Below are 115,343 nucleotides of genomic sequence, written 5' to 3' on the forward strand. Positions count from 1 at the left end.
CTCCTCAACTCAGGCCAGGAGCAAAATAAATGAGGCAACTGATCGCGCCCGGGAGCATCGATATGTGAGGCAATACGGCTTCCCACCCAGATTGTCGCGCTATAGTTAAGCCGAATACGACGCTCACGTTGGGCGACACGTACGACGTTTCGCTTGGGTTTTGCGACCCGGTTAAGATTCGGATTGTGACTGACCATGGCGAGGCCATTTACGGCTTTAACTGATCCGCTCACTGGTGGGGTCTCCGACGCAGCAAGCCTCAGTCGCAGTTCCGTTTTCAAATACGATTGCTTGGCGTAGACCGCAGGGTCTCCGGATGCCACGGTCCTATACGAAAGGTCAGGGGATTTTGCCTGCTCTATGGTCGCCAATGCTGTACGGCCGATTGAGGAAGAACTCCCGGTTGCCGAGAGCTGCCTCCGCGTATTGGTCGATCGCGACGATGATTGCTTGAACGTGCTGGTACCGCCACCCTTCTCGCGTGGCCAAATGGCGAACCTCCGCGAGCGCCTTGATCCACGGTGGGTTCTCGTCGCTCGGATCGTACCACCTCAATTCTTGCACCTCACCACCTCCGACCGCCGAGGACCTTGCCCTTTGTTGGACCGGGCTGGCTCTTCTTCAGCTCATCGCGCTGGACACAGAGGTCATCGATCTTGGCAAGCATCCTCACGAGGATCGCTTCAATATCCAGGTGCTCCGCCAGTTAAACCCGGAATTGCTACTCTTTAAAAAAGGTCGGGCTCGCTGATTAGAGAGTTCAACCGTATTAAATCCGTATTGACCCACATATTCGGACCCATTAGCCTAATGTTTTTTAAGGTATTTTGACATTGGGGCTTCGTGATCTAAGTCGCATTGAAAGTGCGTTTGCCGAGCTCTTGCAGTCGGGATTCTCGCTTACCCCGATAGAGGCAAAGCTCACTGCGTCGAGCGACAGGATCGTCGCTGGACGACGCGTCGGACCACAAAACAGACCGGCAGAACCCATCTCAAGCGGACATTCGCGAAGATCGAAATTGGCGTCAAGCAGAGCTGGTTTCGCTTCTGAGCCCCCACTGTACGCAGTCAGACCTAAGGGAACCGGCCGAAAACGAGAAGCGCTCCCTTCCGCTTTTTTGAGGATGTTGTTGCAACCACGCGGGGCCAAGCTCAGTGGATGATATTATTGATCGAATTTACGAAGCTTCCGTTATCCCCGATCTTTGGATCGACGTACTCGACCGCTTAGCGGGGATCGCACATTGTGACGGTGGCATTCTAATTGCCGCGGATCCCCAGCAATCCGTTCGAGCGCTTTCATCGGACTGCCTTTCACCAATGCTCTCGGCTTTCATCAACGAGGGATGGATGCGGCAGAATATACGGGCCTCTAGACTTCAGCCGATGAACTACTCCGGATTTGTTGTCGACCTTGATATCGTCACGCGAGAGGAAGCCGAAACAGATCCGCTCTACGTGAACTGTTTGCGGAAGTACGGTGGCGGCGTCGGGACCGGAACGGTAATACCTGCACCATCTGGCGATCTCATCATTTTCAACATCGAGCGCTCTTACAAAAAGGGGCACGTCGATCGAGGCGTGCTTCCAGCGCTCGATTCTTTGCGCCCACATCTCGCTCGTTCTGCGCTATTGTCGCTTAGACTCGGCCTGGAACGAGCGCGGGCTATGACAGAGACGTTGGGCCGACTCGAGTTGCCTGGCGCCGTGCTCGCAGCCAATGGCCGTGTTCTATCGACCAACTCTCTTCTCGAACGAATGTATACGCAGTTCATTACGGTGGCGGGAGGGCGCCTCGCCATTTCGCATCGGCCGGCTAACGAGCTGCTTCAGGCTTCTCTCACCAGTTCCGTTCGAAACGGGCTGGACTTGAGCACGTATTCAATACCGGTCCCAGCAACCGACGATTGTTCTGCCTGCGTTGCCCATTTGCTGCCAGTGCGTCGGCAGGCACGGGATATCTTTACCGGCGCAGCAAACATATTGGTCGTTACTTCGTTAAGCAGTCCGAAGGCTCCGCCCGCTCACATCCTTTACGGCCTCTTCGACCTAAGCCCGGCGGAAGCACGTGTTGCGCAAAGGCTCGTCGAAGGCAGTAGTGTCGAAGAAATTGCGACGTCCAACGATCTATCCCAGGAGACCGTGCGCAAACAACTCAAGTCCGTTCTGGCGAAGACCGGCACAAGTCGTCAAGCCGAGCTTGTCGGCCTTTTGACGGGGACCCAGATCCGGGCCCACCGATCGAGCTAACCTTATGTGCGAAAGATGCCTAACAGGCCGCGGAATGACGCTCTCTGCGGGCTGGGCGACATTGGTAGGCCGGATTGACCGAGCATCTGGTATTCGGAGTAAGGACCGGCCGGCGTAACAAAAGGCGATACCCCATTTGGGTGAAGCAAATCCGGCGATAAATCCTAAATTGATCATTGAATTTCGTTTTTAATTAAAGTCGCCCCGAGCTCTAAGGGACGATCCCTACATACTTTCTAGAAGAACGCCCGCACGCAGCGTTGGCGCGAAAATTCAGCTTTGTCACAACGCCATTAAGAGATGACAGCTATGACAAGCACAATCTGGTTTGACGTTTCGTACCAGCTTTACACAGTGACTTGGAGCGGAGGTAGCTTCCCAGCATTTTACACTGATCCATCGGCTCCGACACAGATGCAAGGGCTCTGGGTTTACTTAGATCAGCGCTGGTCGAGCTCGGACGCGTCTGGAGTTAACGTCAGCGTCGGGCTTTGGGATCCAAGTACACCTGCTCCTTCGCCATACGTGTATCAGGTTACTACAATCGGGGCGGTAGGCTATAACTCAGCATTCCAGACAGCCCTCACAACTGATGGCCACGGCTTCCCTGTAATATTTCAGGACGGCCAATTTGAACTTTATTTCACACCGAATGATCTCCAAAATGCGCCTTACACACTGTTATATGAAAAAGCCTCCATCACCCAGTTGGTAGTTTCGACGCCAGATGCACCGTTTACTCCACCCACACAAGTGCCGGAGTTGACCTTCGACTTTGTCGTAAATGGCCAGACGTACGTTGCCGACTGGGGTCCCGCTCAAGTTTGGGTTTCTGTCAGCGTTCCCTACGACAATCTCTACGACACATGGTTCACCAGCGGCGCCGACACAGTCAACTTTAATAATCTGGGTTGGACTCAACAGTCCGCAGTTGCAGGTGGGGCCGATCTCTACGACGCTTTGGGTGGTGGCGATACTATTACGCTGCCGAATGCTAATCCTGGCGATACGACGGTCCCAATAACAGATACAAACAAGACCTTTGATCTCACACATACCTTTGTTGTCGGGGACCATGTCGGCGACACCACCACAATTTCGGGAGGGAACGGCAGCTACAACATCGCGCTCGGCGGCGGCAGCGACGTCGTAGACATCGAAGGCGATGGAAATAGTCGGATCATCGGAGGAGAGGGACTCGGAAGTGTCGCTCTTAGGGGGAACGGGCACAATTCCATTGACATCGGAATCGGAGGAATTTCCGCGACCTTAACGGGCTGGTTGGCTGCGGGATCGACGACTTTCAATTTCACCGCGCCGAACGAAACACTCGATCTGTTCGCCTCGTCGTATTCCGGATCGATAGACCTAACTGGCTTGCAGATGGGAGATACGATCCATCTCCATGGCGTCTTTATCGGTGAGCTTGGTTCCAGCACCCCAACGATAAAGCTGCTGCTTGATCCAGTGACAGGAAAGACCGCTGATCTCACCTACGCATTCTCGGATCAAGGCTCTTCGAGTCAAGCCGTATTCCACCCAAAATATGATGGTGAAGGTGGGACCATACTAACGATAGACAATTTGTTTACGACCGGTGACGAGATAGTCGATTTTGGACATCTTACATATGATGAACAGCGAGCCATCGCCAATGGCGCCGACACTACAAACGGTCTCGGTGGAAACGACTTTGTTATCCTGTCGGGCAGCCAGTCGTTTACCACGGGATCGAAGGCAGGCGATCTCTACACGGTAATCGGTGGCAGCGGCGATTACTCGATCACGCTGGGTGCGGGACCGGACCTCGTCGCGATCGACGGGAATGGCAAAAACAAAATCACAGGCACAAGCGGCGACTACACCATCACTCTCGGTGGCACGGGAAACAACACTGTCACGATCAATGGCAAAGGGACAAGCACCTTCACCGCTGGCTCGGGATCGGAAACGCTTTCGATTTCAGGCGGCGGCACCCTGGTTGTCGAAGGAGACCTGAACGGCGGTTCGGCGTCCATAGGCGCCAACTCGAGATTGGAATTGAAAGGCGCGGATAGTGGGTCGATCGCGTTTGACCGCTCTGACCCAATTACCGGCAGTGGTGGGACTCTCCAGATTGACGGCACCTCAATGCCGACCGGAGTGATCAGCGGCTTCGCGGCCGGCGACGAGATCGACCTGTCCGGCGTCAAAGTGCAGTCGCTGCAGTCGGGAGTACTCATCGAAGGGACCAATCAGCTTTCGGTCGTCGGCAACGGCACCGTCTTTTCGCTGAACCTGGAAGGGCACTATCTAGACGCCTCGATCACGCTGGACGCCTCCGGCGGCGTCGACATCGAGGAAATCCCCTCGCCGGTTTCGCCGGTGGAGGTCGCGGGCGACGCCAAAGCGTTCGCCGAGGCGACCGAAAAATTGGTGAAGCTGGTCGTGTCCGTCTTCAGCGAGGATTCGCGTTCGTTCGACGAGTTCAAGGAAACGTTCGGTCCGGTCTTTACGGCCCTGACCACGACCGCCGAGGCGAACCAGATCTTTCAGAAGGCTCAACAGACCTTGAGCGATCCGAACGCTTCCGATCAGCAGGTCCTCCAGACATGGTCCGAGGCGACGACCGAGGCGGTCAATCTGATGATGAAAGTGGCCGTCGCGGGCGTGCTCGCGGCCGGAGCCGGCGTCGTGCTGGCCGGCGTCGCCGTCGCCGCCGTGGAGGGCAGCGTTCTGGCCGGATTTCTGTTGGCGGCCGGCGTCGCGATCGAAAGTTTGCCGGTTCCGGTGCTGCTCGGCGCGGAAGTCGCCGGGGCCGCCGCATATAATTCCTATTGGGACACCTACTTGAAGCAGCCCGTCAACCAATGGATTGAAAAGAACATCGTTCCGCTCATCAGCGCGCCGGCCGACATTCCGGTATCCAACGAGCAGGACGGGTATATTTCCGGCGCGACGGTCTTTTCCGACGACAACCGCAACGGCGTTCCGGATCCCGGCGAGCCGTTCGCGACCACGGATTCGACCGGATCCTATGCGACGTTGCACGGGTCCGGGCCGCTGGTCGCGGTCGGCGGGACCGATGTGTCGACGGGCCTGACGTTCGCCGGTCGGCTCAGCGCGCCCGCCGGGGCGACCGTGATCAGCCCACTCACGACGCTGTTGACGGAGATTTCTTCGGGTGCCGCGGCACAGCAGAAGGTGCTGTCGGCGCTCGGCTTGGCGACGACGTTGGACCTCACGACGTTCGATGCGATCGCTGCCGCGCAGAGCGGCAGCGCGGAAGGGGCGGCCGCCGTCGTCGCTTCGGCGAAGGTCTACGACACGGTCGAGACCATCGCGTCGGCTTTGGCGGGCGCCGGCGGCTTGTTCTCGGCGAGCCTCCAGGCCGGCTTCTCCGCGCTGGCCTCGACGCTGGACGGCGCAGGCATCGACCTCGGCGACAAGGCCGCAGTGAGCGCGTTGGTGACCCAGGTCGCGCAGGCCGAAAACCTGACACTCGGGCCCGGAGTGGCGGACGCCGTCGCTTCGGTGGTCGCGGCCGGCAATGCGGCGCTCGACCACCTGCTGCAGACGGAGACGTCCGGCGATCAGTTGCTCAGCGACGCAGCGGGTGTTGAGCTGGTGGAGCAAGGCGCAGCATCGACGGCTATCGCCAACGCCGGAGGAAGCCTGACCAAGCTTGAAGCAATCGTAAACCTGTTCACTGGCGCCAACTTCGACCACCTAGTCACACAAGCACAAACCGAGACGCAGAGTCCTGGCCAGAACCTCGGACCAATCGCTTTCGATGGTTCGGCCACAACAGACCAAAACACCATTCTAAATGGAACAATTTCAGCCATCGATCTGATGGGTAACACTATCACTTATGCAGTCGACGGGTCGACGCCTGCAGGGCTGACGTTCAATTCGGACGGCACGTTTAGCTTTGATCCCAGCAGCTCATACAAGTACTTGGGGCTGGGCGAGAGTACGACTCTGTCGTTCCACTTCAAAGCGAGTGACGGCCAAGGCACAGATGGCAGGGCAACCGAGACAATCACGATAACTGGCCTGAATGATCCGCCAGAGATCGACGGCGCCCATACCACAACAACGGGTACAGTCACCGAGCTGCCGAATACGACAGGAAGTAACGCAACCGACAGTATTGGCGGCTCAATCGCCCTTGCCGATCCCGATCTGACCGACCGGCCGACAGCTATGATCGACAGCAAGAATGAGACCGTCACGTACCAAGACGCCAGCGGCCATACCTATACGCTTACGCCGGTGCAGATTGCTGCCTTTGAGAATGCGCTGCAGATCACGGCCGAGACTGGCAACACCAACACTGGCAAAATCGACTGGACCTACAGCATCACGGACAAGATGCTCGACTTCCTCGGTGCCGGCGAGAGTATAACGATCACGGCACCTGTGGTGATCGACGACCACGATGGCAGCACCGTTACGCAGGATGTAGTCGTCACTATCGATGGTTCGAATGACAACCCCATCGCCGTGCTCGACGGCAATGGCGTGGCGAAAGGTAAAACCGTCTCAGCAGATGCGGCACACGGTGTGCTTGCCAACGACAGTGACCCGGACATTCACGACCACTTGTCCGTCAGTGCGGTGAACGGATCGCTTGCCAATGTCGGACATGGTATCTATGGCAGCTATGGTTTGTTGACCTTGAACGCAGACGGCAGCTACGTCTACAGCGCAGATCAAGGCTCGCTCCCCGCAAAAATCGTAGCCCAGGATAACTTCACCTACAGTGTGTCAGATGGACATGGAGGCTCGGCCACTTCGGCTCTCAGCGTCTTGCTCTTTAATCCGAGCATGGTCTATCAGGGCGGAGCTAACACGACCTTGGCGAGCAACGGTCTTGCGCCAAACGTGCTCGACGGCTCCGCCGGCAACGACATCCTGATCGGCAGCACAAATCCTGACGTTCTCGTAGGTGGCAACGGTGACGCCCTTACTGGCGGGGGTGGACCCGACACCTTCGTGTTCCGGCCCAATTTTGGAACAAATACGATCACCGATTTCAACGTCAACAACAGCGCTATTCAGTTCGATAAGTCTATCTTTGCAAGCATTTCGGACGTTCTGGCGCACACCAGCAACAGTGCGCAGGGAGCGATCATTTCCGATGCTCACGGTGACACGGTGACGCTGACTGGCGTGACACTTGCGCAGTTGCAGGCGCATCAGAGCGACTTCCACTTAGTATAAAGTCAAGGCAAATAGTTGGGACTCTGCAGCGCTGCCAGAAAGCAGACGAGGAGCTCAAGGGGCCGATACCTTGGTGTCGACCCGAGCAAGCAGCTCCATTTGCCTTCGCGCTGTGGATGTCGACGCACCGTAGAGGCACGCCGTCGCTCCATCGATCGCAAACGCCGAGAGTTCCTAGAGGATCTCGCCTCATCATAAGGTCCGACCGCCGCCATGTCGGATCACCGCCGCTCTCGGTGCGCCGGCCTCGGAGCAGACGTGGCCGAGATATATCGTCCCGGGCGATTAGCGGGCGCGTCAAACATAAACGCTGGATAATGTTTGAAGGTTTGCATTTGCTTCTATGTTTGAATCGTTGCGGCGCAACATAACCGAGCATTTTTTGGGCTACCCGGCGCGAAGCTTGCACAGTCAAAGATTCCTACGGCTGGCAAGCGCCGCAGTCGCTCCGCTATAGCTCACTGGGGGGTTGCACGCCTCAGTTGTGTCGGTAATAATCACCAAGAATCCCGTTATCTGCGCAACAGTTGCAATATGGCTAAGGCTAAACCGCTGCAAATTGGCTCACTTGCCTTTCCAACCCAACAGAAAGCCCTTTTGCATTGCAAAAATATACTTTCGGAGTATGGGCCTGACGAGTGGGTATCAGAGGAAGACGCGCTGTTTTTGTCTGAGCTGCTAAAGCGTCACCCCGATGCCGCCGCCAAAATCGGGAATGGCATACACCATTTTGAGGTGATGAGGGCGTCCGAATTCAACACCAAGTGCTTTGCAATTGTCCGGCGTGACGGATCGCGGATCGACTTTTCGTATAAAGTCTGCGTCAACCCCTCGCTAGCCGGTTGAAGCATAGTTCTCCATCGACAGTACGAATGAGAGGGAGGCTGCAGGCCCATTGTGTCGCAACCCGTTAATATTAGCGCCGCGGACATCGTCTCCTCTTTGCAAGGTAATTTTTCATCACTCTCAAAGTTGATCCGCTCCCTAACTCCGACGACCTGCGCCAACGACTACATCACGGTTCGTGGGCACTATCTTCCGTTTCAAGGCGCCAAGCCAAGAGTAGGTGAGCTGTTAGAGCACATTTCGCTCTACATCTGCAATTTTGCGCTCAGTCGATCAGAAATCGAAGCCGTACATACGAAGGTCAAAAGCGCAAGCGAACAGGATAAAATGCTTGCCTATATTGGATTGCGTGACGCCGCTGCCGAGCTCTTCATCAAGGCGCAAAAATCGACAAATAGGAACGGCGAGTGCGGGGAGCTTCTTCTTTACCTCCTAACTGAGTGGATTCTCGAAGCGCCGCAATTGTTGGCGAAAATGTCGATGAAAACGACTTCGTCGATGCCGGTTCACAGTTCAGACGGCATCCACGTGAAGTTCGACACCAAAACGGGCAAGTTAGTATTCTTCTGGGGTGAAGCTAAGATCCATAAAACGATTGGGAGTGCCCTTAGCGATGCGGTCGACTCGATTTCCGCCGCTCTAGAACATTCAAAACTCAAGGAAGATATCAGGTTGGTTCGACGCTTCATCGGTACAACCGGTCTACCGCAAGAAGCGCAAGAAAAGATTGTCGAATACCTCGACCCATTGAGCGAGAGCTACGATCAGAAGTTATACGCATCGACTTGCCTCATAGGGTTTGACTTTTCAGCTTTTAGAAAGCTTACCAAAGTCAAACCAGACGAAATTGAATCGTTCTTCGCAAACCAGCTGGAAGATGAGCTCAAGAAAGCAACGGTTTCGCTGCAATCATTGCTGGCTTCTAAAAATGTGAGTCACCATAGACTCGAGGTCTTCTTCCTTCCTGTGGAATCCGTGGCCAGCTTGCGGGATGACTGGCAGCTTAGGATTGGATGGTCGAAATGATCGATGCGCTTATCAACAGGGTTTGGAGCAATCCACGGCTACCTCAAGCATTGGATGTCCTGGAGCGGCTTTGGATAGCTAGGTCTGCTGGCGTTGATCTCAGTGAGCGATCAATCTCCATCGAGAGGAGCAGTGCTAGCCGATATGTGGAAGCCGCCGCAATTCTTGCTTGTTCTTCCCAAACCTCCCAACGCCTGGCGGCGTATCGCCTGGCTACGTACGTCCATGAACTTTTCGCAGGTAGCATTGATGGTTTGGATGCTGCCGTGCGCGCGGTGCTTGTCAGACTTGGCAATTTCCCGAGTGTGCTGACGAATGGTCCGATTGGAAACGCGCTGACTTCAACTCCTTGGGTTGTCGCCGAAGAAGAGTTTGTAAGACGCCGTCGTAACGAAGTATCCGTTGCTAGCAGCCTGCTTTCTCTTACCGACTTCCAAAAGTCGCTCTGGGACAGCCTAAGCAGCGGATCCTCGATCGCCATATCTGCGCCAACTTCGACCGGGAAATCATTCATTCTCCAAGCATTCATCTCGAACGCCTACGCTTCGCGAGCCGACTTTTGTGCTTGCTATGTAGTCCCAACGAGGGCCCTGATTTCCCAGGTTCAGGCCGACTTAAAAGTGGCCCTTGCTGACGCCGCAGTGTCGGACGTGGAGGTCATAACCGTGCCTCCAGAGGCCGACGAGCAATTGCCAGCCAGGGTCGTCTTCGTGTTCACTCAAGAACGGCTGCAAATTCTCCTAAATAACGATCTTGATCGAGTGGTCGACTTTCTCGTCATTGACGAAGCACACTCCGTTCAAGACGGTGATAGAGGGATACTGCTCCAGGGCGTGATTGACGAGCTCGTAGTTCGCCGACCCCAAACGCAGCTATTGTTCGCTAGTCCGACGGTTTCGAACCTGGAGATTTTCGGTCGGATGACCGGTAGATCGGATATTCAATCTTGCTCGACTGATGAGGCCACAGTGTCTCAAAACTTCATCGAAGTTGAGGTGACCGGCGTTAAGCAAGGTGACGTTAAGCTCTTCGCCAGAGACGGCACACATCGCAACGAAGTTGGAACAGCTAGGCTAGGCCATACATTAGCATCGAAGATCGACTGCCTGGTGCATCTCTCACACCGCTTTGGTTCAGGGAAGCAGTCCATTGTCTATGCAGACGGCCAGGCCGATGCTGAAAAGATCGCCCTTCAGATAAGTTCGTTGCGGGCTTTGAACGGGCATCATCAACCCGATTCCGAGGCTCTGCAAAATCTATCAAACTTGGCAAAGGAAGCCGTTCACCCGAAATACGCGCTCGCTGCCACAGTTATGAACGGCGTTGGGTTTCACTATGGAAATATCCCGACCGCTCTAAGGAACGCTGTCGAACAGGCCTTTTCTGCTGGAGAGCTGCAATACCTTGTCTGCACGAGCACGCTTCTCGCCGGTGTAAACATGCCCGCTCAGAACATCTTTATGCATACTCCACAGAGAAAGAGGAGCACGCCTCTCCAATCGATCGATTTTTGGAATCTCTCCGGTCGTGCCGGCCGCCTTCGGAAGGAATTCCAAGGAAATATATACCTACTGAACTATGAAGAATGGAAGGAACAGCCACTATCCGGTCCACGCCTGTCTCCCATCGTGCCGGCTATGCAGCAGGCCATCGATCTCCGCTCGTCCGATCTTAATGCGGTTATCGGGAACGATGTGAAAGACGCGATTGGCCAACGGGGCGAACTGGAGACTGCGTTTGTACGATTGCTGACTGACTACAAGAGCGGACGAATAGCTGCGACGCTTGACCGCTCGTATGCATCACCCAATCCGGCTTCACGACAGCAACTCGAAAGCTCCCTGTCAGTCGCGGACAAACTAATTACTCTGCCTCCTACGCTGCTCAGATTGTCCCCAACGATCTCGGCACATCGTCAGCAGGACTTGTTCAACTATCTTGCTTCTGCAATGGCATCTAATTCACGGGAAGTAGCCCGGCGCTTCTTGCCCGCTCATCCCCGTGAAGGAACCGCCTTTGACTCGTATGTGCGAGTTCTCGAGCTCGTCCATCGAACAATATTGCCGAAAACGAACAGCCAAAAGCAAAATAGATTCTTCGCTGTCATGCTGCTTAAATGGATGCAGGGAACGCCTATCCCTGAGTTGATTGACGACCGAGCCCGATATCAAGAAGCGTCGATAAATACTCACATTCGTGCGACGCTGGACCTAGTTGAAAAGGAACTTCGGTTCAATTATGTCGGGGCGTTCGGCTGCTATAGTGCAATTTTAGCTCACGTGTTTTCAAGCGTGGGATTCGATGACTTGGCTGCGAGCATTCCGTCGCTTGCACTTTACTTGGAGGTGGGCGCATCAGATCGGACAATGATCAGCTTTGTTGCGCTGGGCATTTCTCGAATGACCGCAAAGCGGTTGAACAGCCTCTGCCCAAACAAATCGCTGGGTGTTATTGACGCGCGAAATTGGCTTATGAACCAAGACTTGAACTTCTTTGGTTTCTCGGCCCATATTCGTCGAGAACTTGAGTTGGTTCTGGGGATTACAAGTTCGACCTGACGCTCCGGCCCACGCCGTTGTCTTGACCAGCAGACTCCTGGATTTATCGGCTAGGAGATTTTATTTGACTAGATTCGTCGCATATTTTCGAGTGTCCACCGAACGCCAAGGCAAGTCTGGACTTGGTTTGGCGGCGCAGCATCGTAGGATTTCTGACTTCGTAGCGGGTGCTGGAACGCTAATCGCGGAATTCTGCGACGTGCAATCGGGGAAAGACGATTCGCGCGTGGAATTGCAGCGAGCAATACAGTTGGCTCAGCGCGAGAACGCAAAAATCGTCATTGCCCGCCTCGATCGCTTCTCCCGCCGCGTCAGCTTCATCGCCAGCATTCTCGAGCAAGGGATCGGGCTTGTCTGCGCTGAGATGCCCAACGCAACGGACTTCCAGCTTCATATCTTTGCAGCGCTCGCCCAGGAGGAACGTCGGCTGATCTCCGAACGAACGAAAGCAGCTTTGGCCGAGGCGAAACGTCGAGGGAAGATTCTTGGATTGAATGGTCAGTATTTGGCTGCGAAGAATCGCAAGGCGGCTGACGAATTTGCATCCCAACTCAGGGCGAAATTGGATGCGGATATATTGCGGCAGTCCTACAGTGAGATTGCGCGGCGGCTAAACGATATGGGAATTATGACGGCGACAGGTCGGAGGTTCTATCCGCAGACGGTCAAGAACTACCTCCAACGGCGACGGCTCGCCGCGCACATGCAGTCTCACGATCGTGTTTGCGCAAATCACGATGTCAGAACGACCGCGATCAGGAAATCTAGGCGTAGTGAAATCTGACTCTTGGCTCACTTCGCCATCAATGCGTTAAGGCATTTGCGGCTCGGTATTCAGCAAACCATCAAAGAGACCTCCACCTTCCTTAGCGTCAAATCGAAGTTCGCGCATCCATAAGTGCAGTTTTTCAGCTCCCAATTCAAAGAGGCAGTACGCATGGCGTTCGTTGCCCGGCATCCGCTTTCCACCTGCACTGCCGTTTGAAATTACGTGGAGCGGCGGAGTAACCGGCGCCGCTCGCAAGGGAACCGTTTGGTATCGGGCTATGCGTGGCATGTGCTCGTGGCCGTGAAGAGCGACGTGCGCTCCCGCATTCTGCGCCGCATCTAAGAGGTCAGACGCATCGAGCGATAGCGTGACCCCTTTAGAGTTCGGAGCTTCGACGCCAGCAACCGGCAACAAGTGATGGTGAAGTGCAACAAATTTGAACGTGGGCCGATTAATCGGTTCATCTCTTAAGGCGCCGATGGCATCGATGCCGCTTGTCCCGACGAAACCGTACTCCGTCCACTCCGTCGCTGCGATAGTGCAAGAATTAAGCAAGCAAAGTAGCAAGTCCGCATCCTTGAGACGAATCCGGTGGACGTAGTTTAGCGACTCTTTCCAATTACGTCCTATTAGCTCATCGACAAACGTTCGAAATTCACGTTCGTGCTGATACGTCGTCTGATTGTTTAGGACGATTGCGGCAATATCGACCGAGGATCCTTTCGGATATCTCACAATATCGTGGTTACCTGGCACGGCGATAATCTGCTCAGGACGCAATCCTAGAACGTCGCGCAATGCCTCAAACTCTTGGAGCACATTCTCACGTGTCTCATCTCTCCAATCCCCGCCAGTCGTGAAGTCACCGGTGACCAATACTGCAGCGATGTTGTGGAGCTGCCCTATCCGCTTAAGATCAGCCGACAGACAGTCAGTGAGTGTTCTCCGAGAATCCCCGATGTTCAGCTTTTCGCGCTGAGTTGCAAATGCGTAGTCGGACCCAAAGTGCAGATCTGAAAGATGTAGAATACATGACCTGCTGCCAACATTAGTGTCCGCGGCGAGCTTTTCGGCTCTATTATCTTCCGCGGTAGCGAGCGATATCAGCGTATGATCGCCGAAGCGTGCAGCCATTTCATTGTCAAAACTGGTCTCTTCGATAGAAGATAACATGAACCATGCAAAGACACGCTCCTCGTAGTCGAGGTAGTAGTCCGGGACGAAGTCTAATTCGGCCCCTTCCAAACGACCAATTTGCAGCCGCGATACGTTGGCCCGAAACATTCGTTGGGTGGAGCGATCAACTATCGAGACTACAAACGAACCGATCGCCTGAAGGTCCGCCAGGAACGCTAGGTGCGCTTCTTCAAAGTCCTTCTTCCACCAACCCCACCAAACAGAACCCTTATCGTGCAAAACCGATCGATGCGCGCGGATGGTGTCGACGTTTGGTATCGTATCTCGAAAGCGGAGCGCTATTGCTGGTGCTGCCATTCCAATAACCTTCGGTAAGGGGGGCGCGGAATGCTCAAATCGTGTAGCCGGCTATACGGTCCCAGTTGATCTCTAAACGCCCCTGGATCGGCCGCCTTCAGAGCTCTGCGCAATGTCTCTACAGCAAGCTTGGGATCCCTAAGAAGTGCTACCTCGTTGCGCGAACTCCAAAGATTTATCAGATCTCGCTCACGAGCACGCTTGCTGACATAAGGCCAAATCCAATGCTTTGCGATGGGATGCTGGATAACCGGACACGTCAGAGATTGATTTTCCTTGAGGCAGATCGCTAACTGATAATCGTCCACAACGAACCGAATCCATGTGCTTCGCGATTCTGGGGGGCCCAGAAGATCGGGGAGGGTCCTGGGGCGAATGGACACTAGGCGACCATAGCGAGGGCTCCGTCCCATTGAAGGGCTCTCGCTGGCCTTAAGAGCCACCGCTTCGAACAAAGGCGTATTGTATCGTGGGACCACATCCAAGATTTCGAACTCAGCCCACTGGCTAATCCAGGATTTTAGTTCTTCAAACTCTTTCGCGGCCGTCGGGCGAGTAGTGTCGGGCCAAAGCGACACGAGCATCTGGCTTCGGGGTTCGATGCCGTGTGCTGTCCACGCAATCCAAACCCTAGCATCCGTGAGGTACCAAGGGGGGTCGATGACCGCGATAGTCCTCTTCTTGAAATCGGGCGGGCCGTAGCCCGGTTCCATTTGTCTATGATTGCGAACGGCGTGGATCGGTTGACGATCGACTAGGAGCACCTCGTGACCAATCGATTCAAGATACCGAGCCAGTGATGGTGTGCCAACTGCCAGCACAGAGTCCGAATTGCGCACGAGCTCTGAGAGGATCGTCACCGTCTCAGACGTATACCGCCAGTCGTAATCTAGTATGTGTGGCTCGGGCAAAGCCTGCTGGTGACCGGGCGTCATGTCTACTAGACGGATGTTGGTTCCGAGCCGTTACAGCTCATGTCACTTCCTTCCGCACATTGCCTTGACATAAGCGAAGATGCCCCGATGCTTTTCGATGCCCTCTGACCAAGGCTGGGGGATTGCTCGTTTTTGATAGACGCGATCAAGATTCTCCAACTGACCGAACAACGTTCGTCGATTGTAATCCGAATAATTAAAACGAGAGCGCACTGCCGCTTGTTCGAATTGCTGTCGCCAGCTTGGTTGCTCGATGATCATCTCGAGGCAATAACTGTACACTCCCCACAGGACCGCTATGACGTCGTCGACTTCGAAGTCATCGGACTTTATCACCGCCTGCATGGGACTCAAATCCCGCCCAACGAAGAACGGCTTCATTGATCCTGAATTTAGAAGCCAATTCGCCGCTCTATAAACATCCAATCCCAAAGACCGAAAAAACACCAATCCGCAAAAATCGACGAACAAATATTTGGCTCCAGCTAGGACCAAGCCCCTTGTATAAAGGCTGTCACGAACAAGCTCCGCATCTTGCTCCTCCTTGTTCAGCTTATCCAGCTTGAGTCGCTTAACGCTGTCATCTCGGTTTTGTTTGCGTGTCGGCGTCAAACCGTCCGCGATCTCACGCAACAGCTCTGACAGTAACAATGCCTGCGGGCTCGGAGCTTGTTGCTCTGCCTCTGATCGAACGCTGGGATCGTTGAAAGCGAAGTTGGAATCGTAGCCGTGCTTAGTAACGCGCTGCTTGAATACGAGATCGTAGAATTTTTCGTCGCTGAAGATATCCCTCTTATTATGAATTGCCTCGTTCGAAAAGCCGATGAAAGATAACCACGCTTGCGCAAGTTCCAAGTTGTCAACGTTCCGAACGCCGCCCGCACGTCCTTCAATCTTGAAGTCGGCAACACGTTTCCCTTTTAACGAGCCCCAGAGCTTTGAATCGCTTTGGAACGCCTTCCAAGCACCTTCCTTGCGCTCATAAAACCAATTCATGTCCGCAAACAGCGATTCAAAATAAATCTGCTCCTGCTCATTCGATCGAAGATTGCGCGGCTGCATTGGATTCTGATTGTTTGTCGACTTCACCAGCTCCTTATAATCAGCAACGGCCTCGCGGGTGTGCAGTCGAACAAGAACCTCGCAGTCTTGCTCAAAGTGAGCCTTTTCCGAGTCACTGAGCTCATCAAATGCATCGTGAATCGACTTCACGGTCTGTAAGCCGTTGATAACCCCGGGTTGAACTATTCGTATGATGGGAGCCTGCCGATTTACTTTCTGAAAACTCGAACAGATCAACGTAATGCCGTTGTTCAAATGCTTGAACTCTCGTCGCCCCCGTGAATGCTTCACGGATTCTCGGATTTTCTCGTTTACTTTTGAGCGCCTAAGCTCGCATCGCACGTTCGGTTCAAAAAGCTGATAGCCAAACCGATCGAAAGCGGAAACGAGATCGTACGCTTTCGTGAAAAAAACTGCCGACTTTGCCGAGGAGATCATTTCGCCGCGTACGTGTAGCTCGACCTTATCATCTCGCTCGCCGTTTGCTGTCCGCCAATCTGTGTTGGATTCGCGCCACCGTTCTGCAATGAGCTCATCGATAAAAATTGGAAAGGTCGATATGTGAATCGCTTGATTCGACCAAGTGATGTTTATTGGCGTACTAAATCGCGAGTACTCCTCGGCAGCTTGTTTGGTGAGACCGTTCGCGAGGCAGCAGAAGAATATTGTGACTTCAAACGGCGACTCTTTGGCGGTCGGGCTGGCGCTGTAGCGGTGGATGGCAACGCCGATTTCCTTGATAAACTCTTGTACATTTTTGTTTGCTTCTTTTGGCACCTCGTTTAGGTGCTCCAGCAACTTCCGTATGCGAGGCAAGTCGGCCAGGTATGAACTATCGGCCAGCAGCTCTGAATTTAGGCCCGCCGTGAAATCGTGACTCTTGAACTGAAATATCGTTGCCGCTTTTTCCTCGACGATCCAATAATCTACACCGAAATCGCCCCGACCATCGGACCAGGTCCCTGATCCCGGCTCGTACCCAAGAATGTCTAGGGCGATCTGACTAAAAGCCTTGTCAAACGTTAGTTCGTCCTCATCGGCCCTGCGATTGAGGAGGAACCCGAGTTGATCAGTTAAGTTTTTGCGTAGCGAGGCGGGATATTTTTGCTGCTTCGCGCCCATCATTAAGCCCCAGCAAATTGCAAGACTTCAGTTCGGTGAGGGAGCCTCTTTGCTGGCCGGGAGTTGTTTACGAGCGCTGAGCGCGATCCGCCGACGCAATAGTCCTTCATTGAATCCCCCGTGTTCTGAAAATTAGCAGGCTGCGCGCTGCATTCGGCCAACGACCTAAGATTGAACATGCCACGAAAGAAGTCCAGCTAGACAAGTGGAGAAGACCCGGTACGAAAATCCGGAGTGAACGGCCAACTGAGGGGCGCCTTAAACAGGCTACTTACCCGGGCCCCCGAAGCCATCATTCTTCCGCCGGGGGAATTTAAGTTCTCTGAGTGACCTGTTTGGGAATCTTTATTTCCCGTCCAGAGCTGGTTCGTCAGCCGGAAGCTGGACAACGCTGCCATCAGCGGAAAGCACGTCGAAATCCGGCGCCTTACCGCTGACCTTCTGGACGAACTTCGTCGGTTCTTCAGGATCGACGAACAGTGTCATTCCCTGGCCATCTCGGAAAACCACCTCAAAGCGCTGAGTGTCGGGGTCAACAGTCAGGCGCAGCTCGCCGATCAACGATTGCAGCCTCGATGCGATCTGGGCGCGGAGCTTGTAAACGTCACCCCCTCTCGCCGCCCGCACACGCTCGATCAACTCGGCGACCTGATCAGGGCTGCGGTAATAGGTCAGTGCTGTCTGGTCGAGGATCGAAATTTCATGGCGAAGCTGCTCCGCGACCTTTGTCGCATCTGCCAAGTCGCGTTCGGTCTTCTTGATCCGATCGGCAATGAATGCGCTATCGAAGTCCGCCATTTTTAACCCGATCTCGTAAGCCCTGCGTTGCTCGTCCTCCAGCAGTTTTATTCTGCCGACAGCGGCATCGAGTTGGAACGCAACCTCATTGCGCTTCGACGAATGCTCACTCGACGACACCAAGGACGCCAAATCAAGTTGTTCGACGAAGGACAGGAATGTCAATTCGAACTGATCATAGCGCCAGCGGCCGGTCATCTCGCAGCCCTTCTTCCGAATTGCATTCGAACAAACGAGGTATGATCGACCTTTGGGTGGTTGTCCTTTGTTCTGGTAGTGCATTGGCTCGGCGCAGTAGTCACAGACCGCCAGCTTTGAGAACAGGTTCGCGAAGTGCTTACCCTTAGGCCCACCGCTACCCTTCTTCCCTGTTTCCTTATTGGGCGTGGTCTTTCGTTCGAGCCGGCCGCGCTGAGCCGATTCGAAAACCTCTTGCCGCACGATTTGCGGGAAGTAGCCCCGGATTGACTGACCTTCGGGTAGACGCTGCCCACCCTCTATGCGATTCGGCTGGAACGTGCCGGCTGCAGCAGGGCTACTGAGAATCTTATTGACCGTTGAGGTCTGCCAGCCTCCCTTTCCCATGAAGGTAGGGATGCCGTCTGCGTTGAGGCGGCGCACGATTGTGTACGTGCCGTATCCGTTCGCAGCTTCATCAAAAATTCTGCGGACTATCGCTGCTCGATCCTCAACGATTTCAAAACGACTGCGGTCGGAGGAAAGACGCAGCCAGCTCGGGCACCGGGCCGTTAACTTCTTTTGGCCAGCGCTCGTTCGCTTTGCCGCCCACGCACTTTTCAGGCGATGGCTTTTCACGTCCGATTCTTCGTGGCTGCGCTGCATGATCGTGAGCGCCATTAGGAGTCGGTAGAAGTCGAGATTGTCCTCTGTAAAGACTTCGAGCGGGTTCAATGTAACCAATACGATACCCGCGTTGATCACCTCCAAGAACGGCTGGAGAGCTTTCGCTGGTGCTTGGCGGCTTAATCGATCAATTGATTCCACGAGTAGGTAGGAACCCCTTGGAACTTCCCCGTCTCGGATCGCTGCCAGAAAAACGCCCAGTGCACCTGACGCAATGTTCGCGCCACGATAGCCGGAGACACCCATGTCTTTCAGCTCTGTCAACTGTAAGCCATGCCTCTCAGCGTAAGCTCGTGAGGCATCGAGCTGCCGGCGGAGGCTATCGCCTTGGAGCTGAGCGTCAGTAGACATCCTGATATAGGAAAACGCCTTAACCGAAGAGTTTTCGTGAGAAGTATCCATCTGGAGATACTACAATTTCCAGGTTTTATTGTCCACCATATACTGATGATGGGCTCGCCCGGCGCCGGCAAGTCGATGCTGGCGGCGCGACTGCCCTCGATCCTGCCGCCGCTGTCGCCGTCGGAGCTGCTCGAAGTCTCGATGATCGCCTCGGTTGCCGGCGAGATCCGCGACGGCGCCTTGACCGCGCGACGCCCGTTCCGCAGCCCGCATCATTCCGCCAGCATGGCCGCGCTGACCGGCGGCGGCATGCGCGCCAAGCCCGGCGAGATCTCGCTCGCGCATCAGGGCGTGCTGTTCCTCGACGAACTGCCGGAGTTCGATCCGCGTGTGCTGGATTCGCTGCGCCAGCCGCTGGAGAACGGCGAGGTGTCGGTGAGCAGGGCCAACCACCGCGTCACCTATCCGGCGCGCTTCATGCTGGTCGCGGCCATGAATCCGTGCCGCTGCGGCCATGCCTATGAGCCCGGCTATTCCTGCAAGCGCGGCCGGCTCGACCGCTGCACCGCCGACTACCAGATGCGGATCTCCGGCCCGCTGATGGATCGCATCGATCTGCGGATCGAGGTGCCCGCCGTGACCGCGGCCGATCTGATCCTGCCGCCGCCGGCGGAGGGATCGGCCGAGGTTGCCGCCCGCGTCGCGGCCGCGCGCGACATCCAGCTCGCGCGCTATGCGGCAGCCGGCATGCCGCATGTCCGCACCAATGCGGAAGCGCCGAGCTCGCTGCTCGAGACCATCGCGCAGCCCGACGCGCATGGACAGAAGCTGCTGCGCGAGGCCGCCGACACCATGCACCTCACCGCGCGCGGCTATCACCGCGTGCTGCGGGTGGCGCGCACGCTTGCCGATCTCGACGGCGCCGAGACGATCGGCCGGCTGCACCTCGCCGAAGCGCTGTCCTATCGTGCATTGGCCGACGATTTGCGTCGCGCCGCGTGATCCTAACCTAAGCCCTGTTCCGATTCGTGCCGGAATACCTCGCGTCAACGCGGCGGTAACGAGTTTTGTTTACGCTCCGCAAACCATAAGCACCGCGATCCGCGGCAAGCTTGGGACGAGCGAGTTGTGTCATGTTGCGTTTGAAGATTCTGACCTCGGTGGTTCCCCTTGCCGTGGCCGCGGTCCTTGCCCGCGCCGAATTCCTGCCGGGCCCGCGGCCCTGCATCGAGGTGGGTGGCGCCACGATGCAGATCGCATCGATCCCCTGGCTGGCGCAGCTTCACGTCAGCTTCACCGACGACCCCAGCCAGGCCACCGTCCGGGTCCAGATCGCCGACAGCGCCGACGGCGCCGACTTCACCGTGATCGACGACATCGACGATGCCGAGGCCGGCGCCTGCGAGCGCAGCGCGGCGGCGCGGCTGATCGGGATTTCCAGCGACGCCTCGGCAACCGGCCCGGTCATCTATCTGACGCATGATGCTGGCCCATCCGACTACCGTGTCTTCGTGCAGTCGAAGACGTTCTCGGTGCGCGATGCCGCGGCCCTGATCGTCAGCGCCCGCGGCGGACACCGCCGCCTCGAAGCCGCATCGCCCGCGCCTGACGCGCGCGTTCCGAACCGGGTCATGGCAGAGTTAACCCCCCGCTAACCTTGTTCTGAGGGCAGCGCGAAATGGCCACCAATTTCAAGCACTTTGCAAGCTGGCCGACGCATCGTCAGCGCCAGATCAAGCTGTCTCAGGGTCACCATTGATGGGGCGTTTCTTCCGGATCAAGTTGCGCCTTCGCCGCTTCCTCCGGCGCCATTCCTGGGTCGCGACGATCGTCCGCTCGTTCACGATCTTCTCCGTCGCGTTCGGCAGCGCCTTCGGGTTCATTTCGGGCGCGCTCTCGCAACAAAGCGGCTACGATCCCAATGCGTTCGCGATCGGGGTCAGCTTCCTGTTCGCGCTCGCCTGCCTTTGGATCGTGACGCTCGGTATCCGCCTGCGGCTGATGCGCAAACGGCTGCGCACCATCGCCATGCACAATGAAGCGATGGCCGACCGCAACTGGGAACTGCAGGAGGCCGAGCAGCGCGCCTCCACCCTGTTCGAGGCGCAGGACGATTTGATCGTGCTGCGCGACCTCGACGGGCTCATCACCTATGCCAACGACGCCTATTGCGAGCTGGCGCAGATTTCCCGCAGCGAATTGATCGGCAGCAGCGCAACGCTGAAGGTGCTTGAACAAGGCGACACCGCGCTCGAATCCAACGGCACGCGGGTCTACGACCAGAAGATCGAGGGACCGCTCGGACCGCGCTGGATCGCCTGGCGTGAAGGCCTCGTGCGCAACGATGCCGGCGCGCCTGCGGAGATGCAGAGCGTCGGCCGCGACGTCACCGACCGCACCGAGAGCGAGCACGCGCTCGCCGAAGCGCGCGATCAGGCCGACGCCGCCAACCGCGCCAAGTCGCGCTTCCTTGCGATGGCAAGCCACGAGATCCGCACCCCGCTGAACGGCATCATCGGCATGAGCGGATTGCTGATGGATACGCAGCTGACGCCGGAGCAGACGACCTACGTCAAGGCGGTCAAGACATCGGGCGACGCGCTGCTCGCGCTGATCGAGGAGCTGCTCGATTATTCCAAGATCGAGGCCGGCAAGATCGATCTCGAACACCGCGCCTTCGCGCTGTCCGGCCTGATCGAGGACATCGCCGAGCTGCTGGCGCCGCGCGCGCAGACCAAGGGCATCGAGATCGCCGCCTATGTCGACGAACGGCTGCCGATGCAGGTGACCGGCGACGCCGCGCGGCTGCGTCAGGTGCTGCTCAACCTCGCCGGCAACGCCATCAAGTTCACCGCGACCGGTGGCGTGGCCCTGATCGTCGAACCCGGCATCTGGCCGAACGAGATCAGCTTCCTGGTCCGCGACACCGGTATCGGCATCGCGCCGGAAGCGCAGCAGCGTATTTTCCGGGAGTTCGAGCAGGCCGACGATCGGATCGCGCGCAGCTATGGCGGCACCGGCCTCGGCCTCTCGATCAGCGACCGCATCGTCAAGCGGATGGGCGGCCGCATCACGCTCGCAAGCACGCCGGGCGCCGGCTCGACCTTCGAGGTGTCGATCCCGCTCGTCGCGGCCGATACCGGCGAGGCCAACGGCTTCGCCGCGCCCGACTTGACGGGACAGTCGATCATGCTGGTGGCGCCGCACAGCATCGAGGTCTCGCTGATCTCGCGGCGGTTGCAGCGCTGGGGCGCGCAGACCTGCATCGTGTCGGATGCCAATGTCGCCGAGGCGTTGCTGCCAGAGCGCAGCTGGCACACGGTGCTGATCGACCACACGCTCGGCACCCCGGCGATGGAGGCGTTTGCCGACGCCGCCCGCATCCACGCAACCCATCGCATCGTGATGTTCACGCCGGCGACGCGGCAGGACCTTTCGGCTTCCGAGTCAGCCATGTTCACCGGCTACCTGGTGAAACCATTGCGTGCGTCGTCGCTCGCCGCACGGCTGACCGCATCGCCGGAAATCGCCGCGCCGAGCCTTGCGATCGAGGCGGCCGCCGAGTCCGCGCCCACTGCGCCAGCATCCGTGTTGCCGGACAAGGGGCTGTCGATCCTGGTTGCCGAAGACAACGAGATCAACGCGCTGTTGATGCGCTCGCTGCTCACCCGGCTCGGCCACAACGTGGTCATCACCACCAATGGCGAGCGGGCGATGGAGTCCTGGCTGTCGGCGACCTCAGCCGGCACGCCCTATGATCTCGTGCTGATGGATATCCAGATGCCGTGGCTCAACGGCATCGAGACCACCAAGCAGATCCGCGCCCATGAAGCGGCGCAATCCGTCCGCCGGACCCCGATCCTGGCACTGACGGCCAATACGCTGGTGGAAGACCGCTATGCCTGCTTCGAAGCCGGCATGGACGGTTTTCTGATCAAGCCGCTCGACCGCGAGAAGCTGGAAGAAGCGCTCGCGGGCCTCGCCGCCGCGCGGCATATCGCGGCGTAGTAACCGCACAATGCCCGTCGTCCCTGCGCAAGCAGGGACCCATAACCACCGAGGCTAGTTTTGCGCCCGCTGTGGCCACAGCCCTGCAAATTGCAGACGCTTGTGGTTATGGGTCCCTGCTTTCGCAGGGACGACAGCTGTGATGTGGCGCGTTCGCTGAGATGCGGTGCCGACTACAGCCGGCGCAGCGCGACCGACTGCACCACGTGGTCGGCGCCCTTCTTCAGGATCAGCGTCGCGCGCGGGCGGGTCGGCAGGATGTTGTCCTCGAGATTGGCAAGGTTGGTGCGCTCCCAGATCGCGATCGCGGTCGCCGTTGCTTCCTCGTCCGACAGCGGCGCATAGCGGTGGAAGTAGGACCTCGGATCGGTGAACGCGGTGTCGCGCAGCGCCAGGAAGCGCTTGATGTACCACTCTCGCAGCACGGCCTCGTCGGCGTCGATATAGACCGAGAAGTCGAAGAAGTCGGAAACGAACGGCACCGCCTTGCCGTCGCGCGGCAGCCGCCCGGTCTGCAGCACGTTGACGCCCTCGACGATCAGGATGTCAGGCTGGTCGATCTCGACCCATTTGTTCGGCACGATGTCGTAGGTCAGATGCGAATAGACCGGCGCGCGCACGCGACGCCGCCCAGCCTTGATGTCGCTGAGGAACGACAACAGCGTCGGCAGGTCGTAGCTTTCCGGGAAGCCCTTCTTCTGCATGATGCCCTGCCGCTCGAGCACCGCGTTCGGAAACAGAAAACCGTCGGTCGTGATCAGATCGACCTTCGGCCGCGGCGACCAGCGCGCCAGCAGCGCCTGCAGCACGCGTGCGGTGGTCGACTTGCCGACCGCGACGGATCCGGCGACGCCGACGATGTAGGGCATCTTACGGTCGCGGATGTTGAGGAACTGACGCTGCGAGTAATACAGCCGCTGCGTCGCATCGACATAGATCGAGAGCAGCCGCGACAGCGGCAGGTAGATGTCCTCCACCTCCTGCAAATCGAGGCGGTCGTGCATCGAACGCAGGCGGTCGAACTCGCCGGGCTCGAGCGTCATCGGCGTATCGTCACGCAGATGCGACCATTGCTGGCGCGTGAAGATGCGGTAGGGGTTGTACTGTTGATCTGGTGCCCGGATGTCCATGAGGCCGCCCCTCTCGATGCGCTCGATCATTTGCGCTAGTCGCGCTTGCGCGACGCCTTCTCTTCCAGTCCCGACATCGAGGTGCGCTTCTCCAGCGCGGCCTCGACATCCTCCAGCTTCACGCCGCGTGATTTCAACAGAACCAGCAGGTGAAACACGAGATCGGCACTTTCCGCGATGAGGTGATCGCGGTCATTCTCGACCGCGGCGATCACGGTCTCGACCGCTTCCTCGCCCAATTTCTTGGCGCAATGCTCCGCGCCCTTGTCGAGCAGCTTGCGGGTGTAGGACGCCTCACCGCCCGTTGCAGCGCGGGCGTCGATGGTGGCGGCCAGATCGTGGACCGTGAAACGCGACATCAACTCAACTCAAGCATGCACAGCGGCACCGCACGGGTGCCATCCCTTAGGTGGGGACTTAGCATTTTTGTGACAAGGAGTCCTCAACCACTCCGTTTGAGCGTGGTCTTTTCGGAAAACCGGTTTCCACTTTTCCGGACCACGCTCGCGCTAGGGATCGAGCCGCATCGGCAGGCCGGCGCGCACCATGTGATCCTTGGCCTGGCGGATGGTGAATTCCCCGAAGTGGAAGATCGACGCGGCCAGCACGCCGGTGGCGTGACCCTCGCGGACGCCGTCGACCAGGTGGTCGAGATTGCCGACACCACCGGACGCGATGACCGGTACGGGGACACTGTCCGCGATCGCCCGGGTCAGCGGCAGGTCAAAGCCCTGCCTGGTACCGTCCCGGTCCATCGAGGTCAGCAGGATTTCGCCGGCGCCGAGCGCGACGACCTCCTGGGCGTATTCGATGGCGTCGATCCCGGTGGCATTGCGTCCACCATGGGTGAAGATCTCCCAGCGGTCCGAGCCGCCGGCGCGCTTGACCCGCTTGGCGTCGATCGCGACCACGATGCATTGCTCGCCGTATTTCTCGGCCGCTTCCTTGACGAATTCGCGCCGGCTGACGGCCGCCGAATTGATCGAGACCTTGTCGGCGCCGGAGCGCAGCAGGGTCTTGATGTCGTCGACGGTGCGGACGCCGCCGCCCACGGTCAGCGGCATGAAGCAGGCTTCCGCGGTCCGCCGGACCACATCCAGCATGATGCCGCGGTTTTCATGGGTGGCGGTAATGTCGAGGAAGGTGAGCTCGTCGGCGCCGGCGGCGTCATAGGCGATCGCGGCTTCGACCGGATCGCCGGCGTCACGCAAATCGACGAAGTTGACGCCCTTGACCACGCGGCCGTCCTTGACGTCGAGGCAGGGGATCACGCGAACCTTGAACATGATCTCCTCCTACGCGCCGCGGATCAGCCGAAGGGCAGCGGCCGGATCGAGCCGTCCGTCATAGAGCGCACGGCCGACGATGGCGCCGGCGAGCTTTTTGGCGCGCGGCTCGAGCAGCGCCCTGACGTCGTCGATCGAGGCGAAGCCGCCGGAGGCGATCACCGGAATCGAGATACGGTCGGCAAGCGCAATGGTCGCGTCGAGGTTGAGGCCCTTGAGCAGGCCGTCGCGGGCGATGTCGGTGAAGATGATCGCGGCGACGCCGGCATCCTCGAAGCGCTGTGCGATCTCGAGCGCGGTCACATGCGAGGTCTCGGCCCAGCCTTCGACCGCGACCTTGCCGTCGCGCGCATCGAGGCCCACGGCCACGCGACCTGGGAATGTCTTCGCCGCGCCCTTCACCAGCTCGGGATCGCGCACCGCGGCGGTGCCGATGATGACGCGCGTGATGCCCTTGTCGAGCCAGGCCTCGATGGTCTTGAGGTCGCGGATGCCGCCGCCGAGCTGCACCGGCATGGTGACCGCCTTCAGCATCGCCTCGACCGCATGCGCATTCATCGGCTTGCCGGCGAAGGCACCGTCGAGATCGACGACGTGGAGATATTCGAAGCCCTGCGCGGCGAAGCTCGCCGCCTGCGCCGCCGGATCGAGATTGAACACGGTGGCGCGCGCCATGTCGCCCTGCTCGAGGCGCACGCACTGGCCGTTCTTCAGATCAATCGCTGGAAAGAGAATCACGGCTTCCACTTCAAGAAATTGGCGATCAAAGCGAGGCCGAAGCGCTGGCTCTTCTCGGGGTGAAACTGGGTGCCGATCGCGGTGTCCTTGCCGACGATCGCGGTCACCGGCCCGCCATAGTCGGCGCGCGCCAGCACGTCTGCCTCATTGGCGGCGTTGAGGTGATAGGAGTGCACGAAATAGGCGTGACGTCCCTTCGGCCCGAGCGGCAGCCGCTCCAGCACCGGATGCTCGCGCACCATGTCGAGCGTGTTCCAGCCCATATGCGGGACCTTCAGACTCTCGTCGCGCGGCTCGATCTTCTCGACATCGCCGCCGATCCAGTTGAAGCCCTCGGTGATCACGTGCTCCTTGCCGCGCGTCGCCATCAGCTGCATGCCGACGCAGATGCCGAAGAACGGCCGCGCCTTGACCCGCACCGCCTCGGTGAGCGCTTCCAGCATGCCGTCGACCGCGTCGACGCCGCGGCGGCAATCGGCGAAGGCGCCGACACCGGGCAGCACGATGCGATCGGCGCGATACACTGCGTCGGGATCGCGCGTCACCTTGATGGCTTGCGGATCCTCCATGCTGCGCGCGGCGCGCTCGAAGGCCTTGGCCGCCGAATGCAGATTGCCGGAGCCGTAATCGATGATTGCAACGGTCATCGCGATCCTCCTGGCTCCGGAAACAATCCGATGATGCCGCCTTGCGGCATCGACGGGGGTTTTGAGAATGACTGACCCGGAACGTCGCGGGTCGGCGGCGGCGCGCCGCGATCGACCGACCGCTGGTCGTTGACGGCGCCGCGATGCCGCGCGGTCCAGCGCGCGAAGAAACGGCGCTCGGCGGCCTCCACGTCGTCGCCCACGACGATGTCGATCTGGCGCCATTTGCGCCGCGACAGCGTCCAGCGTTGCAAGCTCGCCGCTTCGAGCCCAAGCAACACCATCAGCACCAGGTCGACGAAGAAGATCGCGCTGCGGCCGACGCCAAGCTTGGTCAGCGCGTAATCGATCACGAAAGTAAGAACGAGCCAGCCGATCAGCGCGAGCCAGAGCCGATGCCAGGCCAGCCAGATCACGCCCGCAATCGCGGCCCAGAAATGGAAGCCGTCGCGCACGAAGACGAACTTGTCGGCCGCCGCAAGATCGGCGCCGTTGGCCACGGGGGCATGCACTGTATAGACCGGCATCGAACGCTCCGCCGAGGATGGACTCTTATTTAATGCATGATCTTTCGGAAAACCGGCATCTACTCTTCCGGATCATGCTCCAGAGATCAGCCGCCGAGCTGACCCTTGGTCGAGGGCACTTCGCCCTGGGCACGCGGATCGATCGCAATTGCCGTCCGCAGCGCCCTCGCCAGACCCTTGAAACAGGATTCGGCGATATGATGGCTGTTCTCGCCATATAGGGTCTCGACGTGCAGAGTCACGCCGGCGTTCATCGCGAAGGCATTGAACCACTCGCGCACCAGCTCGGTGTCGAACTCACCGATCTTGTCGCGCGGGAATTCGGCCTTGAACACCAGCACGGGGCGGCCGGAAATGTCGATCACGACGCGCGACAGCGTCTCGTCCATCGGCATGTGGATCGAGGCGTAGCGGGTGATGCCGGCCATGTTGCCGAGCGCCTGCTTCACGGCCTGTCCGAGCGCGATCCCGACGTCTTCGGTGGTGTGGTGGTAATCGACATGGAGATCGCCATCCGCCTTCACCGTGATGTCGATGCGCGAATGCCGGGCCAGGAGGTCGAGCATATGGTCGAAGAAGCCGATCCCGGTCGAAACCGTGGATACGCCTGCTCCGTCGAGGTTGACCGTCACCTCGATGTCGGTCTCCTTGGTCTTGCGCTTGATGGTTGCGGTGCGCATGAAGATTGAGCTTTCCCGTGCCGAAAACGCCGGTCTTTTAACAGGCTGATGTCACCTTCGCTACTGCGGGATGACCTCGAAACGCCCCAACTTGGGGCCATGGTGACCGGAATTCGTTGTCGATTTAGTTCTGACGCGTTTTCTTCACGCGAACCGGTACCCACTTCGCTCGAAAACGCTCCGAAATCCCCCGATTGTAACCCCCTGCCCGACCGCCTAAATCAGCCCGGAAGAGAGGTAACCTATGCAAGCATCCCCAAATGAGCTGCCGGTCTGGCATGGCACCACGATCTGCACGGTCCGCAAGGGCGGCAAGGTGGTGATCGGCGGCGACGGGCAGGTCTCGATCGGCCAGACCGTGATCAAGGCCAATGCCAGGAAGGTCCGCCGGATCGGCAAGGGCGACGTGATCGGCGGCTTTGCCGGCGCCACCGCCGACGCCTTCACCCTGTTCGAGCGGCTGGAAAGCAAGCTGGAGCAATATCCGGGGCAACTGACCCGGGCGGCCGTCGAGCTCGCCAAGGACTGGCGGACCGACCGCTACCTGCGCCGGCTGGAGGCCATGATGATCGTGGCCGACAAGGACGTTTCCCTGGTGCTGACCGGCACCGGCGACGTGCTGGAGCCCGAATCCGGGGTCATGGCGATCGGTTCCGGCGGCAATTACGCCCTCGCCGCAGCCCGTGCGCTGGTCGATACCGACAAGGACGCCGAGACCATTGTCCGCCGCGCGCTGGATATCGCCGCCGATATCTGCGTCTACACCAACCGGAACGTGACGATCGAGACGATCGGCGGCTGAGCATGGCCCGCCCCTATCATTTCCGCCCGATGACGCCGGCCGACCTGCCGCGGATCAAGCAGTGGCTGGCGTTGCCGCATGTCCGGGAATGGTGGGGCGATCCGGCCGAGCAATATGCGCTGGTCAGCGGCGACCTCGACGAGCCGGCCATGGACCAGTTCATCGTCGCGGCCGATGCGTCCGATTTGGGCTACATCCAGTGCTACGACCTGACGGCGTGGAATTCCGGCTTCGGGCTCCAGCCCGAGGGCACGCGCGGGATCGATCTCTTTATCGGCGAGCCCAACATGATGGCCGGTGGCCACGGCTCGGCGCTGATCCGCGCCTTTGTCGACGACCGGCTGGCACAAGGCGCGCCACGCATCGTCACCGATCCCGATCCGGCCAATGCGCGCGCGATCCGCGCCTATGAGAAGGCGGGTTTTCAGAGGATGGGCATGGTCGATACGCCGGACGGGCCGGCGCTGCTGATGGCGCGCGACGCATGACGATCGCGCACAAGCCTGTCACCGGCGTTTCAGCGTGGCATTGGCTGGCGATCGCGGCAGCGCTGCTCGTGCTGCAGGCGGCGCTGCTTTATGCGATGGGCCGTTTGCCGATCTGTGCCTGCGGCTATGTCAAGCTCTGGCATGGTACGGTTCAGAGCTCGGAGAACTCGCAGCACATCGCCGATTGGTACACGCTGTCGCATGTGCTGCATGGCCTGCTGTTCTATGGCCTGACCTTCCTCCTGCTGCCGCGGCTCGCCTGGCCCGGGCGGCTGATTGTCGCGATGCTGATCGAAGGCAGCTGGGAGCTCGTCGAAAACTCCAACTGGATCATCGAGCGCTACCGCGCCGGCACGATCTCTCTCGACTATTACGGCGACACGATTGTCAATTCGGTGTCGGACACGCTCGCGATGGTTATCGGCTTCCTGTTGGCGCGCAAGCTGCCGATCGCCGCGACCGTCGCGCTCGGCGTTTTGTTCGAAACCGTGTTGCTGCTTCACATTCGCGACAATCTGACACTGAACATCATCATGCTGATCCACCCGTTCGAGGCGATCCGGCAGTGGCAGGCTGGGCCGCCGATCCTTTAGGGGATCATGCCTTGGAGGACTGCCGCTTGCCGAGACCGCGATTCCAACCTAGCTAGAGCCAATGACTCACTTCTCTCCCCGTGAAATCGTTTCTGAACTCGACCGCTTCATCGTCGGCCAGACCGACGCCAAGCGCGCCGTCTCGATCGCGCTGCGCAACCGCTGGCGGCGGCTGCAGCTCGCCGGTTCCCTGCGCGAGGAGGTTCTGCCCAAGAACATCCTGATGATCGGGCCGACCGGCGTCGGCAAGACCGAGATCGCGCGGCGGCTGGCCAAGCTCGCCGGCGCGCCGTTCCTCAAGGTCGAGGCCACCAAGTTCACCGAGGTCGGCTATGTCGGCCGCGACGTCGAGCAGATCGTCCGCGACCTCGTCGAGGTCGCGATCGCGCAGACCCGCGAGCGCAAGCGCAAGGACGTTCAGGCCCGCGCCCAGCTTGCCGCCGAGGAACGCGTGCTGGACGCGCTGGTCGGCCCGGGATCGAGCCCGGCGACGCGCGAGTCGTTCCGCAAGAAGCTGCGCGCCGGCGAGCTCAACGACAAGGAGATCGAGATCGAGACGCAGTCGGGCGGCAGCGGCATGCCGATGTTCGAAATCCCCGGCATGCCCGGCGCCCAGATGGGCGCGATCTCGCTCGGCGACATCTTCGGCAAGATGGGCGGACGCAGCAAGACGCGCCGCCTGACGGTGGAGGGCTCGCACGAAATCCTCGTCAACGAGGAATCCGACAAGCTGCTCGACACCGATCAGCTGGTGCAGGAGGCGATCAACGCGGTCGAGAACAACGGCATCGTGTTCCTCGACGAGATCGACAAGATCTGCGTGCGCGAGAACCGCGCCGGCGGCGACGTCTCCCGCGAGGGCGTGCAGCGCGACCTGCTGCCGCTGATCGAGGGCACCACGGTTTCGACCAAGCACGGCGCCGTCAAGACCGACCACATCCTGTTCATCGCCTCGGGCGCGTTCCACATCGCCAAGCCGTCGGACCTTTTGCCGGAGCTGCAGGGCCGCCTGCCGATCCGCGTCGAGCTGCAGGCGTTGACCCGCGACGACATGCGCCGGATCCTGACCGAGCCGGAGGCGTCGCTGATCAAGCAATATGTCGCGCTGATGAAGACCGAGGGCGTCACGCTCGACATCACCGACAACGCCATCGACGCGCTGGCCGATGTCGCCGTGGCGGTGAATTCCACGGTCGAGAACATCGGCGCAAGGCGGCTGCAGACCGTGATGGAGCGGGTGCTGGACGAGATCTCCTTCACCGCGCCCGATCGCCACGGCGAGACCATCCAGGTCGACGCCGACTACGTCACCAAGCATGTCGGCGACCTCGCCAAGAACGCCGATCTGAGCCGGTTTATTTTGTAGGCGGCCACCGTAGTCGTCCCGGCGAAAGCCGGGACCCATAACCCCGACAGTCCGCGGTGACAAAGACTCGGGCCGACATTCCTTCTAGAACTGCCTTCGGTGGTTATGGGTCCCGGGTCGCGCTTCGCTTGCCCGGGACGACGAGAGTGGGCGATCGATGAATCTGCGGGTGTGGCAAAACCCCTGGCACCTGATGCTGGCCGTCAATGCGGCCGTGCTGGTCGGCGTGTTCCTGCACAAGATCGCGCTGCCGCCCTTCGTTCCCTACATCCACTTGCTCGTCGACTATCATTACGGCTTCACCAAGCGCGCGCTGGTCGGGGCGATCGTGTCGCTGTTCACCGACAAGGTGCCCGTATGGCTGGTGTTCGCGCTGGCCGGCGCGATCTGGCTGCTGACGCTCGGACTGTTCATCAAACTGTTCCGCCGCACATTCGGCTTCAACGACGCGCATTGGCCGTTGTTTGTCTTCATCGCGGGCTCGCCGTTCTTCCTGAAGAACTTCATGCACACGCTCGGCCATTTCGACATCTATGGCTGTGCGCTGACGATCGTGCTGCTGCTGATCCCGGCGCGCTCAGTGGTGTATGTGCTGATTGCCGCGCTGTTCTCGATCCTGCTGATCCTGGTCCATCATATCTTCGTCCTGATGTATGTGCCGACCATCGCGGCGATCGTGGTGCTGCGCTTTTACCTGGTGCAACGCGTGACGCCACGCAGCGCCGCAATCGGCATCGCGGCGCTTGCAGGCGTCGGCATCCTGTTCCTTGTCGCGCAGTTCGCCGGCACGGTCGACGTGCCCTATGACGAATTCATCCGTCATCTGCAGAGCCGGATGGCCGATCCGTCACGCACCGACCTGCTTCAGTTCGGCTACATCTGGTACCAGCCGCTGTCGAAGGAGTTCGCCGACACCTGGGCGCGCATGCCCTCGAACATCCTGGGGGTTCCGGTGTTTGCGCTGCTGATCTGGCTGCACACGCCGCTGTGGCGCTATTTCGCGCGGCTGATCGGCGCGCTCGCGAGCGACCTGCATCGCCGGATCGTGCTCGGCGCGCTCGTTGTGATCAGCGCCGGCTATTTCGTGATGTTCGTGACCGTGTTCGACTATTCGCGCTGGATCTCGAACTGGGCGGTCTGCATGTTCCTGATGCTGCATGCCACCAGGATGCTGCCGGCGTCGAAGGATGTGCCGGTGATCCCGTCAGACGATAGCAAGACCACAATCCTCGGCTGGATCGTGACGCTGATCCCGCGCGTCGGGATCGTCAGGCCGTTCTAACGTTTTCGTTGATCATGCTCAGCGCGCGCGCCGGACACGCACGTAAAGCGCGCCCTCGCCGCCATGGCCGATATGCGCTTCCTCGAAGCCGACGACCAGCGAGCGGAATTCCGGCAGGCTGAGCCATTCCGGAACCTGGCGGCGCAGCACGCCGCGTTCGGAATCGAGACCGCCGACCTTGCCCTTGCCGGTGATGACGAGCACGAAAGTGAGCCCGTCGCTGTGCGCGCGCTGCAGGAAGGTGAACAGCATGCGATGCGCGCGCATCTGCGTCATGCCGTGCAGATCGAGCCGCGCATCGATCTCCTGCCGGCCGCGCGAGAGCTTTGCACGTTCGCGGCGGCCGATCGGCGCCAGCGGCGGCACGTGCGGGCGTTGCGCCGGCGCAGCCTTGACCGTTGTCGCCGGCTTGACCGGGATGGATTTGGCCGCGCCGTGATGGACGGCCGGATCAGACGCGACGGCGTGGGCCTTCGCGGCCGCGGGCCGCTTGCGCAGCGGCTTGACCTGCTTTGCCACGCTCTCCCAGAGCGCACGCTCCTCTTCGCTCAGCGCGCGCTTGCGCCGCGGCGGAGCGGACAGATCGGGGATCGGCGCGGGTCGTTTCATTGATCGCGGTGATGGCGATAGCGCCGGAAGCGCCGCTTCTCCGGTTGCGGAATATCGGGCCGGGCGACCGGCAACGGCACCGGTTCTGCCACAGGCGCGGCCTGCGCGACAGGGGTCGTTGCCGCCGGCGCTGCGGGCGCGACATCCTTCGCGGCCGGGTTCTTGGCGGCGCTGGTACCTGAGTCTTTCGCCGCGCTTCTAGCGATACCAGCGGTCGGCGCATCCGCAGCCTTCGCCGCCGGCTTGTCCTTCGGCGGCTCGGTCTGCGGAAACAGCTTTGCGATCTTGGCCGAGGGCCGCTCATCCGGAACAGGCAGCTTGTGGCCGCGCGCGACGGGGTCGAGACCCCTCGGCACCAGCATGACGAACTGCATGTTGTGCCGCAGCCGGCCCGAGACCTTTCCGGCCTCCGCACCGGCGCCGAAATAAAGATCGGCGCGCGCCGGCCCGACGATCGCCGATCCGGTGTCCTGCGCGATCATCAGCCGGTGGAACGGCGTCTTCGACTGCTCGGATTCGATCGGCAGCTCGCCGGCGATGAAGAACGGCGTGCCGTAGACATGCAGCGCCTTGTCGACCGCGATCGAGCGGCCCGGCGTCAGCGGCACGCCCTGCGCGCCGACGGCCTCGTCCTTGTCGGACAGCGGGACCTCGCGGAAGAAGACGTAGGAGCGGTTCTGCCGCCGCAGGTCGTTGGCGCCGTCGGGGTTCTGCTCCATCCACTCCCTGATCTTCTGCATCGACATCTGATCCTTCGGGATGATGCCGCGGTCGATCAGGACGCGTCCGACCGGCGTATAGGGATAACCATTATGCGCATCGTAATTGATGCGCAGCGTGGTGCCGTCCTCGAGCTTGATCCGCGCCGAGCCCTGGATCTGCGCGAACAGGAGATCGGTCTGGCTCTTCAGCCAGCAGATCTCGAGCCCGCGGCCGGCGATCGCGCCGTCCTCGATCTGGCCGCGGTCGTAATAGGGCACGAGCTTGCGCCGGCCGATCTTGCGATACACCGCGCCGCCATTGGGCAGGCCGACCGAATTCTGCGTCTTGCCGCGCACGAACAGGTTGGACGGGCGTCGATAGACCGGCACGTTGTAGACGTCGGTCTGGGTCCGCGATCCATCGAGCACCGGCTCGTAGTAACCGGTGACGAAGCCGGCGTCCTCGCCGAGCCGCGAGATGCGCAGCGGCACGAAGTTCTGCTCGAAGAAGTCCTTCGCCCTAACGCCGTCGCTCAGCGCGAGCCCCTTGGCGATCCGGCAGGGATCGCGCAGCGAGCTCCCGAGCGCTTTCGAATCCGCGGGCGCCCCCTGCTGGGCCGCGATCGGCTTGCAGCTGGTGCGAAACGCCTGGTAAGCCGCGAGATGATCGTCGGCGCTCCAGCCGGCGACGTTGGACCAGGCGAGCGGCTCATACTGGCTGCCGCTGACCTGCAGCGGCATTTCCAGATTGGGATAGGGGATCGGGTGGCTATGCTCGTGCCGCGGCGGAGGGTGCCGGCTTGATCGGTAGCGCGCGGCGATCGCTGCGGTGGAGCACAGCACCGCAAGCGCGCAGCACGCGACCGCGAGCCGCCCGTAGCTGAGATGCTTAGTGAGCGCTTCCAGTGCCAACCAGCTTCCAATTCGGATCGCGGGAAGTCGAGTCGCGGGCGAATGTCCAGATATCGGTGATGTCGGCGACCTTGTCCGGGCTGCCGTCGACGATGGTGCCGGCCTTGTCGCGCGTGACCGAGATCATCTGCGACACGAAGCGGACGGTGAGCTGGGTCGAGCGGTCGCGCGCCTCCGCGCTGACGATCTCGGCCTTGTCGATCGAGACGAACCGCGTCTCGGTCTTCTGCTCGTGCTTCTCGCGGTCCTTGATCGCGGCCTCGAAGCTTTCATAGACCTCGGTCGACAGCAGATCGCGCAGCGCGCGGCGATCGCCATTGGCGAAGGCCAGCACGATCATTTCATAGGCCGAGCGGGCGCCTGAGAGGAAATGCCGCGGATCGAACGAGGAATCCTGGGCGGCCACCGCGTCGAGACCCTGCGCCAGTGGGGTGCCGGGCTCGGCGATGCCCTTCCAGTGTTCCGTCGGTTCGACCGGCTCGGCGGGCGCGGCCGAGGCCGGCTGGTCGATCACCGATCCCGGGATCGGAACGACGTTGTTATCCTGACCGCGCTGCACGACGTTGGGCGCGGCGCGATCATAAGGCGGCCGCTCGCTTCCCGTGCGCTGTCCGAGAACGCTGCGCAGGCGCAGGAAGATAAACACGGCCAGCGCCAGGAAGATGATGGTGTAGATATCCACGTCGAATTCGCTTTCTGGTCTCTGCCGGCAACGGGCCGGCCGTCAAAGCGTTCCCGGTCGGGAACAGCAGAGATTACATCACCGATAGAGTCCGCAGATGTAGGCACGAAACTATGCCCGGCCAATGGCGCTTTTTGGCACGGGCAAGTGTAGCGCGTTTTGACCCCCGGGGGAAACCGTTCCTTTTCAGGAAATCGCGTATCTTCAATAATTTAGGAAGCTGTTAAGAGATTGGACAGGCTCACGCGCGCCGCCCTTTGCCGGGAGAACTTGCCGCGGACCCGCCGGAACGCGCCCGTTCGTCGTCCTTGTGGACCGAGCCGGGCCTATGATAGCCACTCGCCCGGCATCGGCATTCTCAACACCTTAACGCGTGCCGTCGGACATTCTGTCCATCGAGCGCTGCTCCAGGAGACATTTTCATGACCAATGGCAACGGCGCCCCCGTCGAACAACAGCCCGCTCCCCAGCTCAATGTGTTGGCGCAGTACACCAAGGACCTGTCGTTCGAAAACCCGAATGCGCCGGCCTCGCTCGGCCAGCAGCAACAGCAGCCGGCGATCAACATCCAGATCAACGTCTCCGCCAACAACCTGTCGGAGAACGAGTACGAGGTGATCCTCTCGATCGAGGGCAAGGCCGAGACCGCAGGCAAGGTGATGTTCAGCTTCGACCTCGCCTATGCCGGCGTCTTCCGGATCGTGAATGTGCCGAAGGAGAACCTGCACCCGCTGGTCATGATCGAGTGCCCGCGGCTGCTGTTCCCGTTCGCACGCGAGATCGTCGCGACCGCGGTCCGCGACGGCGGCTTCCCGCCTTTGTTGCTCGACCCCGTCGATTTCCTCGGTCTCTACCGCCAGAACATGGAGCGGCAGGCGGCCGCCCAGGCTGCTCCCGGCGTCAAGCCGAGCTGAGTTCTAAACTCGAGAAAATGTAACACGCGCGGAAGTGTGATCCGTCATCCTGAGGAGCCCGCGCTTGCAGGCGTCTCGAAGGATCGACGGCCGCCAGCCGGGCCGTGCATCCTTCGAGGCTCGCAAGAGCTCGCACCTGCAGCGACAAAGGCGAAGCCTTTGCGCGGGGATGACGGAACTGCGCCCCGACCTGTCTTGAATCAAGCCGCCGGTGCTGCGGCAGGCGCTGGCGGCGGCAGGTAATCGTTCCAGATCGGCTTGTCGCCGAGCGTGGCGATGAAGGCCCGGTGGGCCTCTCGATCGGCGTCACTGACCCGCGCGAGTAGCGGGGTCTCGCGCTGCCGCCGCGGCGTATCACCACTATGGCCGCCCGCGCGCGCATCCGACGTTTCCGACGCCAGGATCAGCTGCGACTGCCGCGCTCCGATCAGATCGATATAGACCTCGGCCAGCAGCTCGGCGTCGAGCAAGGCGCCGTGCTTGGTGCGGCGGGAATTGTCGATCTGATATCGCGAGCAGAGATCGTCGAGCCGGTTCGACACGCCGGGATGCTTGCGCCGTGCCAGCAGCAGCGTATCGACCAGCTGGTCCTTCGGGATCGCCTTCCGCTTGATGCGGTCGAGCTCGGCGTTGATGAAGCTGATGTCGAACGACGCGTTGTGGATCACCAGCGGCGTATCGCCGATGAAGGCCAGGAACTCGTCGACCACCTCGTTGAACAGCGGCTTGGAGGCCAGGAACTCGGTCGACAGCCCATGCACGGCGAACGCTTCGGCCGGCATGTCGCGCTCGGGATTGATGTAGACGTGGTAGGTCTGTCCGGTCGGCATGCGGTTGAAGATCTCGACGCAGCCGATCTCCACCAGCCGGTCGCCGCGCAGCGGATCGAGGCCAGTGGTTTCGGTATCGAGAACGATTTCGCGCATGACGTGAATGAATCCGAAAAGGCGGGCGAATCAGGCGCGCCGCTTCGGCATCTTAACGACCTCAGCCAGAATGTCGCGGATACGCGCCCGCACCGGATCGAGTCCGTGCGAGGTATCCACTATGAAATCCGCGCGCTTGCGCTTCTCGGCGTCCGGCATCTGCTTGGCGATGATGGCGTCGAGCTTGGCCGCATCCATCGTGCCGCGGGCGAGCACCCGCTCGCGTTGCAGTTCCGGCGAGGTGGTGACGACAACGACGGCATCGACACGCTTCTCGCCGCCGGTCTCGAACAATAGCGGCACGTCGACAACGACGATCGGGTTACCTGCGGCTTCCGCATCGGCGAAGAATTTCTGGCGCGACGCGCCGAGCATCGGATGCACGATCTGCTCGAGCTGCTTCATCGCAGCAGGATCGTGCACCACGCGCGCCGACAGTTTCGTGCGATCGACCTTGCCGCCGGCAGTGGTGCCGGGAAAGGCGGCCTCGATCGCCGGCGCGGCTTCGCCTTCATAGAGCTGATGCACGGCCGCATCGGCGTCGTACACCGGCACGCCGGCCTCCATGAACAGTTTGGCCGTGGTGGATTTCCCCATCCCGATCGAGCCGGTCAGTCCCAGAATCAGCATCGCATCAACATCGGTTCAGCATCTCTCTCGTCGCCACGCCTCCGCGCCTCACACCGCGAGCAGCTTCTCGCCGCGCAGGAACGCCAGCAACGACAATAGCGGCAGGCCGAGGATGGTGAAATGGTCACCTTCGATCCGCTCGAACAGATACACGCCGAGGCCCTCGAGCTGGTAGGCACCGACGCTGGTCGTCACCGCCTCCCCGGCATGATCGAGATAGCTCTCGATCTCGCCGGCAGCGAGCCGCCGCATGGTCATGCGGGCCACGCTCACATCGCCGAACAGGACCTTTCCATCGCGTGCCACCGAGACGGCGGAATGCAGCTCATGGGTCTGTCCGGCGAGCAGGCTAAGTTGCTCGGCAGCCTGCGTGCGGCCGGCGGGCTTGCTGAACATCCGTTGCCCCAGCGCCAGCGTCTGGTCGGCGCCGACGACATATTGACCGGGCCTCTGCCCGGACACGAACAACGCCTTCTCGCGCGCGAGGAGCAACGCGATCTCGCCCGGCGCCGCAAGGCCGGAATTCTTCTGCACCGCGCGTTCGTCGATGTCGGCCGGCAGCGCCTCGAAATCGAGGCCGGCATTTTCAAGCAGCATCTTTCGCGCGCGGCTCTGCGACGCGAGGATCAGCTTCTGTGGGCCGCGCCAGATGCTCATGACGTGAGAATCATTCCGACGGCCGCGCGCGCTGGCGGTCGTTATGGAGCTTCATGATCGCCGCAGCCGTTTCCTCGATCGAACGCCGCGTCACGTCGAGCAGCGCCCAGTTGAATTTCGCGCTGAGGCGCCGGGCAAAGGCGACCTCGTCGGCTACCGACTGCTTGTCGATGTAGGTGTCGTTGTCGCGGTCGCCCATCGTGAGCAGGCGGTTCTGCCGGACCTGGATCAGGCGCTCGGGCGTCGCATGCAGGCTGACCACCAGCGGCTTCTTCAAGGTCTCGAGCTGGTGCGGCAGCGGAATGCCCGGCACCAGCGGCACATTCGCCGTTCGGATGCCGCGGTTGGCGAGATAGATCGAGGTCGGTGTCTTCGAGGTGCGGGATACCCCGACCAACACGACATCGGCCTCCTCGAGGCCTTCGACATGCTGACCATCGTCATGCATCATCGTGTAGTTCAGCGCATCGATGCGGCGGAAATATTCCGCGTTCAGCACGTGCTGCGCGCCGACGCGCCCGGTCGTCGCGGCACCCAGATACGCCTCGAACAACTGCATCACAGGCCCGATGATCGACAGGCTCGGAACGTTGATCTCCTTGCACTTGCCCTCGAGCCGGCCGACCAGATCCTTTTCCAGCAGCGTGAACAGGACGATGCCGGGCGACTCCTCGATCTCGTCGAGCACGCGATCAAGCTGCTTCTGGCTGCGCACCAGGGGATAGACATGCTCGACCGCGGTCACGTTGGCGTATTGCGCGGCGACCGCGCGCGCCACGGTAATCAGCGTCTCGCCGGTCGAGTCCGACACCAGATGCAGGTGAAAATAATTGGAAGTCGTCGGCACCAGAGCCCCTGTCTAACCTGTGAATCCCTGTGGAGGTCGAGGAGAAGAATCCGGGTCCGACGCCCGGGCTCTGTATATCTCGTCCCTTTCTTCACAGCACCCCGCAATAGGATAAGTCGACGTCACAGGCAGGATGATAGTGAACCCGTGTGGATTTGTCTCTTCATAAGCTGGCCACAGACGCGCGCAACCAATTGAGTCCTGCGAGAGATTCCGGATATCCGCTGCCGTCGAGCGGAATGTTGAGGGATGTGAACAAGACCGCAAGAACCGCTGGACCGGATTGCATGAGTCAAATTCACTGCCATTAAGACTCAAACCTTAGATTCTAAAATTAATTAGGTTTAGGAGAGCCGTGTGTGCGGATATGTATCCGTCCCTCGCTGGCGAAGCCTTGCGCGCAACGCTGAGCCCTCCCGAACTGTTCCCCCTGAAAGGCATCACTGCGATGTTCGACTGGATCAACGCCCTGCCGATCTATGCCTGGGTCAAGGCCCTGCACATCGTCGCCGTGATCTCGTGGATGGCCGGCATGCTCTATCTGCCGCGGCTGTTCGTCTATCATTGCGAGGCCGAGGTCGGCTCCAAACAGTCCGAGACCTTCAAGGTCATGGAGCGGCGGCTTTTGAAGGGGATCATCAACCCCGCGATGATCGTGACCTGGCTGGCCGGGCTTTTCCTGGTCTGGGCCGGACACTGGTACCTATCTGGCTGGTTTCACGTCAAATTTGCGCTGGTGCTCGCCATGTCGGGTATCCACGGCTTTTTGTCCCGCTGCGTGAAGGATTTCGCCGCCGACCGGAATCAGCGTAGCCAGAAATTCTATCGTATTATCAACGAGGTGCCGACGGTTCTGATGATCCTGATCGTGATCATGGTGGTGGTGAAGCCGTTCTAGACATCACGATGCTCAAGACGCATGCTTCAGTCCTTCTTGCGAAGGACGAATCGATTTTCTATATAGGATTTATCCCACCCCACGCAGGCGGATGTGGTCGCGTTCCGGTTCTTTTCGGACCGGCGCCGCATCAGGTTTGAAAGCCCAAACGGCACTTTCCTGGCTGAGACCTGCGGACCTTCCTTTGGCGTCCGCTTTTTCCAAAGCCACCTCGCACCCCTTCCCTACTTACTTCCTCACAGGACGACCCCAATGCGGGAAATCAAACTCCAGGACCTCAAATCGAAAACGCCGGCCGAGCTCGTCTCGTTTGCGGAAGAGAATGGGGTCGAGAATGCCAGCACCATGCGCAAGCAGGAGCTGATGTTCGCAATTCTCAAAAACCTCGCCGCCGCCGAGACCGACATTGTCGGCGAGGGCGTCGTGGAGGTGCTGTCCGACGGCTTCGGCTTCCTTCGTTCGCCCGACGCGAACTACCTGCCCGGCCCCGACGACATCTACGTTTCGCCCTCGCAAATCCGCCGCTTCGGCCTGCGCACCGGCGACACCATCGAAGGACACATCCGCAGCCCGAAGGAAGGCGAACGCTACTTCGCGCTGCTGAAGGTCAATACGCTCAATTTCGAGGATCCCGAGAAGGCCAAGCACAAGGTCAATTTCGACAACCTCACGCCGCTGTTTCCCAATCAGCGTTTCCGCATGGAGCTTGAGGATTCCACCAAGAAGGACCTTTCCGCCCGCGTGATCGATATCGTCGCGCCGATCGGCAAGGGACAGCGCGCGCTGATCGTGGCGCCGCCGCGCACCGGCAAGACGGTGCTGATGCAGAACATCGCGCACTCCATCACCGCCAATCATCCCGACTGCTATCTGATCGTGCTTCTGATCGACGAGCGTCCGGAAGAAGTCACGGACATGCAGCGCTCGGTGAAGGGCGAGGTGGTGTCGTCGACCTTCGACGAGCCCGCGGTACGTCACGTCCAGGTCGCCGAGATGGTGATCGAGAAGGCCAAGCGTCTCGTCGAGCACGGCCGCGATGTCGTGATCCTGCTCGATTCGATCACGCGCCTCGGCCGCGCCTACAACACCGTCGTGCCGTCATCCGGCAAGGTGCTGACCGGCGGTGTCGACGCCAACGCGTTGCAGCGGCCGAAGCGCTTCTTCGGTGCCGCGCGCAACATCGAGGAGGGCGGTTCGCTGACTATCATCGCGACCGCGCTGGTCGATACCGGCAGCCGCATGGACGAAGTCATCTTCGAAGAGTTCAAGGGCACCGGTAACTCCGAACTGATCCTTGACCGTAAGGTTTCGGACAAGCGGACCTTCCCGGCGATCGATATTGCCCGTTCAGGCACCCGCAAGGAGGAGCTGATCACCGATCCGCAGGTGCTCAAGAAGATGTACGTCCTGCGCCGCATCCTCAATCCGATGGGCACCATGGACGCCATCGACTTCCTGCTCGACAAGCTCCGCAACACGAAGAGCAACTCGGAATTCTTCGATTCCATGAACACCTGAGGCCGCGGCCGAAAAGAATAGGGCGCTCCGCACAAACGGGGCGCCTTTTTTCATGCTGCGGATTTGCTGCACCGAAGTGCAGCATAAATGGAGCCGCTCTCCGCGCTGGGTTTCTATTTAACTGTCTGACTTTATTTATATTTCCATCGTAGCTTTGTGATCTAGCTGGCGACACCGCAGCATAATTGCTGCGCGGCTGTTGCAGTGAAATTGGACTATGCTGCAGTGCAGTATAGTCCGGTAGGGCGTGCGAAATCGAAGCGGCATTGCCTTTGCCGATTTTGCTGGAAGAAATAAGCGATGCATCCACGCGACCAGACCATCTTTGCGTTATCCTCGGGGCGGCCGCCGAGTGCGATCGCCATCATCAGGCTGTCTGGTCCAATGGCCGAGTCGGTCATTGCAGGACTGGCGGGCAAGACGCCGATGCCGCGGCTGGCGACCCGCGCGCTGCTCCACGATTCGAGCCATCAACCGATCGATGACGCGGTGGTGCTGTGGTTTCCAGGCCCGGCGAGTGCGACCGGCGAAGACGTCGCCGAATTTTATGTCCATGGCGGACGCGCGGTGTTGTCGGCGATGTTCGATGCGATCGCGGCATTCGACAACGTGCGGCCGGCCGAGCCCGGTGAATTCACCCGGCGGGCCTTCGAGAATGGCAAGCTCGACCTGACCGAGGCCGAGGGCCTGGACGACCTGATCCACGCCGACACTGACCGTCAGAGGCGTCAGGCATTGCGCCAGCTGAAGGGGCTGCTCGGCGACCGCGCGCGCGACTGGCGCGAGCGGATCATTGCGGCGTCGGCGCTGATCGAGGCCGGCATCGATTTCTCCGATGAAGGCGATGTGCCGGCCGAGCTGATCGCACCGGCGCTCGAGAAGGTCCGCGCGCTGCATGATGAGATCAAGCAGGTCCTTGCAGGGCAGGGGCAAAGCGAGCGGCTGCGCGACGGCCTGGTGGTCGCGATCGCGGGTCCGCCGAATGTCGGCAAATCGACCCTGATCAATCAGCTCGCCAAGCGCGAGGTCGCGATCGTCTCGCCGTATGCCGGCACGACCCGCGATGTGATCGAGGTGCAGCTCGATCTCGATGGCTATCCAGTGACGGTCATCGACACCGCCGGGATTCGCGAGACCGATGACCCGGTCGAGCAGGAGGGTGTCCGCCGCGCCCGCGCCCGCGCCGCGGAAGCAGACCTGGTGCTGTGGCTGGCCGACAGTGGCGATGCAAAGGCGGGACATGGCGGCGTGACCCCGACCTGGCTGGTGCGGAACAAGATCGACCTGGTCAGGACCACGGCGGGCGAGGGCGGCAGTTTCCCCGAATTCAGGATCTCGGCTGCTCGTGGCGATGGGTTGTCGGAACTCATCGCCGCGCTGGTCGGGTTCGCTCAGGACTATTTTGGGACCAGCGAAGGCGGCTTGATCAGCCGGACGCGGCAGCGCGGTTTGCTGCAGGAGACTATCGAATCTCTCCAGCGCAGCATCGACGTGGTCGGGCAGGGCGAAGAGCTGGCGGCGGAGGAACTCCGCCGGGCCGCCTACTCACTCGGTCGTCTGCTCGGCCGGGTGGACGTTGAAGACATTCTGGACGCCATCTTCCGCGAATTCTGCGTCGGGAAGTAGCGCCCGCCCATCTGTTTCACGTGAAACATGGTTTCGATCTGGTTAAGGAACCCTCGTCCTGTTTCACGTGAAACAGCTCCGTCTATCATTGCGAGCGGCGCGGACCAGTCCATATTTGCCTCGGGCTTCGGTCTCAGAGCGGCGATCCCAACTTCGTTCTTCCGGCTTTCATGACTCCACGATAGAAGTCCCGCCATGATTTCCAGGGCAGACTCATTTGACGTCATCGTCATCGGCGGCGGCCATGCCGGCTGCGAAGCCGCGAGCGCTGCTGCCCGGATGGGCGCAAAGACCGCCCTGGTGACGCATCGTTTCGCGACCATTGGCGCGATGTCCTGCAATCCCGCCATCGGCGGGCTCGGCAAAGGCCATCTGGTCCGCGAAGTCGACGCGCTTGACGGTCTGATGGGCCGCGTGGCCGATGCCGGCGGCATCCAGTTTCGCATGCTCAATCGCCGGAAGGGTCCGGCGGTCCGTGGCCCCCGGGCCCAGGCCGACCGCAAGCTTTATGCCGCAGCGATGCAGGCGGCGATCACGGAGACCGCGAACCTCAGCGTCATCGAAGGCGAGGCGGATGAATTGGTCGTTTTCGACGGCCGCGTGACCGGCATTTGCCTGGGCGATGGCCGCCGGCTGTCGGCGGGGGCGGTTGTCATCACGACCGGCACCTTCTTGCGTGGTCTGATCCATCTCGGGGAGAAGAATTGGCCGGCGGGCCGGGTCGGCGAGGCGCCGGCCATGGGCCTGTCGGCTTCCTTCGAACGGGCAGGGTTTGTGCTCGGCCGGCTCAAGACCGGGACGCCGCCGCGCCTCGACGGCACCACGATCGACTGGTCCGCGGTCGAAATGCAGCCCGGAGACGAGCCTCCGGAGCCGTTTTCGGTGATGACTGACCGGATTACGACCCCACAGATCCAGTGCGGCATCACCCGGACGACGCCCGCGACCCATGAGGTGATCCGGGCCAATGTGCATCGCTCGCCGATGTATTCCGGTCAGATCAAGAGCTCCGGACCGCGCTATTGCCCCTCGATCGAGGACAAGATCGTCCGCTTCGGCGACCGCGACGGCCATCAGATCTTCCTGGAGCCGGAAGGGCTCGACGACACCACGGTCTATCCGAACGGCATCTCGACCTCGCTGCCGGAAGAGGTCCAGCTCGCGATCCTCGCCAGCATCCCCGGTCTCGAGCGGGTGAAGATGGTCCGGCCGGGCTACGCGATCGAATACGACCACGTCGACCCGCGCGAGCTCGATCCGACCCTGCAGACCAAGCGTCTGCGCGGACTTTTCCTGGCCGGCCAGATCAATGGCACCACGGGCTATGAGGAGGCGGCGGGGCAGGGCGTTGTTGCCGGGCTCAATGCCGCTCTCGCTGCCGGCAGTGCCGATCCGATCGTGTTCGACCGCGCCGACGGCTATCTCGGCGTAATGATCGACGATCTCGTGACCCGCGGGATCACCGAGCCGTACCGCATGTTCACCTCGCGCGCCGAATACCGGCTGACGCTGCGAGCCGACAATGCCGACCAGCGCCTGACCGACAAGGGCATTGCGCTCGGATGCGTCGGAACGGCGCGGGCCGAGCGCCATCGGACCAAGATGGCGGCACTCGACGCTGCGAAGACGCTGGCGAAGTCGCTTGCGGTCACACCGAATGAGGCCGCCAAGCACGGTCTCGCGCTCAATCGCGACGGCCATCGCCGATCGGCCTTCGAATTGCTGGCCTATCCGGAGATCGAGTGGCCTGCGGTCCAGGCGATCTGGCCGGAGCTGTCGGCCATTGACCCTACGATCGCTGTGCATCTCGAGATCGATGCCAAATACGATGTCTATCTGAAGCGCCAGACCGCCGATGTTGACGCTTTCCGGCGTGACGAGGGTCTGGTTCTGACCGACGTCGACTATGCCGATGTCCCCGGTCTTTCGAACGAGGCGCGCGCCAAGTTGCAGAAGGCGCAGCCGCGGACGGTCGGCCAGGCGGGCCGGATTGACGGGATGACACCGGCGGCGCTGGGTATTCTGGCGGCCTATCTGCGGCGCGAGGCGCGACGGAAGACTGCGAAGGCATCTGCCTGACGTTTCACGTGAAACGGGAGGCCGCCCCGTCATTGCGAAGAGCGGAAGCGACGAAGCAATCCATCGCTTCTCAGGTGGGACTATGGATTGCTTTGCTTCGCTCGCAATGACGGGCCCGACGGGCATTCCAGAGAATGGCTTCAATTTCGCAATCCGCCGAACTCAATGTCTCCGCCAAGGATAAGGCCGCGGCGCTCGCGCTGACGCCTGTTTCACGTGAAACAGAAGCGCGGCTCGATCGCTACATCGCCCTCCTCCTGGCGTGGCAGGCCAAGACCAACCTTGTCGCGCCATCGACGCTGCCTGCCCTCTGGACCCGCCACGTCTCCGATTCGCTGCAGCTTCTGAGCTTGGCACCGTCGGCGAAGTCGTGGGTCGATCTCGGCAGCGGCGGCGGCTTTCCCGGCGTCGTGCTGGCCTGCGTGCTGGCCGAGACACCGGGCGCGTCGATTCATTTGGTTGAGCGAATCGCCAAGAAGGCGGCATTCTTGCGCGAGGCGATACGGGTGACTGGCTCGCCGGGGACGGTGCATCTGGCTGATATCGGGGATACTGTGGATAGAATCCCGGGGCCCATCGATTGCGTCACCGCGCGGGCGCTGGCTCCGTTACATCAACTCATCGGCTTTGCGGAGCCGTGGGTCAAAAACGGCGCCAAGGCGCTGTTTTTGAAGGGGCAAGATGTAGAGGCCGAATTGACCGAGGCCACTAAATATTGGATTATTGAGCCAAAGCTACACGCCAGCCGCACCGGCGGACAGGGCTGGATCGTCGAACTCGGGTCAATCGAGCGGCGCTAGGGCACTCCGCGAGAGCAAATGGTATTTGGTATGACTGTGATGGACGAGGTTTATCAAGAGGATAAGGCGTCCCAGCCGCCTGGTCATCCGCGCATCCTGTCGCTCGCCAACCAGAAGGGCGGCGTCGGCAAGACCACCACAGCGATCAATCTTGGCACCGCACTCGCTGCGATTGGCGAGCGTGTCCTGATCGTCGATCTCGATCCGCAGGGCAACGCCTCGACCGGCCTCGGTATCGATCGCCGCAACCGCAGCTGCTCGACCTATGACGTGCTGATCGGCGAGGCGCCGCTGCGCGATGCCGTGGTCGCGACCGCGGTGCCGCGGCTACATATCGCCGCTTCCACCATGGACCTCTCCGGCCTCGAGCTCGAGCTCGGCACCACGCCGGGTCGCGCGTTCCGGCTGCGCGATGCGATCGCAGGGCTGAACAACAACGTCTCGCCGGAAGCCGACTACACCTATGTGCTGATCGACTGCCCGCCTTCGCTCAATTTGCTCACGGTGAATGCGATGGCGGCGTCGGACGCGATTCTGGTGCCGCTGCAATGCGAGTTCTTTGCGCTCGAAGGTCTGTCGCAATTGCTGCAGACCGTGGAGCAGGTGCGCTCGACGCTCAATCCGAGCCTGTCGATCCACGGCATCGTGCTGACCATGTTCGACTCGCGCAACAACCTCTCCAACCAGGTCGTTGCCGACGTGCGCCAGTTCATGGGCGACAAGGTCTACGACACCATGATCCCGCGCAACGTGCGCATCTCCGAGGCGCCGTCCTACGGCAAGCCGGTCCTGGTCTACGACCTCAAATGCGCCGGCAGCGATGCGTATCTCAAGCTCGCCACCGAAGTGATCCAGCGCGAGCGCGAGCTGCGCACGCATTGATGTTGCGTAGGATGGGTAGAGCGAAGCGAAACCCATCACCCTCATTGCGAGCCGCGATGGGTTTCGCTTCGCTCTACCCATCCTACGTTTCTTCTGAAATTCAAGTCTGGAGTACTGCGTGTGAATCCAAGGGAGCTCGCAACAATGGCCGATGAAGCGCGTTCGCGACTGGGGCGCGGGCTGGCAAGCCTGATCGGAGATGTCGGCGGCGAGGCGGCCGCACATGTCGAGCGGCCGCGCAGCCAGCGCAAGGTGCCGATCGAATTCCTCAAGGCCAACCCGCGCAACCCGCGGCGCAGCTTCGCCGACACCGAACTCGGCGAGCTCGCCGATTCGATTCGGCAGCGCGGTGTGATCCAGCCGATCGTGGTGCGCGCGATCAAGGGCGCGCAGGACCGCTACGAGATCATCGCCGGCGAGCGCCGCTGGCGCGCCTCGCAGCTCGCCGGCCTGCACGAAGTGCCGATCGTGCCGGTCGAGGTCTCCGATTCCGACGCGCTCGAGATCATGATCATCGAGAACGTCCAGCGCGAAGACCTCAATGCAATGGAAGAGGCGCAGGGCTATCACGCGCTCGCCGACGAGTTCAAACGCAGCCAGGAAGACATTGCCAAGATCGTCGGCAAGAGCCGCAGCCATGTCGCCAACATGATGCGGCTGACCAAGCTGCCCGCCGAGGTGCAGGCGCTGATCTCGAAAGGCGATCTCTCCGCCGGCCACGCCCGCGCGCTGATCGGCGTGCCGGATCCGCTCACCGCCGCGAAGCGCATCGTCGCCGAAGGTCTCAACGTCCGCCAGGCCGAGGCGCTGGCGCATGAGGAGGGCGTGCCGGAGCGCAAGCCACAGAAGGCGCGCAGTGGCAGCGCGGCCAAGGTCGACAAGGATGCCGATACGCTGGCGCTGGAAAAGCGTGTCAGCGATGCGCTCGGCCTTGCCGTCACCGTCAGCCATCGCGATCCCGGCGGCACCGTGCAGATCAGCTACCGCAACCTCGAGCAACTCGACGAGGTGGTGCGGCGGCTCGAGGGCGGTTAGTTTTTCCGTCGTCCCTCCACGTCATTGCGAGGAGCGATAGCGACGAAGCAATCCATCTTTCCGCGCGTGCGGAGCGGTGGATTGCTTCGCTTCGCTCGCAATGACGTTTCCAAATACAGCTCGATATCACCCCCGCCGCTTTGCGTTCGCCGCGATCGAGAGCAGTGCGCGCTGTGCGATCACGGCTGCGAGCGAGGCCTGTTTGCGCATGTCGAGCGCCGCGGTGGCGAGCTGATCGATCACGTTCACCAGCCGCGGCGGCGTGAAATTGCGCAGCGCGATCTCGACCGCAGGCTTGCGCGAGAAGTGCAGCCGCGGAAATCCGCCGTCGAGCACGGCTGACGCCGGCGTGCCGTCCGCGATCGCCAGCGCCGATTTGTGCAGCCATGCCGCCTGGCGCTGCGCGGCCGAGATGATCACGCCGGGATAGGTGCCGGCGACCATTGCTTTCGTGAACTCGCTCTCGACCAGCGCGGCGTTGCCGGCGAAGGCGCCGTCGACGATCGGATCGAGCTTCAGCTCGGAGGCGTCGGACACCACGGTCATGACGTCCTCGAGCGTGATCTCGCCCTTGCCGTGCGCGAACAGCGCAAGCTTGCGCAGCTCGTTGCGCGAGGCCATGCGGTCGCCGCCGAGCAGCGACATCAGTACCGCGCGCGCATCCTGCGCGAGCCGCAGATTCGATACGCGCAGCTCGTCCTCGATCAGCTTGGTCAGGTCGCGCTCGGTGTCGGGATAGCAGCCGATCGCCACTGCATTCTTGGCGCGCTCGCAGATCTTGCGCAGCGGCGATTCCGGCCTGAGCTCGCCGGCCTCGATCACGATGCGGCAATCCCTGAGCGCGGTGGTCTCGGTCAGTGTCTCGACGCCGCTGGAAAAGTTGCGCGAGCCGGCGCGGACGCGGATGGCGCGGCGGCTGCCGAACAGCGGCACCGTCATGGCCTCGTCGACCAGCCGCGACGGCTCGGCGGCGAGCTCGTCGCCATCGAGCCGCACCAGCGAGAACGGATCGTTGGGATCGTCGACCGCGGAGGCCATCAGCGCGTCGGCACGCTCGCGCACCAGGCCTAAGTCCGGGCCGTACAGCAGGATGATCGGACGGCCGGCGTCAGGCCGGGCGAGGAAGCTGTCGATCTCTTTTCCGCGAAGCGCGACCAATGCGGCGATCAGGTTCCGGTGGAGAAGAAGGAGGCGAGGCGGGTCTGGATGTTGTCGGCGATCTCCTGCGCGGCGCGGTCCTCGGCGTCGCGGAAGGCGCGGGCGCGGGCGAAACGCTGGTAGGAGCCGGGCATGTCATAGGACACGCGCGAGAACGTGGTGCCGGTCATGACAGACTTGTTCGACGCGATCTCGACCAGGTTGAACTGGGCATCGATGCCGTAGTTCTCGCTGGTCGGCAGCGCGGTGGCCTGGTCGATCATCAATGAGGAGCGGCTGGTGGTGAAGCGCAGCACCAGCCGATGCGTCGGCGGTGCGCCGGTGGCGGTGCCGTAGAGCTTGAAGGCGAGGGCGTTGCGGACCTCGACGCCGACCCGGGCCTCGCGCGAGGCGTTCGGCTTGTCGACCGGCGGAACCTCGACGCCCATCAGCTTCTCGCGCAGGGCTGACGACTGGCCGTCGAGGGTGCGCTCGGCATACATCGGCTGGAAGCATCCGGCCGTCAGCGCGGCCAAGGCAGCCACGGCCACGAGCCGGGCGGCGATCCTGATCCTAGCCGACAACATTGACGATCCTCATGGGCACCACGATCACCTTGCGGACGGCTTTGCCACCCAAGGCGGCTTTTACCGCATCGAGCGCCAAAACGGCAGCCTCTATATCCGCATTTTGCGCCGCCCGTGGCACGGTAACATCACCTCGTTTTTTACCGTTGACCTGGACGACCAGGGTCACGCTGTCTTCGACCAGCAAATCGCGCTCGATTTGTGGCCAATCGGCCTCGGAAACCAGCCCGGTCTGGCCCAGAACCACCCAGCACTCCTCAGCCAAATGCGGCATCATCGGCGAGAACAGCTGCACCAGGATGGTCGCCGCCTCCTTGACCGCCCAAGAAACATCTGGAGCGAGGTCCGGCGCCGGCTTGTCGCCTTTCGTCAGCACCTCGGACAGCGCATTGGCGAACTCGCGGATATGGGCGAGGCACACGTTGAAATGCAGCCGCTCGATCCCGGACGACACCTTGTCCAGCGCGCCATGGGCCGCCTTGCGCAGCGCCAATGCCTCGGTCCCGAACGTCGCCGGCCGGGCCGCCGGGGCGGCCTTGGCGATCTCGGCCGATTCGTTCACCAGCCGCCACAGCCGCTGCACGAAGCGTGAGGCACCCTGCACGCGCTCGTCGCTCCAGATCACGTCGCGGTCCGGCGGCGAGTCCGAGAGCATGAACCAGCGGGCGACGTCGGCGCCGTAGCTCGCGATGATGTCGTCGGGGTCGACGGTGTTCTTTTTCGACTTCGACATCTTCTCGATCGGGCCGATCGCGACGTCCTCGCCGGTCGCCATCAGCACCGCGCGGCGGCCGTTGCCGCCGACCTCGATCTTCACCTCGGCCGGCGTGACCCAGCTGCCATCGGCCTTCTGGTAGGTCTCGTGCACCACCATGCCCTGGGTGAACATGCCGGCGAACGGCTCGCTCATGTCGACGTGGCCGGTCGCCTTCATCGCGCGGGTGAAGAAGCGGCTGTAGAGCAGATGCAGGATCGCGTGCTCGACGCCGCCGATATACTGGTCGACCGGCATCATCCGGTTGGCGACCGCGGGCGTGGTCGGCGCGGTCTCGTTCCACGGGTCGGTGAAGCGCGCGAAGTACCACGACGAGTCCACGAAGGTGTCCATCGTGTCGGTCTCGCGCACGGCCTTGCCGCCGCACTTGGGGCAAGTCACATGCTTCCAGGTCGGATGATGGTCGAGCGCGTTGCCCGGCTTGTCGAAGCTGACATCCTCCGGCAGCGTCACCGGCAGCTGGTCGTCGGGCACCGGCACCACGTCGCATTTCGGACAATGGATCACCGGGATCGGGCAGCCCCAGTAGCGCTGGCGCGAAATGCCCCAGTCGCGCAGGCGGAAATTCACCTGCCGCTCGCCGACCGGAGCCAACCTTCCTTCCCCTGGCAAGGCACGCAACTCAGCCTCGAGCCGCTTGGCGACCTCTTCCTTGGCCGCTTCGATTGTCATGCCGTCGAGGAAGCGCGAATTGATCATGCGGCCGTCGCCGTCATAGGCGACGTCTGATATGACGAACGTCTTCGGGTCCTGGCCCTCGGGGCAGACCACCGGCGTGTTGCCGAGATCGTACTTGTTGACGAAGTCGAGGTCGCGCTGGTCGTGCGCCGGGCAGCCGAAGATCGCGCCCGTGCCGTATTCCATCAGCACGAAGTTCGCGACATAGACCGGCAGCTTCCAGCTCGGATCGAACGGATGCACCGCCTTGATGCCGGTGTCGAAGCCCTGCTTCTCGGCGGTGTCGATGATCGACTGCGCGGTGCCGATCTTCTTGATGTCGGCGATGAACTCCGCGAGCTTCGGGTTCTTCGCGGCAGCCGCCTGCGCCAGCGGGTGATCCGCCGAGATCGCCATGAACTTGGCGCCGAACAGCGTGTCCGGCCGCGTGGTGAAGATCTTCAGCTCGCTTTCGCCCGCCGGCGTGGTCGCCGCATCCAGCGCGAAGCGGATCAACAGGCCCTCGGAGCGGCCGATCCAGTTGCGCTGCATCAGCCGCACTTTGTCGGGCCAGCGGTCGAGACCATCCAGCGCTTCCAGGAGCTCCTGCGAGTACTTCGTGATCTTGAAGACCCACTGGCTCATCTCGCGCTGTTCGACGACGGCGCCCGAGCGCCAGCCGCGGCCGTCGATCACCTGCTCGTTGGCGAGCACGGTCATGTCGACCGGATCCCAGTTCAGCTTGCGCTTCTCGCGCTCGGCGAGGCCGGTGCGCAGCATGTCCAAAAACATCTTCTGCTGATGCTTGTAGTAGCTGGGGTCGCAGGTCGCGAATTCGCGCGACCAGTCGAGCGACAGCCCGATCGACCGCAGCTGCTTCTTCATCGCGGCGATGTTGTCGTAGGTCCAGGCCTTCGGCGCCACCTTGCGCTCGATCGCGGCATTCTCGGCCGGCAGGCCGAACGCGTCCCAGCCCATCGGGTGCAGCACATTGTAGCCCCTGGCGCGCATGAAGCGCGCCAGCACGTCGCCGAGCGTGTAGTTGCGGACATGGCCGATATGGATGCGCCCCGACGGATAGGGGAACATCTCGAGCACATAGTATTTCGGCCGCGGATCGTCGTTCTTGGAGGCGAAGATCGCCTTTTCGTCCCACAGGCGCTGCCAGCGGGGTTCGGATTCACGGGCGTTATAGCGTTCGGCGGTCATGAAATCGCAAGGATTTTGGGTGGCTTTGGGTGATTTTCGGGTCCCATCCGGGGACGGCGGACTAGGCCACAAAAGCGCCTGCGCGGTCAACGGCTTGGGGCCTCCAAACGCCCCATCCCGTCGCGTAGCCGCCCTGCCGCTGTCGCAGGGGCGCCGTCTGCAGCCTCCTCGTGGTCCTGGCGAAGGCCAGGACCAATCACCACAGGGCTTTGTCGAGGAAGGGATCGTGGCCCAGCTTCGCGCAATAATAAACGGTGGGGGTAATGGGTCCTGGCCTTCGCCAGGACGACATTGAATATGCGGCGTCGCCGATGGTCATGGTTCCGCGCTCATCGTGACGCTCGACCACGCGCGATCTCAGCTCGCCAGCGCCATCCCGGCTTCGTCCAGCGTCTGCAGGAAGCCGTGCTCGATCACGGCGTTGCGGCCGCGGCGTTTGGCGGCGTAAAGGGCGGCGTCGGCGGCTTCGATCAGGTCGCCGGGGCGCCGGGTCTCGTTCGGTCTGGTCGTGGCAACGCCGACGCTGACGGTGACGACACAATGGCTCGAGGACGCGTGCGGCACGGCAAGGCCGAGCACGGCGGTGCGCACGGTCTCGCCGATCGCGAGCGCATGCGCGGCATCGGTGTTCGGCAGCAACAGACAGAATTCCTCGCCGCCATAGCGGCCGGCGAAGCCCATGGTGTCGGCCGCGATCCCGGACAGCACTTCGCCGATCCGGGTCAGGCAGGCATCGCCTTCGGGATGGCCGTAGGTGTCGTTGTAGAGCTTGAAGTGATCGACATCGATCATCATCAGCGACAGCTCGCATTCATATTGCTGCGCCCGCATCCATTCGAAGTCGAGCCGGCTCTGGAAGCCGCGGCGGTTGGCAAGGCCCGACAGCGCATCGATCGAGGCCATCACGGTGAGACGATCGTTGGAGGCGACGAGCTCGCGCTCGCGCTGGCTGAGCTGCGCCGCCATCGCGTTGAAGGCGCGCGCCAGCGGCACGAATTCCGCCGGCAGCTTGTGCTTGGCGACGCGTGCCGACCAGTCGCCTTCGCCGAACCGCCGCGCCATGCCGGTCATCAGCTCGATCGGATGGATGACGAGCCGCTCGGCGCCGACCAGGGCACCCAACAAGACGAAGAGGCAGACGAAGCCGAGCTGCAGATAGGCGGTGCGGATCTCGCGGTTGATCGCCGCGGTCACCTTGGCCTCGTCCATGCTCACGATCAGCCGGGACTGCGTGCCGGCGATGCGCGCGAAGCTCAGCGTGCGCTGCGCGCCGTCGGACGCCGTGAACGACACCGAGCCGGATGGTTCGTCATAGCTCAGCGCCTTCTCGGCGATCGCGGCCATCAAGGGGATGGTGTCGAGCGAGCGGCCGATCAGGCTCGCATGATCCGCGGGCGCGGCGATCACGACGCCGGTGCTGTCGACGAGAACGGCCGACATGCCGGGCTGGCCGCCGAGATTGGCCATGATCTGCGACAGCCAATCGATGTTGATGCCGGCGACGACGACGGCATCCTGCTCCGGATTGATCGCGGCCACCGGATAGGCGGCCATCATCATCGGGCGGCCGTTGGTCCTGCCGCGCAGATAGTCGCTGAACACGAAGCCGCGGTTGTCCTGCGCCTTCTTGAAATATTCGCGGTCGCCGACATTGAGGCCGACCTGGACGTTGAGGGTCGAGCACTGCACCAGCCCGTCCCTGGAGACGAACATGATGCTGCGGATCCAGGGCAGCACCGTCGGCAGGCTGGCGCGCAGCACCTCGCAGCTCTGCGCGATGCCGCCGGAGGCGCGGATATAGGCGGCGGATTTCAGCATGGTCTCGACCGAGGAGACCACCTCGCGCTGGGTCTCGGCGGCATGCGCGGTGAGGCTGGCATAGCCGGCCGCGGCCTGCGCAATCTGCTTGCTGCGGGAGTCTTCCAGCGTGCGGACGCGGTCGAGCATCAGGGGCGCGACCAGCATCAGCGCAAGCAAGGCCAGCCGGGCACGAATTCCCAGAACCTTCCTGAGCCTGACCCGGTTGCGGTTGAAAGTGACGCCCGACATTCTATTCCCTTGCCCGTGCGCAAGGTAGAATGCAGGGCTTCAAAAAGCCTTTCCCGAATTTGGTAAAATTCGAGCCAACCCCCCGCACCTGTCAGAGAACGGCACAAGCATGACGCAAAGCCCGACCACGCCGTTACCGCCCGGTTCACCACATGACCCTGCCTCCGGCCTCGCCGCCGTCGAACGCGAGATCGCCCATGCCTGCAAGGAAGCGCGGCGCGACCGTGCGTCGGTGACCTTGATCGCGGTGTCGAAGACGTTCGCGGCTGACGCAATTTTGCCGATTATCGGCGCCGGACAGCGCGTATTTGGCGAAAACCGCGTGCAGGAGGCCAAGGGCAAGTGGCCGGCGCTAATCCAGGCTCACCCGGGATTGCAGCTGCATCTGATCGGGCCGTTGCAGTCGAACAAGGCCAAGGAGGCGGTCGCGCTGTTCGATGCGATCCATTCGGTCGACCGCACCAGCATTTGCGAAGCGTTAGCCAAGGAAATCAAAAATCAAGGGAAGCACCCGGAACTGTTCGTCCAGATCAATACCGGCGAGGAGCCGCAGAAGGCCGGCGTCGCGCCGCAGGACGCGGATACCTTCATCGCGGCCTGCCGTGACACCTACGGCCTGTCGATCTCGGGACTGATGTGCATCCCGCCAGTCGACCAGGCGCCGGCGCCGCACTTCGCGCTCTGCGCCAAGATCGCCGCGCGCAACGGCCTGAAGAATCTCTCGATGGGCATGAGCGCGGATTTCGCGGTGGCGATCCAGATGGGCGCGACCCATGTGCGGGTGGGGTCGGCGATCTTCGGGACGCGGACGGTGCCGCATAACTGACTGTCGTCCCTGCCTAGTGCGCAATTGCGCACGGGAGCAGGGACCCATACTCCGCGGCCATTGCAAAGGGCACGCGGCCAGATCGGCGGGCAACAACTAACGTCGGTGGTTATGGGTCCCTGCTTTCGCAGGGACGACAGCTGTGCGGTGAGTGCGCAGCCTACGCGAACTTCACCGACACTTTTCCGATCGCGCCGAAATCGGCGGCGAATTCATCGCCGGCGGCGATCGGCAGCGGTGGATGGCAGGTGCCTGTGGTGACGACTTCCCCTGCCCGCAAGGTCAGCCCGAGCGCACGCAGCTCGTTGGCGCACCAGGCGAGCGCTGTGCGGGGATCGCCGAGCACGTTCTTGCCGTGGCCGATATAGCGCTCGCCGCGCAGTGTGATGATCGGGCGGTCCTCGACCAGATCGATCGCGCGCCAGTCCGCTGTCGTTGCGGGTCCGAGCACGAATAGATGCGCGCAGGCATTGTCGGCGATCAGCTGCGCCTCGCCTGCGGCGACGAAATCGGCGAACCGCGAATCCGGAATCTCAATCGCCGGATGCAGCGTGCCGACGGCCTCCAGCACCTCCTGCACGCTGTAATGTGTTGTGCGCGTCGCGAGGTCACGCGCCATGCGGAAGGCGTATTCCGGCTCGCCGACGCGCATCTCGTTGCCCTGCATCGACGCGGTGCCACCATCCGGTATCACCGTCTCGGCAAGGATGCGCCCCGCCAGCGGTCCAGCGACATTGATGTGCTTCTGGCCGGCCGCGCTGGTCGCCGCGATCTTCCAGCCGAACAGTTTTTCGCGCGACGTTTTCTCCAGCGCAGCCTGCACCGCGTAGCCCTCGGCGCGATCGCGCGGCCGAATTGCGCTATCGAGTGCGCCGAGTTTTGTTCCCGCGTGCCAGTGATCGTGAAGGACCTTCGAGGCGGCGGCGATCTGGTTGTTGTCGAGCATGCTGTTTCGCTCCCGCGGGAATTATTCTTGGTTGCGCGCGATCTCAGCACAAACGCGTCGCGTCTGTCGCGTGGGAAAACCGATGCTGAGCTATTCCACCATCCTACCCAATAACGATCCGGGTCTGCGGCGACATCCGCCGCAACAGCCGCAGCATCGACGCCTTCGTCATCGAGACGCAGCCCGCAGTCGGCGCGAAATTCGGCCGCGCCAGATGCAGGAATACGGCGCTGCCGCGACCGGCGATGCGCGGCGCGGCGTTGTGATCGATCTCGATAATGAAGTCGTAGAGATGATCCTCGCGAGTCAGGCGGTCGCCGCCCTGCTCGCGATCGAGCCGGATCGGCTGGTTGTAGTGACGGTCGGCGGGGTCCTCGCACCAGGCGTCCTCGCGGCGGATCGGCCGGGTCGGCAGGAAAGTCGTTGGACGCTGGTGCCGGTCGGCGCGCCACCAGAGCTGGCGCGGATGGAAGACGCCGCGCGGCGTGCCGCCGTCGCCTTCGCGCTTGTTGGCAAGGATTCCACCGCGGCCGAGCGCCACCGGCACGGTCCAGCCATCGGCGGTCAGCCAGCCCCGGCGCGGGTCGCCGGCGGCTGCTCGGACCTCGATGATGGAGAGCGGCCGATCACGTTTAACTGTCATATAAGTGATTGAAATAGCTGATCTTCCCTTAAGAATCGTTCCAAACTGAGCTTGCCTTGGAGGTTCAGAACATTCTATCTCCCGGCATTACAGGACATTCACGTCCTGCCCCGCCGGATTTGAGGTAGACTGCGTTGCCTTGTGAATCGGTAACAATCGCCTACCTGAGAACATATCTAGCCGATGTTACGGCCATAGGCGCCCTCCGCTTCTGACCGCCCCGCCCCGAAGGATTGTACCTATGGCCAATGCCCGCAAGATCTTGATCGTGGATGACGATACCGATCTGCGCGATACGCTGGTCGAGCAGCTGTCGCTGCACGAGGAATTCGAAGCCTCCGCAGTCGACACCGGCGCCAAGGGCGCCACTGCCGCCAAAGCCAATTCCCCTGATCTGGTCCTGATGGACGTCGGCCTGCCCGATACCGACGGCCGCGAAGTGGTCCGCTCGCTCCGCAAGGGCGGCTTCAAGGCTCCGATCATCATGCTGACCGGCCACGACACCGATTCCGATACGATCCTGGGGCTCGAATCCGGCGCCAACGACTATGTGGCCAAGCCATTTCGGTTCGCGGTGCTGCTGGCCCGGATCCGGGCGCAGCTCCGCCAGCACGAGGCCAGCGAGGACGCGGTGTTCTCGGTCGGCCCCTACTCGTTCCGGCCCGGCTCGAAGATGCTGACCGGCGCCAACGCCAGGAAGGTGCGGCTGACCGAGAAGGAAACCGCGATCCTCCGCTTCCTCTACCGCGCCGGCCAGATGCCGGTGTCGCGCGAAACCCTGCTCCAGGAAGTCTGGGGCTACAATTCCGGTGTCACCACCCACACGCTGGAAACCCACATCTACCGCCTCCGCCAGAAGATCGAGAAGGACGCCGCCAACCCGGAAATCCTGGTGACGGAAGCCGGTGGCTACAAGCTGGTGCCGTGATACGCTTTGCGCTCAACGATTCGTGAAATCGAGGCGCGCCGCGGTTACCGGACCTGAATGTCGATCGATGATGACGTAGCCCTGCTCGAGCGGGTCCCGACGATGCGTCTGTTGGGCGAGAGCTCCTTGCGCATGCTGGCGATCGGCTCCGAGCAACGTGATTTCAACGCAGGTGACGTGCTGTTCAAGGCCGGCGACGCTGCGGACGCCGGCTATGTCGTGCAGCGCGGCACCTTCCGCGTCGAGGAAGGCGGCGCCGAGATCATCGCCGGTCCCGGCGCGCTGATCGGCGAGCTCGCATTGATCGTCGCGATGAAGCGGCCGTCGACCGCCACCGCGCTGGAGCGCGGCTCGGTGATCCGCGTCGCGCGCAGCCTGTTCCAGCGCGTGCTGGAAAGCGATCCCGCCGCGGCCCTTCGGCTGCGCGACGAAATCGCATTGCGTACCAGCCAGCTCGCAAGCGATATCCTGATGGCAGGCGGGAAGTTGAGTACGTAGTCGCCACAGTCTTGGCGAGGACTTTTTATCCCGTCATCCTGAGGTGCGAGCCCTTGCGAGCCTCGAAGGATGAACGGCCCGGCTGGTGGCCGTCGACCCTTCGAGACGCGCGCAAGAGCGCGCTCCTCAGGGTGACGGATTACAGTCTCCCGGCTAACGCTGAGCTAAACCTCCATCACCGCCGTCACCGGCACGTGGTCCGACGGGCGCTCCCAGCCGCGGGCGTCGCGGGCGATCCTGAAATCGCTGACCTGATCCTTCAGCGCGCGCGAGACCCAGATGTGATCGAGCCGGCGGCCGCGATCGCCGACGGTCCAGTCCGCTGCGCGGTAGCTCCACCAGGTGTAGACCTTTTCCGACATCGGGATCCGCTCGCGCGCGATGTCGAACCATTCGCCATGCGCCTGCGCGGCCAGCAGCTTCTCGGTCTCGACCGGCGTGTGCGAGACCACCTTGAGCAGCTGCTTGTGCGACCACACGTCGTTCTCATGCGGGGCGACGTTGAGGTCGCCGACCAGGATGTGGCGGTCGTCGCCGCGCGGATGCAACGGCTCGCAGGCCTTCATCTCGTCGAGGAATTGCAGCTTGTGCTCGAATTTCGGATTGAGCGCGGGATCGGGAATGTCGCCGCCGGCCGGCACGTAGAAATTATGCAGCACCAGCGGCTTTGACAGCTGCGCCTTCTCGCCGAACGAAACCGAAATGTGCCGTGAATCGATCTTGTCGCAGAACGTCCTGATGTCGGTCGTCTCGAACGGCAGCCGCGAGACGATGGCGACGCCGTGATAGCCCTTCTGTCCGTTCAGCGCGACGTGCTCATAGCCGAGCCGCTTGAAGCGCTTCAGCGGAAACGCATCGTCGATGCATTTGGTCTCCTGCAGGCACAGCACATCCGGCCGCGCGCTCTTGATGAACTTGGCGACGGTGTCGATGCGCAGGCGCACCGAATTGATGTTCCAGGTGGTGACGGAGAACCGCATGAGAGGTGCGTCTTAGCACGGTTCTCAGTGCGGGTTGGCGCTTTGTCCACAAGCAAGCGCTTGTAGGATGGGTAGAGCGAAGCGAAACCCATCATTGACGCAGCGCGCCGTGACCGCGATGGGTCTCGCTGCGCTCTACCCATCCTACGGCATCGCGATCAGCCCGGCGAGGTGCCGGGATAGGTCGTGAAGTCGATCTTGAACAGCGCCGGATCGGGCTTCTGCGTCGCGTCGAGATTGTAGACCGCAACGGTCGTGTCGTAGCCCTGCGGGTCGGTGACGGTCCACTGCTTGAGCTTGCCGTCCTTGGCGCCGATCATCAGCAGGAAGCGGCTGGTGCCGACCAGCGCCTGCTTCTCCTCGATCGTGATGCTGACGAACACGTCATCGGCGGTGACGCTGATGACGTTGGTGTCCTTCATCAGGTCGATGCGGTCCGACAGCAGATAGCGCAGCGGGGTCTGCGACAGCGGATAGACGTCCTGGGTGGCGAGCCTGCGGTCGCGCACCGCGACCGAGGAGCCGTCCGCGATCACCTCGATCGGGCTCGGATCGTCATATTCGAAGCGCAGCTTGCCGGGCTTCTGGATGTAGAAATCGCCCTTGGTCTTGGTGCCGTCGGGGCCGACCTGGACGAAATTTCCGACCAGCGTTTGCAGCGACGAGAGATAGGCCGAGACCTTGGCGGCCTGCGCCTTCTGGTTGGCGTCGAAGGTCTGGAAGATGTTGGCGGGCACGTTGCGGCGCGGATCGGGAATCACCGGGTTCGGTGGTGCCTGGGTGGCGCCCGTGGTCGTCGGGCCCTTGTCCGCATTGGTCTGCGCGCCGGCGTCCTTCTTTGGCGCAGCCTTGGCTCCAGCGCTGGGTGCGGGCTTCGGCGGCGGCGCATTCTGCGCAGTCGCAGCGCCGGCGATCGCGGCGGTGACGAGAAGAGCCAGCGCGGTGCGCGTGCCGCGGTCAATGAGGTGTTTTGCCATCAGATATGTCAGGTCTCTGTTCGACGCTCGTCCCGCTGCGCCGGATTTTATCCCGCCTCTTCCGAGGGAGATATGGTTTTTCCGTGATGATCGCCCCGATCAGAACTGGCCTTCTTCCTCCCCGACCAGGATTTCGCGCTTTCCGGCGTGATTCGCCGGACCGACGATGCCCTCAAGTTCCATCCGCTCCATCAGCGAGGCGGCGCGGTTATAGCCGATCTGCAGCCGGCGCTGGATGTAGGAGGTCGACGCCTTGCGGTCGCGCTTGACGATCGCAACCGCCTGCGTGAACAGATCGCCGCCGCCGTCGCCGCCCATGCCGGTGGCATCGAACACGGCGCCGTCCTCGTCGGTCGGCTCTTCGGCGGTGACGGCTTCGAGATATTCCGGTGCGCCTTGCGTCTTGAGGTGACGCACCACCTTCTCGACTTCCTCGTCGGAGGCGAACGGTCCGTGCACGCGGCTGATGCGGCCGCCGCCCGCCATGTAGAGCATATCGCCCTGGCCGAGCAGCTGCTCGGCGCCCATCTCGCCAAGGATGGTGCGGCTGTCGATCTTCGACGTCACCTGGAAGGCGATCCGGGTCGGGAAGTTCGCCTTGATCGTGCCGGTGATGACGTCGACCGACGGACGCTGCGTGGCGAGGATGACATGCAGGCCAGCGGCGCGCGCCATCTGCGCGAGGCGCTGCACCGCGCCCTCGATGTCCTTGCCGGCGACCATCATCAGGTCGGCCATCTCGTCGACGATGATGACGATGTAGGGCAGCGGCTCGAGGTCGAGCTTCTCTTCCTCGTAGATCGCCTTGCCGCTCTCCTTGTCGAAGCCGGTGTGGACGGTGCGCGTCAGCTCTTCGCCCTTGGCCTTGGCTTCAACGAGGCGCGCATTGTAGCCGTCGATGTTGCGCACGCCGAGCTTGGCCATCCGCTTGTAGCGCTCCTCCATCTCGCGCACGGCCCATTTCAGCGCCACCACCGCCTTCTTCGGATCGGTGACGACGGGCGTCAACAGATGCGGGATGCCGTCATAGACGGAGAGTTCGAGCATCTTCGGATCGACCATGATCAGGCGGCACTGATCCGGCCGCAGCCGGTAGACCAGACTCAGGATCATGGTGTTGATCGCGACCGATTTGCCGGAGCCGGTGGTGCCGGCGATCAGCATGTGCGGCGTGCGCGCCAGGTCGATGATGACGGGGTCGCCGCCGATCGTCTTGCCGAGGCACAGCGGCAGCTTCGCAACCGAATCGATGCTTTCCTTGGCGACCAGAAGCTCGCGCAGATAGACCTTCTCGCGATGCGCGTTCGGCAGCTCGATGCCGATCGCGTTGCGGCCGGCAACCACGGCGACGCGGGCCGACAGCGCGCTCATCGAGCGTGCGATGTCGTCGGACAACCCGATCACGCGCGACGACTTGATGCCGGGCGCGGGCTCCAGCTCGTATAGCGTGACCACCGGGCCGGGATTGGCCTTGACGATCTCGCCGCGCACGCCGAAGTCCTGCAGCACGCCTTCGAGCGAGCGCGAATTGGTCTCGAGCTCGGCCTTGCTCAGCGGCTGGCGATCGCTGGCTTTCGGCGCGCTGAGCACGGAGACCGACGGCAGCTCGAACTTGTCGGAATTCTTCTTCTTCGGCTTCGGCTCGGCCTTCTTGCGCGGGGCGCGGGCGGCGGGAGCTTCGTCCTCCTCGTCCTCCTCTTCCTCCTCGTCGTCGAAAGCGTCAGCTTCGTCCTCATCATGGCCTTCATGCGCGGGCGCGATCGAGGGCGCCGAGCGGCCGCCACCGATATTGGGCTCCTGGCGCTCGAACGCAGCGCTGCGGCCCTGCGCGCCGCTCGAGACCAGCGATCTGTAGGCGGTGGTCAGCAGCCAGCCGAGCCGCGCCTTCGCGCTCATCAGCGCATGGAACAGCCAGCCCAGCGAGACCGAGCTGCGGTCGTTGTCTTCTTCCTCGACGAACGGCTCGTCATCGTCAGAGATCGGCGTCAGTTCGTCGTCCTGCTCCTTGGCGCCCCAGCCGCAGGCGAACAGGAAGCTTGCCGCCATCGCGACGACCAGGATCGAGCCGAGCACGACGCGATAGATGAAGCCGGGCGGGCCGAACACGACGGCCGGCGCACGCAGCAGCGCGTCGCCGACCACGCCGCCGAGCCCGGTCGGCAGCGGCCATGCGGTGTTGTGCGGCCAGCAGCTGGCGAAGCCCGCCGCGATCACCGTGCACAGGATCCAGCAGCCGAGCCGCAGCGCCTCGCGGTCGAACGGGCGATGCGTCAGCATCCGCCAGCCCCACACCGCGACCGGCAGCACCAGCATGATGGCGCCGAGGCCGAGGATCTGCATCAACAGGTCGGCGCCGATCGCGCCGGGATAGCCGAGCACGTTGCGGATCGCGCGCGAGGTGGCGTGGCTCAGCGACGGATCCTGCACCGACCAGGTCATCAGCGCCGCCGTGATGGCGCCGGACAGCGCGATCAGGCCGAGCCCGGTGAGTTCGCGCAGCCGTCGCGCCAGCGCCTCGCGGAGCGAGAGCGGCAGATGGCCGACCAGGGGGATGACACGTTCGATCGCTGGCATACTCAATCTTCGCGCTTCGCGATTAACCCAGGGTTTCGACCAGGCGATGCATCGCCTCGGCCGTCGATTCACTGTCGGAGACGAGCGCAAGGCGGATATAGCCCGCGCCCGGATTGGAACCGTCGTTCTGCTGGCGCGCCAGATAGCTGCCGGGAATCACGCGCACGCCGGCGTCGCGATAGAGCCTGACCGCCGCCGCCTCGTCGCCGCCGCGCTCGGAGACGTCGAGCCAGACGCAGAAGCCGCCGGCGGGACGCTTGTAGCCGTAGCGGTTGCCGAGGATCTGATCGGCGAAATCGAACTTGATGCGATAGAGCCTGCGATTCTCCTCGACATGCGCCTCGTCGCTATAGGCGGCGACCGCGACATGCTGCAGCGGCACCGGCACCTGCGGCGCGGCGACATTGCGCAGTTCGTGGAACGCGGCCAGAAACTTCCTGTCGCCCGCGGCGAATCCGACGCGCATGCCCGGCAGGTTCGAGCGCTTCGACAGCGACTGGAACGCCACGACATTGCTGAAGTCGGGACCGGCGCATTCGAGAATGCTGCCCGGCGCTTCGCGGGTGTAGATTTCCGAGTAGCATTCGTCGCTCAGGATGATGAAGCCAAAGCGATCGGCGAGCTCTTTCAGCCGCGTGAAATAAGCGCGCGAGGCGACCGAGCCCTGCGGATTGGCGGGCGAGGCGATGAAGAACGCGACGGTACGCGCCAGCGTCGCTTCGTCGATCGAATCAAGATCGGGCAGGAAACCGTTGCCGAGCGTGGTCGGCAGGTAGATCTGCTCGCAGCCGGCCGCGCGGGCGCCGGCGCCATAGGCCGGATAGAACGGGTTCGGCATCAGGATCGCCGGCCGGCCCTTGCGTGGCGCGACATAGCGCGAGGCAGAGATCGCGGCAAAGAACAGCCCTTCGCGGCTGCCGTTCAGCACCATCACCTCGCTCTCCGGATCGACCGGTCGCGGCAACTGGAACCGGCTTCCCAGCCAGGTCGCGACGGCGCGGCGGAACGGTTCGATGCCCTTGGCGATCGGGTAGCGGCCGAATTCGGCGGTATGCTTGGCCAGCACCGGCCCGACGAAATCGGGCACCGGGTGCTGCGGCTCGCCTAATGACAGCGTAATCAAGGGCTTGGCAGGCTGATACGGCGCCAGCAGCTCGGTCGTGCGCAGGAAAGGGGAGCGCTCGGCCTGGCCGGCGGATGCGACATCGCCGGCGCCCTGCGCCAAGCCGGATGAGGCGGTCATTGCCATGATTGAAATGCCAGCACTTTCACTGCGGTCGGAGGGTAGGGGGCGCCGACCGTAAACCGATCAAGTCACCATAGATAGGGCGAGGTTAAGACGCGATTAACCATCGGTGGCGCGGCACGGTCGGCCGGCGCGTGATATCAGCGCTCACGCCAGAAAGCCGTATCGAAATTGCTCCGAGACATGATCCACCGCCGCGCCGTCCGGGCGCTCATCATCACCGGCGAGCGCGAAGTCCTGCTGATGCGGATTCGCCCGCCGCACCGCGGCGACTGCTTCTGGATCGCGCCGGGCGGCGGCATCGAGGGCGACGAGACGGCTGAAGCGACGCTGCAGCGGGAACTGGCGGAGGAATTGGGGCTGATCGATTTCGCGCACGGCCCGGCCGTCTGGCGGCGGCACCACACCTTCAACTGGGGCGGCCGGCGGATCTCTCAAAAGGAAGAGTACCGGATCGTTCACGCGGATCGCTTCGCGCCCGTGATGGCCGACGAGGCCGAGGCAAGGGTGCTCGATTGTTTCCGCTGGTGGCCGATCGCCGATCTGTCCAGCGCGAGTGAGCGCCTCACGCCGCTGTCGCTCGCCGACATCCTCGATCGCTATTTGCGCGACGGCGCACCGAGCGAGCTGCCGGACGAGGAAGTTTTGATCGACTGACGAGGCGCGATGGCTCCAACCTCCCCTTGAAAAGGGGAGGTCGCTTTGCTCGGAGAGCAAAGCGGGTGGGGATCTGTTCTCTCCGCAGACAGCAGAGTGCGCGGCTAACCCCCATCCCGACCTTCCCCCTTTCAGGGGGAAGGAGAAAACAGACAGCAGGCCGGGCTACGCGCGCGATACGTGGCGGCTACCGCGCCGGCAGCTTCTCGAACGACGGCTTGCCGTCGGGCACGTGGTGGAAGGTCTGCTTGTCGCAGGTGTAGATCGTCATCTGCGGGGTGAACACCGAGGGGTCGTCGAAGGTGCCGACCTTCAGGATGGTTGCGGGCAGGCCCGGCACCTTGGTCACGAGATGCGTGCCGCATTCCGGACAGAACTCGCGCGTCACGGCGCGGTCGAGATCCTTGCGGGTGAACTGCTTGGGCTCGCTGGCGGTGTATTTGAAGCCGGTGGTCGGCATCGCCATGAACATGTTCGGTCCGCCGCCCGTGATGTACTGGCATTCGCGGCACAGGCACTGCGCCGCCATCATCGGCTCGCCCTCGGCCTCATAGCGCACGTTGCCGCAATAGCACCTGCCCTGCACCTTCATGACGTCCTCCCGTTTTCGTTGTTTGTAGCCTGCCATTCCACAATGGCAGGCAATTCCGACAATATTTTCTCAAGCCGCGGAAAAAAGAAAGGGGCCCCAGCTTGCGCTGGAGCCCCTCAACGGCCCGGACATTGCCGGGTATGTGTCCGGACCGTAGTTCTGGGAACGACCGCTTGGGGAGGTCGCGCCCCGGGAGAACCCAAATTAGCGGCCTCAAGGGCCGTTAATTTTACATGTTGTAGGCGCGCTCCGTGTGCTCGGTGATGTCGAGGCCTTCACGCTCGGTCTCGACGTTGGCGCGCAGGCCGACGATCACGTCGACGATCTTGTAGAGGATCGCCGAACCGATGCCCGACCACACCAGCGTGGTGCCGACACCCCAAACCTGCGAGATCATCTGCGCCGCGAAGTCGTAGTCGGCGACCTTCGGCGGGATCGCGGTGTAGTCGATGATGCCTGCACCGCCGAGCGCCGGGTTGACCAGGATGCCGGTGCCGAGCGCGCCGACGATGCCGCCGACGCAGTGAACGCCGAACACGTCGAGCGAGTCGTCATACCCGAGCGCGTTCTTCACGACCGTGCAGAAGAACAGGCAGACCACGCCGACCACGAGGCCGAGTACGATGGCGCCCATCGGACCGGCATAGCCGGCCGCCGGGGTCACCGCGACGAGGCCCGCGACCGCACCCGACAGCGCGCCGAGCAGCGAGGGATGGCCCTTGATGATCCATTCCGCGAACATCCAGGACAACGCCGCCGCGGCGGTCGCCACGAAGGAGTTGGTCATGGCGAGCGCAGCGCCGCCATTGGCTTCGAGGTTGGAGCCGGCGTTGAAGCCGAACCAGCCGACCCAGAGCAGCGAGGCGCCGATCATGGTCATGGTCAGCGAGTGCGGAGCCATCAGCTCCTTGCCGTAACCGGTCCGCTTGCCGATCAGCAGCGCGCCGACCAGGCCGGCGATGCCCGCGTTGATGTGCACGACGGTGCCGCCCGCGAAGTCGATCGCGCCCTTCTTGAAGATCCAGCCGGCATCGGCGTTGATCTCGTCGAGCTTGGCCTGCGCCGCGGTCTTGGCCGCGCCGTCAGCCGCAGCGGCGAGCGCCTTGGCGGCATCCTGGATCGCGTCCGGGCCCGGCCAGTACCAGACCATGTGCGCGATCGGGAAATAGATCAGGGTCACCCAGAGCGGGATGAATAGCGCGATCGCCGCGAACTTCATGCGCTCGGCGAAGGCGCCGACGATGAGGGCCGGCGTGATCGCCGCGAAGGTCATCTGGAAGCACATATAGATGAGCTCCGAGATGTTGGCGTCGACCGAGAAGGTCGCCGCCTTCGAGTCCGGCGTGACGCCCATCAGGAACGCCTTGGAGAAGCCGCCGATGAAGTCGGAGCCGCCGGTGAAGGCGAGGCTGTAGCCGTAGAGGGCCCAGAGCACGGTGACGAGGCAGACCGTGTAGAACACCTGCGCCAGCACCGAGAGCATGTTCTTGGAGCGGACCAGGCCGCCATAGAACAGCGCGAGGCCCGGGATGGTCATCAGCAGCACCAGCACCGTCGAGGTCAGCATCCAGGCGTTGTCGCCCTTGTTGACGGTCGGCTCGGCGTAGGCGGCGGTCGCGGCGAACAGGCCGACTGCAAGGGCCGCCAGTCCCGCGCCGTAGGGACGCTTGAACGTCATGTTATTTCACTCCTGAGGTCTTAAGGTTTGAGCGCGAAAGTCAGAGGGCCGCGGCATCGGCCTCGCCGGTGCGGATGCGCACGGCGTGATCGAGGCTGATGACGAAGATCTTGCCGTCGCCGATCTGACCGGTCTTGGCGGCGGAGGTGATGGCGTCGATGGTCTTGTCGACCTGATCGGAATTGACCGCGACCTCGATCTTGATCTTGGGCAGGAAGCTCACGGCATATTCGGCACCGCGATAGATTTCCGTGTGGCCTTTCTGGCGGCCGTAGCCTTTGACTTCCGTCACCGTGAGACCATGAACGCCAATGGCGGTCAGGGCGTCACGGACCTCTTCGAGCTTGAATGGCTTAATGATCGCCATAACAATTTTCATGAGTCCTATCCCCGCTTGGGCCCGGTGCGAATGAACACCGGGAGTTTCGACTGAGGTTCACCACGCGGAGGACATCCACTACGCGGGCACAGCCTGGACCCTTAGAATCAAATGCCGTGCCAAACGGCCGGAGTTCGCTAATGGATTATGAATCCGGACCTTTTCCCGCTTTGCGGGAGGGAGTTGCCCCTGCGCTATTCCGCCGCGCCTAAAATATGGTCAGGCCTGTCTAGAACGCAGGCACGGCCAACTCCGGACACAATTCTGCTCAGCTGCGGTGCAGGGGGCGGTATCCAGACACAGCTGCCAGGCTGTCCCGCAGCCTGCGACCACCCTCCCGATCGGCCGCCGATTCGCGAGCCTGCCGGACTGATTGCGCCGAGGGAATTTGCCGTGGGCTTCATCGGCTTGCCTGAATTCCCGCCCCCGGGACGTGACCTGCGCCGAGATCCGCGAAGGCAAGCGAAGCCAGTGGCGGGCATCATCGCCGCGTCGTTCTGCGCGAGCCGGACCAGGGCCGTATGCGGCAAGCGCACCAAGACGGTACAAGTCCCGCACTTTCGGCAGTGTTCGTTACGGATCGTTAGCTGTCTGTAACATTGTCGTTCCGGCGTTAACGCCGCGGTTGCCGTCGCTGCGCTATTGCCGCCGCATAAGAACTTCAATGACAGGTGGGGCAACCAATGATTGATCGTATCCGCGCGCTGCTCGAGCAGCAGCCGATGATTTCGCTGGATTTCAGCACGATCACCGACGACACGAATCTCTATGACGCAGGGTTGACATCCTTCGCCACGGTGCAGGTGATGCTGGCGCTTGAGGAAGAGTTCAGCATCGAATTTCCCGAAGCGATGCTCACGCGACGGACCTTCTCGTCGCTCGCCAACGTCGCGGACGCCGTTTCACGGCTTACACAGCAGGCGGCGTAACACCATGAGCGTGGTGAGAATGATAGAGCCGGTGCCGGCCTCTGCCGACACGCCGGCCGAGCGCATGCGTCGGGTCGCCAAGATCGCCGCGCAGCAGGTCGAGGCGGTCGACCGCGAGGGCCGTTTTCCGGTTGACACCATCGAAGCATTGAAGCGCGAGCGCCTGCTCGGCGTCGCGATCCCCGTCGAGCATGGCGGGGAGGGATTGGGCACGATGGAGATCGCGGATCTCATCGTCCAGCTCGCCCAGGCGTGCGGCTCGAGCGCCATGATCTACGCCATGCATCAGATCAAGACGTCGAGCTTCGTCAGCCACGGCGGCGCCAGCAACTGGCATCTGGCCTATATGCGTCGCATTGCGGCTGAGCAGTTGCTGATGGCCTCCGCGACCACGGAAGCCGGCATCGGCGGCAATTTGCGTAATTCGATCTGTGCGGTTGAAATGGCAGACGGCCGTTTCTCGCTGACCAAGGAAGCGACCGTCATTTCCTACGGCCGCCACGCCGACGCAATTCTCGCCACGGCGCGGCGCGCTCCGGACGCCGCAAGCTCTGATCAGGTGATGGTTGTCATTCCCGCAGACCTGAACCGTACGCTGGAGCGCACCTCCGTATGGGACACGCTCGGAATGCGCGGCACCTGTTCGGACGGTTTCCATCTTGTCGCGCACGGTGACGCGGCGCAGATCTTCCCCAAGCCGTTCTCGGAGATCGCGGCGCAGTCGATGCTGGCGAGCTCGCATATCTTCTGGAGCGCGACCTGGTTCGGTATCGCCACCGACGCCTTCAATCGTGCGCAAGCGTTCGTCAAGGCTGCGGCGCGCAAGCAGGCGGATGGAAGTCTCCCGCCGGGCGCGCTACGGCTCGCCGAAGCGGCCGGCCTGCTTCAGGAGATGAAGGGTCATCTCACGGCGGCCATTCACCGCTTCGATGCGGCCAAGGGCAATGACGACGCGCTCTCCTCGATCGGCTTCACCGCCGAGATCAACGCGCTGAAGGTCGCCGCGAGCGAGAAGGCGGGGGCGATCGTGCGGCTCGCCATGCAGATCAACGGCATCGTCGGCTACAAGAACGGCACGCCGTTCAGCGTCGGCAGGCATCTGCGCGACGTGACCTCCGCGCCGCTGATGATTTCGAACGACCGCATTCTTTCCAACACCGCGACGCTCCTGCTGATGAGCCGCTTTGACACCAGCCTGAGAGGTTGAGATGGACGCCAAGACGTTCGATGCCACGAGCCTGCTCGACACTCTGTTCGACAAGAGCATCTTGTTCAGGACCGGAGTAGACGGGCTTTATGGCCGCTCCGGCGTTTTCGAAGAGGTGATCGAGCGCTTTGAGCGGCTCGTGACGCGCATCGGAGCGCCGGACAAGGCAACCCGCATCCACTTCCCGCCGGGCATGAGTCGCGCCACGCTTGAAGGCAGCGGTTACATGAAGAGTTTCCCGCAGCTTGCGGGCTGCGTGCATTCCTTCATGGGCGGCGAACGCGAGCATGCGCAGCTTCTCGGCATGATGGCCGCGGGAGAGGACTGGACCGAACTGCAGCAGGCGACGAACGTGGTGCTGACGCCGGCCGCCTGCTACCCGCTCTATCCGACCGTTGCCGCGCGCGGTCCGGTGCCCGACGACGGTGTCCTGTTCGAGCTTTCCTCCTATTGCTTCCGCCACGAGCCTTCCAAGGATCCGGCGCGCATGCAGCTCTTCCGCATGCGCGAATTCGTCCGCATCGGGACGGCCGAGCAGGTGTGCGCCTTCCGCGAGAGCTGGCTGGAGCGCGGCAAGGCGATGATCGAATCACTCGACCTGCCGTGCGAAGTTGACCTCGCCAACGATCCGTTCTTCGGCCGCGGCGGCAAGATGATGGCCAACAACCAGCGCGACGAAGGACTCAAGTTCGAGCTGCTGATCCCGGTGACCAGTATCGAGAAACCGACGGCCTGCTTGTCCTTCAACTACCATCGCGACCATTTCGGCCAGACCTGGGGCCTGAAGTTCGCGGATGGCAGCCTGTGCCACTCGGCCTGCGTCGGCTTCGGGCTGGAGCGCGTGGCGCTCGCGCTGTTCCGCCATCACGGCCCTGACGTCGAGGCCTGGCCGGCTTCCGTGCGCGAGACGCTTTGGAGCAACTGATTTGGGGCAACTGAAATGAAGAGCGCCATCGCCGGGCTCGATCCGGCCGCCCACAAGCCGCACGGGTTGCACGATCCGGAGCGGCGATGGCCGCAGACCAACTGCTATGTCGATCTGCTGATCGAGGTGATGCATGCGACCGGGAATGACCCGGTCGCGGCGCTCGGCTTCACCGTCGCGCAGGATTTCGAAGGCGACCAGTTCACGTTCTTCAAATTCCCGACGGCCGACCTGCAGCGATTGGCCGGCCTGGATATCCAGGAACTGTCCGTGTTCGATCGCCTGGAGACGCATGTTCTCAATCAGATCGAGCGCGGGCGGCTGCCGCTGGTCGAGGTCGATGCCTTCCATCTGCCCGACACCAAGGGCATCACCTATCGCACCGGCCATTCCAAGACGACGGTCGGCATCAACGTGCTCGTTCCCGGGCGCCGCCACATGGCCTACTTCCACAACGACGGCTACTTTGCGCTGGGCGGCGAGGACTACGACGGCATTTTCGGACAGCGCGACGGCGCGCCGGCCGGCGGCCTGCCGCTGTTTCCTTATGCCGAGTTCGTCAAATTCGACGCCACGCGCCCTTCGCGCGATCCGGTCGGTGCCGCTACCGAGATCCTCGCGCAGCATCTGCGGCGCAGGCCGAAGCGCAATCCGCTCGACGCTTACGCGGCCGTGTTCGGCCGCCATGCCGAGGTGCTGGCCGGCCGGTCACCGGAGTATTTTCACGTCTACGCCTTCAACACGTTGCGGCAGGTGGGCGCCAATTTCGAACTCCTCTCCAGTCATCTGGAATGGCTGGGACGGCACGGCGAGACCAGTCTCGCTGAGGCGATCGAAGCCGCCGCGGCAATCGCCGAGGGCGCCAAGGTCATGCAATTCAAGCTCGCCCGCGCCATGGCCCGGCATCGGTTCGATGGACTCGCGGACGGCATCGGGCCGATGGCCAAGGCCTGGCAAACGGTGATGGACGCGCTGGACGGCCGTATGACGGATCTCGCCAGTAAGGCAGCATAGGACTGGCTTGCCGGTCATGGGAATGCGTGTGTGCACGGACACTTTTGTGTCGACGACCGAGACGGCCGAGCTCCTGGACAGCGGCTGGCGCATGGTCGTCTCGCCGGCCGGCGCGTGGGCGTCTCCGGCGGCGATCGACGGCAGTGCCGAATGGCTGGAGGCGGCGTGCCCCGGCACGGCCGCAGCTGCGCTGGAAGGGCTTGGCCGCTGGGACCGCAACCATCCCGCTCCGCTGCACGACCAGGACGTCTGGTATCGTCGCCGGCTCGATGCCGCAGGACCCGTCCGTCTTGTATTTGACGGCTTGGCGACGGTCGCGGAGGTCTGGCTCGACGATCGCCTCGTGCTGTCCTCGACCTCGATGTTCGAGCGCCATGATGTGGCTGTGACGCTTGCCGGCGGCGAGCAACTGGTCATCGCATTCCGCAGCCTCAAGCGCCATCTGGAAACCTTGACCGGTCCGCGTGCGCGCTGGAGGCCGCGCATGATCGACGATCAGCGGCTGAGGCTCGTGCGGACCACGCTGATCGGCCATATGCCGGGTTGGTCCCCGGGCTTCGACATCGTCGGACCGTGGCGGCCGATCAAGCTGGTCCGCGATACCGATCGCCAAGCCGTGCGCGATGTGCAAATGCAGGCCGACCTCGCCAGCACGACAGGGCATCTTTCGGTCACGGTCACGCTGGTCGAGCCGTTAGACGGCACGCCGGCCATGATCGCCTGTGCGGGCGCTGTCGCCGCGTTGACGGCCGAGACAGACACGCGGCTGACGGCAAGACTGGATATCGCGAACGTTGCGCCATGGTGGCCGAACAGCCATGGCGAACCGGCGTTGCACGAGGTCGTCCTGACGCTCGGCCCGATGCGAATTGCACTCGGCCGCGTCGGCTTCCGGCATATCGAGATCGATCGTGGCGCCGACGGCCGCGGCTTTCGGCTGGTTGTCAATGGCGTATCCGTCTTTTGCCGCGGCGCGGTGTGGACGCCGTCCGATCCGGTGCGGCTGCCGTCCTCACGCGAAGAGATCGCGCGTGACCTCGATCTTGCACGGCGGGCCGGGGTCAACATGCTCAGGGTCGGCGGCACGTTCGTCTATGAGAGCGACGCATTTCACGAGCTTTGCGACGAGATGGGCATCCTGGTCTGGCAGGACCTGATGCTCGCCAATTTCGACTATCCGGCGAAGGACGAAGCCTGGCAGGCGTCGCTCTCGCGCGAGGTCGGGAATCTGCTCGGGCGGCTCAGGCATTCGCCGTCACTCGCCGTTCTGTGCGGCGGCAGCGAGGTGGCGCAGCAGGCGGCGATGATGGGCTTGCCGATGTCGATGGACCCGACGCCCTGGTTCGACAAGGTGGTGCGCCCCATCGCCGAAGCGCAACGTCCCGACGTGGTGCTTGTGACGTCATCGCCGTCCGGCGGCAACCTGCCGTTCACGGCCGATGGCGGGCCGACGCATTATTACGGGGTCGGTGCCTATTGCCGTCCGCTGGATGACGCGCGCCGGGCCGAGGTGCGCTTCGCGAGCGAATGCCTTGCCTTTGCCAATGTGCCTGACAAGGCAACGCTGGATGCGCAACTGCCTGTGCCGCCGGTGCACGATCCGCGCTGGAAGGCGGGTGTGCCGCGCGACGTCGGCGCCTCCTGGGACTTCGAGGATGTGCGCGAGCATTATCTAGAGACGCATTTTTCCGTCGACGCGCGCCGGCTGCGCATCGAGAATACCGGTCGCTATCTCGAGCTTTCCCGTGCGGTGACGACCGAGGTGGTGGAGCGCACCATCGACGAATGGCGCAGGCCCTGTTCGCTGACGGCCGGAGCGCTGCTGTTCTTCTGGAAGGATATGCGGCCGGGCGCGGGCTGGGGCATGGTCGATTCGACCGGCCGGCCGAAACCCGTCTGGCACGGGCTCAGGCGGGCATTTGCCCCGCTGCGGCTGATCCTGAGCGATGAGGGCGTCAACGGGCTGACCGTCCATGCCGTCAACGATACTGCGAAGACCGTCCAGGCGACATTGTCGCTGACCTGTCTGCGGGACGGCGTCACGGCGGTGGTGTCGGCGCGCCGGCCGATCAGCGTGCCGGCGCACGGTGGCCTGTCGCTTTCGGCCTTCTCGGTGCTCGGCGCCTTTTTCGATATCTCCTACGCCTATCGCTTCGGGCCGCCCGGACATGAAGTCACCGTGGCAAGGCTGGAAGACGATGACGGGAAGGTCCTTGCCGAGGCCTTCCATGTGCTGCCGGATGTCATGACCGCGCGGCGCGACGTGGGCCTGACTGTGAGTTTGGTGCGCCGGAAGGACGCGTGGCGGCTGCGGCTCGCCTGCAAACGCGCGGCCTATCACGTCTCCATCCAGGACGATCTGTTCGTTCCAGGGGAGAACAATTTTCACCTGATGCCGGGCACCGAGCGGGAGGTCGGCCTTGACGGTCCGCATGTGGCGACGCCTGGCGGCACAGTGACGGCGCTCAATGCCGATCGCGACATGAGCTACGAGGCGCCCAGAGCAGAAGAATTGGAAGTCGGGCGGACAAATGAGTCCGCCGGGAGCGTGACATGAAACCAGTTGTCTTTGCCGATACCATCGGCTGGCTGAACGAAGCGAAGGGAAGGCGGGGTGTCGTCATTGCCGGCGCGCACGGTCATGAGGATCTGTGCAGTCGCCGATTCCTGAAGCTGTTGTCCGACAAGGCGGCCGCGGCGGGCCTGCCTACCCTGTTGTTTGACTATCCCGGCTGCGGCAACGCGGTCGGCGACCACGCGGCGCCGGGCCAGGTGATGGCCTGGACTGCAAGTATCGGCGCGGCGATCGACCGGTTGAAGCGGGATTGCGGCGTGGAGGATGTCATCCTCGCCGGCTTCCGTCTCGGCGCGCTGCTGGCCCCGCTCGCTGCGGCGGGGCGGGACGACGTGGCAGGCCTTGCGCTGCTCGCGCCACCGAGTTCCGGCAAAACCTATGTGCGCGAAATCACCGCGATGTCGCGCGTGATCGATGGGGCACTCGCCAACAGCGCCGCAAGCGACGTGACGTTCGCCGAGGGACGCGAGGCCGTCGGCTTCCGGCTTTCGCATGAGACGCTCGCCGATCTGTCGATGCTGGATTGGCGGCGGTCCGTGGCGGCCCTTCCGCCCCTGCCGATGCTTTTGATCGCGAACGGAAAGCCGTTGGCAGTCTCTGAAATCCGCGCTGGCCGGACTTCGGTCGAAAGCACGACGATCGTGCAGTTCAAGGACTATCACCTGCTCATGTGCGACCCGACTGCGAACCGGATCCCAGCCGACGTTGTCGATTGCTGGGCGGATTGGTTGTCCGACCGGGCCGTCGCCGGCGTAGCTCAGGGCGTCGTATCCTTGACCGGCCGCGAGCTATTGGAGGGGTCGCACTACACGGAAGAGCCGGTTGTGATCGGGCAGGCGTCATCGATCTGTGGCGTGCTGACCCGGCCGCGTGTCAGCCATGCTGCGGCCGATCCGGTCATCTTCCTCAACTCCGGCGGCGTGCCGCATGTCGGCTGGGCGCGCGGCACGGTCGAGGCGGCGCGCGAGCTGGCGGCTGCCGGCGTGGCGTCGCTGCGCATCGACCTGCCGGGCATCGGCCTGAGCGACGATGCTGCGAGCGATCGTCTGTTCCTCTACGATTCCCGCACCCGCTTCGACGTCGGCGCGGCGATTGACTGGATGCAGCGGGCGGGCTTTGCCAAGGTCGAGCTTGTGGGCACATGCTCGGGCGCCTTCCAGGCCTTTCACACTGCGCGCGCAGACCGCCGCGTCCGCGCCCTGACCATGATCAACCCGCTCTGCTTTGCCTGGAACAGTTCCTATGCGCTGGAGCTGACGGCCTGGAAAGCATACGAAACCTCCAAGGCGAATCGCGGAAGCCAGCAGCAGATCGGTCCGGCGGAGGGGCCTGCGATGACGACCAGGTCCGCCTGGAAGCTGTCAGTGTCAGGTAGCGCCAGGCGGCTGGTGCGGCGCGGATTGGAAGCCGTCAAGTCGACGTTGTCGGCGACGCATCCGTCAGCCCTGCTTGGTCGTAACCGCGTCGAGCGCTGGATGCGCGAGCTTTGCAGTCGCGACGTACGCGTCCTCATGGTCACCTCGGACGGCGATCTCAGCCTGCAGGAGATCGCACGCCATTTCGGCCAGGACGGCAAACGGCTCACAAGCATCCCTGGCGTGACGCGGCTGACGCTGCCGAACGCCGACCATTCGCTCACGCCTCGTTCCGCGCGGCGCACTGTCGTTGCGCGCCTGATCGACCACCGCGGCGGCAGGCGCGGAGGATCGAGCCGTCCCGATGCCGTGCGGGTCACGGTGCAGCATGCCGAGGTGAAGCCTAAATCGATGGCGCTGTCATGAAACACGGTTTGGCCGCTCCAGCGACGAAGATCAGCGCGGCACCGGATCATGTTTTTCGGCGGCGTCGCGTTCGGCGAAGACCTTGTCGATCAATCCCCATTCGAGCGCCTGCTGCGCGGACATGAAGTGATCGCGATCCAGGGTCCGTTCCACGTCGGCTTCGGTGCGCCCGCAGTGCTGCGCATAGAGCCGGATGATGCGCCGTTTGGTCTCCTGCATTTCGGTGGCATGAATCAGGATGTCGGATGCCTGGCCCTGGAAGCCGCCGAGCGGCTGATGCACGTGAAGGCTCGCATTCGGAAGCGCGGCGCGGTGACCGGGCTCGCCGGCCATCAGCAGGAACGATCCCATCGAGCGCGCCGTGCCCATGCACAGCGTGTGCACCGGCGCCTTGATGAACTGCATGGTGTCGTACATCGCAAGCCCGCTGGTGATCACGCCGCCATAGGAGTTGATGTAGAGGTTGATCGGCTTGTGCGGATTCTCGGCCTCGAGGAATAGCAGCTGCGCGCAGACCAGTCCGGACATCGCATCATTGACCTCGCCGTTCAGGAAGATGATGCGCTCGCGCAGGAGCCTGGAATAGATGTCGAAGGAACGTTCGCCGCGGGTCGACTGTTCGACGACCATAGGGACGAGTTGCATCATGTCGCGCATCGGCGACCTCCATTGCTGCAGGTGATGAAGTCTCAACGGGTGTTGAAGTCTGGGATTAAGCCGCGCGCATCAGGCAGCGGTTGTTGCTGTTGGCCGGCTGCGGCTGCTTTGCGCTGATGTCGCAGGCTTGCTGGATGATGCGAAAGCGGGTGCCGCCGGCCTCGTTCGGCTCGATCCGGAAGGTGACATGGCTTTCGCGAAACGGCGGCTCGGACTCGCGCAGCCGGAAGCGCACCTCTTCGCCAGCGATCGAGGAGAGGGGTTCAGCGTCCGCGAGATCGCAATCCGGGAGCCAGCGTTCGCGCAGGGCTGGAATGGTGAGGCGCGCCATACTTTCTCAGGCGGTGCGTCGAGCTCGTATTCGATCACCAGGGCCGCGTCGGCGTCAGGCTCAACCGTGTCGCTCATTGATCCATGTCCTTCAAGAGGTCGGAGAGCGCTTCGATGCGCTTCGGCCAATAGGCGCGGTAGCGGGCGAGCCAGGTCCCGATGCTGGCGATGCCGTCCCGGTCGACCTCATAATTCACGAAGCGGCCCTGCCGCTGCTCGCGCACCAGCCCTGCCGCGCGCAGCACCGCCAGATGCTGCGACATCGCCGGCTGGCTGATCTCAAGTCCGTCTCGCAAGGCGCTGGCGTTCAGGCTGCCGTCGGCCAGCTTCTCAAAGACCTTGCGGCGGGTCGGATCGGCCAGCGCCTTGAAGATATCGGTATCGACCATGCCGACACATAAGCATATACTTATGTGTCGTGCAAGCCTGAACTGTCTCGTGCAGCGTGACGTCGCGGCGCGCGGGTACTTTGCATGGGGTTGTTTTACGAATTCGCCCGCGCAGCGCCCATCTCGTCCCGGCGATACGAGCTCGGCTGCTACTGCAGCGCTTCGCCGTGCTGCGAGATGTCGAGGCCCTCCAGCTCCTGCTGCATCGAGACGCGCAGCGGGACGAAGGCGCTGACCAGCTTGAGCAGCACGAAGGTGACGCCGCCGCACCAGACAAAGGTGGCCGCGACGCCGTAGAGCTGGATCAGCAGCTGCTTCGGATTGCCCTCGAGCAGGCCGGACGTGCCGCCGATCGCAGAGGCCGCGAACACGCCGGCAAGCAGCGTGCCGGTCAGGCCGCCGATGCCGTGCACGCCGAACACGTCGAGCGAGTCGTCATATTTGAAGCGATGCTTCAGCCAGGTGCAGGCCCAGAAGCAGACCAGGCCGGCAATGATGCCGATGATGACGCCGTGCCACGGCGCGACGAAGCCGGATGCCGGGGTGATGGTGCCGAGCCCCGCGACCGCACCCGAGATCATGCCGAGCACCGACGGCTTGCGGCGCGTCGCCCATTCGATCGCGCCCCAGGTCAGCGCGCCGGCGCAGGCCGCAAGATGGGTGGCGGTGATCGCCATCACCGCGCGCGAATTGGCCGCGAGCGCCGACCCGCCGTTGAAGCCGAACCAGCCGACCCAGAGCAGGCCGGTGCCGACCACCGCGAGCGACAGATCGAACGGCGAAAGATTGTCATGGCCATAGCCGTGGCGGTTGCCCATCACCTTGGCCGCGACCAGGCCGCTGATACCGGCGGAGAGATGCACCACGAGACCGCCGGCGAAATCCAGCACGCCCGCCGATGCGAGGAAGCCGCCGCCCCACACCCAATGCGCCAGCGGCACATAGGCGAAGATGAACCAGCCGATCGAGAACAGCACATAGGCGGAGAACCGCATGCGGTCGGCCACCGAGCCTGCGACCAGCGCCACCGTGATGATCGCGAACGTCATCTGGTACAGCATGAACAGCGCTTCGGGGATGGTCTTCGCCGCCGGATTGATGCTGTCCATGGTGATGCCGGCCAGGAACCAGCGATCGAGCGAGCCCAGCCATGGACCGTCGCCGACGAAGCTCAGCGAATAGCCGAAGGTGACCCAGAGGATCGAGACGAGTGCAACGGCGGTGAGGCTCTGCGCCATCGTCGCCAGCACGTTCTTCTTGCGCACCATGCCGGAGTAGAACAGCGCCAGTCCCGGGATCGTCATCATCAGCACCAGCGCGGTGGCGACGATCATCCAGGCGGTGTCGGCGGCGTTGATGCCGGAGCTGGATGCCGAGTCTTGCGCGAAGGCCGGCGTGGCCCGTGCGAACAGGATTGCAGCAGTGATCGGCGCAGCTGACATCGCTGCACGAAGAGCTCGTGCCCCCATCATCATTCCCCGGCGGTGGTCGTTTCGTGGTGCGGATTGTTTGCGTACGCCGGCGTCGTTGCCGGCAGCGATGTCGATAACTCTCAGAGCGCGTCGTTGTCGGTCTCGCCGGTGCGGATGCGCAGCGCGTGGTCGATCGGCGTCACGAAGATCTTGCCGTCGCCGATCTGGCCGGTGCGCGCGTGCTGGGTGATGACGCTGACCGCCTTGTCGGCGAGCTCGGTATCGACGGCGATCTCGATCCGAAGCTTGGGCAGGAAGTTCACGACATATTCGGCGCCGCGATAGATCTCGGTATGACCCTTCTGGCGGCCATAGCCCTTCACCTCGGTCACAGTCATGCCGTGGACGCCGATCGCAGTCAGCGCCTGGCGCACCTCATCGAGCTTGAACGGTTTGATGATCGCGACGACGAGTTTCATGGTTCAGGCCTTCATTCCCTTGAGGTTTTCCGTGTGCGCCCGTCCCCGGAGCGGCATTTGCCGTCCCGCGAGCCGGCACCTGCTGCCTCCCGGAGCGGCAATTTGCCATCCCCGAGCCGGCGTTTCGCGTCCGCTAAATCTGGCAGCTTTCTGGGCAAATGGCATAAAAAAGTTGCAGGTTGAAGCGGAAAACATGCGCAGCGCGTGAGCTCCCTCACTGTACGGATTGGAAACGCTCCGCCACAATGTGGCTTTCCCGCCCCGGCCAGCGCTCTTGCTGGTTCGTTTCGCCTATCGCGCGTCCCTGCGCGCGCCCCGAGGAAACAAGAAATGTCGAACCGAAACTGGTTTTATGCATCTGAAGGCCAGCAAAAGGGCCCCCTGCCTGAAACCCAGCTCCGCGACCTGATCACCCGGGGCATGGTCGGGGCCGACACCCTGGTGTGGACCGAGGGCATGGCCGGCTGGCAGAAGGCCGGGGAGATTCCGGGCCTCGTCCCGAGCGCCGGCGCGCCGCCAGCATTTCCGCAGGCCGGCGGACCGCCGCCCGTGGTGGCGTCCGGAAGCTATAGCGGAGGCACGCTGTCGGCCGACTTCCCGATCTGGGGCCTGTTCGGACGCAGCCTCTTGATGTTCATCGGCCAGATTCTCGTCATCCCGGCGCCGTGGACCGCGACCGGCCTGTACCGCTTTGCGATTCCCTATATCCGTGTGCCGGGCCGCCCGCATTTCGCCTTCACCGGGCAGCCGCTCGACATCTGGTGGGTCTTCATCGTGCTCGGCCTACTGACCTATGCCGGTGCGGCCAACAGCAACATCGTGACGCTGCTCTCGCTGCTGTTGCAGGGCTTCCTGAGCTGGATGATCGTGCGCTGGATCATCGGCCATCTCAGCTCGAGCGGCCAGGACCTGCCGATCTCGTTCAAGGGCAGCCCGGTCGCCTATGTCGGCTGGTACGTGGCAATGGTGGTCTCGGCCATCACCATCATCGGCTGGGCCTGGGTGCTGACCGCCTGGATGCGCTGGATCTGCCGCAACATCGACGGCACACGCCGCGAGGTCAGCTTCAACGCGTCCGGCATCGAGGTGCTGTGGCGAACCATCGTGTTCACGATCGCCTGCGGCTTCCTGATCCCGATTCCGTGGGTGCTGCGCTGGTACGGCAACTGGTTCGTCTCGCAATTCGCGCTGACCGAGCGCGGCGCCTACGCAGGCCAGTAAGCGCGATCTCATCGTGCCGACCGGCTCTGTTCGAGCTTGAGCTCTACGCCTTTCGCTCGCGCACCGAACCTTCTTGCGCGACGGACGCCACCAGCGTGCCGTCGGGCTTGAAGATCAGGCCGCGTGTCAGGCCGCGGCCTGACTGCGCGCTCGGCGAATCCTGCGCGTAGAGCAGCCATTCGTCGGCGCGGAACGGGCGGTGAAACCACATCGCGTGATCGAGGCTCGCCGGCATCATGCGCTTGTCGAACAGCGTGCGGCCGTAGCGCGCCATCACGGCATCGAGCAGCGAGAAATCCGACGCATAGGCGAGCGCGCACAGATGCAGCGCCGGATCGTCGGGCAGCTTGGCCGCGGTGCGGATCCAGACATGGATGCGGCCGTCGTCGATCTTCTGGCCGAAATAACGGCCGAGCTCGACCGGGCGCAGCTCGATCGGCCGGTCGCTCTCGTAATAGCGGCGGATGAACTCTGGCATCTCCTTGAACATCGGCTGCTTCGACACCTCCTCCGCGGTCAGCTTCTCCGGCGGCGGCACGTCGGGCATCTTCTCCTGATGATTGAAGTTGCTCTCTTCCTCGGCATGGAACGACACCATGATGGAGAAGATCGCGTTGCCGTGCTGGATCGCGGTGACGCGGCGGGTGGTGTAGCTCTTGCCGTCGCGCAGCCGCTCGACCTGGTAGATGATCGGGATCTGCGGATCGCCGGGCAGGATGAAGTAGCAATGGATCGAGTGCGGCAGGCGGCCTTCGACGGTGCGGCAGGCCGCCACCATCGCCTGGCCGATCACCTGGCCGCCGAACACGCGCTGCCAGCTCGTCTTCGGGCTGTTACCGCGGAACAAATTCACCTCGAGCTGCTCGAGATCGAGGATGGACAGCAGGTCGATCAGGCTCTTGGACATGGATAGGCCCCGGAATGACGATTGGGGCTGTTAGCCGCCCTTGTTTCTAAACTCTGTTTCGCCCAGCTAATATCAGGTAGCAAGTCTCCTTTGATGGCGTAATCGAGTAAGGATCGCATGCCGGCACAGCGAAGTATTGTCATCTGCGGGGGCGCATTTGCAGGGTTGGCGCTGGCCGTGGCGCTGCGCCAGGGGCTTGGGCCGGACATCCCGGTCATCGTGGCCGATCCGGCGCTGAGCCAGCGTCCGAGCCGCGATCCGCGCGCGACCGCGATCGTGGCGGCCTGCCGGCGGCTGTTCGAGACCCTCGGCGTCTGGGGCCAGGTGGCGCCGACCGCGCAGCCGATCACGGATATGGTCGTGACCGACTCCAGGCTGGAGGACGCGACGCGCCCGGTGTTCCTGACCTTCGCCGGCAATGTCGAGCCCGGCGAGCCGTTCGCCCATATGGTCGAGAACCGCTATTTGATCGATGCACTCGCGAGCCGTGCCGAAGCCGAGGGCGTCGAGCTGCGCGCCACCGCGGTGTCGAGCTTCGCGTCGCGCCCCGACGGCATCAGCGTCACGCTGGCCGACGGCACCGTGATCGATGCGAGCCTGCTGGTTGCCGCCGACGGCGCCCGCTCGAAGCTGCGCGAGCGCGCCGGGATTGCAACCCATGGCTGGGACTATAACCAGTCCGGCATCGTGGTCACGGTCGGACACGAGCGCGAACATCACGGCCGCGCCGAGGAGCATTTCCTGCCCGCAGGGCCGTTCGCGATTCTGCCGCTGACCGGCAATCGCTCGTCGCTGGTGTGGACCGAGACGCGCAAGGATGCCGCGCGCATTGTCGCCTTGAACGAAGAGCAATTCCACGCCGAGCTCGAGCAGCGCTTCGGCCTGCATCTCGGCGAGATCAAGCCGCTCGACAAGCCGCGCGCGTTTCCGCTCGGCTATTTCGTCGCGCGCTCGTTCATCGCCGAACGGCTGGCGTTGATCGGCGACGCCGCGCATGTGATCCATCCGATCGCGGGGCAGGGCCTCAATATGGGCCTGAAGGACGTCGCTGCGCTCGCCGAGGTCGTGGTCGATGCGGCGCGGCTCGGCATGGACCTCGGCCAGGCCGACGTGCTCGAGCGCTACCAGCGCTGGCGGCGCTTCGACACGATGGCGATGGGCGTCGCCACCAACTCGCTGAACTTCCTGTTCTCCAACGAATCGACGCTGCTGCGCACCGTGCGCGACATTGGCCTCGGGCTCGTCGATCGCGCGCCGCCGTTGAAGGAGATGTTCATCCGCCAGGCGGCGGGACTGTCAGGCGAGGTGCCGCGGCTGCTGAAGGGCGAGGCGCTGTAGCGGTTGCGGAGGTTCCGTAGCCCGGATTGCGCTGCGCTTCATCCGGGCTACGCTGACATCAATCGATTTTCCTCGCCTCTTCCGGCAGCATGATCGGGATGCCGTCGCGGATCGGATAGGCGAGCTTTGCCGAGCGCGAGATCAGCTCCTGCCGCGCGGCGTCGAATTCCAGCGGTCCCTTGGTGATCGGGCACACCAGGATTTCCAGCAGTTTTGGGTCGGCGGTGCTTTCGAGATGATCAGTCGTGGAATTCATGGGAGTCTCCGGCTCGCCGTGATCTAGCACATCCAAATAAGCGCTGTCAGCGCTTGGCCATCCGCAACAACTCGTCGATCGCGGCCTGCTGACGCGGTTTCGGCAGCGCCTGCTCGGACAGCGCGTAGCCGATGAACGCCCAGTAGAAGATCTGCGCGCGGCCGCGCGCCACGTCGTCGTCGAATCCGGCCTGACGGAGCAGCGTTTCGATATAGCCGATCCGGCGCTGGTCGACCTCGAGCACGGCGGCGCGCGCCACGGCATCGGCGGTGGCCCAGCTGCGCACCGCGCGTTCCAGCGCCAGCCGCGCCGAGAAGGCGCGGCGCAGCAACAGCGCCAGCGCGTCGCCGCCTTCCGGAATGGTCTCGAGCTCGGCGATCACCTGTTCGGCCGCGACCTCGCGCCAATGGGTCAGGACCGCCGCGCGGTAGGCGCCGATGTCGGCGAAATGCCAGTAGAAGCTGCCGCGCGAGACGCCCATGGCCTTGGCCAGCGGCTCGGCCTTGAGCGCCGTGAAGCCGCGTCGCGCCAGCGTCTTCAGGCCCTGATCGAGCCAGTCCTTGACCGAGAGCTGTTCCGTCATGGTTCCCCGTCCCGCCGTCACCATACACAAGTGTATTGACAGGCGCCAGCGTCCGGTATCATATCCATACAGTAGTGTATGGAGGCATCGCGATGCGTGATCTTCTGCTGCAGGGCGCCGGCGTCGTCGCCATCCTGGTCAGCCTGATCCATGGCGTGCTCGGCGAGACCAGGATATTCGCGCGCGCCACCGTCGAGCCGCCGCGGCTGCGGCTCTTGCTTCGCCTGGTCTATCAGGCCGGCACCGTCGCATGGGTCGGCGGCGGCGTGCTGCTGCTCGCCGCGCCCGCGATGGCCTCCGATGCCGCGCGGCACTGGATCGTGGCGACGCTCGGCGTCGTGTTCGGCGTCGCGGCGCTCGCCAACGCGGTGGCGACCCGCGGCCGCCACTTCGGCTGGATGGCGATGAGCGCCGTGGTGGCGCTCGCCGCCGCCGGCTACTAGCGAGGCCGAGCATGACGACCGATCGCATCAGCCTCAGCATCGCCGATGGCGTCGCGGACGTCAGGCTCAACCGCCCGGACAAGCTCAATGCGCTCGATCCGGCGATGTTCGCCGCGATCGCCGAAATCGGTGCGCAGCTCGCGGACAACCGCAAGCTCCGCGCCGTGGTGCTCTCGGGCGAAGGGCAGGCCTTCTGCGCCGGCCTCGACATGGAGCGTCTGGTCGCAACGACGGAGGGCGAATCCATCCTGCCCTTTGCCGATCTCGGCCAGCGGACCCACGGCATTGCCAATTTTGCGCAGCATCTGGTATGGCTCTGGCGCGAGCTGCCGGTGCCGGTCATCGCCGCTGTCCACGGCATCGCCTTCGGCGGCGGCTTTCAGCTGATGCTCGGTGCCGACATCCGATATCTCGCATCCGGCACGCGCCTTGCGATCATCGAGGCCAAATGGGGATTGGTGCCCGACATGGCCGGCACGCAGCTGATGCGCCATCTCGCGCGCGAGGATGTGGTCCGTGAACTCACCTACACCGCGCGCGTCTTTTCCGCGGACGACGCGCTCGGGTACGGCTTCGCCACCCGGATCGTTGAACAGCCGCGCGAGGCGGCGCTGAAGACGGCGCGCGCGATCGCGGACCGCAGCCCGGATGCGATCCGCGCCGCCAAGCGGCTGCTCAATCTTGCAGCCGATCGCGATGCGGCGACCGGACTTGCAGCCGAAACCGCCGAACAGGCGCTTCTGCTCGGCTCGTCCAATCACATCGAGGCCGTCAGGGCGAATCTCGAGCGGCGGCCCCCGCAATGGAGTTTTACATGACGACTGGCCCGGGCTTCGATCTCGAACGTCTCGTTGCGACCAATGCGTCGGCGGCCTTCAATCGGCTTGCCGGCTTCGAGGTCGTCTCCGCCGGCACCGGCACGGTGGAACTGCGCATGCCTTGGCGCGACGATCTCACCCAATATGCGGGACACTTGCACGCCGGAATGATCGCGGCGCTGCTCGACACCGCCTGCGGCTTTGCCGCGGCGTCGATCGCAGGTTCCGTCACCGCATCGCATTTCTCGATGAATTGCCTGAAGCCCGCGCTGGGCCGCTGCTTCATCGCGAAAGGCACCACATTGCGTGCCGGACGCAGGCAGGTCTTCGCGCGCGCGGAACTTTTTGCGGAGAACGAGCAGGGTGAGACCTCGCTGGTTGCAACAGGTGAAACCGTACTCGTTCCGCTGGCAGGCTAAGCCGCGCGGATCGCGCATGACTGTGAAATTTATGGAGCCATCAATTTCGGTGCGGAATCGGCTTACGCGCGGATAACCATGCCACTGAAAGTTGCAGAATATTATCGAGAATACAATTCAATCAGCCTAGCCTGTGCGTACGGACAACCATGGACCGACGCATGTTTCGTGTTTTTACGTGCCTTTCAGGTGAGCATGACTGGCGGCTCGTTCTGCTCGCCGGGCTGGTCTGCTTCGTTGCCAGTATTGTGGCCGTCAATATTTTTCATCGCGCAATTGCATCGCAGGCGAGGACGCGGCTGATCTGGATTGCGATCGCGGGAGCCGCAATCGGCTACGGCATCTGGGCAACGCATTTCATCGCCATGCTGGCCTATGAGCCGGGAATCCCCACCGGCTACGGTATCGTCCTCACCGCGCTGTCGCTCGCCGCGGCGATGATGCTGACATCCGGCGGCCTCGGCCTTGCCGCCAGCGACTCCAGCCGGTGGCGCGCGCCGGTCGGCGGCGCCGTGATCGGAGCCGGCATCGCCAGCATGCACTATCTCGGGATGTGGGCGCTGGAGGTGCCGGGCCACGTCGTCTGGTCGCTCGATCTCGTGGCGGCCTCCGTCGTGCTCGGCATGCTGTTCGGCTACGCTGCGCTGGCGATCGCGGTCCGCCGTCAGGACCGCTGGATGTCGCTCGTCGCGGCGCTGCTGCTGACGCTGGCGATCGTGTCGCATCATTTCACCGCGATGGGCGCGGTCGAGATCGTCCCGGATCCGTTGCAGGCTCCGGCGGCCCTGTCGCTCTCGCCTGCCTTCCTCGCCATCGTGATCGCCGGCGTGGCGCTGTCGGTGCTCGGGATGAGCCTGGTCGGCGTGCTCGCGGATCGCCGGCTGGCGCTTCGCACCCGCCGCTTCGAGGAGATCATCAGCCAGCTTTCGTCGGCGCGACAGCAGGTCGAGGCGTCGCAGAAGGAGCTGGAGGAGCAGAGGTTCCGGCTGGATACCGCGATCAACCACATGGGCGAGGGCCTCTGCATGTTCGATGCGGAGAAGCGCCTCGTCGTTTGCAATGATCGCTATGCCAAGATGTACCGGCTGCCGCCGGAATTGCTGCTGCCCGGCACAGCCCATCGCGAGATCATCAGGCATCGCATCGCCAACGGCATTCTCAAGGGCGAGACCAGCGACAGCGCCGCAACGCAGGTGCTCGCGACATTGAACGCGCTCCCGGCCGGCGAGATCAGCAGCCGGGTCGACGAGCTCGCCGACGGCCGCCTGATCTGCGTGACGCGGCAGCCGATGCCCGGCGGCGGCTGGGTGGCGACGCATCGCGACGTCACCGAGCAGCGGCGCTCGGAAGCCAAGATCACCTATATGGCGCAGCACGACGCGCTGACCGATCTGCCGAATCGCGTGCTGCTCAAGGAATGGATGGAGCGCGCGCTCTCCGGTGCCCGGTGCGGCGGACCGAGCCTTGCGGTGCTGATGCTCGATCTCGACCGCTTCAAGGACGTCAACGACACGCTCGGGCACCCGGCGGGCGATGCGCTGCTGAGGTCGGTGGCCGCGCGCTTGCGCAGGTGCGTCAGCGATACGACGCTGGTCGCGCGGCTCGGCGGCGACGAGTTCGCGGTGATCGACCATGTCAGCGATCCGGTCACGGAAGCGGGCCTGCTCGCCGAGAAGATCAGGAAGGCGCTCAGCGAGCCGATCGATCTCGGTGATCATCGGGTGACCACCACGACCAGCATCGGCATTGCGATCGCGCCGCGCGACGGCACCGATTCGGACGAGGTGCTGCGCAGCGCCGATCTCGCGCTTTACTCGGCCAAGAGCGGCGGGCGCGGCTCGTTCCGCTTCTTCGAGCCGGAGCTCGATCGGCTGCTGCAGGCCCGGCGCAGCCTCGAGCGCGACATGCGCAGTGCGCTCGCCAATGGCGAGTTCGAGCTGCACTATCAGCCGTTCATCCATGTCGCGAGCGGGGAGACCTGCGGCTTCGAGGCGCTGCTCCGCTGGCACCATCCGCAACGCGGCATGGTATCTCCGGCGCAGTTCATTCCGCTGGCGGAGGAGACCGGCCTGATCGTGCCGCTCGGGGAATGGGTGCTGCGCACCGCGTGTGCGGAGGCCGCCAAATGGCCCGACGACCTCAAGATCGCGATCAATCTGTCGCCTGTGCAGTTCAGGAGCCCGGAGTTGGTCCCGGTGATCGTGCACGCGCTGGCGAGTGCCGGAATTTCGCCGGAGCGCCTCGAGCTCGAGGTCACCGAAACGGCCATCATTCAGGACAGCGAAGCGGTGTTTACCGCGCTTAGCCAACTGCACGATCTCGGGGTGCGGATCGCGCTCGACGATTTCGGCACCGGCTACTCGTCGCTGAGCTTCTTGCAGAAGTTTCCGTTCGACAAGGTCAAGATCGACCGCAGCTTCGTCTCCGAGCTCTCCGGCGCATCGGACGAGTCGCGCCGGATCGCGCGCGCGATCGTTCGCTTTGCCGTCAGCCTCGGCAAGACCACGACGGCCGAAGGCGTCGAAACCAGGGAGCAGCTCGACATCCTCCGCGCCGACGCCTGCGTGGAAGTGCAGGGCTTCCATTTCAGCCCGCCGGTGCAGAGCGAGAAGGTCGCACAGATGATCGGCGGGCGAACCCCGGCAGCGGCCGAACGGCCTGCGGTTCGTCTCGCGATGGCGGGTGCCGCGTCCTGATCGACGGGCTGCGCCGGGCGGCCCCGATACGCATGAGGCGTAAGGCCGCAGCACGCCGTCAAAACCAAACTGCGCGTGGAGCGCAAAGCGGTTTTCGCGACCGTTAGAATTCCTCTAAAGCCAGCCTCCGCGGCGCTTCCTTGACTTGGCAATCGCCTCAGCATTCTTCACGCATGTGCCCTGCGCGAAGGCGTTGTGGGCATGATTGTCAACGGAGGGGAGATACGCGTGAGAGTGATTTTGAGCGCTGCACTTGCAGCATGCGTCCTTGGGAGCGTTCTTGGGCTGACCGGATCGGCGGCGTTCGCCGACGGCTACAAGAATTGCACCAAGCTCGACAAGGCGTCGTGGAAGCCGGCAAGCGAAGCCGAAGCCAAGGCCAAGGCGCTCGGCTACGAGGTGCGCCGGTCGAAGGTCGAGGGCTCCTGCTACGAGGTGTACGGCGTCAAGGAAGGCAAGCTCTACGAGTTGTTCTACAGCCCGGAAGATCTCAGCCTGAAGCACACCATCGCGAAGTGAAGCAGGCGCGATGACGAAGGCGGCGCCGGGCGCCCGCGGCGCGACCAGCGTGCAGGTCTGGGACCTGCCGCTGCGGCTGTGGCACTGGGCGCTCGCCATCCTCGTCCTGGTCGCCTGGGTGACGCCCAGCACCTATGACCGGCTGCACCGGCTGGCGGGTTATTCGGTGATCGGGCTGCTGGCGTTCCGGCTGATCTGGGGCTTTGCCGGCACGCGCTACGCGCGTTTCGGCAGGCTCGGCGTCCGCCTGCGCGCGGCGCCGCGCTACATCTGGAATCTCCGCCGCGGCATCACCGGGCGCTATATCGGGCTCAACCCCGCGGGCACCGTGATGCTGGTGGCGCTGCTGTTCCTGCTTGCAATCTCGACAATCACGGGCGCGATGGAGGTCACCGTGACCTTCTTCGGTGTCTGGTGGGTCGAGGACACCCACGCCTATGCCTCGGATGCGGTCATCATCCTGGTCGCCCTGCACGTGCTCGGCGTCATCGTGGTCGGCTTGCTGCAGCGTCAGAACCTGGTGCGCGCGATGTTCACCGGCCGCAAGCAACTGCGCAATCGCTGATGGGCGGGAAGCTTTTTGTTTTGGCGCGTTGTCTTCGCGCGAGCCGGTCGCCGCTTCGCTCGAAAGCGCCTACTGCACCGGCGGGTCGCCCGAGGTGCGTTTCTTGGCGAGATCCATCTCGGTGACCGCGATCAGGATCTCGGCGCGGGTCTTCAGGTCCGGCGCCTCGAGCATCGCCTGCTTCTCGGCCGGACCATAGGGCGACATCATCGCCAGCGCATTGACCAGCGCCTCGTTGGGCGCGGACTCGATACCTTCCCAGTCGACCTTCAGATTGTTGGCTTCCAGGAAATCGGCCAGCACTTCGAGCAGCGCCTTGCGATCGACGGCCTCCTCGCCCTTGCGCGCCGTGAAGTCGCCGACGAAGGAGAAGAAGTCGACCTTGCACTGCCGGTACTGCGTCTGCACGGTGAGCTCCTCGACCACCTTGAAGCGCGCGACGCCGGTCAGTTCGAGGATGTAACGGCCGTCGCCGGATTCGGCGAGCTGGGTGATGCGGCCGACGCAGCCGATCCGGAACAGGGCCGGCTGCGCTTCTTTCTGCGAATGCGCCACGTCGGGCTGGATCATGCCGATCAGGCGGTGGCCGTCGCGCAGCGCGTCGTCGATCATCGCGAGATATCGCGGCTCGAAGATGTTGAGCGGCATCTGGCCGCGCGGCAGCAGCAACGCGCCGGGCAGCGGGAACACCGGGATCACCTCCGGGAGCTCGCCGGGTCCGCGATATTCGGCATTGATCGGCATCTGCGGTCCCGCTGCTGTGACGGGCGTGCTTTACGAGAACAGGATGGTCGACAACCGCTTGCGCCCCTCGACGGTTGCCTCATCGGTGCCGCCCCACGCCTCGAAGAACTGCACCAGCTGCTTGCGCGCGCCGTCGTCGTTCCACTTGCGGTCACGCCTGACGATGGCGAGCAATTGCTCGGTCGCCTCCGTGCGCTTGCCCATGGCATTGAGCGCGGTGGCGAGATCGAATCGGGCCTGATGATCGAGCGGGTTTGCGGCGACTTTCTGTTCCAGCTCCGCGACCGGGCCGACCGCTTCCGCCTGTTCGGCGAGATCGATCGCCGCCTGCACCGCCTTCACCGCGGCGTCGTTGCGCTTGGATTCCGGAACCATCGCCAGCGTCTGCTTGGCCTGCTCCATCGCACCCGACGTGACGTAGCACTTGGCGAGGCCGGCGAGGGCCGCGATGTTGGTGGCGTCGTGCGCCAGCACCTCGGCATAGATCTGCGCGGCCTGGGCGGCGTCGCCCTCGGCAAGCACGGCGTCGGCCTCGGCCAGGATCTCGGTGAGATTGGGCTCGCCGGCGGCCGGCACGCCCTTGGTGATCTTCTCGATGAAGGCGTTGACCTGGCTCTCCGGCACCGCGCCCATGAAGCCATCGGCGGGCTGGCCGCCCACAAAGGCGATCACGGCCGGGATCGACTGGATGCCCATCTGGCCGGGGATCTGCGGATGCTCGTCGATGTTCATCTTGACCAGCTTGACCCGGCCCTTGGCGTTGCGAACCGCCTTTTCCAGGATCGGCGTGAGCTGGCGGCAGGGACCGCACCACGGCGCCCAGAAGTCGATCATGACCGGCTGACGGCGCGATTCCTCGATGACGTCCTTGACGAAGGTCTGGGTCGTCGTCTCCTTGATCAGATCGGGCGCTGCCTCGGGCGTGGGGCCGCCCTGCTCCATTATCGTCACGTTGTCCTCGCCTGCTTCTGAGGTCGGAAATCCGGGGGCGTTCTAGCACGCCCGGAACGGCACGTTCAGCCGTTCTGTCAGCTAGAGCATGATCCCGGAAAAGGGGGAACCGGTTTCCGGGATCATGCTCCGTAAATGGCAGTCAGCCAGCAAAATTCAATCGCTTGGCCGCCTGTCCCGTTCCATCGGAGATCGGGTGGGTTGGTGCCGCGGAACGGCCGATGATGGCGATCCTTCATGGCAGCAGGGGAGCGCCCGTGCCAAAGGCCTATTACAGCACGGTGTTCGAGCAGCCGGCCCGCGAGGTCTGGAAAATCATCCGCGATTTCAACAATTACCCGGTCTGGGTTCATGGCGCGGGGACGAGCGAGATCGAGGACGGCAAATCCGGCGATACCGTCGGGGCCGTACGCAATGTGCTGTACCGGGAGCGGCGGATCCGGCAGCGGCTGCTCGCGCAGTCCGACGTCGAACGCTTCCAGACCTACGAATTTGTCGACACCCCGACCCTGCCGGTGACGGATTTCAGCGCAACCTTGCGGGTAACCCCGGTTATCGATGGCGACCGGGCCTTTATCGAATGGTCGGCCGTGATCGATTGCGACCCGACCCGCCGTGTCGAGCTGACGCAAACGCTGACCGGCTGGTTCGAGACCTGGCTCGAATCGCTCCGGGATGAGATGGCCCTGAGGCAGGTTCCGGCGGAAATCTAAAAAGAAATCGGCGGCACGGCCGGTTTCGGCCGATTCGAGGTCAATTTTTAGAGAAACCGGGCGATTTCGTGAGGTTCGGACCGCGCTCTTGTGTTGCATTCACAGACAGCTTTTGGCATAGGTCTGCCGTTGCCGGCGAGCGATCGCCGCCATTTCGGATGCGGGTGTAGCTCAGTGGTAGAGCACGACCTTGCCAAGGTCGGGGTCGAGGGTTCGAGCCCCTTCGCCCGCTCCAAAACTTCTCGCTGACCGAGCTGACAGTCTGATGAAGGCCCGCTGATGAGGCCCGCCCGTTGGCGCGGGCTTTTTGCTGTCCGGCCCGAGGCCGCATCTCCAAGTCGCGATCGCGAGGTCAAGATGCCGCGGCCCGCCGTGGCGGTTTCCGGCTTTTGTTAACCGACAAACGGTGCATTCTCAAAACTGATAAAAATCTGTGGTTGTGTTGGCGCTGGAATGGTTGCGGCCGGTTTTGCCGGCGCGGCAAGCGCGTGAACGATGTCGATCAGTTGGAAGCCGGCTCCCGGGTTAAATCGCCGCTTGGCTCGCGCAAACGTTGCTGCGCTGGTCGTGCTCGTCGGCGTCTGGACCTGTTCGGGCGCATCGGCGCAGCAATTGCCGAGCGACTCGGCGTATGCCCCGGCGCCGAGCTTCTCTCCCATGCCTGGCTTTGGGCCGGCGCCTGACTTCGAGCCGGCCGAACGGCCGCGAGCGCGGGTCTACATCACGACGCGGTCGCACCGGGGCGGCGAGCAAAACTTCTGCGTCAGGACCTGCGACGGCCGCTTCTTTCCGTTGCCGCGCGTGAGCGAGACGGCGGACGTCAAGGCATGCGAGGCGGCCTGTCCCGCCGCCGAGGTGAAGCTGTACTCCGGCTCCGATATCGACAGCGCCAGAACCGAAGCGGGCGAGACCTACAAGACGCTCGCCAATGCATTCCGCTTCCAGCGCGAGATGGTGCCGCAATGCTCGTGCAGCGCCGGCGCGTCCACCGGCCTGTCGCCGATCGCGATCGAGGACGACATGACGCTTCGGACCGGCGACATCATCGCCGCCGATGACGGCTTCAAGATCGCTGCGATCACGAGTGGGCAGCGGCGCAGCGTGTTGTTCAGGCCGCTGTCGAAGGCCAAGGCGCAGGCGCTCGGTCTGGCGCGCCTGTCGTCGCGATAGCGGCGATCACGAGCGTTAGCTTCATTCGAATATCACGCTGCGGTGCAGAATGCCTTGTTATCAGGCAGGCTGCTCAGGAAAATTTCGTCTCAAATATCGTCTCAACTAGTTTTGACGCAGCGCACACAGCTCCACGCGCTTTTCAGCCTCGATGGATGTGCTACCATTTTGCCGTCTGACCTACCTCACAGACCGCCACCATCATCTCTCAGGGCGTTCAAAATCAATAACAGGCAAGCTGCAACGGCTTGCGTAGGGGAGTGACGCGATGAAATCCGCTTTCAATCGATCAATACTTGCGTTCGCGGCGATCGCGCTGCTGGCGGGGACGACCTTCGCCAGTGCGCAGCAACAAACAGACAAGAGTCGTGCGCTGAAGAAGTACGAATCAGGCACCAAGGAATTCTGGACCCATCCGCCGGATGACTGGTTCCTCGGCGACGAGACCGAAGCGCAGAAAGGCCTTGCCCCGCCGTCCGGTCCGCCGACCGGCGCGTCCGATTCCGAACTCGCCGCGATGATGAGGAAGATCAAGCTGCCGCCGGGCTTCAAGATCGAGGTCTATGCCTCGAACGTGCTCGCCGCGCGGCAGATGGCCTGGGGCGACAAGGGCACGCTGTTCGTCGGCTCGTTCGGGCTAGGCAACGTCTATGCGATCAAGGACAACAACGGCAAGAAAGAGGTCAAGACCATCCTCAAGGGCCTCAACATGCCGACCGGCCTCGCCTTCCGCGACGGCGCGCTCTACGTCATCGCGGTCGACAAGCTGATCAAGTACGACAACGCCGAAGCCAATCTCGACAATCTCGGCAGCGGCAAGGTGGTGTATGACGACATGCCGTCCTACGCGGCGCATGGCTGGAAATACATCGCCGTCGACAAGGAAGGCTGGTTCTACATTCCGTTCGGACCGCCCTTCAACATCGGCATCCCGCCGACCTCGGTGTCGCAGATCCGCCGCGTCGATCCGAAGACCGGTAACGCGGAGATCTGGGCGCTCGGCGTGCGCAACTCGGTTGGCGGCGACGTCGATCCGCGCACCGGCAAATACTGGTTCACCGAGAACGCCCGCGACTGGATCAGCGACGATCTGCCGAGCGACAAGCTCAACATGATCTCGAAGATCGGCGAGCATTTCGGCTATCCCTATTGCCACCAGGGCAACCTGCCGGACACCAAGTTCGCGATGGGTCACAAATGCTCGGAGTTCACCCCGCCGGTCTACAATCTCGGTGCGCATGTGGCTCCGCTCGGTATGAAGTTCTATACCGGCAGCCAATTCCCGGCCGAGTACAAGAACAGTATCCTGATCGCCGAGCACGGCTCCTGGAACCGGCACAAGTACCAGGGCGGCCGCATCGTGCGGATCACCGCGAGCCCCGACGGCAAGAACGCCAAGCAGGACATCTTCGCTTCCGGCTGGATCGAGGGTGACCAGGGCTATCTCGGCCGTCCGGCCGACATCCTGCTCGACAAGGATGGCTCGATCCTCGTCGCCGACGACTGGGCCGGTGCGATCTATCGCATCAGCTACAGCAAGAAGTAACGGTTGAAACAATGCGGGGCTGCGGTGGCCGATCAGGCAGCCGCAGCCCCCTTTACGTGGTTCGGCAAGCCCAACGACGGAACAGACTCGTCATGCCCGGACTTGATCCGGGCATCCATCCAAACAAAAACCCCTCTGCAAGCCAGATGGATTGCCGGGCCAAGCCCGGCAATGACCCGTGGAGAAAACTGGCAATGCGTGTTGCGTCCTTTGCAATCCTGTTCGCGGCGGTGATCGCAGTTGCGTCGTCCGCCAACGCCGCCGATGTCGCCGCCGGCAAGGCGAAGGCCGAAGTCTGCGCCGCTTGCCACGGCGACAACGGCATCTCGCAGACCGAGAACATTCCCTCGCTCGCCGGCCAACTCGACCAGTACGTTCAATGGCAGCTGGTGTTCTTCCGCGCCGGCGCGCGCAAGAACGAGCAGATGCAGCCGATCGTCGAGCAGCTCAACAACGACGACATCCGAAATCTCGGCGCTTATTTCGCGTCGCTGTCGCCGTTCAAGGGCGGCAAGGACGACAATCCGGACTTGTCCGAAAAGGGCAAGCAGGCCGCCGCCGGCCGCCGCTGCGCCTCATGCCATGGCGATACGTTTGCCGGTACCAAGGCGGTGGCCCGCATCGCCGGCCAGCGCGAGGAATATCTCGTCAAGGCGCTGCACGATTACAAGTCGGGCCTGCGCTCCGGCGGAGCACAGGCCGCGATGGCCGATGTCGCCTATCCGCTGAGCGACGAAGAGATCACCGCGCTCGCGCACTATCTGGCGCATCTGTAGCCGTAAAGATCATTTGTAGCCGCAAAGATGGTGTCGTCCCTGCGAAAGCAGGGACCCATAACCACCGGCTTCAATTGTGTAGAGAAGGTATCAACCCCGACCGCCTCGAATCGAGAGGCCGCGGCGTATGGGTCCCTGCTTTCGCAGGGACGACACTGTTTCTGTGTTAAGCGCTTCGCTGCTTCTCATACGCCTTGAGATGCGTGTAGGCCGTGCGCAGCTTCGGCACCGGGATCTTGGCGGCGTCGGCGCGCACGATCAGGTCGCCGATCACGTGATCGGCTTCGACCGGCAGCCCCGCCTTGATGTCGCGGAACATCGATGCGGTCATCGGCGAGCCCTCGGTGGTCAGGAGCCCGCGGGTGCGCTGGAAGAACGGGCCGCCCGGGGCATGGCCGGCGTCGGCGGCGATCGCGCTGCATTCGTCGAGGATGCCGAGCAGGAAATCCTTGCCGCCGGGCGCGGCCAGGATGTTGCCGACCGAGGTCCGCATCAGGCTGGTGGAGGCGGCGAGCGAGGCCAGGAATACCCATTTCTCCCACATGTCCTGCATCACGTGCTCGCTGGCGTTGGCGCCGTTGATCGCGGAGAAGGTCTCGGCGATCGCGCGCACCCGGTCCGACAGGCCGCCGGCGCGCTCGCCGAAGCCGAGCGACTGCATCGGCTGCAGCTGCACCACCTCGCGTTTCTCGTTCAACGTCGCCGCGATCGCGCACAGACCGCCGAGCACATGCTGAGCGCCGAACGTCTTGTCGAGCGCATCGAGATGCAGCATGCCGTTGAGCAGCGGGATGATCGCGGTCTTGTCGCCGACGGCGGGCGCAAAGGACTTGATCGCATCCTCGAGATCGAACGCCTTGCAGCTCAGGAGGACGACGTCGAACTTGTCCGACAGCTTGTCGGCCTGCACGGTCGGCGGATTGTTGAGCGTGACATCGCCGTTCGGGCTCTTGATCACGAGCCCGGCGGAGGCGAGTTCGGAAGCGCGGCGCGGGCGCACCAGGAAGGTGACGTCGCGGCCGGCCTGAAGCATCCGGCCACCGAAATAACCGCCGATCGCACCGGCGCCGACCACGAGAACGCGCATGGGAATTTGTCCTTCTTTGTTGTTCGCCGCCCGCGGGCGAATGGGAGTGGCGAATAGATAGGGATGCTGTTCGACTATTCGCTACCCGCTATTGGCCATTCGCTCATCTCACTTTCCCGATACCATTTCCTCGACTTCGCGCAGCTGCTCCTTGCCGAAGAAGATCTCGTTGCCGACGAAGAAGGTCGGCGAGCCGAACGCGCCGCGCTCGACGGCGGATGAGGTATACTCGATCAGCTTGGCCTTCACATCCGCGTCCTGCGCGCGGGCGAACAGTTTTGCAGCGTCAAGGCCGGAGGAGGCAATGGCTTTGCCGGCGACCTCAGGATCGTCCATCTTCTTGGGCTCGACCCACATGTGGTGGAAGGCGGCCTCGATATACTTCTCGAACACGCCCTCGAGCTGCGCGGCGACCGCCGCGCGCATCAGGTTCAGTGTATTGACCGGGAAGAACGGGTTCCAGGTGTAGGGCTTGACGTTGAAGCGCTTGAGAAAGCGCTCGGTCTCGATCTTCTGAAACTCCGGCTTGTTCTTGACGCCCGCCAGCGTCTCGGCCGGCGACTTGTTGTTGGTGGCCTTGAAGATGCCGCCGAGCAGGATCGGGACATATTCGAACTTGACGCCGGTGCGCTTTTCGATCGCCGGGATCGCTTCATGGCTAAGGAAAGCGTTGGGGCTGCCGAAATCGAACAGGAATTGCGGATTTTGGCTCACGGCAGTCTCTCCCTCGGCTTGTCTCGTTTGGACTTGTTTAGCATGGACCTGCTGTCGCAGGCGCCATCAGTAGAATATGATAATCATCATGTGAGCCGCGGCGCGCGATGTCAAATCAGCCGCTTGATGGTCTGCTTGCGCCATACCAAGGCGTAATAGGCCATCTGCAGCACGAACATGGTTGCGAAGGTGACGGGATAGGTGATCCAGATGCCGCTGAGGCCGAGGGCGCGGCTGAGCAGGATCGCGACCGGCACCTCGACCACCGCGATCGCCAGGGTCGAGAGCAACAGCGGCATCCACACCGTGCCGCCGGCGCGCATCGCGCCCGAAAACACCGTCGCCATGCCGAACAGCACCATGCTCCACAGCACGATGTACAACAGCTGCTGCGCCAGCGCGAGCACGGCACTGTCGACGATGAAGAAGCCCATCAGCGGCCGCGCGAAGAGATAGCCGAGCGCGACCAGCCCGCCGGTCAATACCAAGTTCATCTCGATTCCGGTCCTGACGATGGCGCCGATCCGGGCGGAATCGCCGCGGCCGATCGCCTGCGCGCCGAAGATCGACACCGATATTGCGATCGAGATCGCCGGAAACTGCACATAGCCGATCACCTGGTTGACCGCGCCATAGGCCGCGGTGGCGTCCGAGCCGAAACCGTTGACGAGGCCAAGCAGCACCAGCTCGGCGAGCGAGACCACCACCATGCCGATCGCGGTCGGAATGCCGAGCCGCAGCACGATGCGCAGCAGCGCGCCGTTCGGCCGCATCGCGCGCAGGAACGCAGCGTCGAAGGCCAGCGCATGGCGGTGCCGCAGCATATGGACATGCAGCCACAGCAGCGTGACCACGCCCGAGACCGCGGAGGCGACCGCAGCGCTGGCGACCCCGAGCATCGGCAGGCCGAGCCAGCCGCGGATCAGTGCCGGCGTCACCACCAGGCCGATGGCGGTCGAGACCGTCAGCGCAACCAGCGGCGTCACGGTGTCGCCGACGCCGCGCATCATCGCCGTCAGCAGCAGGAATGCGAAGGTGATGGGCATCGTGATCATCATGATCCGCGCATAAGCCACCGCGGCATCGAGCACGTCGGACGGTGTCGCGAGCGCGATCAGCAGCGGGCGGGCGAACAGGCCGCCGAGGACCGCGATCGCCAGCGCGAGCAGCAGCGTCACGGTCATGGTCGTGCCGGCGACCGCTTTCACCCGGTCGGGCTCGCCCGCGCCCCAGGCCTGGCCGATCATGACCGAGGCGCCGGCGCTCAGGCCGATCACGAAGGAAATGAAGAAGAACATCACCGGAAAGAACACCGAGACGGCGGCGAGCGCGTCGACGCCGATCATCTGGCCGAGATAGACGCCGTTGATGGTGCCGAACAGCGACTGCAGCACGTTGCTGAGCAGCATCGGCGCGAGGAAGGCGAGGAAGGCTTTGCGCAGGGAGGGAGGGTTGGACACGTTAAAATTCCAAAAATTGACCAGACACCTGACTGGTACGTCCTAGATCAGGCGGCACACTCGCTGCACCTCTCCCGCTTGCGGGGGAGGTCGGATCGCATCGACAGATGCGATCCGGGTGGGGGCTCTCTCCACCGAAAAGAATCTCTGCGTGGCAAAACCCCCACCCCAGCCCTCCCCCGCAAGCGGGAGAGGGGGCGCAGCTCGCTCGCGGTTGCCCGTCGACATTAGTTCATCGGGCGTCAGTCCGCTTGATCGCTATAGGCGAGCCGGATTGCGTGATCGCGGATATCGGCCGGCCAGTCCGCGATCAGCGTCGCAAAGCGGCGCCGGTCGTGGGCGAACAGGGCGCGGATCGCATCCTCATAGTTCGGCCGGTTGCCGGCCATGACAGTCATGAAGCGATAGGCGGCGTCCTGCGCGCTGCGCGTGCGGTCCTTGTCGCCGCTTGAGCGCCGCGCCTCGTCGATCAGCTTGCGGATCGCAACCGATGCACCGCCCTTCTGCTGCGCGAGCCAGTCCCAATGCCGTGGCAACAGCGTGATCTCGCGCGCGACAACGCCAAGCTTCGGTCGTCCCGGCCCGCGCGGCGCGGTCGGCGCCGCCGGCTCCCCGTCGGGCAGAGGCGCGAGCTTCGGCAGCCGGCCCAGCACGTCGTCGACCGAGCCGCGAAAATCGATATCGACCAGCGCCGAGGTGCGGCCGTTGAACACCAGGATCGCGGCGTCCTTGCGCTGGTCGAGGTGTTGCTTGGCGGCGCGCGCAACCTCCGGGAGGTCGCCGGCCCCGATGCGGTGCTCGCCTTCGAAGGCGACATAGGCAGGATTCATGGTAGACCTCTCCGATTGCGCGACCTATTGCCCGGGTAATCATTAGCAATCACGGCGCGTGGATCTCGATTTTCGTGTTGCCGGCTGGCGCCAAACGCCGTCCATTTCAGAGGATGCCCATGCTGACGGTTCATCACCTCAACAATTCCCGCTCGCAGCGCGTGCTGTGGCTGCTCGAGGAATTGGGTGTGCCCTACGAGATCGTGCGCTACCAGCGGCAGCCCGACATGCGGGCGCCGAAGGAGCTGCGCGCGATCCATCCGCTCGGCAAGTCGCCCGTCGTCACCGACAACGGCCACACGATCGCGGAATCCGGCACGATCCTCGAATACATCATCGCGACCTACGGCAACGGGCGCCTGATCCCGCCGGCCGATACGCCGGAGCGGCTGCGCTACACCTATTGGCTGCACTACGCCGAGGGGTCGGCGATGACGCCGCTGCTGCTGAAGCTGCTGTTCACGCTGATGCCGAAGCGCGCGCCGGCGCTGCTGCGGCCCCTGGTGCGCAAGGTGTCCAACACGGCGCTGTCGACGCTGGTCAATCCGCAGCTCAAGCAGCACATGGCCTATTGGGAAGGCGAACTCGGCAAGAGCGAATGGTTCGCCGGCAGCGAATTCTCCGGCGCCGACATCCAGATGAGCTTTCCGCTCGAGGCTGCCGCGGCGCGCGGCGGGCTCGAGGACGGCCATCCCAGGTGCGTCGCGTTCCTCGAGCGCATCCACGCCCGCCCGGCCTATGCGCGGGCGCTGGAGAAGGGCGGGCCGTATCAGGTCGGCCGGTAAATTCGCGGTCATCACAGCGGCTCGGGTTTCGATGCTGCTATTTTTTATCCGGGTATTATTGCCTTGTCAATAATGCCCGGGTATAAATAGTGAGCCTGGACCATTGGAGCCGTCATGAAGATCGAGGACCGCAAGCAAGCCATCGCCGACTACAAGAAACGCGCGAGCGTTGCCGGCGTGTTCGCGATCCGCTGCCGCGCGACCGGCGAGGTCTGGGTCGGGCAGGCGCTCGACCTCGACAAGATCGAGAACCGCATCTGGTTCACGCTGCGCATGGGCAGCCATCGCAACGCGGAGCTGCAGCGCGCCTGGACGGCCCACGGCGCGGATCATCTCTCACTCGAAACGCTGGAGCGGATCGAGGACGAGGAGCTCGCCTATGTGCGCGACACGCTGCTGAAGGAGCGCGTGCAGCATTGGCGCGCAGAGCTGAATGCGTTCGCGGCGTAGCTCAGTGTGCCGGCAGCGGCTGCACGGTGACGCCGGGCGGCGGCACGTCGTCGTCGGGCACGAAGAAGTCCGACATCAGCGCCACCGAGGGATCGACGCGGTAGCGCTCGAAGTCGCGTACGCCATTGGCGTAGAGCACCTTGTCGTCGATGCAGAAATGCCCGGTGAATTCGCGCGACGGCCGGGTGATGATCGCGTAGGCCGCATCGCCCATGATCTCGGGCGTGCGGCTCAAGTCGGATCGTAGCCATGTCGTTCTGTGAGCCAAGGAGTTGCCAGACATATTTGTCTTCCTAAGACCGCTTGGCCTCCGACTTGCGTTGACGGCAACTCCGGCCGATTTCAATTCGCCCGCCAGTCCAAGCACGCACATGCTCATGCCGAACTTCGCCATCGTGTAGGCGGTCGAGTGCTCGAACCATTTCGTCTTCATGTCGAGCGGCGGCGACAGCATCAGGATGTGCGGGTTCTCGGCCTTCTTCAGGTGCGGGATGCAGTATTTCGACACCATGAAGGTGCCGCGGGTGTTGATACCAATCATCAGGTCGAACCGCTTCATGTCGGTTGCCTGCGAATTGGTCAGGCTGATGGCGCTGGCATTGTTGACGCAGACGTCGATGCCGCCAAACTCGGCGACGGTCTGCTCGATCGCCGCCACCACCTGCGCCTCGTCCCTGATGTCGCAGAGCACCGGCATCGCCTTGCCGCCGGCGGCGCGGACCTCGTCGGCGGCGGTGTAGATCGTGCCCTCCAGCTTCGGATGCGGCTCGGCGGTCTTCGCCGCGATCGCGACATTGGCGCCGTCACGCGCGGCGCGCAGCGCAATCGCCAGCCCGATACCGCGGCTCGCGCCCGAGATGAACAGCGTCTTGCCTTTGAGGGATGTCATGAGAACCTCCTGTGAGGGACGCACGAGGCGATGGCCCCCTCTCCCCTTGTGGGAGCGGGTTGGGGGTGAGGGGCATCTCTCCACACGGCATACTGCATGGAGAGACCGCAACCCCCCACCCGGATCGCATCTTCGATGCAATCCGGCCTCTCCCACAAGGGGAGAGGCGAAGCGGCGCAAGTCCGACGATCGTTACTCAATCTCAGCCATCCGCATGCAGCACACGACCACGCGTTTCCGGCAGCGCGTAGGCGGCGAGGAAGAACACGCCGTAGGCCGCCACCGCGAAGATCGCGATCGCGTTGGCGAGCGTGGTCGTGGTCGACAGCGCGCCGACCAGGAACGGGAACAGCGCGCCGATGCCGCGGCCGAAATTGTAGCAGAAGCCCTGGCCCGAGCCGCGCAGCCGGGTCGGATACAGTTCGGTCAGGAACGCGCCCATGCCGGAGAAATAGCCCGAGGCAAAGAAGCCGAGCGGAAAGCCCAGCACCCACAGCACCTCGTTGGACAGCGGCAATTGGGTGTAGAGCAGCACCACTGCGATGGCGCCGATCGAGAAGATCAGGAACAGGTTGCGCCGGCCGATCCGGTCGGCCAGCCAGGCACCGACCAGATAGCCGATGAACGAACCGATGATCAGCGTCGCGAGATAGCCGGTCGAGCCGACCACCGAGAGCTTGCGCTCGGTGGTGAGGAAGCGCGGCACCCAGAAGGTGATGGCGTAATAGCCGCCCTGCATGCCGGTGCCGACCAGCGACGCCAGCAGCGTGGTCTTCAGGATCGGCCCGTGGAAGATCTCCCACAACTTGGCGGGGCCGCTGCCGGAGGCCTGGGCCTGCGCCATGGTCGCGGCGGAGATTTCCGGCTCGGTGACGTAGCGGCGCAGATAGAACACGAGCAGCGCCGGCAGCGCGCCGATCACGAACATCCAGCGCCAGGCGTTCTCCGCCGGCAGCACCGAGAACAGGATTGCCTGCGCCAGCACCGCGAGGCCCCAGCCGACCGCCCAGCCCGACTGCACCGAGCCGACCGCGCGTCCGCGATATTGCGGCCGGATCGCCTCGCCGATCAGCACCGCGCCGGCCGCCCATTCGCCGCCGAAGCCGAGGCCGAGCAGCGCGCGGGCGATCAGAAGCTGATCGAAATTCTGCACCAATGCGCAGACCAGCGAGAAAAACGAGAACCAGACGATGGTGAGCTGCAGCGTCTTCACCCGCCCGATCCGGTCGGACAGATAGCCGCCGAGCCAGCCGCCGACGGCGGACGCCAGCAGCGTCACCGTGCCCGCAAGGCCTGCGGTGCCGGGGTCGACCTTCCACAGCGTGATGATGGTGCCGATCACCAGCGGATAGATCATGAAATCCATGCCGTCGAGCGTCCAGCCCGACGCGCAGGCCCAGAACGTGCGCCGCTCCTGCAGGTTCATGTCGCGATAGAAGGCGAGGAGGCTGGTATCCTCGATCTCTGCAACTTCCATCGGTTTGGATTCGGCCGTGCTCATGCGCGTTCCCCGGAGAAATCTTTCACCGGCTCTTTGCGATCCGCGGCCGGAATTACGCGGACCGCCAATCTATCGCGATGTTGCAGGTGGGGCAAAGGCGGGTTTGCGCGGCCCTTAGAATGGGATGAAGTTAGATTGAATCGGATTGGCCCCAAGCACGCTCACCTCTCCCCGACGGGGAGAGGTCGATTTGCGCAGCAAATCGGGTGAGGGGCTGCGGCTCCAACGAGAGAGCGGAACCCCTCACCCGGCGCTACGCGCCGACCTCTCCCAAGGGAGAGGTGAGCCTCCACCGCCACTCCGGCTCAACCCGATCCCATCATGCTTTAGTATCCCGCGGCCTCGGAGCCGCGCGTGCGCGGATCGGGCGCGCCGAGCAGACCGTTGGTCGTGACGAGGATCGAGTTCGCGGAGGAGTAGCCGAGCGGCTCGACCAGTTTGTGGCCTTTGGCGCGCAGATCGCCCAGCACCGCGTCGGGAAAGCCGCGCTCGATCCGGACCTCGTCGGGCAGCCATTGATGGTGCATGCGGGGCGCGGCGACCGCGGCCGCGATGTCCATCTTGTGGTCGATCACGTCGACGATAATCTGGGTCACGGCGGAGATGATGCGGCTGCCGCCGGGCGAGCCCGTCACCAGCACCGGCTTGCTGTCCTTCAGCACGATGGTCGGCGACATCGACGACAGCGGGCGCTTGCCGGGCCCCGGCAGATTGGCCTCGAAGCCGACCAGGCCGAAAGCGTTGGAGGCGCCGGGAGCTGCGGTGAAATCGTCGAGCTCGTTGTTCAGCAGCACGCCGGTGCCGTCGGCGACGAGGCCGACGCCGTAGGGGAAGTTCAGCGTATAGGTGTTGCTGACGGCGTTGCCGCCGGCGTCGACGACCGAATAATGCGTGGTGTTGTCGCCCTCGCGCGGTTGCTTCGCGTTGCGCACATCGGTCCAGGGCGTGGCGCGGGCGATGTCGATGGTGGCTCGCTGTTTGGCGGCATAGTCCTTGTCGATCAAGAGCTGCGTCGGCGCGTCGACGAAAGCGGGATCGCCGAGATAGCGGGCGCGATCGGCATAGGCCCGCTTCATCGCCTCGATCATCACATGCAGCGAGGCGGCCGAGCCCTGCTTCATGTCGGACATCGCAAAGCCTTCGAGAATGTTGAGGATCTCGAGCAGCACGACGCCGCCGGAGGAGGGTTGCGGCATCGAGACGATGTCGTAGCCGCGATAGCTGCCGCGGATCGGCGTGCGGATCACCGGCTGGTAGGATTTCAGATCCTCGAGCGTGAAGATGCCGCCGGCATTCCTGATGCCGCTGACAAGCTTCTCGGCGACGGCGCCTTGGTAAAAGCCGCGCGGGCCTTGTTCGGCAATATCAGTCAATACGCCAGCGAGATCGCCCTGGATCAGCCGGTCGCCCTCGCGCAGCGGCGTGCCGTCGGCATGCGAGAACGTCTTGGCCGAATTCGGCCAGCGCGACATGCGGCGATACATGTCGTTCAGCGTGTCGGATGTGTCGTCGGTGACGATGAAGCCGTCGCGCGCGAGATCGATCGCGGGCTTGAGGATCTGCGCAAGCGTGAACTTGCCGGAGCCGTATTTCTCCAGCGCCAGCGCGAGGCCCGCGACCGTGCCGGGCACGCCGATCGCGAGCGCGGAGTTGCGCGACTTGTCGGGATCGGGCTTGCCGTCGGCGTTCAGGAACATGTCGCGGGTCGCAGCCTGCGGCGCAGTCTCGCGATAGTCGATCGCGACATCCTCATTGCGGCCGGCGAGATGGATCACCATGAAACCGCCGCCGCCGATATTGCCGGCGCGCGGATAGGTCACCGCCATCGCAAAGCCGGTGGCGACCGCGGCGTCGACCGCATTGCCGCCCTGTCGCAGGATGTCGGCGCCAACTTGCGCAGCCAGCTTCTCCTGCGCCACCACCATGCCGTTTTCGGCGCGAATGCTGCGAATCGTGTCCGCGGCTGAAGGTTCATAGAAGCGGCGCTGGACCTGGCCGAGGGCAGGCGTCGTGATACCAATCACCAGGAGAGCGGCAAACAGCCGTCGCGACATCGTTGCCGTCAGCGCCATCGAAATGTCCTGCCCTGTTCATCGCCGTATCAGTCAAACCGGCTCATGCTATATGGGAGCGGATTGGAGCGGCAAAAGCCTGCCTGTGGTTCGAGTTGGGGAATATCTTTCGCGATGACGGCAACAATGCAGACGGGCGCCGGTGACGCGAAGGCCTCCACCAAGGTTTATCCTGGCCGCGCAGCCGTCATCAGCTGGATCTTCTTCGACTGGGCCGCGCAGCCTTATTTCACGCTGATCACGACCTTCGTGTTCGCGCCTTATTTCGCGAGCTTCGTCGCGCCCGATGCCGCGAGCGGCCAGGCGCTGTGGGGCTTTGCCACCGCGGCTGCGGGACTTGCGATCGCGCTGCTGTCGCCGGTGCTGGGGGCGATCGCCGATGCCAGCGGCCGCCGCAAGCCATGGATCGCCGGCTTCGGTGCGCTGCTCGTGATCGGCGCCAGCGCGATGTGGATCGGCAAGCCCGGCAATCCCGATATCATCCCTATGCTGCTGCTCGCCTATGCGATCGCAAGCGTCGGCGTCGAGTTCGCGACCGTGTTCAACAATGCGATGATGCCGACCCTGGTGCCGCCTGACCGGATCGGGCGATTGTCAGGCACCGGCTGGGCCACCGGCTATGTCGGCGGCATCCTGAGTCTCGTGCTGGTGCTTGGATTCCTCGCCGCCAATGCCGAGACCGGCAAGACGCTGTTCGGCTTCACGCCGCTGTTCGGTCTCGGTCCCGCCATGCATGAAGGCGACCGCATCACCGGGCCGCTGACCGGGTTGTGGTTCATCATCTTCGTGACGCCGATGTTCCTGTTCACGCCGGATTATCCGACGAAGCGTCCGATGCGCGCGGCGCTCGGCGAAGGCCTGCGCGAGCTCAGGGAATCGTTGTCGAGCCTGCCGAAGCAGAAGTCACTGGCGCGCTTCCTGCTGGCGAACATGATCTACACCGACGGGCTGGTCTCGCTGTTCGCGTTCGGCGGCATCTATGCCGCCGGCACGTTCGGCTGGGACACGATCCGGATCGGCACCTTCGGCATTATTCTCGCTGTGGCCGGCACGTTCGGCGGCTGGATCGGCGGCAAGCTCGACGATGCGTTCGGGCCGAAGCGCGTGATCACCGGCAGCCTCGTGATCCTGCTGTTCGCGATCGTCGTGATCCTCACCGTGAACAAGGATTCCGTCCTGTTCATCCAGGTCGCGCCGCCGGTGCCTGGCGGTCCGTTGTTCGCGGGCGCCGCCGAGCGCGCTTACATCGTGCTGGGCTGCCTGATCGGCGCCACCGGCGCGCCGCTGCAGGCGGCTTCGCGCTCGCTGCTAATCCGCCTCGCGCCGAAGGATCGCATCGCGCAGTATTTTGGCTTGTTCGCGCTTACCGGCAAAGTGACGTCGTTCATCGGCCCGCTCCTGATCGGCGCGATCACCGCGGCGACCGCAAGCCAGAAGGCCGGCATGGCGGTGCTGGTGGCGTTCTTCGTGGCGGGACTGGCGCTATTGGCGAAGGTGCGGGAGTAACCACACCTGTCGTCCCGGCGAAAGCCGGGACACATACCGCGTGATCCATCGAAGGCGCGCCGGGGTTAATTGTCCCTCACCAAGCAAGATCGGTGGTTATGGGTCCCTGCTTTCGCAGGGACGACAGTTTGCATCAATGCCTGAAGTGCCGCACGCCGGTGAACACCATGGCGATGCCGTGCTCGTCGGCGGCCTTGATCACCTCGTCGTCGCGCATCGAGCCGCCGGGCTGGATCACCGCGGTGGCGCCGGCCTCGATGCAGGCGAGCATGCCGTCGGCAAACGGGAAGAAGGCGTCGGAGGCGACCACCGAACCCTTGGTCAGCGGCTCGGCGAGCTTCAGCTCGGCGGCCGCATCCAGCGCCTTGCGCGCGGCGATGCGCGCGGAATCGACCCGGCTCATCTGGCCGGCGCCGATGCCGACGGTGGCGAGATCCTTGGCGTAGATGATGGTGTTCGACTTGACGTGCTTGGCGACGCGGAACGCGAATTTGAGATCGCGCAGCTCGGCGTCGGTCGGCGCGCGCTTGGTCGCGACCTTCAGGTTCATGTCCTCGACCACCGCATTGTCGCGGCTCTGCACCAGGAGGCCGCCGGCGACGGTCTTGGCGGTGAGGCCGACCGCACGCGCGTTCGGCAGGCCGCCGGCGAGCAGCAGGCGCAGATTGCGCCGGCCGGCGATGATCGAGATCGCCTCCTCGGTCGCGTCGGGCGCGATGATCACCTCGGTGAAGATGCCGATGATGGCGCGCGCGGCGTCCGCATCGAGCGTGCGGTTGACCGCGATGATGCCGCCATAGGCGGAGGTGGAGTCGCAGGCCAGCGCGCGGGCATAGGCGGTCGCAAGATCGGGGCCCTCGGCAACACCGCACGGATTGGCGTGCTTGACGATGACGCAGGCCGCGGTGCGCTGCGGGTCGAACTCGCCGACGCATTCATAGGCCGCGTCGGTGTCGTTGATGTTGTTGTAGGACAGTTCCTTGCCCTGCAGCTGGCGCGCGGTCGCAACGCCCGGCCGCTTCTCCGGCGTGGCATAGAACGCCGCGGTCTGGTGCGGGTTCTCGCCATAGCGCAGCGACTGGATCAGTTTGCCGCCGAAGGCGCGGAAATCCGGCGCCTTGGTGTCGAGCTGCACGGCGAACCAGTTCGAGATCGCGGCGTCATAGGCCGCGGTGCGCGCATAGGCCTTGGCGGCGAGCCGCCGGCGCAACTGAAGCGAGGTCGCGCCCTTGTGCGCGGCGAGCTCGTCGAGCACAGCCTGATAATCGTTCGCCTCGACCACCACGGCGACATCGTCATGGTTCTTCGCCGCGGCGCGGATCATCGCGGGACCGCCGATGTCGATATTCTCGATGCACTCCTCGAAGCCGGCGCCTTTGTCGACCGTGGCCTCGAACGGATAGAGATTGACGACCAAGAGATCGATCGGCGCGATGCCGTGCGAAGCCATCGCCGCGGCGTGTTCCTTGTTGTCGCGGATCGCGAGCAGGCCGCCATGCACCTTCGGATGCAGGGTCTTGACCCGGCCATCCATCATCTCCGGAAAGCCGGTGAGCTCGGAGACGTCCCTGACCTTCAGCCCGGCCGCCGCGATCGCCTTGGCGGTGCCGCCGGTCGAGACCAGCTCGACGCCATGGTCGGCCAGCGCCTTGGCGAAATCGATCAGTCCGGTCTTGTCGGAAACGGACAACAGAGCGCGGGTCACGCGGCGAAGCTGCTCGGTCATATCGGAAAATCCCTGGCTGTTAAGGCAGCCGGGTAGCATGGTTTTGTGCGGTACGAAACCGGTACATGCGCCTGATTCCCGGGAATCTAACCCCGTCATCCTGAGGTGCGAGCGGAGCGAGCCTCGAAGGATGAATCGGCCACCAGCCGGGCCGTGCATCCTTCGAGGCTCGCCGAAGAGGCTCGCACCTCAGGATGACGGGTTGGGCGTGGAGCTGCGCCGTAGACCAGCACCATAACGAATTACGCCGCCTACAGCGGCAGTTCCGGCTCGCGGCGGGCGTTGCGGCGCGCGGTGGTGGCGGAGGCCGAGGTCGAGGAGCGCACGAAGCTCCAGCGGATGGTGCCGGCCTGCCTCGCGTCCTGCCGGATCACGATCTGGGAGGTGCGGCGCGGGCCGTCATTGCCGGCCAGGAACACGCTGTCCTCGAGATCGACCTTGTCGTCCATCGCCTCGAAGGTCCAGACGTCGCGGTTGGGCAGCACCAGCATCACGCCGCGGGCATCCGACAGCCGGCTCGCCTTCACCGAGGGATGCAAATGGAAGCGCAGCGCGAAATCGGCCTCGCTGCCCTTGATGCGGCCGCCCGGCGCCGGCGACAGCGAATCCTCGCCCTCGAGCCGCGTGCCGTCCTGCGCGACCATCAGCACGCGGCGGTGGATCACGCCGAAGCGCGAGAGATAGCCGTCATGCGAGGCGGTGAGCACGTCGCCGTCGGGAACGGCTTCGCGGTAGCTCTCGACATTGCTCGGGCCGCTGGTGATCGGCGCGCCGCGCAGCAGCCGCTTCATCGCCGACAGCTCGACGAACTGGCACGACGAGGCGTCGCGATAGGTCAGCGTCGAATGCGCCGCGGTGGATCGCGCGAACGGTCGCCAATTGTCGCGGCCGGTGCTCGGCATGCCGCAATTGACGACGATGCGGCTCACCCCGGAGGAGAGCTCGAACGACAGGCACCCGGCATGCGCGTCCTGGCTGACGCTTGCCGGCGGCGGCGGGCCGGTGTCGATGATCAACGCGGTGTTGCCGGCATCGAGCCGCTGAAAGCCGGTATGCGGCATGCTCGCCATCGGCACGCCGCGGGTGTCGTCATAGGCGAGCAGCGTCGCGACGAGATCGGACGGCGCGGTGCTCATGCCGTTGAACAGCGCGAAGCTACCGTCGCCGTGACGGAAGAAGCGCAGCATCGGCATCATGCGGTCGATGGCGTTGAGCAGCGCCGGCGGCGGCGCGATGTTGCGTGCGGCGAAGGTCTGCCGCAGCGGCAGGAGATCGCTGAGCAACTCGACCAGCGCGCCGGGATTGCGCGAGATGTGGCCGCCATCGGGCAGGATCTGGCGCTGTAATTCGTCGGACAGTTTGCGCGTCGCCGATTTGATGTTGCGCGCCTGGTTGGCGAGACAGAGCGAGGCGTAGCACAGCGCGATCAAGACCTGCAGGCGCGGAACGCCGTCATTGTCGAGCGTCGCGTGGCGCAGATAGCGGATCTCGCGCGCCAGCCCGCGCAGATATTTGCGGTAGAATTTTCCGTCGGTGTCGCCGAGCACCAACGGCGCCTGCGACAACAGCGAGATCACCCGCCGCGCGCGCACATCGGCGCGGCGCTCCAGCGGCCGCTTGCGGGCCTGGTTGGAGATCCAGTCGTCGACCAGCGAGCGGGCGTTGGCGCGGGTCAGCGCGGTGTCGGCGGCGCGCAGATGGCGCAACCAGCCGAAGCCGAGCAGGGCGGCTTCCCAATCCTCCGACGGCGGCTCGAGATCGAAGATCGAGCGGCCGTGGCAGGTGACGATCTTGCCGGCGAAAACGAATCGTCCGGCATAGATCTCGGCCGCGCGGGTGGCGTCGGCGGTCCGCAGGTCGTGCGGGGCGATGATCAGCCGGTCGGTGCGGCCGGGCCAGAGCCGCGTCAGCGCAACCGTGCTCCCGCTGGCGCGTGCGAGCATGCTGCGGGCAAAGCGGCCAGCAATCAGCGTCGAGATGCGTCTGCTTTGAGCGACCGACACGCCTAACCTTGCGGGGAGGGAATTTTCAACGAATCCTTATTTAATCCGGAAACGCGGCCAAGGCACCTTCTTGATATACAAGACACCCTCTTGATACCGCACGAATCACTTCGAGCTTAGAAGACTGAAGTTTAAAATCAGGATTTAACCAGCCGGGCGACGTAAAAACCGTCCAGCCCGCCCAGCCGCGGGTCGGCGTTGGGCAGATGGCTCGGCAAAGTGCGCAGATCGCCGTCGGCGGTGATGATGTCCTCGAGGCCGGCGACCTCGTCCTTCTCGACCGGCGCACGGCGCAGGCCTGATTCGCTCGCCAGCAGCGCGGCGATCGCGTGCTCGCCTTCCTCCGGCTCCAGCGAGCAGGTGCAGTAGACCAGCGTGCCGCCCGGCTTCAGCAGATTGGCGGCTTTTTGCAACAGCCGCTTCTGCAACGCCGACAGCGCGGCGATGTCGCCTTCCTGCCGCAGCCAGGCGACGTCGGGATGGCGGCGGATGGTTCCCGTCGAGGTGCAGGGCGCATCGACCAGGATACCGTCGAAGCTTGCGGCCTCGGCGGGCCATTCGGCGGCGTCGGCGACGACCGTCTCGGCCTGCAACTCCAACCGCGTGAGATTGTCACGCAGTCGCGCGACCCGCGCCGGCGAGCGGTCGACCGCGGTGACATGCGCGCCGGCCAGCGCGAGCTGGGCGGTCTTGCCTCCGGGCGCGGCGCAGAGATCCGCGACCGCCTTGTCCTTGATGTCGCCGAACAGCCGCGCCGGCAGCGCGGCGGCGGCGTCCTGCACCCACCACTGGCCTTCGGCAAAGCCGGGCAGCATCGTGACGGAACCCTGCAGCAGCGTGCGCACGGTTCCCGTCGGCAGTATCTCGCCGTGCAGGCGGCTCGCCCATTGCGGCGCGTCGGACTTCACCGTGAGATCGAGCGACGGCTCGTGGCCGAGCGCCAGCGCCATGTCGCGCGCGGTGGCTTCGCCGTAATGCGTATTCCAGCGCGCCAGCATCCATTGCGGCAGGTCGAGCGTCTGCGTGCCGATCTCGTCGATCAGCCCCTGGCCCTCGCGCGCGCAGCGGCGCAGCACGGCGTTGACCAGCCCGGCATATTTCGCGGCGCGCCGGTCGGATTGCACCAGCCGCACCGAAAGATCGACCGCGGCATGGTCAGGCACGTCCATCCAGAGAATCTGTGCCGCGCCGATCAGGAGCGCGCTCTGCGCGCGCGGTGCATCGGTCGGGACGCCGCGGTCGAGCAGGCGCGACAGCACGTGGCCGAGCGTGCCGAGCTTGCGCAGGATGGTCGACACCAGCCGGCGCATCAGCGCGCGGTCGCGATCGGCGAGCGATTTCAGGCCGGGATGCGCGCCGGCGCCGTCGAGCTGGTCGTCGAGCGTGCGGTGCTTGTGCAGCACGCCATCGAGGATGTCGGCCGCGATACGGCGGGCCGCGAGACCGGGGACTTCGGCAGGAACTGCAAATCTTGAAGGGGGCATGAAGCGGAGATATCTCGAAGGTGCTGAGTTACATTCGGCTCATGCCCATCAACTCGAGACCACCTCTGGCATGCGAATATGCCAAATGTAAGAATCGCCTTGCGGGATTTTGTGATCGTGATGTCGTCACTGAGCCAGGACAGAGATACGCAACGCGCGGTCGGAAGGTTTTGCCATGTCTGATAAATCGCTATCGTCAGCGCCGCCGGAGGCCGCGCTCCGCAAGCCGCTGACGCCGGCCGCGCAACGCGCGCTCGCCGAGGCCGCGGCGCGGCGCAAGGCTGCCGAGGAGCAGGCCGCGAAGGATGCGGCCGCGCGGCCGAAGGAATTCCAGGGCCCGAAGGGGCCGGAACCGACGCGCTACGGCGATTGGGAGACCAAGGGCATCGCCTCGGACTTCTGAGAGTCTTGCCTGACGGCTCGACTCAGGTCAGTCTGGGAATATGTCCCCATACGAAAGAATAAATGCTTATCGTGGGACGGGGCGTCCGCCTTTCCGCCGAACCCCTTGGGGCCGCCGCGTCTCGGCGGCGCTGCCATGGGTGTTCGTGCTCGGCATTGCCGTCGGCAGCACATTGCCGATCCGCCAATGGGTGCATTTGCCGCCGACCTGGTCGCTCGGCAGGTCGCGCGACACCGACGTGATCTGGCAGCGGGCCGGCGCGCCCGACATCAGGCACAACGTTGATGTGATCAGGACGATCGACGGCGACACGTTCGAGGCGCGGGTGCATTTCTCGCCGGGCCCGGATCTGTACACGCGTGTCCGGCTGCGCGGCATCGACGCGCCGGAGCTGAAGGCATCCTGCGCGCGCGAACTGCAAATGGCGCAAGCGGCGACGGTGGCGCTACGCGACCTGCTCGGCCAGGGCGATGTCGCGATCTACAATGTCGGTCCCGACAAATATCAGGGCCGTGTCGTCGCCGACGTCGCGACCAGGAAGACCGACAACGTCTCGGCCGCGCTGCTCGCGGCCGGCCATGCGCGGGCCTACAATGGCGGGCACCGCTTCGGCTGGTGCGGATATTTCGCGCGCTAGGCGAGAGCGTCAAACCAGGCTGGGCAAACAAAAAGCCGCGCAGATGCGCGGCTCTTCTTCAGGCGAAACACTGGACGCGATCAGCGGGTGACGACGACCGTCGTGCCGATCTCGACGCGCGAATAGAGGTCGGTGATGTCCGTGTTCAGCATGCGGATGCAGCCGTAGGAGACGAAGCCGCCGACCGAGCCCGGCACGTTGGTGCCGTGGATCGCATACTCGCCGCCGGCCAGCGTCATCGCAGCGACGCCCATCGGGTTATGCGGCGAGCCGCCGGCGATCACGTTCGGGATGCTCGGCTTGTCGCGCTTGACCTCGGCGGGCGGCGACCAGGCCGGGTTGCGATATTTGCCGTCGATCTTCGTGGTGCCGGCCCACTGCTTGCCGGACTTGCCGACGCCGACCGGGTAACGCATCGCGTGGCCGGAATCGAGAATGAGGTAGAGCCGCCGTTCGTTGGTCTTCACCACGATGGTGCCTGGCTCATAGTTGTCGGCGTGTATTCCCACCATTTCCGGCCGGGCTTCGGCCGCCTGCGACGTCAAAACAACAGCACCAAGGGTAACAGCAGCTGTGGCAGCCAGCGCCACCGCAAACTTCATCGACATCAACCTCTCCACTTCCCAACAGCTCCCGTACGGAAGCCAAAAACGAAGATGCAGAGCCCTTGAAAAACCGGGCCTGCCGGTCTCACGCACGCAAGATTAACCGCGTGTGTTAACCGGGTGGTTTCACACCGGCCGCGAGACACGTCCTGATGGCGCGGAGAAAAGGAAAAGTTCGGATTAAAGTAAATGACCTGAAAACAACACTTGGCCACAAACGCGCCTCAATCGCGCCACGCCTCTGACAATCCCGTGAAGCGGCCCGTTGCAGGAAAAGGGAAGGGCCGCGGCGGTGATCGCGCGCGGCCCTTCCTCGGTTTCCTGATTTTGCTGCTGCTGGCCTTACGCCGGAGCGCCCTTCTTGTTCTGGCGGTTCTGCACGAGGTCGTCGACCACGGCCGGATCGGCCAGGGTCGAGGTGTCGCCGAGACTCGACGGCTCGTCCTCGGCGATCTTGCGCAGGATGCGGCGCATGATCTTGCCGGAGCGCGTCTTCGGCAGGCCGGGCGCGAACTGGATCAGGTCCGGCGAGGCGATCGGGCCGATGTCCTTGCGGACCCAGGCGACCAGTTCCTTGCGCAGCGCTTCGGTCGGCTCGGTGCCCTTCATCAGCGTGACATAGGCGTAGATGCCCTGGCCCTTGATGTCGTGCGGGTAGCCGACGACGGCGGCTTCCGACACCGCCTCATGCGCGACCAGCGAGCTCTCGACCTCGGCGGTGCCCATGCGGTGGCCGGAGACGTTGATGACGTCGTCGACGCGGCCGGTGATCCAGTAATAGCCGTCGGCATCGCGCCGGCAGCCGTCGCCGGTGAAATACTTGTTCTTGTAGGTCGAGAAATAGGTCTGCTCGAACCGGGCGTGGTCGCCATAGACCGTGCGCATCTGGCCCGGCCATGACTTGGCCAGGCAGAGATTGCCCGAGGTCTCGCCGTCCAGCGTCTTGCCGTCGGCATCGACGATCTCCGGCACCACGCCGAAGAACGGCCGTGTCGCCGAACCGGGCTTCAGCTTGGTTGCGCCGGGCAGCGGCGTGATCAGGATGCCGCCGGTCTCGGTCTGCCACCAGGTGTCGACGATCGGGCAGCGATCGTCGCCGACCACGCGGTAATACCACTCCCAGGCTTCCGGATTGATCGGCTCGCCGACCGAGCCGAGCAGGCGCAGCGATTTGCGCGAGGTCTTCTTCACCGGCTCATCGCCGCCCTGCATCAGCGCGCGGATCGCGGTCGGCGCGGTGTAGAAGATGTTGACCTTGTGCTTGTCGACCACGTTCCAGAAGCGCGAATTGTCCGGATAGTTCGGCACGCCCTCGAACATCAGCGTGGTCGCGCCGTTGGCGAGCGGCCCGTAGAGTATGTAGCTGTGGCCGGTGACCCAGCCGACGTCGGCGGTGCACCAGTAAATGTCGCCGTCGTGATAATCGAACACGTATTGATGCGTCATCGACGCAAACACGAGGTAGCCGGCCGAGGTGTGCAGCACGCCCTTCGGCGTTCCGGTCGAGCCCGAGGTGTAGAGGATAAACAGCGGGTCCTCGGCGTGCATATGCTCGGCCGGGCATTCCGTCGTCACCATGGCAGCGGCCTCGTGATACCAGAGGTCGCGGGTCGGGTTCATGTCGATCTTGCCGCCGGTGCGCTTCACCACCACGACCCAATCGACGCCGCCGGAATCCTTAGAGTCGATCTTGGCGATGGCGGCATCGACATTGGCCTTCAGCGGCACTTTCCTGCCGCCGCGCAGGCCCTCGTCGGCGGTGATCACCACCTTCGAGTCGCAGTCCTTGATGCGCTGCGCGAGGCTGTCCGGTGAGAAACCGCCGAACACCACCGAGTGGATGGCGCCGATCCGCGCGCAGGCCAGCATGGCGTAGGCCGCTTCCGGAATCATCGGCAGGTAGATCGTGACACGGTCGCCCTTCTTGACGTTCCGCGTGCGCAGGATGTTGGC

At 63.3% G+C, this 115,343-nt stretch carries 100 protein-coding genes, 1 tRNA gene and 2 pseudogenes (1 of these 103 running past the window's edge); 49 read left to right on the forward strand and 54 right to left on the reverse strand.

Going from position 1 to position 115,343, the window contains the following annotated elements; genetic code table 11:
- A partial coding sequence (locus tag QJT82_RS15385; RefSeq protein ID WP_281446645.1) for a hypothetical protein occupies window positions 1-233 on the reverse strand: 233 nt, incomplete at its 3' end.
- Between the two features lie 922 nt (window positions 234-1,155).
- Between QJT82_RS15385 and QJT82_RS15395 the strand changes: the two genes are divergently transcribed.
- The 5 genes from QJT82_RS15395 to QJT82_RS15415 all read left to right on the forward strand — a co-directional run bounded on the left by QJT82_RS15395 (window position 1,156) and on the right by QJT82_RS15415 (window position 12,672).
- The gene (locus QJT82_RS15395) at window positions 1,156-2,250 is read left to right on the forward strand and encodes a helix-turn-helix transcriptional regulator (RefSeq protein ID WP_035633589.1); all 1,095 of its coding nucleotides are present in this window, start codon (window positions 1,156-1,158) and stop codon (window positions 2,248-2,250) included.
- A 414-nt stretch (window positions 2,251-2,664) separates the two neighbouring features.
- Window positions 2,665-7,458: an Ig-like domain-containing protein gene (locus tag QJT82_RS15400; protein WP_155258810.1), complete on the forward strand. Its 4,794-nt coding sequence runs from the start codon at window positions 2,665-2,667 to the stop codon at window positions 7,456-7,458.
- Between the two features lie 897 nt (window positions 7,459-8,355).
- Window positions 8,356-9,330 carry a DUF1837 domain-containing protein gene (locus tag QJT82_RS15405; protein WP_196238187.1) on the forward strand — a complete coding sequence of 325 codons (975 nt, stop codon included), beginning with the start codon at window positions 8,356-8,358 and terminating at the stop codon, window positions 9,328-9,330.
- Window positions 9,327-11,888 carry a DEAD/DEAH box helicase gene (locus QJT82_RS15410; RefSeq protein WP_196238188.1) on the forward strand — a complete coding sequence of 854 codons (2,562 nt, stop codon included), beginning with the start codon at window positions 9,327-9,329 and terminating at the stop codon, window positions 11,886-11,888. The genes QJT82_RS15405 and QJT82_RS15410 overlap by 4 nt, the downstream gene beginning before the upstream one ends.
- Window positions 11,889-11,952: 64 nt before the next feature.
- A complete protein-coding gene (locus QJT82_RS15415; protein ID WP_080686816.1) occupies window positions 11,953-12,672 on the forward strand; it encodes a recombinase family protein in 720 nt (239 codons plus the stop codon).
- Between the two features lie 27 nt (window positions 12,673-12,699).
- On the opposite strand, the gene QJT82_RS15420 is transcribed toward QJT82_RS15415, so the two are convergent.
- From QJT82_RS15420 to QJT82_RS15430, 3 genes are all read right to left on the reverse strand, one after another.
- Window positions 12,700-14,151, reverse strand: a complete 1,452-nt coding sequence (locus QJT82_RS15420; protein WP_264641745.1) for a metallophosphoesterase — start codon at window positions 14,149-14,151, stop codon at window positions 12,700-12,702.
- A 977-nt stretch (window positions 14,152-15,128) separates the two neighbouring features.
- Window positions 15,129-17,270, reverse strand: coding sequence for an AIPR family protein (locus QJT82_RS15425; protein ID WP_259266120.1), 2,142 nt, complete (start codon window positions 17,268-17,270; stop codon window positions 15,129-15,131).
- 345 nt (window positions 17,271-17,615) lie between these two features.
- Window positions 17,616-19,334 (reverse strand): recombinase family protein, encoded by a 1,719-nt coding sequence (locus QJT82_RS15430; protein WP_028341980.1) that lies wholly within the window; start codon window positions 19,332-19,334, stop codon window positions 17,616-17,618.
- A gap of 33 nt (window positions 19,335-19,367) precedes the next feature.
- Between QJT82_RS15430 and QJT82_RS15435 the strand changes: the two are divergent.
- From QJT82_RS15435 to QJT82_RS15445, 3 genes and pseudogenes are all read left to right on the forward strand, one after another.
- A pseudogene (locus tag QJT82_RS15435) lies at window positions 19,368-20,276 on the forward strand (ATP-binding protein); the annotation flags it as partial.
- 131 nt (window positions 20,277-20,407) lie between these two features.
- Window positions 20,408-20,929, forward strand: coding sequence for a hypothetical protein (locus tag QJT82_RS15440; RefSeq protein ID WP_051447962.1), 522 nt, complete (start codon window positions 20,408-20,410; stop codon window positions 20,927-20,929).
- A 103-nt stretch (window positions 20,930-21,032) separates the two neighbouring features.
- Entirely contained in the window at window positions 21,033-23,282 is a 2,250-nt protein-coding gene (locus QJT82_RS15445) for a PAS domain-containing hybrid sensor histidine kinase/response regulator (RefSeq protein ID WP_028341981.1), read from the forward strand.
- Window positions 23,283-23,455: 173 nt separating this feature from the next.
- Here QJT82_RS15445 and coaA read toward each other — a convergent pair whose 3' ends face one another.
- From coaA to hisB, 7 genes are all read right to left on the reverse strand, one after another.
- Complete coding sequence (gene coaA, locus QJT82_RS15450) at window positions 23,456-24,412, reverse strand: type I pantothenate kinase (protein ID WP_026192056.1); 957 nt, start codon at window positions 24,410-24,412, stop codon at window positions 23,456-23,458.
- Window positions 24,413-24,447: 35 nt separating this feature from the next.
- On the reverse strand, window positions 24,448-24,771 hold the full coding sequence (locus QJT82_RS15455) for a phosphoribosyl-ATP diphosphatase (RefSeq protein WP_028341982.1): 324 nt from the start codon (window positions 24,769-24,771) through the stop codon (window positions 24,448-24,450).
- 150 nt (window positions 24,772-24,921) lie between these two features.
- Window positions 24,922-25,698, reverse strand: coding sequence for an imidazole glycerol phosphate synthase subunit HisF (gene hisF, locus QJT82_RS15460; protein ID WP_028335794.1), 777 nt, complete (start codon window positions 25,696-25,698; stop codon window positions 24,922-24,924).
- A gap of 9 nt (window positions 25,699-25,707) precedes the next feature.
- Window positions 25,708-26,436, reverse strand: a complete 729-nt coding sequence (gene hisA / locus QJT82_RS15465) for a 1-(5-phosphoribosyl)-5-[(5-phosphoribosylamino)methylideneamino]imidazole-4-carboxamide isomerase (protein ID WP_028341983.1) — start codon at window positions 26,434-26,436, stop codon at window positions 25,708-25,710.
- The gene (gene hisH / locus QJT82_RS15470) at window positions 26,433-27,083 is read right to left on the reverse strand and encodes an imidazole glycerol phosphate synthase subunit HisH (protein WP_028341984.1); all 651 of its coding nucleotides are present in this window, start codon (window positions 27,081-27,083) and stop codon (window positions 26,433-26,435) included. Before hisH ends, hisA begins: the two co-directional genes overlap by 4 nt.
- Entirely contained in the window at window positions 27,080-27,610 is a 531-nt protein-coding gene (locus QJT82_RS15475) for a DUF2628 domain-containing protein (protein ID WP_028341985.1), read from the reverse strand. The genes hisH and QJT82_RS15475 overlap by 4 nt, the downstream gene beginning before the upstream one ends.
- Before the next feature lie 86 nt (window positions 27,611-27,696).
- Window positions 27,697-28,290, reverse strand: coding sequence for an imidazoleglycerol-phosphate dehydratase HisB (hisB, locus tag QJT82_RS15480; RefSeq protein ID WP_016841476.1), 594 nt, complete (start codon window positions 28,288-28,290; stop codon window positions 27,697-27,699).
- Between the two features lie 244 nt (window positions 28,291-28,534).
- Between hisB and hslV the strand changes: the two genes are divergently transcribed.
- From hslV to QJT82_RS15505, 5 genes are all read left to right on the forward strand, one after another.
- Window positions 28,535-29,092: an ATP-dependent protease subunit HslV gene (hslV, locus tag QJT82_RS15485; RefSeq protein ID WP_028335798.1), complete on the forward strand. Its 558-nt coding sequence runs from the start codon at window positions 28,535-28,537 to the stop codon at window positions 29,090-29,092.
- 2 nt (window positions 29,093-29,094) lie between these two features.
- Window positions 29,095-29,580: a GNAT family N-acetyltransferase gene (locus QJT82_RS15490; protein ID WP_028341986.1), complete on the forward strand. Its 486-nt coding sequence runs from the start codon at window positions 29,095-29,097 to the stop codon at window positions 29,578-29,580.
- Complete coding sequence (locus tag QJT82_RS15495) at window positions 29,577-30,173, forward strand: DUF2585 domain-containing protein (RefSeq protein WP_028341987.1); 597 nt, start codon at window positions 29,577-29,579, stop codon at window positions 30,171-30,173. Before QJT82_RS15490 ends, QJT82_RS15495 begins: the two co-directional genes overlap by 4 nt.
- Before the next feature lie 61 nt (window positions 30,174-30,234).
- Window positions 30,235-31,539, forward strand: coding sequence for an ATP-dependent protease ATPase subunit HslU (gene hslU / locus QJT82_RS15500; protein WP_016841472.1), 1,305 nt, complete (start codon window positions 30,235-30,237; stop codon window positions 31,537-31,539).
- A 157-nt stretch (window positions 31,540-31,696) separates the two neighbouring features.
- Window positions 31,697-32,821 carry a hypothetical protein gene (locus tag QJT82_RS15505; RefSeq protein WP_028341988.1) on the forward strand — a complete coding sequence of 375 codons (1,125 nt, stop codon included), beginning with the start codon at window positions 31,697-31,699 and terminating at the stop codon, window positions 32,819-32,821.
- 18 nt (window positions 32,822-32,839) lie between these two features.
- Here the strand turns inward: QJT82_RS15505 and QJT82_RS15510 are convergent, their stop codons facing one another.
- The 3 genes from QJT82_RS15510 to QJT82_RS15520 form a co-directional block, all read right to left on the reverse strand.
- A complete protein-coding gene (locus QJT82_RS15510) occupies window positions 32,840-33,430 on the reverse strand; it encodes a Smr/MutS family protein (RefSeq protein WP_028341989.1) in 591 nt (196 codons plus the stop codon).
- Window positions 33,427-34,953 (reverse strand): MltA domain-containing protein, encoded by a 1,527-nt coding sequence (locus QJT82_RS15515; protein ID WP_245288785.1) that lies wholly within the window; start codon window positions 34,951-34,953, stop codon window positions 33,427-33,429. The genes QJT82_RS15510 and QJT82_RS15515 overlap by 4 nt, the downstream gene beginning before the upstream one ends.
- A 67-nt stretch (window positions 34,954-35,020) precedes the next feature.
- A complete protein-coding gene (locus tag QJT82_RS15520) occupies window positions 35,021-35,725 on the reverse strand; it encodes a Tim44/TimA family putative adaptor protein (protein ID WP_028341991.1) in 705 nt (234 codons plus the stop codon).
- A gap of 422 nt (window positions 35,726-36,147) precedes the next feature.
- Here QJT82_RS15520 and secB point away from each other — a divergent pair, with 422 nt between their 5' ends.
- On the forward strand, window positions 36,148-36,639 hold the full coding sequence (secB, locus tag QJT82_RS15525) for a protein-export chaperone SecB (protein WP_028341992.1): 492 nt from the start codon (window positions 36,148-36,150) through the stop codon (window positions 36,637-36,639).
- A 200-nt stretch (window positions 36,640-36,839) separates the two neighbouring features.
- Here secB and dnaQ read toward each other — a convergent pair whose 3' ends face one another.
- From dnaQ to QJT82_RS15545, 4 genes are read right to left on the reverse strand one after another with little or no spacing between them, the layout of a single operon-like run.
- Window positions 36,840-37,565 (reverse strand): DNA polymerase III subunit epsilon, encoded by a 726-nt coding sequence (gene dnaQ, locus QJT82_RS15530; RefSeq protein ID WP_028341993.1) that lies wholly within the window; start codon window positions 37,563-37,565, stop codon window positions 36,840-36,842.
- A gap of 30 nt (window positions 37,566-37,595) precedes the next feature.
- Window positions 37,596-38,195 (reverse strand): dephospho-CoA kinase, encoded by a 600-nt coding sequence (gene coaE, locus QJT82_RS15535; RefSeq protein ID WP_028341994.1) that lies wholly within the window; start codon window positions 38,193-38,195, stop codon window positions 37,596-37,598.
- A 48-nt stretch (window positions 38,196-38,243) separates the two neighbouring features.
- Window positions 38,244-38,852 (reverse strand): Maf family protein, encoded by a 609-nt coding sequence (locus tag QJT82_RS15540; protein ID WP_028341995.1) that lies wholly within the window; start codon window positions 38,850-38,852, stop codon window positions 38,244-38,246.
- Window positions 38,853-38,862: 10 nt separating this feature from the next.
- The gene (locus QJT82_RS15545; protein ID WP_028341996.1) at window positions 38,863-39,699 is read right to left on the reverse strand and encodes a pyruvate, water dikinase regulatory protein; all 837 of its coding nucleotides are present in this window, start codon (window positions 39,697-39,699) and stop codon (window positions 38,863-38,865) included.
- Window positions 39,700-40,174: 475 nt separating this feature from the next.
- Between QJT82_RS15545 and hemJ the strand changes: the two genes are divergently transcribed.
- The 7 genes from hemJ (at window position 40,175) to QJT82_RS15580 (ending at window position 48,537) form a co-directional block, all read left to right on the forward strand.
- On the forward strand, window positions 40,175-40,597 hold the full coding sequence (gene hemJ, locus QJT82_RS15550) for a protoporphyrinogen oxidase HemJ (RefSeq protein WP_028341997.1): 423 nt from the start codon (window positions 40,175-40,177) through the stop codon (window positions 40,595-40,597).
- Window positions 40,598-40,849: 252 nt separating this feature from the next.
- Window positions 40,850-42,115 (forward strand): transcription termination factor Rho, encoded by a 1,266-nt coding sequence (gene rho, locus QJT82_RS15555; protein WP_028341998.1) that lies wholly within the window; start codon window positions 40,850-40,852, stop codon window positions 42,113-42,115.
- A gap of 300 nt (window positions 42,116-42,415) precedes the next feature.
- Window positions 42,416-43,741 (forward strand): tRNA uridine-5-carboxymethylaminomethyl(34) synthesis GTPase MnmE, encoded by a 1,326-nt coding sequence (gene mnmE / locus QJT82_RS15560; RefSeq protein ID WP_028341999.1) that lies wholly within the window; start codon window positions 42,416-42,418, stop codon window positions 43,739-43,741.
- Window positions 43,742-43,936: 195 nt separating this feature from the next.
- A complete protein-coding gene (gene mnmG, locus QJT82_RS15565) occupies window positions 43,937-45,820 on the forward strand; it encodes a tRNA uridine-5-carboxymethylaminomethyl(34) synthesis enzyme MnmG (protein WP_028342000.1) in 1,884 nt (627 codons plus the stop codon).
- A 134-nt stretch (window positions 45,821-45,954) separates the two neighbouring features.
- A complete protein-coding gene (gene rsmG, locus QJT82_RS15570) occupies window positions 45,955-46,620 on the forward strand; it encodes a 16S rRNA (guanine(527)-N(7))-methyltransferase RsmG (RefSeq protein ID WP_028342001.1) in 666 nt (221 codons plus the stop codon).
- Between the two features lie 30 nt (window positions 46,621-46,650).
- Entirely contained in the window at window positions 46,651-47,502 is an 852-nt protein-coding gene (locus tag QJT82_RS15575; protein ID WP_028342002.1) for a ParA family protein, read from the forward strand.
- 144 nt (window positions 47,503-47,646) lie between these two features.
- Window positions 47,647-48,537: a ParB/RepB/Spo0J family partition protein gene (locus QJT82_RS15580; RefSeq protein ID WP_028342003.1), complete on the forward strand. Its 891-nt coding sequence runs from the start codon at window positions 47,647-47,649 to the stop codon at window positions 48,535-48,537.
- A gap of 126 nt (window positions 48,538-48,663) precedes the next feature.
- On the opposite strand, the gene holA is transcribed toward QJT82_RS15580, so the two are convergent.
- The 4 genes from holA to QJT82_RS15600 all read right to left on the reverse strand — a co-directional run bounded on the left by holA (window position 48,664) and on the right by QJT82_RS15600 (window position 54,951).
- On the reverse strand, window positions 48,664-49,695 hold the full coding sequence (holA, locus tag QJT82_RS15585; RefSeq protein WP_028342004.1) for a DNA polymerase III subunit delta: 1,032 nt from the start codon (window positions 49,693-49,695) through the stop codon (window positions 48,664-48,666).
- Window positions 49,696-49,703: 8 nt separating this feature from the next.
- Window positions 49,704-50,261: an LPS assembly lipoprotein LptE gene (lptE, locus tag QJT82_RS15590; protein WP_028342005.1), complete on the reverse strand. Its 558-nt coding sequence runs from the start codon at window positions 50,259-50,261 to the stop codon at window positions 49,704-49,706.
- Window positions 50,248-52,902 carry a leucine--tRNA ligase gene (gene leuS, locus QJT82_RS15595; protein ID WP_028342006.1) on the reverse strand — a complete coding sequence of 885 codons (2,655 nt, stop codon included), beginning with the start codon at window positions 52,900-52,902 and terminating at the stop codon, window positions 50,248-50,250. The genes lptE and leuS overlap by 14 nt, the downstream gene beginning before the upstream one ends.
- A gap of 357 nt (window positions 52,903-53,259) precedes the next feature.
- The gene (locus QJT82_RS15600; RefSeq protein ID WP_264641746.1) at window positions 53,260-54,951 is read right to left on the reverse strand and encodes a diguanylate cyclase; all 1,692 of its coding nucleotides are present in this window, start codon (window positions 54,949-54,951) and stop codon (window positions 53,260-53,262) included.
- Window positions 54,952-55,060: 109 nt separating this feature from the next.
- Here QJT82_RS15600 and QJT82_RS15605 point away from each other — a divergent pair, with 109 nt between their 5' ends.
- The gene (locus QJT82_RS15605; protein WP_028342008.1) at window positions 55,061-55,777 is read left to right on the forward strand and encodes a YggS family pyridoxal phosphate-dependent enzyme; all 717 of its coding nucleotides are present in this window, start codon (window positions 55,061-55,063) and stop codon (window positions 55,775-55,777) included.
- Window positions 55,778-55,937: 160 nt separating this feature from the next.
- Here the strand turns inward: QJT82_RS15605 and QJT82_RS15610 are convergent, their stop codons facing one another.
- Window positions 55,938-56,723 carry a fumarylacetoacetate hydrolase family protein gene (locus QJT82_RS15610; protein WP_028342009.1) on the reverse strand — a complete coding sequence of 262 codons (786 nt, stop codon included), beginning with the start codon at window positions 56,721-56,723 and terminating at the stop codon, window positions 55,938-55,940.
- 103 nt (window positions 56,724-56,826) lie between these two features.
- Window positions 56,827-57,366 carry a L,D-transpeptidase family protein gene (locus QJT82_RS15615; RefSeq protein ID WP_028342010.1) on the reverse strand — a complete coding sequence of 180 codons (540 nt, stop codon included), beginning with the start codon at window positions 57,364-57,366 and terminating at the stop codon, window positions 56,827-56,829.
- Between the two features lie 241 nt (window positions 57,367-57,607).
- Between QJT82_RS15615 and QJT82_RS15620 the strand changes: the two genes are divergently transcribed.
- Complete coding sequence (locus tag QJT82_RS15620) at window positions 57,608-58,294, forward strand: response regulator transcription factor (protein WP_016841446.1); 687 nt, start codon at window positions 57,608-57,610, stop codon at window positions 58,292-58,294.
- A 57-nt stretch (window positions 58,295-58,351) separates the two neighbouring features.
- Window positions 58,352-58,792: a cyclic nucleotide-binding domain-containing protein gene (locus tag QJT82_RS15625; protein WP_028342011.1), complete on the forward strand. Its 441-nt coding sequence runs from the start codon at window positions 58,352-58,354 to the stop codon at window positions 58,790-58,792.
- A 164-nt stretch (window positions 58,793-58,956) separates the two neighbouring features.
- Here QJT82_RS15625 and QJT82_RS15630 read toward each other — a convergent pair whose 3' ends face one another.
- The 4 genes from QJT82_RS15630 to QJT82_RS15645 form a co-directional block, all read right to left on the reverse strand.
- The gene (locus QJT82_RS15630) at window positions 58,957-59,772 is read right to left on the reverse strand and encodes an exodeoxyribonuclease III (RefSeq protein WP_028342012.1); all 816 of its coding nucleotides are present in this window, start codon (window positions 59,770-59,772) and stop codon (window positions 58,957-58,959) included.
- Window positions 59,773-59,930: 158 nt separating this feature from the next.
- Window positions 59,931-60,749: an outer membrane lipoprotein carrier protein LolA gene (locus QJT82_RS15635; protein ID WP_028342013.1), complete on the reverse strand. Its 819-nt coding sequence runs from the start codon at window positions 60,747-60,749 to the stop codon at window positions 59,931-59,933.
- Between the two features lie 99 nt (window positions 60,750-60,848).
- Window positions 60,849-63,329 carry a DNA translocase FtsK gene (locus QJT82_RS15640; protein WP_028342014.1) on the reverse strand — a complete coding sequence of 827 codons (2,481 nt, stop codon included), beginning with the start codon at window positions 63,327-63,329 and terminating at the stop codon, window positions 60,849-60,851.
- Between the two features lie 16 nt (window positions 63,330-63,345).
- A complete protein-coding gene (locus QJT82_RS15645; protein ID WP_026192062.1) occupies window positions 63,346-64,572 on the reverse strand; it encodes an aminotransferase class I/II-fold pyridoxal phosphate-dependent enzyme in 1,227 nt (408 codons plus the stop codon).
- 180 nt (window positions 64,573-64,752) lie between these two features.
- Here QJT82_RS15645 and QJT82_RS15650 point away from each other — a divergent pair, with 180 nt between their 5' ends.
- A complete protein-coding gene (locus tag QJT82_RS15650; protein ID WP_028342015.1) occupies window positions 64,753-65,226 on the forward strand; it encodes an NUDIX domain-containing protein in 474 nt (157 codons plus the stop codon).
- A 187-nt stretch (window positions 65,227-65,413) separates the two neighbouring features.
- Here QJT82_RS15650 and QJT82_RS15655 read toward each other — a convergent pair whose 3' ends face one another.
- The 3 genes from QJT82_RS15655 to QJT82_RS15665 all read right to left on the reverse strand — a co-directional run bounded on the left by QJT82_RS15655 (window position 65,414) and on the right by QJT82_RS15665 (window position 67,875).
- Window positions 65,414-65,818 carry a GFA family protein gene (locus QJT82_RS15655; RefSeq protein WP_028342016.1) on the reverse strand — a complete coding sequence of 135 codons (405 nt, stop codon included), beginning with the start codon at window positions 65,816-65,818 and terminating at the stop codon, window positions 65,414-65,416.
- A 229-nt stretch (window positions 65,819-66,047) separates the two neighbouring features.
- On the reverse strand, window positions 66,048-67,496 hold the full coding sequence (locus tag QJT82_RS15660) for an ammonium transporter (protein ID WP_028342017.1): 1,449 nt from the start codon (window positions 67,494-67,496) through the stop codon (window positions 66,048-66,050).
- A gap of 40 nt (window positions 67,497-67,536) precedes the next feature.
- Entirely contained in the window at window positions 67,537-67,875 is a 339-nt protein-coding gene (locus QJT82_RS15665; RefSeq protein WP_026192063.1) for a P-II family nitrogen regulator, read from the reverse strand.
- 683 nt (window positions 67,876-68,558) lie between these two features.
- On the opposite strand from QJT82_RS15665, the gene QJT82_RS15670 reads away from it, so the two are divergent.
- The 6 genes from QJT82_RS15670 to QJT82_RS15695 are packed head-to-tail and all read left to right on the forward strand — an operon-like array spanning window position 68,559 to window position 76,306.
- Window positions 68,559-68,804, forward strand: a complete 246-nt coding sequence (locus QJT82_RS15670) for an acyl carrier protein (RefSeq protein ID WP_028342018.1) — start codon at window positions 68,559-68,561, stop codon at window positions 68,802-68,804.
- Between the two features lie 4 nt (window positions 68,805-68,808).
- Window positions 68,809-70,011: an acyl-CoA dehydrogenase family protein gene (locus QJT82_RS15675; RefSeq protein ID WP_155258594.1), complete on the forward strand. Its 1,203-nt coding sequence runs from the start codon at window positions 68,809-68,811 to the stop codon at window positions 70,009-70,011.
- A gap of 1 nt (window position 70,012) precedes the next feature.
- Complete coding sequence (locus QJT82_RS15680) at window positions 70,013-70,936, forward strand: amino acid--[acyl-carrier-protein] ligase (protein ID WP_028342020.1); 924 nt, start codon at window positions 70,013-70,015, stop codon at window positions 70,934-70,936.
- A gap of 15 nt (window positions 70,937-70,951) precedes the next feature.
- Window positions 70,952-71,950, forward strand: a complete 999-nt coding sequence (locus tag QJT82_RS15685; RefSeq protein WP_028342021.1) for a DUF1839 family protein — start codon at window positions 70,952-70,954, stop codon at window positions 71,948-71,950.
- 46 nt (window positions 71,951-71,996) lie between these two features.
- The gene (locus QJT82_RS15690; protein WP_155258595.1) at window positions 71,997-74,507 is read left to right on the forward strand and encodes a glycoside hydrolase family 2 protein; all 2,511 of its coding nucleotides are present in this window, start codon (window positions 71,997-71,999) and stop codon (window positions 74,505-74,507) included.
- A complete protein-coding gene (locus QJT82_RS15695; protein WP_028342022.1) occupies window positions 74,504-76,306 on the forward strand; it encodes an alpha/beta fold hydrolase in 1,803 nt (600 codons plus the stop codon). The genes QJT82_RS15690 and QJT82_RS15695 overlap by 4 nt, the downstream gene beginning before the upstream one ends.
- 30 nt (window positions 76,307-76,336) lie before the next feature.
- Here QJT82_RS15695 and QJT82_RS15700 read toward each other — a convergent pair whose 3' ends face one another.
- From QJT82_RS15700 to QJT82_RS15720, 5 genes and pseudogenes are all read right to left on the reverse strand, one after another.
- Window positions 76,337-76,963: an ATP-dependent Clp protease proteolytic subunit gene (locus QJT82_RS15700; protein ID WP_028342023.1), complete on the reverse strand. Its 627-nt coding sequence runs from the start codon at window positions 76,961-76,963 to the stop codon at window positions 76,337-76,339.
- Between the two features lie 55 nt (window positions 76,964-77,018).
- Window positions 77,019-77,371, reverse strand: a pseudogene (locus QJT82_RS15705) (hypothetical protein).
- The gene (locus QJT82_RS15710) at window positions 77,368-77,682 is read right to left on the reverse strand and encodes a metalloregulator ArsR/SmtB family transcription factor (RefSeq protein ID WP_028342024.1); all 315 of its coding nucleotides are present in this window, start codon (window positions 77,680-77,682) and stop codon (window positions 77,368-77,370) included. Before QJT82_RS15710 ends, QJT82_RS15705 begins: the two are co-directional and overlap by 4 nt.
- A gap of 149 nt (window positions 77,683-77,831) precedes the next feature.
- Window positions 77,832-79,151, reverse strand: coding sequence for an ammonium transporter (locus QJT82_RS15715; protein WP_028342025.1), 1,320 nt, complete (start codon window positions 79,149-79,151; stop codon window positions 77,832-77,834).
- Window positions 79,152-79,234: 83 nt separating this feature from the next.
- Complete coding sequence (locus tag QJT82_RS15720) at window positions 79,235-79,573, reverse strand: P-II family nitrogen regulator (protein WP_016841426.1); 339 nt, start codon at window positions 79,571-79,573, stop codon at window positions 79,235-79,237.
- A gap of 330 nt (window positions 79,574-79,903) precedes the next feature.
- Here QJT82_RS15720 and QJT82_RS15725 point away from each other — a divergent pair, with 330 nt between their 5' ends.
- Window positions 79,904-80,794 (forward strand): DUF4339 domain-containing protein, encoded by an 891-nt coding sequence (locus QJT82_RS15725; RefSeq protein ID WP_028342026.1) that lies wholly within the window; start codon window positions 79,904-79,906, stop codon window positions 80,792-80,794.
- A 43-nt stretch (window positions 80,795-80,837) separates the two neighbouring features.
- Here QJT82_RS15725 and tesB read toward each other — a convergent pair whose 3' ends face one another.
- Window positions 80,838-81,701: an acyl-CoA thioesterase II gene (tesB, locus tag QJT82_RS15730; protein WP_016841424.1), complete on the reverse strand. Its 864-nt coding sequence runs from the start codon at window positions 81,699-81,701 to the stop codon at window positions 80,838-80,840.
- 117 nt (window positions 81,702-81,818) lie between these two features.
- Between tesB and QJT82_RS15735 the strand changes: the two genes are divergently transcribed.
- Window positions 81,819-83,039 carry a ubiquinone biosynthesis hydroxylase gene (locus tag QJT82_RS15735; protein ID WP_028342027.1) on the forward strand — a complete coding sequence of 407 codons (1,221 nt, stop codon included), beginning with the start codon at window positions 81,819-81,821 and terminating at the stop codon, window positions 83,037-83,039.
- 58 nt (window positions 83,040-83,097) lie between these two features.
- Here QJT82_RS15735 and QJT82_RS15740 read toward each other — a convergent pair whose 3' ends face one another.
- On the reverse strand, window positions 83,098-83,295 hold the full coding sequence (locus QJT82_RS15740) for a Trm112 family protein (RefSeq protein WP_018269337.1): 198 nt from the start codon (window positions 83,293-83,295) through the stop codon (window positions 83,098-83,100).
- 46 nt (window positions 83,296-83,341) lie between these two features.
- Entirely contained in the window at window positions 83,342-83,878 is a 537-nt protein-coding gene (locus tag QJT82_RS15745; RefSeq protein ID WP_028342028.1) for a TetR/AcrR family transcriptional regulator, read from the reverse strand.
- 92 nt (window positions 83,879-83,970) lie between these two features.
- Between QJT82_RS15745 and QJT82_RS15750 the strand changes: the two genes are divergently transcribed.
- From QJT82_RS15750 to QJT82_RS15775, 6 genes are all read left to right on the forward strand, one after another.
- On the forward strand, window positions 83,971-84,321 hold the full coding sequence (locus QJT82_RS15750) for a hypothetical protein (protein ID WP_028342029.1): 351 nt from the start codon (window positions 83,971-83,973) through the stop codon (window positions 84,319-84,321).
- Window positions 84,322-84,332: 11 nt separating this feature from the next.
- On the forward strand, window positions 84,333-85,139 hold the full coding sequence (locus QJT82_RS15755) for a crotonase/enoyl-CoA hydratase family protein (RefSeq protein WP_028342030.1): 807 nt from the start codon (window positions 84,333-84,335) through the stop codon (window positions 85,137-85,139).
- Window positions 85,136-85,558: a PaaI family thioesterase gene (locus QJT82_RS15760; RefSeq protein WP_028342031.1), complete on the forward strand. Its 423-nt coding sequence runs from the start codon at window positions 85,136-85,138 to the stop codon at window positions 85,556-85,558. The genes QJT82_RS15755 and QJT82_RS15760 overlap by 4 nt, the downstream gene beginning before the upstream one ends.
- Window positions 85,559-85,719: 161 nt before the next feature.
- Complete coding sequence (locus QJT82_RS15765) at window positions 85,720-88,254, forward strand: EAL domain-containing protein (RefSeq protein WP_028342032.1); 2,535 nt, start codon at window positions 85,720-85,722, stop codon at window positions 88,252-88,254.
- 228 nt (window positions 88,255-88,482) lie between these two features.
- Complete coding sequence (locus tag QJT82_RS15770) at window positions 88,483-88,773, forward strand: PepSY domain-containing protein (protein ID WP_026192068.1); 291 nt, start codon at window positions 88,483-88,485, stop codon at window positions 88,771-88,773.
- Between the two features lie 10 nt (window positions 88,774-88,783).
- On the forward strand, window positions 88,784-89,338 hold the full coding sequence (locus tag QJT82_RS15775) for a cytochrome b/b6 domain-containing protein (protein ID WP_028342033.1): 555 nt from the start codon (window positions 88,784-88,786) through the stop codon (window positions 89,336-89,338).
- A gap of 69 nt (window positions 89,339-89,407) precedes the next feature.
- Here the strand turns inward: QJT82_RS15775 and QJT82_RS15780 are convergent, their stop codons facing one another.
- Window positions 89,408-90,082, reverse strand: a complete 675-nt coding sequence (locus QJT82_RS15780; RefSeq protein WP_028342034.1) for an LON peptidase substrate-binding domain-containing protein — start codon at window positions 90,080-90,082, stop codon at window positions 89,408-89,410.
- 30 nt (window positions 90,083-90,112) lie between these two features.
- Window positions 90,113-91,033: a thioredoxin gene (gene trxA / locus QJT82_RS15785; protein WP_026192069.1), complete on the reverse strand. Its 921-nt coding sequence runs from the start codon at window positions 91,031-91,033 to the stop codon at window positions 90,113-90,115.
- A gap of 221 nt (window positions 91,034-91,254) precedes the next feature.
- Here trxA and QJT82_RS15790 point away from each other — a divergent pair, with 221 nt between their 5' ends.
- Both QJT82_RS15790 and QJT82_RS15795 read left to right on the forward strand, forming a co-directional pair.
- The gene (locus QJT82_RS15790; RefSeq protein WP_051447964.1) at window positions 91,255-91,746 is read left to right on the forward strand and encodes an SRPBCC family protein; all 492 of its coding nucleotides are present in this window, start codon (window positions 91,255-91,257) and stop codon (window positions 91,744-91,746) included.
- Between the two features lie 160 nt (window positions 91,747-91,906).
- Window positions 91,907-91,981, forward strand: a tRNA-Gly gene (locus QJT82_RS15795).
- Window positions 91,982-92,138: 157 nt separating this feature from the next.
- On the opposite strand, the gene QJT82_RS15800 is transcribed toward QJT82_RS15795, so the two are convergent.
- Window positions 92,139-92,405 carry a hypothetical protein gene (locus QJT82_RS15800; protein WP_245288783.1) on the reverse strand — a complete coding sequence of 89 codons (267 nt, stop codon included), beginning with the start codon at window positions 92,403-92,405 and terminating at the stop codon, window positions 92,139-92,141.
- Between QJT82_RS15800 and QJT82_RS15805 the strand changes: the two genes are divergently transcribed.
- From QJT82_RS15805 to QJT82_RS15815, 3 genes are all read left to right on the forward strand, one after another.
- Window positions 92,404-92,916 carry a DUF2865 domain-containing protein gene (locus QJT82_RS15805; protein ID WP_245288784.1) on the forward strand — a complete coding sequence of 171 codons (513 nt, stop codon included), beginning with the start codon at window positions 92,404-92,406 and terminating at the stop codon, window positions 92,914-92,916. The two genes, QJT82_RS15800 and QJT82_RS15805, sit on opposite strands and share 2 nt — an antisense overlap.
- 268 nt (window positions 92,917-93,184) lie before the next feature.
- Window positions 93,185-94,462 (forward strand): PQQ-dependent sugar dehydrogenase, encoded by a 1,278-nt coding sequence (locus QJT82_RS15810; protein ID WP_028342037.1) that lies wholly within the window; start codon window positions 93,185-93,187, stop codon window positions 94,460-94,462.
- 194 nt (window positions 94,463-94,656) lie between these two features.
- Window positions 94,657-95,238: a c-type cytochrome gene (locus QJT82_RS15815; protein WP_028342038.1), complete on the forward strand. Its 582-nt coding sequence runs from the start codon at window positions 94,657-94,659 to the stop codon at window positions 95,236-95,238.
- A 166-nt stretch (window positions 95,239-95,404) separates the two neighbouring features.
- On the opposite strand, the gene panE is transcribed toward QJT82_RS15815, so the two are convergent.
- The 4 genes from panE to QJT82_RS15835 all read right to left on the reverse strand — a co-directional run bounded on the left by panE (window position 95,405) and on the right by QJT82_RS15835 (window position 99,329).
- A complete protein-coding gene (gene panE, locus QJT82_RS15820; RefSeq protein WP_028342039.1) occupies window positions 95,405-96,325 on the reverse strand; it encodes a 2-dehydropantoate 2-reductase in 921 nt (306 codons plus the stop codon).
- Window positions 96,326-96,433: 108 nt separating this feature from the next.
- A complete protein-coding gene (locus QJT82_RS15825; RefSeq protein WP_028342040.1) occupies window positions 96,434-97,039 on the reverse strand; it encodes a 2-hydroxychromene-2-carboxylate isomerase in 606 nt (201 codons plus the stop codon).
- A 110-nt stretch (window positions 97,040-97,149) separates the two neighbouring features.
- Entirely contained in the window at window positions 97,150-98,448 is a 1,299-nt protein-coding gene (locus QJT82_RS15830; protein WP_051447966.1) for an MATE family efflux transporter, read from the reverse strand.
- Window positions 98,449-98,741: 293 nt separating this feature from the next.
- Complete coding sequence (locus QJT82_RS15835; protein ID WP_028342042.1) at window positions 98,742-99,329, reverse strand: DUF2239 family protein; 588 nt, start codon at window positions 99,327-99,329, stop codon at window positions 98,742-98,744.
- 119 nt (window positions 99,330-99,448) lie between these two features.
- Between QJT82_RS15835 and QJT82_RS15840 the strand changes: the two genes are divergently transcribed.
- Together QJT82_RS15840 and QJT82_RS15845 are read left to right on the forward strand one after the other, a co-directional pair.
- Window positions 99,449-100,114: a glutathione S-transferase gene (locus tag QJT82_RS15840; RefSeq protein ID WP_028342043.1), complete on the forward strand. Its 666-nt coding sequence runs from the start codon at window positions 99,449-99,451 to the stop codon at window positions 100,112-100,114.
- 114 nt (window positions 100,115-100,228) lie between these two features.
- Window positions 100,229-100,564, forward strand: a complete 336-nt coding sequence (locus QJT82_RS15845; RefSeq protein ID WP_028342044.1) for a GIY-YIG nuclease family protein — start codon at window positions 100,229-100,231, stop codon at window positions 100,562-100,564.
- A gap of 1 nt (window position 100,565) precedes the next feature.
- Here QJT82_RS15845 and QJT82_RS15850 read toward each other — a convergent pair whose 3' ends face one another.
- The 3 genes from QJT82_RS15850 to ggt form a co-directional block, all read right to left on the reverse strand.
- On the reverse strand, window positions 100,566-101,453 hold the full coding sequence (locus QJT82_RS15850) for an NAD(P)-dependent oxidoreductase (protein ID WP_281446646.1): 888 nt from the start codon (window positions 101,451-101,453) through the stop codon (window positions 100,566-100,568).
- A 202-nt stretch (window positions 101,454-101,655) separates the two neighbouring features.
- A complete protein-coding gene (locus QJT82_RS15855) occupies window positions 101,656-102,954 on the reverse strand; it encodes an MFS transporter (RefSeq protein WP_028342046.1) in 1,299 nt (432 codons plus the stop codon).
- A gap of 326 nt (window positions 102,955-103,280) precedes the next feature.
- Complete coding sequence (gene ggt / locus QJT82_RS15860) at window positions 103,281-105,026, reverse strand: gamma-glutamyltransferase (RefSeq protein ID WP_028342047.1); 1,746 nt, start codon at window positions 105,024-105,026, stop codon at window positions 103,281-103,283.
- Between the two features lie 126 nt (window positions 105,027-105,152).
- Here ggt and QJT82_RS15865 point away from each other — a divergent pair, with 126 nt between their 5' ends.
- Window positions 105,153-106,532 carry an MFS transporter gene (locus QJT82_RS15865; RefSeq protein WP_028342048.1) on the forward strand — a complete coding sequence of 460 codons (1,380 nt, stop codon included), beginning with the start codon at window positions 105,153-105,155 and terminating at the stop codon, window positions 106,530-106,532.
- A 133-nt stretch (window positions 106,533-106,665) separates the two neighbouring features.
- On the opposite strand, the gene purH is transcribed toward QJT82_RS15865, so the two are convergent.
- From purH to QJT82_RS15880, 3 genes are all read right to left on the reverse strand, one after another.
- Window positions 106,666-108,258: a bifunctional phosphoribosylaminoimidazolecarboxamide formyltransferase/IMP cyclohydrolase gene (purH, locus tag QJT82_RS15870; protein ID WP_028342049.1), complete on the reverse strand. Its 1,593-nt coding sequence runs from the start codon at window positions 108,256-108,258 to the stop codon at window positions 106,666-106,668.
- Window positions 108,259-108,509: 251 nt separating this feature from the next.
- Entirely contained in the window at window positions 108,510-110,261 is a 1,752-nt protein-coding gene (locus QJT82_RS15875) for a heparinase II/III family protein (protein ID WP_063607098.1), read from the reverse strand.
- Between the two features lie 137 nt (window positions 110,262-110,398).
- Window positions 110,399-111,745, reverse strand: coding sequence for an RsmB/NOP family class I SAM-dependent RNA methyltransferase (locus QJT82_RS15880; protein ID WP_028342051.1), 1,347 nt, complete (start codon window positions 111,743-111,745; stop codon window positions 110,399-110,401).
- Between the two features lie 175 nt (window positions 111,746-111,920).
- Between QJT82_RS15880 and QJT82_RS15885 the strand changes: the two genes are divergently transcribed.
- On the forward strand, window positions 111,921-112,148 hold the full coding sequence (locus QJT82_RS15885) for a succinate dehydrogenase assembly factor 4 (protein ID WP_028342052.1): 228 nt from the start codon (window positions 111,921-111,923) through the stop codon (window positions 112,146-112,148).
- Between the two features lie 139 nt (window positions 112,149-112,287).
- The gene (locus tag QJT82_RS15890) at window positions 112,288-112,785 is read left to right on the forward strand and encodes a thermonuclease family protein (RefSeq protein WP_035631991.1); all 498 of its coding nucleotides are present in this window, start codon (window positions 112,288-112,290) and stop codon (window positions 112,783-112,785) included.
- An 80-nt stretch (window positions 112,786-112,865) separates the two neighbouring features.
- Here the strand turns inward: QJT82_RS15890 and QJT82_RS15895 are convergent, their stop codons facing one another.
- The gene (locus tag QJT82_RS15895) at window positions 112,866-113,393 is read right to left on the reverse strand and encodes a L,D-transpeptidase (RefSeq protein ID WP_028342054.1); all 528 of its coding nucleotides are present in this window, start codon (window positions 113,391-113,393) and stop codon (window positions 112,866-112,868) included.
- A gap of 339 nt (window positions 113,394-113,732) precedes the next feature.
- A protein-coding gene (gene acs, locus QJT82_RS15900) for an acetate--CoA ligase (protein ID WP_028342055.1) crosses the window boundary here: on the reverse strand, window positions 113,733-115,343 show its 3' portion. 357 nt of this gene lie beyond the right edge of the window; 1,611 of the gene's 1,968 nt are visible here — the last part of the coding sequence; its start codon lies off the right edge, out of view; the stop codon is at window positions 113,733-113,735.

Origin of the sequence: Bradyrhizobium sp. Mp19, from assembly GCF_029952935.1 — a bacterium.
In the GTDB taxonomy this organism is placed as follows: Bacteria; Pseudomonadota; Alphaproteobacteria; order Rhizobiales; family Xanthobacteraceae; genus Bradyrhizobium; species Bradyrhizobium elkanii.

Bases quoted from the DNA above. Each gene is read 5' to 3' on its own strand.
- secB (WP_028341992.1), top strand. From the start codon at position 36,148: ATGACCAATGGCAACGGCGCCCCCGTCGAACAACAGCCCGCTCCCCAG.
- panE (WP_028342039.1), bottom strand. From the start codon at position 96,325: ATGCGCGTTCTCGTGGTCGGCGCCGGTGCGATCGGCGGTTATTTCGGT.
- ggt (WP_028342047.1), bottom strand. From the start codon at position 105,026: ATGGCGCTGACGGCAACGATGTCGCGACGGCTGTTTGCCGCTCTCCTG.
- QJT82_RS15630 (WP_028342012.1), bottom strand. From the start codon at position 59,772: ATGCGGTTCTCCGTCACCACCTGGAACATCAATTCGGTGCGCCTGCGC.
- QJT82_RS15780 (WP_028342034.1), bottom strand. From the start codon at position 90,082: ATGCCGATCAATGCCGAATATCGCGGACCCGGCGAGCTCCCGGAGGTG.
- QJT82_RS15835 (WP_028342042.1), bottom strand. From the start codon at position 99,329: ATGAATCCTGCCTATGTCGCCTTCGAAGGCGAGCACCGCATCGGGGCC.
- hisB (WP_016841476.1), bottom strand. From the start codon at position 28,290: ATGCGCACCGCAACCATCAAGCGCAAGACCAAGGAGACCGACATCGAG.
- leuS (WP_028342006.1), bottom strand. From the start codon at position 52,902: ATGACCGCCGAACGCTATAACGCCCGTGAATCCGAACCCCGCTGGCAG.
- QJT82_RS15645 (WP_026192062.1), bottom strand. From the start codon at position 64,572: ATGGCAATGACCGCCTCATCCGGCTTGGCGCAGGGCGCCGGCGATGTC.
- mnmE (WP_028341999.1), top strand. From the start codon at position 42,416: ATGCATCCACGCGACCAGACCATCTTTGCGTTATCCTCGGGGCGGCCG.
- QJT82_RS15815 (WP_028342038.1), top strand. From the start codon at position 94,657: ATGCGTGTTGCGTCCTTTGCAATCCTGTTCGCGGCGGTGATCGCAGTT.
- QJT82_RS15425 (WP_259266120.1), bottom strand. From the start codon at position 17,270: ATGGGCGCGAAGCAGCAAAAATATCCCGCCTCGCTACGCAAAAACTTA.
- QJT82_RS15505 (WP_028341988.1), top strand. From the start codon at position 31,697: ATGAATCTGCGGGTGTGGCAAAACCCCTGGCACCTGATGCTGGCCGTC.
- hslU (WP_016841472.1), top strand. From the start codon at position 30,235: ATGACTCACTTCTCTCCCCGTGAAATCGTTTCTGAACTCGACCGCTTC.
- QJT82_RS15625 (WP_028342011.1), top strand. From the start codon at position 58,352: ATGTCGATCGATGATGACGTAGCCCTGCTCGAGCGGGTCCCGACGATG.
- QJT82_RS15865 (WP_028342048.1), top strand. From the start codon at position 105,153: ATGCAGACGGGCGCCGGTGACGCGAAGGCCTCCACCAAGGTTTATCCT.
- QJT82_RS15455 (WP_028341982.1), bottom strand. From the start codon at position 24,771: ATGTCGCGTTTCACGGTCCACGATCTGGCCGCCACCATCGACGCCCGC.
- coaA (WP_026192056.1), bottom strand. From the start codon at position 24,412: ATGGACATCCGGGCACCAGATCAACAGTACAACCCCTACCGCATCTTC.
- QJT82_RS15600 (WP_264641746.1), bottom strand. From the start codon at position 54,951: ATGTCGGGCGTCACTTTCAACCGCAACCGGGTCAGGCTCAGGAAGGTT.
- hslV (WP_028335798.1), top strand. From the start codon at position 28,535: ATGCAAGCATCCCCAAATGAGCTGCCGGTCTGGCATGGCACCACGATC.
- QJT82_RS15885 (WP_028342052.1), top strand. From the start codon at position 111,921: ATGTCTGATAAATCGCTATCGTCAGCGCCGCCGGAGGCCGCGCTCCGC.
- QJT82_RS15720 (WP_016841426.1), bottom strand. From the start codon at position 79,573: ATGAAACTCGTCGTCGCGATCATCAAACCGTTCAAGCTCGATGAGGTG.
- hisH (WP_028341984.1), bottom strand. From the start codon at position 27,083: ATGACCGTTGCAATCATCGATTACGGCTCCGGCAATCTGCATTCGGCG.
- QJT82_RS15685 (WP_028342021.1), top strand. From the start codon at position 70,952: ATGAAGAGCGCCATCGCCGGGCTCGATCCGGCCGCCCACAAGCCGCAC.
- QJT82_RS15765 (WP_028342032.1), top strand. From the start codon at position 85,720: ATGTTTCGTGTTTTTACGTGCCTTTCAGGTGAGCATGACTGGCGGCTC.
- QJT82_RS15490 (WP_028341986.1), top strand. From the start codon at position 29,095: ATGGCCCGCCCCTATCATTTCCGCCCGATGACGCCGGCCGACCTGCCG.
- QJT82_RS15580 (WP_028342003.1), top strand. From the start codon at position 47,647: ATGGCCGATGAAGCGCGTTCGCGACTGGGGCGCGGGCTGGCAAGCCTG.
- mnmG (WP_028342000.1), top strand. From the start codon at position 43,937: ATGATTTCCAGGGCAGACTCATTTGACGTCATCGTCATCGGCGGCGGC.
- QJT82_RS15400 (WP_155258810.1), top strand. From the start codon at position 2,665: ATGCAAGGGCTCTGGGTTTACTTAGATCAGCGCTGGTCGAGCTCGGAC.
- rsmG (WP_028342001.1), top strand. From the start codon at position 45,955: ATGGCTTCAATTTCGCAATCCGCCGAACTCAATGTCTCCGCCAAGGAT.
- QJT82_RS15755 (WP_028342030.1), top strand. From the start codon at position 84,333: ATGACGACCGATCGCATCAGCCTCAGCATCGCCGATGGCGTCGCGGAC.
- QJT82_RS15805 (WP_245288784.1), top strand. From the start codon at position 92,404: ATGCCTGGCTTTGGGCCGGCGCCTGACTTCGAGCCGGCCGAACGGCCG.
- QJT82_RS15410 (WP_196238188.1), top strand. From the start codon at position 9,327: ATGATCGATGCGCTTATCAACAGGGTTTGGAGCAATCCACGGCTACCT.
- QJT82_RS15810 (WP_028342037.1), top strand. From the start codon at position 93,185: ATGAAATCCGCTTTCAATCGATCAATACTTGCGTTCGCGGCGATCGCG.
- QJT82_RS15750 (WP_028342029.1), top strand. From the start codon at position 83,971: ATGCGTGATCTTCTGCTGCAGGGCGCCGGCGTCGTCGCCATCCTGGTC.
- dnaQ (WP_028341993.1), bottom strand. From the start codon at position 37,565: ATGCGCGAAATCGTTCTCGATACCGAAACCACTGGCCTCGATCCGCTG.
- QJT82_RS15680 (WP_028342020.1), top strand. From the start codon at position 70,013: ATGGACGCCAAGACGTTCGATGCCACGAGCCTGCTCGACACTCTGTTC.
- QJT82_RS15710 (WP_028342024.1), bottom strand. From the start codon at position 77,682: ATGGTCGATACCGATATCTTCAAGGCGCTGGCCGATCCGACCCGCCGC.
- QJT82_RS15895 (WP_028342054.1), bottom strand. From the start codon at position 113,393: ATGTCGATGAAGTTTGCGGTGGCGCTGGCTGCCACAGCTGCTGTTACC.
- QJT82_RS15615 (WP_028342010.1), bottom strand. From the start codon at position 57,366: ATGACAGTTAAACGTGATCGGCCGCTCTCCATCATCGAGGTCCGAGCA.
- QJT82_RS15845 (WP_028342044.1), top strand. From the start codon at position 100,229: ATGAAGATCGAGGACCGCAAGCAAGCCATCGCCGACTACAAGAAACGC.
- purH (WP_028342049.1), bottom strand. From the start codon at position 108,258: ATGACCGAGCAGCTTCGCCGCGTGACCCGCGCTCTGTTGTCCGTTTCC.
- QJT82_RS15790 (WP_051447964.1), top strand. From the start codon at position 91,255: ATGATGGCGATCCTTCATGGCAGCAGGGGAGCGCCCGTGCCAAAGGCC.
- coaE (WP_028341994.1), bottom strand. From the start codon at position 38,195: ATGCTGATTCTGGGACTGACCGGCTCGATCGGGATGGGGAAATCCACC.
- QJT82_RS15510 (WP_028341989.1), bottom strand. From the start codon at position 33,430: ATGAAACGACCCGCGCCGATCCCCGATCTGTCCGCTCCGCCGCGGCGC.
- QJT82_RS15855 (WP_028342046.1), bottom strand. From the start codon at position 102,954: ATGAGCACGGCCGAATCCAAACCGATGGAAGTTGCAGAGATCGAGGAT.
- QJT82_RS15800 (WP_245288783.1), bottom strand. From the start codon at position 92,405: ATGGGAGAGAAGCTCGGCGCCGGGGCATACGCCGAGTCGCTCGGCAAT.
- QJT82_RS15745 (WP_028342028.1), bottom strand. From the start codon at position 83,878: ATGACGGAACAGCTCTCGGTCAAGGACTGGCTCGATCAGGGCCTGAAG.
- QJT82_RS15650 (WP_028342015.1), top strand. From the start codon at position 64,753: ATGATCCACCGCCGCGCCGTCCGGGCGCTCATCATCACCGGCGAGCGC.
- QJT82_RS15620 (WP_016841446.1), top strand. From the start codon at position 57,608: ATGGCCAATGCCCGCAAGATCTTGATCGTGGATGACGATACCGATCTG.
- QJT82_RS15540 (WP_028341995.1), bottom strand. From the start codon at position 38,852: ATGAGCATCTGGCGCGGCCCACAGAAGCTGATCCTCGCGTCGCAGAGC.
- QJT82_RS15880 (WP_028342051.1), bottom strand. From the start codon at position 111,745: ATGCCCCCTTCAAGATTTGCAGTTCCTGCCGAAGTCCCCGGTCTCGCG.
- QJT82_RS15475 (WP_028341985.1), bottom strand. From the start codon at position 27,610: ATGCCGGTCTATACAGTGCATGCCCCCGTGGCCAACGGCGCCGATCTT.
- tesB (WP_016841424.1), bottom strand. From the start codon at position 81,701: ATGTCCAAGAGCCTGATCGACCTGCTGTCCATCCTCGATCTCGAGCAG.
- QJT82_RS15740 (WP_018269337.1), bottom strand. From the start codon at position 83,295: ATGAATTCCACGACTGATCATCTCGAAAGCACCGCCGACCCAAAACTG.
- QJT82_RS15830 (WP_051447966.1), bottom strand. From the start codon at position 98,448: ATGCTGCTCAGCAACGTGCTGCAGTCGCTGTTCGGCACCATCAACGGC.
- lptE (WP_028342005.1), bottom strand. From the start codon at position 50,261: ATGTTGTCGGCTAGGATCAGGATCGCCGCCCGGCTCGTGGCCGTGGCT.
- QJT82_RS15655 (WP_028342016.1), bottom strand. From the start codon at position 65,818: ATGAAGGTGCAGGGCAGGTGCTATTGCGGCAACGTGCGCTATGAGGCC.
- QJT82_RS15440 (WP_051447962.1), top strand. From the start codon at position 20,408: ATGTTGCGTTTGAAGATTCTGACCTCGGTGGTTCCCCTTGCCGTGGCC.
- QJT82_RS15635 (WP_028342013.1), bottom strand. From the start codon at position 60,749: ATGGCAAAACACCTCATTGACCGCGGCACGCGCACCGCGCTGGCTCTT.
- QJT82_RS15695 (WP_028342022.1), top strand. From the start codon at position 74,504: ATGAAACCAGTTGTCTTTGCCGATACCATCGGCTGGCTGAACGAAGCG.
- QJT82_RS15420 (WP_264641745.1), bottom strand. From the start codon at position 14,151: ATGGCAGCACCAGCAATAGCGCTCCGCTTTCGAGATACGATACCAAAC.
- QJT82_RS15575 (WP_028342002.1), top strand. From the start codon at position 46,651: ATGACTGTGATGGACGAGGTTTATCAAGAGGATAAGGCGTCCCAGCCG.
- QJT82_RS15725 (WP_028342026.1), top strand. From the start codon at position 79,904: ATGTCGAACCGAAACTGGTTTTATGCATCTGAAGGCCAGCAAAAGGGC.
- QJT82_RS15735 (WP_028342027.1), top strand. From the start codon at position 81,819: ATGCCGGCACAGCGAAGTATTGTCATCTGCGGGGGCGCATTTGCAGGG.
- QJT82_RS15430 (WP_028341980.1), bottom strand. From the start codon at position 19,334: ATGGATACTTCTCACGAAAACTCTTCGGTTAAGGCGTTTTCCTATATC.
- QJT82_RS15670 (WP_028342018.1), top strand. From the start codon at position 68,559: ATGATTGATCGTATCCGCGCGCTGCTCGAGCAGCAGCCGATGATTTCG.
- QJT82_RS15660 (WP_028342017.1), bottom strand. From the start codon at position 67,496: ATGACGTTCAAGCGTCCCTACGGCGCGGGACTGGCGGCCCTTGCAGTC.
- QJT82_RS15850 (WP_281446646.1), bottom strand. From the start codon at position 101,453: ATGACATCCCTCAAAGGCAAGACGCTGTTCATCTCGGGCGCGAGCCGC.
- QJT82_RS15715 (WP_028342025.1), bottom strand. From the start codon at position 79,151: ATGGGGGCACGAGCTCTTCGTGCAGCGATGTCAGCTGCGCCGATCACT.
- rho (WP_028341998.1), top strand. From the start codon at position 40,850: ATGCGGGAAATCAAACTCCAGGACCTCAAATCGAAAACGCCGGCCGAG.
- QJT82_RS15665 (WP_026192063.1), bottom strand. From the start codon at position 67,875: ATGAAAATTGTTATGGCGATCATTAAGCCATTCAAGCTCGAAGAGGTC.
- QJT82_RS15700 (WP_028342023.1), bottom strand. From the start codon at position 76,963: ATGCGCGACATGATGCAACTCGTCCCTATGGTCGTCGAACAGTCGACC.
- QJT82_RS15840 (WP_028342043.1), top strand. From the start codon at position 99,449: ATGCTGACGGTTCATCACCTCAACAATTCCCGCTCGCAGCGCGTGCTG.
- hisF (WP_028335794.1), bottom strand. From the start codon at position 25,698: ATGTTCAAGGTTCGCGTGATCCCCTGCCTCGACGTCAAGGACGGCCGC.
- QJT82_RS15605 (WP_028342008.1), top strand. From the start codon at position 55,061: ATGACGCAAAGCCCGACCACGCCGTTACCGCCCGGTTCACCACATGAC.
- QJT82_RS15445 (WP_028341981.1), top strand. From the start codon at position 21,033: ATGGGGCGTTTCTTCCGGATCAAGTTGCGCCTTCGCCGCTTCCTCCGG.
- QJT82_RS15610 (WP_028342009.1), bottom strand. From the start codon at position 56,723: ATGCTCGACAACAACCAGATCGCCGCCGCCTCGAAGGTCCTTCACGAT.
- QJT82_RS15760 (WP_028342031.1), top strand. From the start codon at position 85,136: ATGACGACTGGCCCGGGCTTCGATCTCGAACGTCTCGTTGCGACCAAT.
- QJT82_RS15775 (WP_028342033.1), top strand. From the start codon at position 88,784: ATGACGAAGGCGGCGCCGGGCGCCCGCGGCGCGACCAGCGTGCAGGTC.
- QJT82_RS15495 (WP_028341987.1), top strand. From the start codon at position 29,577: ATGACGATCGCGCACAAGCCTGTCACCGGCGTTTCAGCGTGGCATTGG.
- QJT82_RS15675 (WP_155258594.1), top strand. From the start codon at position 68,809: ATGAGCGTGGTGAGAATGATAGAGCCGGTGCCGGCCTCTGCCGACACG.